The sequence below is a fragment of the Caballeronia arvi genome (assembly GCF_001544695.2).
GTDB classification, from domain to species: Bacteria; Pseudomonadota; Gammaproteobacteria; order Burkholderiales; family Burkholderiaceae; genus Caballeronia; species Caballeronia arvi.
The window spans coordinates 1-105,643 of sequence record NZ_FCOM02000025.1 but is presented as its reverse complement, the minus strand read 5'-3'; the positions used below and the strand labels follow the sequence as shown (position 1 = coordinate 105,643).

At 63.4% G+C, this 105,643-nt stretch carries 87 protein-coding genes, 1 tRNA gene, 2 pseudogenes and 1 riboswitch; of the genes and pseudogenes, 51 read left to right on the top strand and 39 right to left on the bottom strand.

The genetic code is table 11. From position 1 onward, the window contains the following. Positions 1–638 precede the first annotated feature (638 nt). From kdpC to kdpF, 4 genes are read right to left on the bottom strand one after another with little or no spacing between them, the layout of a single operon-like run. Positions 639–1,226: a potassium-transporting ATPase subunit KdpC gene (kdpC, locus tag AWB74_RS24730; RefSeq protein WP_061149328.1), complete on the bottom strand. Its 588-nt coding sequence runs from the start codon at positions 1,224–1,226 to the stop codon at positions 639–641. A gap of 4 nt (positions 1,227–1,230) precedes the next feature. Beyond that, positions 1,231–3,360 carry a potassium-transporting ATPase subunit KdpB gene (kdpB, locus tag AWB74_RS24725; RefSeq protein ID WP_061149327.1) on the bottom strand — a complete coding sequence of 710 codons (2,130 nt, stop codon included), beginning with the start codon at positions 3,358–3,360 and terminating at the stop codon, positions 1,231–1,233. Positions 3,361–3,374: 14 nt separating this feature from the next. Next, a complete protein-coding gene (gene kdpA, locus AWB74_RS24720) occupies positions 3,375–5,132 on the bottom strand; it encodes a potassium-transporting ATPase subunit KdpA (RefSeq protein WP_061149326.1) in 1,758 nt (585 codons plus the stop codon). Continuing rightward, positions 5,129–5,224 (bottom strand): K(+)-transporting ATPase subunit F, encoded by a 96-nt coding sequence (gene kdpF, locus AWB74_RS24715; protein WP_061126605.1) that lies wholly within the window; start codon positions 5,222–5,224, stop codon positions 5,129–5,131. Before kdpF ends, kdpA begins: the two co-directional genes overlap by 4 nt. Positions 5,225–5,954: 730 nt before the next feature. On the opposite strand from kdpF, the gene AWB74_RS24710 reads away from it, so the two are divergent. Together AWB74_RS24710 and xth are read left to right on the top strand one after the other, a co-directional pair. Beyond that, the gene (locus AWB74_RS24710) at positions 5,955–6,923 is read left to right on the top strand and encodes a hypothetical protein (protein ID WP_235024674.1); all 969 of its coding nucleotides are present in this window, start codon (positions 5,955–5,957) and stop codon (positions 6,921–6,923) included. 411 nt (positions 6,924–7,334) lie between these two features. Beyond that, positions 7,335–8,117, top strand: a complete 783-nt coding sequence (gene xth / locus AWB74_RS24705) for an exodeoxyribonuclease III (protein WP_061149324.1) — start codon at positions 7,335–7,337, stop codon at positions 8,115–8,117. Between the two features lie 21 nt (positions 8,118–8,138). On the opposite strand, the gene ntrC is transcribed toward xth, so the two are convergent. The 3 genes from ntrC to glnA form a co-directional block, all read right to left on the bottom strand. Further along, the gene (gene ntrC, locus AWB74_RS24700; protein WP_061149323.1) at positions 8,139–9,614 is read right to left on the bottom strand and encodes a nitrogen regulation protein NR(I); all 1,476 of its coding nucleotides are present in this window, start codon (positions 9,612–9,614) and stop codon (positions 8,139–8,141) included. A gap of 106 nt (positions 9,615–9,720) precedes the next feature. Beyond that, positions 9,721–10,863 carry a nitrogen regulation protein NR(II) gene (gene glnL, locus AWB74_RS24695; RefSeq protein ID WP_061149322.1) on the bottom strand — a complete coding sequence of 381 codons (1,143 nt, stop codon included), beginning with the start codon at positions 10,861–10,863 and terminating at the stop codon, positions 9,721–9,723. Positions 10,864–11,025: 162 nt separating this feature from the next. Next, complete coding sequence (gene glnA, locus AWB74_RS24690) at positions 11,026–12,441, bottom strand: type I glutamate--ammonia ligase (protein ID WP_061149321.1); 1,416 nt, start codon at positions 12,439–12,441, stop codon at positions 11,026–11,028. 355 nt (positions 12,442–12,796) lie between these two features. Between glnA and AWB74_RS24685 the strand changes: the two genes are divergently transcribed. The 3 genes from AWB74_RS24685 (at position 12,797) to AWB74_RS24675 (ending at position 13,990) form a co-directional block, all read left to right on the top strand. After that, positions 12,797–13,261: a rhodanese-like domain-containing protein gene (locus AWB74_RS24685; protein WP_061149320.1), complete on the top strand. Its 465-nt coding sequence runs from the start codon at positions 12,797–12,799 to the stop codon at positions 13,259–13,261. A gap of 61 nt (positions 13,262–13,322) precedes the next feature. After that, positions 13,323–13,577 (top strand): FitA-like ribbon-helix-helix domain-containing protein, encoded by a 255-nt coding sequence (locus AWB74_RS24680; protein WP_061149341.1) that lies wholly within the window; start codon positions 13,323–13,325, stop codon positions 13,575–13,577. Next, positions 13,574–13,990, top strand: a complete 417-nt coding sequence (locus tag AWB74_RS24675) for a type II toxin-antitoxin system VapC family toxin (RefSeq protein WP_061149319.1) — start codon at positions 13,574–13,576, stop codon at positions 13,988–13,990. Before AWB74_RS24680 ends, AWB74_RS24675 begins: the two co-directional genes overlap by 4 nt. On the opposite strand, the gene AWB74_RS24670 is transcribed toward AWB74_RS24675, so the two are convergent. From AWB74_RS24670 to hrpA, 6 genes are all read right to left on the bottom strand, one after another. Continuing rightward, positions 13,974–14,681 (bottom strand): copper homeostasis protein CutC, encoded by a 708-nt coding sequence (locus tag AWB74_RS24670; RefSeq protein WP_061149318.1) that lies wholly within the window; start codon positions 14,679–14,681, stop codon positions 13,974–13,976. The two genes, AWB74_RS24675 and AWB74_RS24670, sit on opposite strands and share 17 nt — an antisense overlap. Then, on the bottom strand, positions 14,678–15,496 hold the full coding sequence (locus AWB74_RS24665; protein WP_061149317.1) for a competence/damage-inducible protein A: 819 nt from the start codon (positions 15,494–15,496) through the stop codon (positions 14,678–14,680). Before AWB74_RS24665 ends, AWB74_RS24670 begins: the two co-directional genes overlap by 4 nt. A 10-nt stretch (positions 15,497–15,506) precedes the next feature. After that, positions 15,507–16,364 carry an EI24 domain-containing protein gene (locus tag AWB74_RS24660; protein WP_061149316.1) on the bottom strand — a complete coding sequence of 286 codons (858 nt, stop codon included), beginning with the start codon at positions 16,362–16,364 and terminating at the stop codon, positions 15,507–15,509. A 67-nt stretch (positions 16,365–16,431) separates the two neighbouring features. Beyond that, entirely contained in the window at positions 16,432–17,448 is a 1,017-nt protein-coding gene (locus tag AWB74_RS24655) for a sterol desaturase family protein (protein ID WP_061149315.1), read from the bottom strand. 88 nt (positions 17,449–17,536) lie between these two features. Then, positions 17,537–18,562, bottom strand: a complete 1,026-nt coding sequence (locus tag AWB74_RS24650; protein WP_200822025.1) for a YVTN family beta-propeller repeat protein — start codon at positions 18,560–18,562, stop codon at positions 17,537–17,539. 126 nt (positions 18,563–18,688) lie between these two features. Further along, positions 18,689–23,188: an ATP-dependent RNA helicase HrpA gene (gene hrpA / locus AWB74_RS24645; RefSeq protein ID WP_235024673.1), complete on the bottom strand. Its 4,500-nt coding sequence runs from the start codon at positions 23,186–23,188 to the stop codon at positions 18,689–18,691. A 22-nt stretch (positions 23,189–23,210) separates the two neighbouring features. Here hrpA and argA point away from each other — a divergent pair, with 22 nt between their 5' ends. The 3 genes from argA to proP all read left to right on the top strand — a co-directional run bounded on the left by argA (position 23,211) and on the right by proP (position 27,059). Further along, positions 23,211–24,593 carry an amino-acid N-acetyltransferase gene (gene argA / locus AWB74_RS24640; RefSeq protein ID WP_061149314.1) on the top strand — a complete coding sequence of 461 codons (1,383 nt, stop codon included), beginning with the start codon at positions 23,211–23,213 and terminating at the stop codon, positions 24,591–24,593. A 61-nt stretch (positions 24,594–24,654) separates the two neighbouring features. Continuing rightward, entirely contained in the window at positions 24,655–24,927 is a 273-nt protein-coding gene (locus AWB74_RS24635) for an oxidative damage protection protein (protein ID WP_008350541.1), read from the top strand. Between the two features lie 656 nt (positions 24,928–25,583). Continuing rightward, positions 25,584–27,059 (top strand): glycine betaine/L-proline transporter ProP, encoded by a 1,476-nt coding sequence (gene proP / locus AWB74_RS24630; protein ID WP_061149313.1) that lies wholly within the window; start codon positions 25,584–25,586, stop codon positions 27,057–27,059. A gap of 49 nt (positions 27,060–27,108) precedes the next feature. On the opposite strand, the gene AWB74_RS24625 is transcribed toward proP, so the two are convergent. Further along, the gene (locus AWB74_RS24625) at positions 27,109–27,561 is read right to left on the bottom strand and encodes a metallophosphoesterase family protein (protein ID WP_061149312.1); all 453 of its coding nucleotides are present in this window, start codon (positions 27,559–27,561) and stop codon (positions 27,109–27,111) included. Positions 27,562–27,633: 72 nt separating this feature from the next. On the opposite strand from AWB74_RS24625, the gene AWB74_RS24620 reads away from it, so the two are divergent. The 4 genes from AWB74_RS24620 (at position 27,634) to AWB74_RS24605 (ending at position 29,632) form a co-directional block, all read left to right on the top strand. Beyond that, a tRNA-Leu gene (locus AWB74_RS24620) sits at positions 27,634–27,718 on the top strand. Between the two features lie 310 nt (positions 27,719–28,028). After that, positions 28,029–28,994: a hypothetical protein gene (locus tag AWB74_RS24615; RefSeq protein ID WP_061149311.1), complete on the top strand. Its 966-nt coding sequence runs from the start codon at positions 28,029–28,031 to the stop codon at positions 28,992–28,994. 9 nt (positions 28,995–29,003) lie between these two features. Beyond that, complete coding sequence (locus AWB74_RS24610; RefSeq protein WP_235024672.1) at positions 29,004–29,396, top strand: hypothetical protein; 393 nt, start codon at positions 29,004–29,006, stop codon at positions 29,394–29,396. Positions 29,397–29,443: 47 nt separating this feature from the next. After that, positions 29,444–29,632, top strand: a complete 189-nt coding sequence (locus tag AWB74_RS24605) for a hypothetical protein (protein ID WP_235024671.1) — start codon at positions 29,444–29,446, stop codon at positions 29,630–29,632. A 92-nt stretch (positions 29,633–29,724) separates the two neighbouring features. Here the strand turns inward: AWB74_RS24605 and AWB74_RS24600 are convergent, their stop codons facing one another. Together AWB74_RS24600 and AWB74_RS24595 are read right to left on the bottom strand one after the other, a co-directional pair. Then, on the bottom strand, positions 29,725–29,934 hold the full coding sequence (locus tag AWB74_RS24600) for a hypothetical protein (protein ID WP_061124499.1): 210 nt from the start codon (positions 29,932–29,934) through the stop codon (positions 29,725–29,727). A gap of 120 nt (positions 29,935–30,054) precedes the next feature. Beyond that, entirely contained in the window at positions 30,055–30,339 is a 285-nt protein-coding gene (locus AWB74_RS24595) for a hypothetical protein (protein ID WP_061149337.1), read from the bottom strand. 169 nt (positions 30,340–30,508) lie between these two features. Between AWB74_RS24595 and AWB74_RS24590 the strand changes: the two genes are divergently transcribed. The 3 genes from AWB74_RS24590 to AWB74_RS24580 all read left to right on the top strand — a co-directional run bounded on the left by AWB74_RS24590 (position 30,509) and on the right by AWB74_RS24580 (position 32,993). Beyond that, the gene (locus AWB74_RS24590) at positions 30,509–30,865 is read left to right on the top strand and encodes a hypothetical protein (protein WP_061149309.1); all 357 of its coding nucleotides are present in this window, start codon (positions 30,509–30,511) and stop codon (positions 30,863–30,865) included. A 36-nt stretch (positions 30,866–30,901) separates the two neighbouring features. Further along, complete coding sequence (locus tag AWB74_RS24585) at positions 30,902–31,702, top strand: phosphodiesterase (protein WP_061149308.1); 801 nt, start codon at positions 30,902–30,904, stop codon at positions 31,700–31,702. Between the two features lie 70 nt (positions 31,703–31,772). Further along, entirely contained in the window at positions 31,773–32,993 is a 1,221-nt protein-coding gene (locus AWB74_RS24580; RefSeq protein WP_061149336.1) for an MFS transporter, read from the top strand. On the opposite strand, the gene AWB74_RS24575 is transcribed toward AWB74_RS24580, so the two are convergent. The 5 genes from AWB74_RS24575 to AWB74_RS24555 form a co-directional block, all read right to left on the bottom strand. Then, a complete protein-coding gene (locus AWB74_RS24575) occupies positions 32,972–33,412 on the bottom strand; it encodes a response regulator (RefSeq protein ID WP_061149307.1) in 441 nt (146 codons plus the stop codon). The two genes, AWB74_RS24580 and AWB74_RS24575, sit on opposite strands and share 22 nt — an antisense overlap. Positions 33,413–33,474: 62 nt before the next feature. Next, entirely contained in the window at positions 33,475–34,107 is a 633-nt protein-coding gene (locus AWB74_RS24570) for a response regulator (RefSeq protein WP_041730251.1), read from the bottom strand. Positions 34,108–34,203: 96 nt separating this feature from the next. Then, entirely contained in the window at positions 34,204–34,779 is a 576-nt protein-coding gene (locus AWB74_RS24565) for a ferritin-like domain-containing protein (protein ID WP_061149306.1), read from the bottom strand. A 200-nt stretch (positions 34,780–34,979) separates the two neighbouring features. Continuing rightward, on the bottom strand, positions 34,980–35,141 hold the full coding sequence (locus AWB74_RS24560; RefSeq protein ID WP_008350559.1) for a DUF1328 family protein: 162 nt from the start codon (positions 35,139–35,141) through the stop codon (positions 34,980–34,982). A gap of 58 nt (positions 35,142–35,199) precedes the next feature. Further along, complete coding sequence (locus AWB74_RS24555) at positions 35,200–35,376, bottom strand: DUF1328 domain-containing protein (protein WP_087039179.1); 177 nt, start codon at positions 35,374–35,376, stop codon at positions 35,200–35,202. 148 nt (positions 35,377–35,524) lie between these two features. Between AWB74_RS24555 and AWB74_RS24550 the strand changes: the two genes are divergently transcribed. Further along, the gene (locus AWB74_RS24550) at positions 35,525–37,036 is read left to right on the top strand and encodes a sensor histidine kinase (RefSeq protein ID WP_061149305.1); all 1,512 of its coding nucleotides are present in this window, start codon (positions 35,525–35,527) and stop codon (positions 37,034–37,036) included. 184 nt (positions 37,037–37,220) lie between these two features. Next, positions 37,221–37,355, top strand: a complete 135-nt coding sequence (locus AWB74_RS24545; protein WP_061149304.1) for an entericidin A/B family lipoprotein — start codon at positions 37,221–37,223, stop codon at positions 37,353–37,355. A 161-nt stretch (positions 37,356–37,516) separates the two neighbouring features. Here AWB74_RS24545 and AWB74_RS24540 read toward each other — a convergent pair whose 3' ends face one another. From AWB74_RS24540 to AWB74_RS24530, 3 genes are all read right to left on the bottom strand, one after another. Continuing rightward, on the bottom strand, positions 37,517–38,299 hold the full coding sequence (locus tag AWB74_RS24540) for a DUF4397 domain-containing protein (protein WP_061149303.1): 783 nt from the start codon (positions 38,297–38,299) through the stop codon (positions 37,517–37,519). Positions 38,300–38,828: 529 nt separating this feature from the next. Continuing rightward, on the bottom strand, positions 38,829–40,130 hold the full coding sequence (locus AWB74_RS24535; RefSeq protein WP_087039178.1) for a YadA family autotransporter adhesin: 1,302 nt from the start codon (positions 40,128–40,130) through the stop codon (positions 38,829–38,831). A gap of 781 nt (positions 40,131–40,911) precedes the next feature. Further along, positions 40,912–41,853: an EamA family transporter gene (locus AWB74_RS24530; protein ID WP_061149335.1), complete on the bottom strand. Its 942-nt coding sequence runs from the start codon at positions 41,851–41,853 to the stop codon at positions 40,912–40,914. A 148-nt stretch (positions 41,854–42,001) separates the two neighbouring features. Beyond that, a riboswitch (TPP riboswitch) is annotated at positions 42,002–42,143 on the top strand. A 130-nt stretch (positions 42,144–42,273) separates the two neighbouring features. On the opposite strand from AWB74_RS24530, the gene thiC reads away from it, so the two are divergent. From thiC to AWB74_RS24510, 5 genes are all read left to right on the top strand, one after another. Next, positions 42,274–44,205, top strand: coding sequence for a phosphomethylpyrimidine synthase ThiC (thiC, locus tag AWB74_RS24525; RefSeq protein ID WP_061149301.1), 1,932 nt, complete (start codon positions 42,274–42,276; stop codon positions 44,203–44,205). A gap of 224 nt (positions 44,206–44,429) precedes the next feature. Then, a complete protein-coding gene (locus tag AWB74_RS24520) occupies positions 44,430–44,642 on the top strand; it encodes a glycine zipper 2TM domain-containing protein (RefSeq protein ID WP_061149334.1) in 213 nt (70 codons plus the stop codon). A gap of 192 nt (positions 44,643–44,834) precedes the next feature. After that, positions 44,835–45,347, top strand: a complete 513-nt coding sequence (locus AWB74_RS24515) for a hypothetical protein (RefSeq protein ID WP_061149300.1) — start codon at positions 44,835–44,837, stop codon at positions 45,345–45,347. Between the two features lie 258 nt (positions 45,348–45,605). Then, positions 45,606–45,737: a hypothetical protein gene (locus AWB74_RS48215; RefSeq protein WP_268811202.1), complete on the top strand. Its 132-nt coding sequence runs from the start codon at positions 45,606–45,608 to the stop codon at positions 45,735–45,737. 255 nt (positions 45,738–45,992) lie between these two features. After that, complete coding sequence (locus tag AWB74_RS24510) at positions 45,993–47,594, top strand: L-lactate permease (RefSeq protein ID WP_061149299.1); 1,602 nt, start codon at positions 45,993–45,995, stop codon at positions 47,592–47,594. Between the two features lie 145 nt (positions 47,595–47,739). Here AWB74_RS24510 and AWB74_RS24505 read toward each other — a convergent pair whose 3' ends face one another. Together AWB74_RS24505 and AWB74_RS48660 are read right to left on the bottom strand one after the other, a co-directional pair. Then, the gene (locus tag AWB74_RS24505) at positions 47,740–50,517 is read right to left on the bottom strand and encodes a YadA-like family protein (RefSeq protein ID WP_235024670.1); all 2,778 of its coding nucleotides are present in this window, start codon (positions 50,515–50,517) and stop codon (positions 47,740–47,742) included. 234 nt (positions 50,518–50,751) lie between these two features. Continuing rightward, positions 50,752–50,916, bottom strand: a pseudogene (locus AWB74_RS48660) (ESPR domain-containing protein); the annotation flags it as partial. Positions 50,917–50,918: 2 nt separating this feature from the next. Here AWB74_RS48660 and AWB74_RS45755 point away from each other — a divergent pair. From AWB74_RS45755 to AWB74_RS24495, 3 genes are all read left to right on the top strand, one after another. After that, positions 50,919–51,365, top strand: coding sequence for a hypothetical protein (locus AWB74_RS45755; protein WP_143749306.1), 447 nt, complete (start codon positions 50,919–50,921; stop codon positions 51,363–51,365). A 393-nt stretch (positions 51,366–51,758) separates the two neighbouring features. After that, positions 51,759–52,691 (top strand): DMT family transporter, encoded by a 933-nt coding sequence (locus AWB74_RS24500; RefSeq protein ID WP_061149297.1) that lies wholly within the window; start codon positions 51,759–51,761, stop codon positions 52,689–52,691. A gap of 129 nt (positions 52,692–52,820) precedes the next feature. Then, positions 52,821–53,348: a hypothetical protein gene (locus AWB74_RS24495; protein WP_061149333.1), complete on the top strand. Its 528-nt coding sequence runs from the start codon at positions 52,821–52,823 to the stop codon at positions 53,346–53,348. Between the two features lie 16 nt (positions 53,349–53,364). Here the strand turns inward: AWB74_RS24495 and arfB are convergent, their stop codons facing one another. From arfB to recC, 5 genes and pseudogenes are all read right to left on the bottom strand, one after another. Beyond that, positions 53,365–53,778: an alternative ribosome rescue aminoacyl-tRNA hydrolase ArfB gene (gene arfB, locus AWB74_RS24490; protein ID WP_087039176.1), complete on the bottom strand. Its 414-nt coding sequence runs from the start codon at positions 53,776–53,778 to the stop codon at positions 53,365–53,367. A 114-nt stretch (positions 53,779–53,892) separates the two neighbouring features. Continuing rightward, positions 53,893–54,087 (bottom strand): annotated as a pseudogene (locus tag AWB74_RS24485) (aminoacyl-tRNA hydrolase); the annotation flags it as partial. A gap of 49 nt (positions 54,088–54,136) precedes the next feature. Continuing rightward, on the bottom strand, positions 54,137–56,077 hold the full coding sequence (recD, locus tag AWB74_RS24480) for an exodeoxyribonuclease V subunit alpha (RefSeq protein ID WP_061149296.1): 1,941 nt from the start codon (positions 56,075–56,077) through the stop codon (positions 54,137–54,139). Beyond that, positions 56,074–59,769: an exodeoxyribonuclease V subunit beta gene (gene recB, locus AWB74_RS24475; RefSeq protein WP_061149295.1), complete on the bottom strand. Its 3,696-nt coding sequence runs from the start codon at positions 59,767–59,769 to the stop codon at positions 56,074–56,076. Before recB ends, recD begins: the two co-directional genes overlap by 4 nt. After that, complete coding sequence (gene recC, locus AWB74_RS24470; RefSeq protein ID WP_061149294.1) at positions 59,766–63,173, bottom strand: exodeoxyribonuclease V subunit gamma; 3,408 nt, start codon at positions 63,171–63,173, stop codon at positions 59,766–59,768. The genes recB and recC overlap by 4 nt, the downstream gene beginning before the upstream one ends. A 204-nt stretch (positions 63,174–63,377) precedes the next feature. Here recC and AWB74_RS24465 point away from each other — a divergent pair, with 204 nt between their 5' ends. Continuing rightward, positions 63,378–65,888 (top strand): FUSC family protein, encoded by a 2,511-nt coding sequence (locus AWB74_RS24465; RefSeq protein ID WP_061149293.1) that lies wholly within the window; start codon positions 63,378–63,380, stop codon positions 65,886–65,888. A gap of 5 nt (positions 65,889–65,893) precedes the next feature. On the opposite strand, the gene AWB74_RS24460 is transcribed toward AWB74_RS24465, so the two are convergent. After that, positions 65,894–66,049: a hypothetical protein gene (locus AWB74_RS24460; RefSeq protein WP_407642465.1), complete on the bottom strand. Its 156-nt coding sequence runs from the start codon at positions 66,047–66,049 to the stop codon at positions 65,894–65,896. Between the two features lie 278 nt (positions 66,050–66,327). On the opposite strand from AWB74_RS24460, the gene AWB74_RS45750 reads away from it, so the two are divergent. Next, the gene (locus AWB74_RS45750) at positions 66,328–66,729 is read left to right on the top strand and encodes a hypothetical protein (protein WP_143749305.1); all 402 of its coding nucleotides are present in this window, start codon (positions 66,328–66,330) and stop codon (positions 66,727–66,729) included. Positions 66,730–66,902: 173 nt separating this feature from the next. Here the strand turns inward: AWB74_RS45750 and AWB74_RS24450 are convergent, their stop codons facing one another. Beyond that, positions 66,903–67,376, bottom strand: a complete 474-nt coding sequence (locus AWB74_RS24450) for an Lrp/AsnC family transcriptional regulator (RefSeq protein ID WP_061149290.1) — start codon at positions 67,374–67,376, stop codon at positions 66,903–66,905. A gap of 127 nt (positions 67,377–67,503) precedes the next feature. Between AWB74_RS24450 and AWB74_RS24445 the strand changes: the two genes are divergently transcribed. Further along, entirely contained in the window at positions 67,504–68,088 is a 585-nt protein-coding gene (locus AWB74_RS24445) for a cysteine dioxygenase family protein (RefSeq protein WP_061149289.1), read from the top strand. Between the two features lie 16 nt (positions 68,089–68,104). On the opposite strand, the gene AWB74_RS24440 is transcribed toward AWB74_RS24445, so the two are convergent. Beyond that, positions 68,105–70,768, bottom strand: a complete 2,664-nt coding sequence (locus AWB74_RS24440) for a mechanosensitive ion channel family protein (protein WP_061149288.1) — start codon at positions 70,766–70,768, stop codon at positions 68,105–68,107. 139 nt (positions 70,769–70,907) lie between these two features. Continuing rightward, positions 70,908–71,366, bottom strand: a complete 459-nt coding sequence (locus AWB74_RS24435) for a hypothetical protein (protein WP_087039180.1) — start codon at positions 71,364–71,366, stop codon at positions 70,908–70,910. 385 nt (positions 71,367–71,751) lie between these two features. On the opposite strand from AWB74_RS24435, the gene AWB74_RS24430 reads away from it, so the two are divergent. The 6 genes from AWB74_RS24430 (at position 71,752) to AWB74_RS24405 (ending at position 82,321) form a co-directional block, all read left to right on the top strand. Continuing rightward, positions 71,752–72,060, top strand: coding sequence for a hypothetical protein (locus AWB74_RS24430; protein ID WP_061149287.1), 309 nt, complete (start codon positions 71,752–71,754; stop codon positions 72,058–72,060). Between the two features lie 491 nt (positions 72,061–72,551). Continuing rightward, positions 72,552–73,385, top strand: coding sequence for an IclR family transcriptional regulator (locus AWB74_RS24425; RefSeq protein WP_087039175.1), 834 nt, complete (start codon positions 72,552–72,554; stop codon positions 73,383–73,385). Between the two features lie 302 nt (positions 73,386–73,687). Further along, complete coding sequence (locus AWB74_RS24420; protein ID WP_061149285.1) at positions 73,688–75,058, top strand: MdtA/MuxA family multidrug efflux RND transporter periplasmic adaptor subunit; 1,371 nt, start codon at positions 73,688–73,690, stop codon at positions 75,056–75,058. A gap of 15 nt (positions 75,059–75,073) precedes the next feature. Then, entirely contained in the window at positions 75,074–78,193 is a 3,120-nt protein-coding gene (locus AWB74_RS24415; protein WP_061149284.1) for an MdtB/MuxB family multidrug efflux RND transporter permease subunit, read from the top strand. A gap of 3 nt (positions 78,194–78,196) precedes the next feature. Further along, a complete protein-coding gene (locus AWB74_RS24410) occupies positions 78,197–81,514 on the top strand; it encodes an efflux RND transporter permease subunit (RefSeq protein WP_061149283.1) in 3,318 nt (1,105 codons plus the stop codon). A 102-nt stretch (positions 81,515–81,616) separates the two neighbouring features. Beyond that, on the top strand, positions 81,617–82,321 hold the full coding sequence (locus AWB74_RS24405) for an SDR family oxidoreductase (RefSeq protein ID WP_061149282.1): 705 nt from the start codon (positions 81,617–81,619) through the stop codon (positions 82,319–82,321). Here the strand turns inward: AWB74_RS24405 and kdpE are convergent. The 4 genes from kdpE to AWB74_RS24385 are packed head-to-tail and all read right to left on the bottom strand — an operon-like array spanning position 82,297 to position 85,218. After that, complete coding sequence (gene kdpE / locus AWB74_RS24400) at positions 82,297–82,995, bottom strand: two-component system response regulator KdpE (protein WP_061149281.1); 699 nt, start codon at positions 82,993–82,995, stop codon at positions 82,297–82,299. The genes AWB74_RS24405 and kdpE overlap by 25 nt on opposite strands. Before the next feature lie 31 nt (positions 82,996–83,026). Continuing rightward, a complete protein-coding gene (locus AWB74_RS24395) occupies positions 83,027–84,001 on the bottom strand; it encodes a quinone oxidoreductase family protein (protein WP_061149280.1) in 975 nt (324 codons plus the stop codon). Positions 84,002–84,035: 34 nt separating this feature from the next. Next, entirely contained in the window at positions 84,036–84,425 is a 390-nt protein-coding gene (locus AWB74_RS24390; protein ID WP_061149279.1) for a methylglyoxal synthase, read from the bottom strand. A gap of 13 nt (positions 84,426–84,438) precedes the next feature. Continuing rightward, positions 84,439–85,218, bottom strand: coding sequence for an SDR family oxidoreductase (locus AWB74_RS24385; protein WP_061149278.1), 780 nt, complete (start codon positions 85,216–85,218; stop codon positions 84,439–84,441). 678 nt (positions 85,219–85,896) lie between these two features. Here AWB74_RS24385 and AWB74_RS49035 point away from each other — a divergent pair. The 17 genes from AWB74_RS49035 (at position 85,897) to AWB74_RS24300 (ending at position 104,744) form a co-directional block, all read left to right on the top strand. Further along, complete coding sequence (locus AWB74_RS49035) at positions 85,897–89,535, top strand: YadA-like family protein (protein WP_087039174.1); 3,639 nt, start codon at positions 85,897–85,899, stop codon at positions 89,533–89,535. 249 nt (positions 89,536–89,784) lie between these two features. Continuing rightward, positions 89,785–90,438, top strand: coding sequence for a uracil phosphoribosyltransferase (gene upp / locus AWB74_RS24375; protein WP_061149276.1), 654 nt, complete (start codon positions 89,785–89,787; stop codon positions 90,436–90,438). Positions 90,439–90,771: 333 nt separating this feature from the next. Continuing rightward, positions 90,772–91,500, top strand: coding sequence for a YebC/PmpR family DNA-binding transcriptional regulator (locus AWB74_RS24370; RefSeq protein ID WP_061149275.1), 729 nt, complete (start codon positions 90,772–90,774; stop codon positions 91,498–91,500). Positions 91,501–91,769: 269 nt separating this feature from the next. Continuing rightward, positions 91,770–93,086: a phosphoribosylamine--glycine ligase gene (gene purD, locus AWB74_RS24365; RefSeq protein ID WP_061149274.1), complete on the top strand. Its 1,317-nt coding sequence runs from the start codon at positions 91,770–91,772 to the stop codon at positions 93,084–93,086. 110 nt (positions 93,087–93,196) lie between these two features. Further along, entirely contained in the window at positions 93,197–94,156 is a 960-nt protein-coding gene (gene hemF / locus AWB74_RS24360; protein WP_061149273.1) for an oxygen-dependent coproporphyrinogen oxidase, read from the top strand. Continuing rightward, entirely contained in the window at positions 94,147–94,833 is a 687-nt protein-coding gene (locus AWB74_RS24355) for a nicotinate-nucleotide adenylyltransferase (RefSeq protein ID WP_087039173.1), read from the top strand. Before hemF ends, AWB74_RS24355 begins: the two co-directional genes overlap by 10 nt. Before the next feature lie 13 nt (positions 94,834–94,846). Then, positions 94,847–95,299 (top strand): ribosome silencing factor, encoded by a 453-nt coding sequence (rsfS, locus tag AWB74_RS24350; RefSeq protein ID WP_061149271.1) that lies wholly within the window; start codon positions 94,847–94,849, stop codon positions 95,297–95,299. Between the two features lie 13 nt (positions 95,300–95,312). After that, positions 95,313–95,783: a 23S rRNA (pseudouridine(1915)-N(3))-methyltransferase RlmH gene (gene rlmH, locus AWB74_RS24345; protein WP_061149270.1), complete on the top strand. Its 471-nt coding sequence runs from the start codon at positions 95,313–95,315 to the stop codon at positions 95,781–95,783. 57 nt (positions 95,784–95,840) lie between these two features. Continuing rightward, positions 95,841–96,452: a Maf family protein gene (locus AWB74_RS24340; RefSeq protein ID WP_061149269.1), complete on the top strand. Its 612-nt coding sequence runs from the start codon at positions 95,841–95,843 to the stop codon at positions 96,450–96,452. A 7-nt stretch (positions 96,453–96,459) separates the two neighbouring features. Then, complete coding sequence (gene rng / locus AWB74_RS24335; protein WP_061124460.1) at positions 96,460–97,929, top strand: ribonuclease G; 1,470 nt, start codon at positions 96,460–96,462, stop codon at positions 97,927–97,929. A gap of 180 nt (positions 97,930–98,109) precedes the next feature. Further along, on the top strand, positions 98,110–99,345 hold the full coding sequence (locus AWB74_RS24330) for a tyrosine-type recombinase/integrase (RefSeq protein ID WP_061149268.1): 1,236 nt from the start codon (positions 98,110–98,112) through the stop codon (positions 99,343–99,345). Positions 99,346–99,718: 373 nt separating this feature from the next. Next, positions 99,719–100,246 carry a hypothetical protein gene (locus tag AWB74_RS24325; protein ID WP_143749304.1) on the top strand — a complete coding sequence of 176 codons (528 nt, stop codon included), beginning with the start codon at positions 99,719–99,721 and terminating at the stop codon, positions 100,244–100,246. 143 nt (positions 100,247–100,389) lie between these two features. Further along, a complete protein-coding gene (locus AWB74_RS24320; protein WP_061149266.1) occupies positions 100,390–100,620 on the top strand; it encodes a helix-turn-helix transcriptional regulator in 231 nt (76 codons plus the stop codon). Next, positions 100,621–100,923, top strand: a complete 303-nt coding sequence (locus AWB74_RS24315; RefSeq protein ID WP_087039172.1) for a transcriptional coactivator p15/PC4 family protein — start codon at positions 100,621–100,623, stop codon at positions 100,921–100,923. 150 nt (positions 100,924–101,073) lie between these two features. Continuing rightward, positions 101,074–101,346, top strand: coding sequence for a hypothetical protein (locus AWB74_RS24310; RefSeq protein WP_061149265.1), 273 nt, complete (start codon positions 101,074–101,076; stop codon positions 101,344–101,346). Between the two features lie 147 nt (positions 101,347–101,493). Further along, complete coding sequence (locus AWB74_RS24305) at positions 101,494–102,054, top strand: hypothetical protein (RefSeq protein ID WP_061149264.1); 561 nt, start codon at positions 101,494–101,496, stop codon at positions 102,052–102,054. Then, positions 102,051–104,744, top strand: coding sequence for a DUF927 domain-containing protein (locus tag AWB74_RS24300; protein ID WP_061149263.1), 2,694 nt, complete (start codon positions 102,051–102,053; stop codon positions 104,742–104,744). The genes AWB74_RS24305 and AWB74_RS24300 overlap by 4 nt, the downstream gene beginning before the upstream one ends. The last annotated feature ends 899 nt before the right edge of the window (positions 104,745–105,643 follow it).

Genomic DNA, 105,643 nt, shown 5'->3' with positions numbered 1-105,643 from the left:
AAACGGGCTACCGCTTCGCGTGCACGGAAGGGATCAGCAACCGAACACTGAGGGCAATATACAAGTAACCAAAGAAACAGCTATCCCCAGCCTAAGCACTTCATGCCGGCCGCGGCACAGGCGATCACCTAATGGCTCCCAGAGTAGCGAGTGCCCTCGTAGGCCTCACCGGGCTTGGATCGCGCACGGTCTGGCACATCGCGCCGCACCACTGACTGGTTCAGCACCAATAGCTCCGGCCCGCTTCGCGGCCGACGGGTCAAGCGGGTCTGCGCGTACCTCTTTGCTAACCGCTCCATCTCACTGCCTGTAATCTTCGTTGGTTTCCCTTGCATTCCCGGCGGCAGCGCGTAGCGCTGTGCCGGAACTCTTTCGTGCTGAACCAGCACGCTTTGAGCTATCGGGCGGCAGACCGTGCGCGGTCCACGCCGCAACAGGCCTTCGAGAACACTCGCTACTCCGGGTTCCATTCAACCAATCGCCTGTGCCGCGGCCGGCATGAAGTGCTCAGGCTGGGAGAAGCTGCTTTCTTTGGTGACTTTCTTTGCAGCAGCAAAGAAAGTTACCCCCGCCCCGGGGAGGGGCAATGCTAATAAACCAACACGAATACGGGATCCGGCGAAAACCCAAACAGCCCCCTACTTCAAAGCCCCCACACCATCGAGCGCAAGATTCAATTTAAGCACATTCACCCGAGGCTCTCCGAGCAGACCAAACTGCCGCCCGGTGGTGGCCTGAGCCACAAGCGCTTCGACTTGCCCAGTCGACATCCCCCGCGCCGCAGCAACCCTCTCCACCTGATACAAAGCCGCCGCCGGACTAATCTCCGGATCGAGCCCGCTTCCGGAGGAAGTAACAAGATCCACCGGCACGGCAGCAGCAGACTGGCCCGAACCCACCGCCCCCCGCAACGCGGCAACACGAGCCGTCACCTCATCCGCAAGAACAGAATTCGTCGGCCCGAGATTCGAGCCGCCAGAACTCCCGGCGTTATACGGATTCGGCGTCGTAGCCGACAAACGCCCCCAGAAGTACCGAGGCGCATCGAACTGCTGACCGATGATCTCCGACCCGACGATTTTCCCATCGCGCTCGATCAGACTGCCATTGGCCTCGCGATGAAACGCCGCCTGCCCGAGCGCCGTCACGATCGCCGGATAAACGAGCCCGGTCACGATCGTCAGCGCGACGAACATCACGATGACAGGACGCAAGATGTTCTTCATGATTTCAACTCCATCCAAGTGCGGTAATGACCATATCGATCAGCTTGATGATCGGAAACGGCAGCAGAATGCCGCCCAACCCATAAACCAGCAGATTGCGCCGCAAGAGCGTCGCCGCACCCAGCGCGCGATACTTCACACCCCTCAGCGCGAGCGGAATCAGAAACACGATGATCAGCGCATTGAAGATCACCGCCGACAAAATCGCCGACGACGGCGACGCCAGATGCATCACGTCCAGCACGCGCAATTGCGGATACGTCGTCGCGAACGCGGCCGGGATGATCGCGAAATACTTCGCCACGTCGTTCGCAATCGAAAACGTCGTCAGCGAGCCGCGTGTCATCAACATCTGCTTGCCGATCTCGACGATCTCGATCAGCTTCGTCGGGTTCGAATCGAGATCGACCATGTTGCCCGCTTCCTTCGCGGCCTGCGTGCCCGTGTTCATCGCGACTGCGACGTCGGCCTGCGCGAGCGCGGGCGCATCGTTGGTGCCGTCGCCCGTCATCGCCACGAGCCGCCCTTCGGCCTGATGCGCGCGGATGGTCGACAGCTTCGCTTCGGGCGTCGCTTCGGCGAGGAAGTCGTCGACGCCCGCTTCCGCCGCGATCGCCGCCGCGGTCAGACGATTGTCGCCCGTCACCATCACCGTTTTGATGCCCATCTTGCGCAGTTCCGCAAAGCGCTCGCGAATCCCGCCCTTCACGATGTCCTTCAGCTCGATCACGCCCAACGCGCGCGTCTTGCCCTCGACGCCTTCCGCGACGACCAACGGCGTGCTGCCGCGACGCGCGATCTCGTCGACGGCGCTCTGCACGTCCTGCGGAAAGCGCCCGCCGCGTTCCTCGACGTACTTCTTCACCGTCTCGGCCGCGCCCTTGCGAATCTCGCGATTCGGCAGATCGACGCCGCTCATGCGCGATTGCGCCGAGAACGCCAGAAAGTTCGCGTGCAGCACGGCCATGTCGCGCTCGCGGATATTGAAGCGCTGCTTCGCCAGCACGACGATGCTGCGGCCCTCCGGCGTTTCATCGGCGAGCGACGCGAGTTGCGCCGCATCGGCGAGATCGCGCTCCGCGATGCCCGGCGCCGGCACGAACGCCGACGCCTGACGATTGCCGAGCGTGATCGTGCCGGTCTTGTCGAGCAGCAGCACGTCGACGTCGCCGGCCGCTTCGACCGCGCGGCCCGACGTGGCGATCACGTTTGCCTGCATCATGCGGCTCATGCCCGCGACGCCGATCGCAGAAAGCAGCCCGCCGATGGTCGTCGGAATCAGGCACACGAGCAGCGCGACGAGCGCCGTGATCGTCACGACATGGCCCTGCTTCGCCGCGTCGACCGCAAAGATCGAGAACGGCAGCAAGGTCGCGGTCGCGAACAGCAGCACGAGCGTGAGCGCGACGAGCAGGATCGTGAGCGCGATTTCGTTGGGCGTCTTCTGACGCTTCGCGCCCTCGACCATCGCGATCATGCGATCGAGAAACGCCTCGCCGGGATTCACCGACACGCGCACCACGATCCAGTCCGACAGCACGCGCGTACCGCCCGTCACCGACGAGAAATCGCCGCCCGACTCGCGGATCACCGGCGCGGATTCGCCCGTGATCGCGGATTCATCGACGGACGCGACGCCTTCGATCACTTCGCCATCGGCGGGAATGACATCGCCCGCTTCGACGAGCACGACGTCGCCCTTCACGAGATCGGTCGACGTCGTGATGCGGATCGGCGACTTCGGATGCGGCTCGTTGAGCTTCTTCGCCATCACGTTGTGCTTCGCCTCGCGCAGCGAAGCGGCCTGCGCCTTCGAGCGCCCTTCCGCGAGCGCCTCGGCAAAGTTCGCGAACAGCACCGTGAACCACAGCCACAGCGCGATCGCGAGAATGAAGCCCGCGGGCGCTTCGGCCTGACCGGCGAGCGCGGCGATCCAGAGCACCGTCGTCAGAATGCTGCCGACGTAGACGCAGAACATCACCGGATTGCGCAACTGCGTGCGCGGCGCGAGCTTTTTGAACGCATCGGCGACTGCGGGCCTGACGAGCGACGGATCGAACATCGAGCGCACCGCCGTACGCGCCTGCCCGAGATTCTCCGGGCGATGCAATGGCGCTTGATTCATTTGAGTCATGCTGTCCTCGAGATTCAGTAGCCTGCGATCATGGTGAGATGCTCGACGATGGGGCCGAGCGCGAGCGCAGGCACATACGTGAGCGCGCCGACGAGCAGCAGCGTGCCCAGCAGCAGCACCACGAAGAGCGGACCGTGCGTCGGCAACGTGCCCGCGTTCACGGCGAGGCGCTTTTTCGCGGCGAGCGAGCCCGCGATCGCGAGGATCGGCACGATGGTCCCGAAACGCCCGAACCACATCGCAATGGCGAGCATCGTGTTGTAGAACGGCGTGTTCACCGAAAGACCCGCGAATGCGCTGCCGTTGTTGTTGGCGGCCGAGCTGAACGCGTACAGGATTTCGGAGAAGCCGTGCGCGCCCGGATTCAGGATGCCCGCCTTGCCCGCTTCCGTGAGCACGGCGATGGACGTGCCCAGCAACACGAGCAAAGGTGTGAGCAGAATGACGATGGAGACCATCTTCATATCGAACGCCTCGATCTTCTTGCCGACGTACTCGGGCGTGCGGCCGATCATCAGCCCGGCGACGAACACCGCCAGCAAGGCGAACGCGAGCATGCCGTAGAGACCGGAGCCGACCCCGCCGAAGATCACTTCGCCGAGCTGGATGAGCAGCATCGGGATGAGCCCGCCGAGCGGCGTCAGCGAATCGTGCATGTTGGCGACCGCGCCGCATGATGCCGCCGTCGTCGCCACCGTGAAGATGCCCGACTGCGCGATGCCTAAACGCGTTTCCTTGCCTTCCATGTTGCCGCCCGCCTGAAGCGGCGACGCTTGCGTATCGACGTGAAGCGACGTGAAGAGCGGATTGCCCGCCTGCTCCGCCGATATCTCGCCGACGCACGACACCGCGAACGCGATGGTCATCGCCGCGAGCACGGCATAGCCCTGACGCCCGTCGCCGACCATGCGCCCGAAGGTGACGCACAGGCCCGCCGGAATGAGCAGGATCGCGAGCATCTGCATGAAGTTGGAGAACGGCGTCGGGTTCTCGAACGGATGCGCCGAGTTCGCGTTGAAGAAGCCGCCGCCGTTGGTCCCGAGCATCTTGATCGATTCCTGCGATGCGACCGGGCCCATCGGCAGAGTCTGCTTGTCGACCTTGATGGTTTCCGTTTGCGTCTTGTACGACGTCACTTCGAGCGTGGGCACGTCTTCATATGCCTTGAAGTTCTGGATCACGCCCTGGCTCACGAAGACCAGTGCGAACACGATCGCGAGCGGCATGAGCACATAAAGCGTCGAGCGCGTGAGGTCGACCCAGAAGTTGCCGATGGTCTGCGCGCTGTGGCGCTTGAATCCGCGGATCAGCGCGATGACGACGGCGATGCCCGTCGCCGCCGACAGGAAGTTCTGCACCGTGAGGCCGAGCATTTGCGCGAGATAGCCGAGCGTGCTTTCGCCGCCGTAGTCCTGCCAGTTCGTGTTCGCGACGAAGCTGATGGCGGTGTTGAACGCGGCATCGGGCGTCATGCCGCTCATGCCTTGCGGGTTGAGCGGCAGCAGGCCTTGCAGGCGCAGGATCGCGTACAGCACGATTGCGCCGAGCACGTTGAAGAGCAGGACGGCAAGCGCGTATTGCTTCCACGACATCTCGGCGTCCGGATCGACGCCCGCGATGCGATAGAGCATCGACTCGATGGGACGCCCGATCTTGCGAACCATTGCCGACGTGCCTTCGAATACGCCGGCCATATAGCGCCCGAGCGGAATCGCGAGCGCGATCAGCACGACGAGGAAAATCGCCGTCTGCGCGAAGGTATTCGCGTTCATTCGAGATCCTCCGCGCGCAGGAGCGCGTACACGAGGTACACGAAGAGGAGCAGCGTCGAGGCCGCGGCGAGCCACATCATCCAGGCGTTCATGAGCGGCCTCCCGTCACGCGGCGGCGCAAATGATCGCAGCCGCTCGTGAGCGCCACGCAAACGCCCCAAAAAAGGACGATGCCGGCGAGGTAAAGCAGGTCCATTGTCGTGTTCTCCCCTTGTGTGGTTCAGGACAAGGTGGAGATTAGGGATTCGCGCGTAAAGGGCGGGATAAAGGTGGGGGGTGGGGTGTAAAAATGGTGTAAACGAATTCCGGGAGATCACAGTCTCGACGTCCAGAGAACGCGAGTAAATGACGCTTCCTGCTGCTGCCAATCGAGATTCTTCAGCGAGTCGACGGGGACCAGGAGACAAAGCGTCCTACGGCTTTCTCGATCCGTTTGAGGTCCGCGACAGATGGTGTCGGCAGTTCATAGACATGTGAATGCGAGATCACCGGTCCGGCGTCCTCGGCGCGAGCGTAGTCCAAACCGTCAATCACGAAGTGCTTCGTTTTTAGACCGATGCTCCGTACACCGCACCGCTCAATGTCTGCACAACGAGACCGCAGCCTTCGCGAGACATCTCGGCTTGCGTGTGGATCAGCAGGCACGGACGGCGCACTTTGGCATAGAGTGCTCTGCGTCCAGCATGAATCATTCACGATATGTTTAGGACTTCTCCACTCTAGTCGACGTGTTACGATTGCTGCCTGTCCATCTCGGGGCTGTGTGGGAACATGAGCGAAAGTTCAAAGTGGAAAGATAAGCTGTTGTCATCAAGCGTGCCCATGGAATTCGAGGTCTCAAAGCTCTTGGTGAAGCACGGCTTCTTCGCCCGCGCAGATTTCACTTACACTCGACACGGCGCGGAATCCAAAAATGATTTTTCCGTTGACTTGGAGGCAGTGAGCTATCTCCCATTTCGCAATCGTGTCGCAACTATGGCATCTCTTCACTTGCTAGTTGAGTGCAAGCATCGACACAGGAACAATAAATGGCTGTTCTTCCCTGATCCGAACGTCGATAAATTCTGGCAGATTACTTTCGGACGGACGTTGAGGGTTGTGGACGACTTTTCTCCGGTCATGTTGAACGATAAGTATTCGGTTGCGTTCGATGAAAGTTTGATCTTTTGCATCAAGGGAGTTGAGGTTGATATAGCCTCCGCGAAAGTCTACGACTCGGAAATTAAACATGGTCTATCACAGCTTCAATATGCGTTGCCACGCCTCGTTTCGGAATGTATCGAGTTCAACTTGGATTTGAGTCCGCACCATTCGTATCCGTTCATGTTCTGTCCGATCCTTCTCACCACTTCGGACATCTTTGTGGCCTCATCGGACACGACCATCAATACCGTCGAACACGCGGAAAATATTGACGATTTCGCGAGCCCCGTGCCCTGGCTAGTCATGCTGTTCGACCGGTCTCCGGAATTCCACCGACACCGATCTGTCGCGTTTCAGAACCTGATACGATTCTTGCGCAAAGACCTTCCATTGAGCCGCCTAGACGACATACGCCGGAAAACCAGCGTTCATGAGCGATTCTTGCCATCACACCTCTGCGATGACTCGATCCGTGATACGGCCAACGGCGCTATAAACAGCCATTTTGGGCGAACTATTGTTTGCTCACTTGCGAATTTCGAAGCGCTGCTAATCAAATTGAAGGCCCTTGCCAGTTGGACCAGCAGAGCGCGAATTCCTTTGCTCGATCCTAACTCGCCAATCTCGGAAGCAGGAATGCGCCTATGACGCGAGCGCCCTTCACGTCGTGGACTGTCCTGCGTTGGGGACTCCCTCGAACGGCAGCCACTCGTTGCCGAACCTTGTCGGCACGGCCTCAACTGCTTGCCGAAATCGTCCGCATTCAGGTCACAAGTGGAGTTGCGGTAAGGCCACAACGCCCAAACTCTACAAGTTGAGGGACTTGATGGCGCAACTCAACATCTGAAAGGCCACGGCCTACCGCATGGTGCACACTGGTAAACTGCGCCTCGTAAAGATCGGGCTGCGTTCGAGTGGAATTACTATGGAGGGCGTTGACGTTCTGCTCGCGCCGCCGACTCCGCCAAATCACATTGCGATAGCTAAGTGGGTAGCCAAACGGAATTATTAGCTACCCATCGGCCGCACTTACCCGCCCAGTAAGCTTCTGGAAATTTGATGAAAATCGCCACCTGGAACGTCAATTCCCTCAAAGTCCGCCAGCAGCACGTCATCGACTGGCTCGCACAAACGCAGGTCGACGTCCTGTGTCTTCAGGAACTCAAACTCCCCGACGAAAAATTCCCCCGCGCCGAACTCGAAGCCGCCGGCTATAAAAGCTGGTTCGCAGGTCAGAAGACGTACAACGGCGTCGGCATCCTGGTGCGCGCCGAATCGAACTTCGAGGTCGATGAAATCAACGTCGTGCGCAATATCCCCGGCTTCGAGGATTTGCAGCAGCGCGTGATCGCCGCGACGGTCAACGGCGTGCGCATCATCTCCGCGTATTTCCCGAACGGCCAGGCGCCCGGCTCCGAGAAATTCGCCTACAAGATGCGCTGGCTGGATGCGCTGCGCGTATGGTTGCGCGAAGACATGGCGCGTCACCCACAGCTCGCGCTCTGCGGCGACTACAACATCGCGCCGGACGACCGCGACGTGCACGATCCGAAGGCCTGGGAAGGACAAAATCTCGTGTCGCCGGAAGAGCGCGCGCACTTCGTGCAGCTCGTCGAACTGGGGCTCATCGATGCCTTCCGCAAGTTCGAGCAGACTGAGAAGCTCTTCACGTGGTGGGATTACCGGATGCTGGCGTTCCGACGCAACGCGGGGCTGCGCATCGATCACATTCTTCTGTCGGCGGAACTCGCGGCGCGCTGCACGTCGTGCGAAGTCGACAAGGTGCCGCGCAAATGGGATCAGCCGTCGGACCACGCACCCGTGATCGCGACGATCGGCTGATCCCGCTGGTTCATTCGACGATCACGCGTCGAGATGCAGTTCCTGAATCTTGCGCGTGATCGTATTGCGGCCAATGCCTAAGCGCTCCGCCGCCTCCACCTTGCGCCCGCGCGTGAAATCGAGCGCCTCGCGGATCACCGCGGCCTCGAAGCGGCGCGCGAGCTCGTCCATCACATCGGCGGAATTCTCGCGCAGCATACGCGCCACTTCGGTGCGCAAGCCGTTTTCCCAAACTCCCGCTGTGCCCGCCACCGGCACGGACGCCGCTCCGTTCACGGCAACGGGAGCAGGCGCAACCGCCCCATCCGTCGACACCGCAATGCTCTCCGGCGTGTAGTCCTGATGCGGCACGAGATCGGGCGGCAGATCCTTCTGCTCGATCACCTGCGCGGGCGCCATCACCGTGAGCCAGTTGCACAGATTTTCGAGCTGACGCACATTGCCCGGAAACGGCAACGATGCGAGATACGCGAGCGCGTCGTCGGACACACGCTTGGGTTCGACGCCCAGATCGCGCGCGCTCTTCTGCAAGAAGTGCCGCGTGAGGAGAGGAATGTCTTCGCTGCGCTCGCGCAACGCCGGCAGACGCAGGCGAATCACATTCAGACGGTGATACAAGTCCTCGCGAAACAGGCCCTGCCGCACGCGCGCATCGAGATTCTGATGCGTCGCCGCGATCACGCGCACATTCGCCTTCAACGGGTTGTGCCCGCCCACGCGATAAAACTGCCCGTCCGACAGCACGCGCAGCAGGCGCGTCTGCAAATCGAACGGCATATCGCCGATTTCATCGAGAAAAAGCGTGCCGTTCTCGGCCTGCTCGAAGCGGCCCTGCCGCATCGCCTGCGCGCCGGTGAACGCGCCGCGTTCATGGCCGAATAGTTCGGACTCCAGCAGATCCTTCGGAATCGCCGCCGTATTCAGCGCGATGAACGGTCCGTTCGCGCGTGGGCTATGTCGGTGCAAGGCGCGCGCGACAAGCTCCTTTCCGGTGCCTGATTCGCCCGTGATGAGCACCGTCGCCGCCGAGTGCGACAGTCGGCCGATCGCGCGAAACATGTCCTGCATCGCCGGCGCCTGGCCGAGCATCTCGGGCGTTTCGGTCACGCGCTCGTCATGCGTCGCTTCACCGCGCATGCTTTCGTCGACGGCGCGGCGGATCAATTCGACGGCCTTGTCGACGTCGAACGGCTTGGCGAGATATTCGAACGCGCCGCCCTGAAACGCGGCGACCGCGCTATCGAGATCCGAAAACGCCGTCATGATGATGACCGGCAAGCCCGGCATGCGGTCGCGCACCGTCTGCAAGAGTTCGAGCCCGGAGCCGCCCGGCATGCGGATGTCGGAGACCAGGACTTGCGGGCTTTCCTGTTCGAGCGCGGCGAGCGCATCGCGCACGCCGGAGAAGCTGCGCGTCGTGAAGTTTTCTCGGGCGAGGGCCTTTTCCAGCACCCAGCGGATGGATTGGTCGTCGTCTACTATCCAGATCGGCTTCATATCGTTCGGCGAGAAGTCTTCGTGTGGTTCGGAGTGAGCCCGTCGAAACGGTCAGGCGTCAAAGCGTCGGTTGCGTTCTTGGCGTGAAGTCGATGGTCGGTGATGGTCAATTCCCGAAAGGCAACAGGATGGCAAACTCGGTGCAGCCCGGCCGGCTTTCCACTTCGATCAAGCCCTCGTGCTGATGCACGAACGATTGCGCAAGCGTGAGACCGAGACCGCTGCCGTCTTCCCTGCCCGACACGAGCGGAAAGAAGATCCGGTCGCGGATTTCCTCGGGAATGCCGGGACCGTTGTCCGTGATATGCAAGTCCAGTGCCAGTTTGTGCAGCTTCTTGCCGATCGTCACCTTGCGCGCGATGCGCGTGCGCAGTTCGATCTTCGCATCGCCTTGCGAGATGCGTTCCTTCAGCGCTTCCGCCGCGTTGCGCACGATATTCAACAGCGTCTGGATCAACTGCTCCTTGTCGCCGCGCAAGTCAGGCACGCTGACGTCGTAATCGCGCTCGATCGTGAGGCCGCGCGGAAACTCCGCGAGGATCACCGCACGCACGCGTTCGCACACTTCGTGGATGTTCACATCGCCGACGATATGCGGATGCCGGTGCGGCTCCAGCAACCGGTCGACGAGCGTCTGCAAGCGATCCGATTCCTTGATGATCACCTGCGTGTATTCGCGCAGCTCGTCGCGTTCACGCTCGCCGAGCTCGAATTCGAGCAGTTGCGCCGCGCCACGAATACCGCCGAGCGGATTCTTTATTTCGTGCGCGAGATTGCGGATCAGTTGCTTGTTGACCGCGGTGAGATCGTGGATGCGCTCTTCGCGATCGGTGCGCAGATGCCGCTCGTTCTCGAACAATTCGAGCAGCACATAGTCCGGCGCGGCTTCGAGATAACCGACGATCGCATGCACATGCACCGGCTCGCGGTTCTGACGTTCGAGCACGGCGTCGAGCCGCGTCGCGTTGAAGCGGTTCTCCGCGATCGATGCGATCGTGGCCGCCATGTCGTCCGCGTTGGCGAAAAGCTCGGGCCAGTTCGTCTGCGTCAGTTGCTTGCGCGACATCTCCAGCATCGATTCGGCCGAAGGGTTCGCGTAGGCAATCCGCAGGTTGCGCATGTCGAGCACGAGCACGACCGTAGGCAGCGCTTCCAGTCCGGGCAGCAGGCCGGTGGCCGCGAGTTGCGCGTCGTCGGAGAGCGCATCGGGATGGCCCTTGCGCGCCTTGATGAGGTTCTTTAGCACCATCGTGTAATGAGTGAGGCCGTTCGTGACACCGATCTTCTTATTGATTCATGACACTCGACAGAGATTAAAAAAGGGACGGCGCGCCGTCCCTTTTTCGTCACCGCATCGCTAGCGTCGCGCGCTTCATCGAAGCCGTCTCAATGATGCGCGCTGCCGCCATGCTTACAGCGAGTAGTACATCTCGAACTCGATCGGATGCACCGCCTGACGATAACGCTGCAGCTCTTGCGTCTTCAGTTCGATGTAGGCGTCGAGCATCGAGTCCGTGAACACGCCGCCGCGCGTCAGGAACTCGCGATCCGCGTCGAGCGCGTCGAGAGCCTGGTCGAGGCCCGCGCACACGGTCGGGATCTTCTTGTCTTCTTCCGGCGGCAGGTCGTACAGATTCTTGTCCGCGGCTTCGCCCGGATGAATCTTGTTCTGCACGCCGTCGAGACCCGCCATCATCAGCGCGGAGAAGCACAGGTACGGATTCGCCAGCGGATCCGGGAAGCGTGTTTCGATACGGCGGCCCTTCGGGTTGCTCACGTGCGGAATACGGATCGACGCCGAGCGGTTGCGAGCCGAGTAAGCCAGCTTCACGGGCGCTTCGAAGTGCGGCACGAGACGCTTGTACGAGTTCGTACCCGGGTTCGTGATCGCGTTCAGCGCGCGCGCATGCTTGATGATGCCGCCGATATAGAACAGCGCGAATTCCGACAGACCTGCGTAGCCGTTGCCCGCGAACAGGTTCTGGCCGTCCTTCCAGATCGACTGGTGAACGTGCATGCCCGAGCCGTTGTCGCCGACGACCGGCTTCGGCATGAAGGTCGCCGTCTTGCCGTACGTGTGCGCCACGTTATGGATGATGTACTTCATCTGCTGGAGCCAGTCCGCGCGCTGAACCAGCGTCGAGAACTTGGTGCCGATTTCGTTCTGGCCCTGGCCCGCCACTTCGTGGTGATGCACTTCGACCGGAATGCCGATTTGTTCGAGCAGCAGGCACATTTCCGAGCGGATGTCCTGGAACGTGTCGACCGGTGCGACCGGGAAGTAGCCGCCCTTCGTGCCCGGACGGTGACCCGTGTTGCCGCCTTCGAATTCCTTGCCCGAGGACCACGGCGCTTCTTCCGAGCCGATCTTCACGAACGTGCCCGACTGGTCCGTGTTCCACTGCACCGAGTCGAAAATGAAGAATTCGGGTTCCGGACCGAAGAACGCGGTGTCGCCGAGGCCGGAGCTCTTCAGATAGGCTTCGGCGCGCTTGGCGAGCGAACGCGGATCGCGTTCGTAGCCCTTGCCGTCGGCCGGCTCGACCACGTCGCAGGAGAGAACCAGGGTCGACTCTTCGAAGAACGGGTCGATGAATGCCGTGTTCGCATCCGGGACGAGCAGCATGTCCGACGCTTCGATGCCCTTCCAGCCCGCGATGGACGAACCGTCGAAAGCGTGGCCGCTTTCAAACTTGTCCTCATCGAAGTGCGAAACCGGCACGGAAACGTGTTGTTCTTTGCCGCGCGTATCGGTGAAGCGGAAGTCGACGAACTTGACGTCCTCGTCCTTGACGAGTTGCATGACGTCGGCCACGGATTTACTCATTACCTATCTCCTGATTAACAAAAGTCGGCGAATCGCTTCGCCGCCCCGACCAATCCTGTACATCGATTCAATCGAGGATGGAAAAGCAGCTTCCGTGCCAAGCGCACCAACTTTGCGCTAAGCGCTTGAAGCAGCGCGCGTTTTGAAAGATGCCTGCGCGTATCGCCATGCGCATGCCCGTTTGCCGCTTCGACGATCGCACCTTTTTGGTGCTCGCGTCTTTGTCCAGATTTATCGAGGCACATTTTCAGTGCATCGATGTTTTCCTGCACCAGATTTGCGCATTCCGTCTGCGCTTGTTGCACTTCCCGCGCACGCTAAAATGATTCTTTGCGTCTACGGAGACAGATTCGCCATGAGCACGCTCGAGCAACTCTATAGCCAGGCCGCCCAGCGCGCCGCGGAAAACAAGCTGACCTACGCGGGCGCCTTTTCTCCCGCCGAGGCGTTCGAACTGTTTCAACTCGATCCGCGCGCGCGCCTGATCGATGTCCGCACCCGCGCCGAGCTCGACTGGGTCGGCCGCCCGGCCATCGACGGCGCGCAGTACGCGCATATCGAATGGATTCGCTACCCCGGCTCCGTGCCGAACGCCGAGTTTATCGAACAATTGCGGCAGGTCGCCACCCCGGATACGCCGGTCGTGTTTCTATGCCGCAGCGCGGCGCGCTCGAAACTGGCGGCAGTCGCTGCGCAGAAGGAAGGATATGGGCAGGCGTACGACCTGCTCGAAGGGTTCGAAGGCGACAAGGATGGGCAGGGGCATCGAAAAACGGTAGCGGGATGGTGTTTTCGGAAGCTGCCTTGGATTGGGGCTTAGTGATCTCCGGTGCATGCAGTCCACGTATAATGAAAGCATTGCATTCAGATTGGAGGTCGAGATGGCAATGCTGACTGTACGCAATTTGCCCGACGACGTGCATCGCGCTTTGCGGTTGCGCGCGGCGGAACATGGCCGAAGCACGGAAGCCGAGGTGCGAGACATCCTCGCGACGGCCGTAAAGCCGGAGGGACGGGTAAAGCTGGGTTCTTTTCTGGCGGGGTTCGGCGGTGAGTCGGGTTTGAGCGATCAGGAGTTTGCCATCTTCGAGAACGTCCGCGACAGGACACCGGCCAAGCCTGTGAGCTTTGAATGATCTTGCTGGATACAAACGTAGTTTCGGAGTTACTTCGTGTGTCTCCGAATATGAAGGTCGTCGAGTGGATCGACGCACAGCCGGTTCAGACGCTCTACTTGTCCGCCATTACGGTCGCGGAAATGCGCTGGGGCGTCGCACAGCTTCCGGCCGGAAAGCGACGCGATACCCTCAGTGCGAAACTCGAGGAAGGATTGCTTCCGCTGGTGGCGTCGCGCGTACTGCCGTTTGATATCGACTGCGCTCAAAGCTACGCCGATCTGATGACGAAGGCCCGTGCCGAAGGACGAGGTATTGCGCTAGCCGATGGCCTTATCGCCGCGGTCGCCACCGCGAATAGTCTCACGGTCGCGACTCGCGACACCTCTCCCTTCAGGGCGGCAGGGTTGACGGTCCTCAACCCTTGGGACTAGGCACTCCGTCCACGAGACTGCGCACGCGCCTGACTCTTTCCTCATCGACAGGCGCGAGTCCTTTGCCGCCGACTCTCACGCCTGAGCCAAAATGCACCGCGCGTACGCCCGTCGACGCGACGAACGCCGCGACCGCATCGACGGTCAGTCCCGCGCCCGCCAGCACCGTGCAGCGCGTTCCCGCCGCCTTCTCGACGAGCGTCGCGATCGGCGCTTCCGCCTCCAGCACCGACTGCCTGCCACCCGACGTCAGCACGTTCGTCACGGCATCGAATCGCAGCAGCGTATCGAACGCGGCGAACAGATCGCGCGCTTCATCGAATGCGCGATGGAACGTCAGCGGCAAGCCATCGGCGGCTTCGATCACGCGCGCGAGACCCTCGGTGTCGATATCGCCATCGGCGCGCAGCATGCCGATGACGATCGCATTCGCACCCGTTTTCGCGATCGCGCGCACATCGCGCAGCATGACCGCGTAGTCGTCGGCATCGTAGACGAACGAGCGGCTGTGCGGCCGCACGATCACGTTCACCGGAATGGCGACCGCATCGACCACGGATTCGATCAGCCCGATGCTCGGCGTCAGCCCGCCCTCGCCCATCGCTGTGATGAGCTCCAGCCGGTCCGCGCCGCCGCGTTCGGCCGCGCGCGCGTCGGCGACGGTCGTCGCGATCACTTCCAGAAGCGTCACTTCGCTTCCTCCGGCGGCACTTCCACGACTTCACCGCCCAGCGCGATCACCCCTTCGCGCAACACTTCGAACGCGGCGTTCGCCTTGTCCGGATCGCCCTTCACGCCCAGATCGATATGCGAGCGCGCGTAAAGCGCGCCACGCGCCGCATCGCCGACGCTCGGCAGGCTGAACGCGCGCACGCCGTCGAAATCGCGCTCGATTGTCACCATCAGCGGCGTGATACGCGATTCCGGCAAACCGAACACGAGCAGCGAGCGCTCGACGTGCGGCACCGCGTGATGCAAGTGCGCGTATTTCGTGTCGAGCACCCATTCGATCATCGGCCAGGCCATCACCGGAAAGCCCGGCACGAAGTGATGATCGCCGACGTAAAAGCCCGGAATCTTGTTGTAGCTGTTCGGAATGATCGCCGCGCCCTGCGGAAACGTGCCCATGTTCAGCCGATGCAGATTCTCGGGCGATTCCAGATCGACCGGCTTGCCGGCTTCGGCCGCCGTGTCGCGGATGCGCGCGCGGATCAGCTCCGCCGCCTCCGGATGCAGCTCGAGCGGCACGCCCAGCGCCTTCGCCGCGCACTGGCGCGTGTGATCGTCCGGTGTAGCACCGATGCCGCCCGTCGAAAACACGACATCGCCCGATGCGAAGGTGCGCGCGAGCGTCGCGGTGATGCGCGCGGGATCGTCGCCGACGTACTCCGCCCAGTCGAGCGACAGACCGCGTGCACCCAGCAATTCGATGATTTTCGGCAGATGCTTGTCGGTACGGCGGCCGGACAAGATTTCGTCGCCGATGATGATGACGCCAATGCCCATGAATGCCCCTCTATTCTTTCAGTGATACGTCGCGGGTTTCGACCGTGATCGCCGGATAGTGCGGCTCGCTCGCGCGCAGGCGCTCCAGCGCGTGCAGGCAGTAATGCGCGAACCAGAGCGCCGAAAACACGAGAATGAACGCATACGCCCAGATCGTCACCACGGCGACGACCGGAAACAGCGGCAGCAGCCAGACGGACCACGCCCAGAGCATCGTCGGCACCGAACTCAGGAGGCCGCTCACGATGCCGATGCCAAGCAAGGACCAGCGCGCGTCGCGTACGATCGCGCGGCGCTCGTCGACGCTGGCGTGCAGCGCGAGCGCGTCATAAGTCATCACGCGATAGGTCAGCCAGCCCCACAGCAGCGGCGGAATCAGCGCGAAGAACGGCGGAATGAGCCACAAAGGCAGCGTCACGACGAGCAGCACGAGACACACGACGGTCGTCACGACCGAATGCCCGAGACTGCCGTACCACGAGCCGCCGCGCCGCTCTTCCAGCGACGCATAATGGCCCTTCGGCCGGCGCGTGAGCATCTTGACGACGCCCGGCATCGAAATGGTCGCGATCAGCAGCAGCACCGTCACGACGATCAGCGGCACCGTCATGATGACGACGAGGAACGGCGCGATCACCGCATGCAGCGACGAGAAGCCGACGGCGTCAAAAAGACGGTACATCGCGGAGGTGAGCGCCCAGCCGTCGAGCCAGATGTTCGCGGCGCCCGTGAGCGTCTGCCAGAAGAACCAGAGGACTGCGCCCCACACGACGGTGGCGACGCCGAACGGCATCAGCGTCAGCCAGAGCATGCGCGGATGAAAGACGTTCGCAAGCGCGCGCACGAACGAACGCAGCAAATCAGTCATGCGTGAGTCGTCAAGAGAAAGAGGAACCGACAGGATAAACCAGCGCCGCGCGCGGGCGCCGGATGAATCAGGCAGCAGTCGAACCGGACGCAGCCGCGCGATTGCGACGCGACGCGAGACGCGCGGCGATGCGCCTGAACGCGAGCCAGTGCTGTTCGATGAAGCCGTCGCCGTAATGGACGGGCGCCACGCCCGGCGCGCCGAGCTGGTCGCGGATGCCGGTGGGCTCGACGGTGCGGTCGAACGAGGCCGAGCGGAACAGGATGTCCCAGAAGGAAAACAGCACGCCGAAATTGCAGCCGTAGGTCGTGCCTTCGTGACCGAAGCCGATCGCGTGATGGCGCCGATGAAACGCCGGGCTAACGACAATCCGCTCGCCGAGCCAGCCGAAATGCAGGCGGATGTTCGCGTGTTGCACGCTCTGCATGAAATTGGTGATGGCCACGAGCACGACGAACTGCGACGGCTCCACACCGATCACCAGCGCGACGCACGCGAAGAAGCTCGCTTGCAGGACGTCGTCGAGCAGATGGTTGCGGTCGTCCGTCCAGAGCGACATCTTCTGCTGGCTGTGATGCACCGCGTGCAGTTCCCACCAGATGCCGAAACGATGCTCCAGCCGGTGATACCAGTAACCCGCGAAATCGAGAATCAGCAGATAGATCACGAACGTGACGAGCGGCTGCGTCGTCACGCCGGGCCAGAGGTTGTCGATCTCCAGATTCGGCACGCTATGGATGCGCAGCCAGCTTTGCATCGAATCGAAAAGCGGCTGGAACGTGAAGAAGAAAAACAGATTGAGGATGCCGAGCTTGACGATCCACGTATAGAGCACGTCCACGCGCACGCCCTTGCGGTCCTTCCATGTTTCCGCGGGACGGAACGCTTCGAGCGGGCGCAGGATCGCGTACATCGTGAGGACTTCCAGCACGCCGACGATCACCCAGTAGAGCGCGTCGTAGGTGTCCTCGTCGTAATCCATCATGCCGAGCTTGAACAGCGCCGGCTGGACGACATCAACGTAAAGAAGCGTCTGCAGCGACGAAACGAAACTGTCGAGGACCGAGAGAATGGAATGAAACATGGTGCTCCGTGGTGCTTGCGGCGACCCGATTCCAGATTCCGGGCCTTCCTCAATCGTAGTACAGGGCGCGAATCCGCGCCCTTCCCGCTTACGCTCCGTTCGGCGCTGTCACCGGCGCCCGATTGTAGAAGTAGATGCCGTGCGGCGAGCGGCCCACCTTGATCGTCTCGATAAGCTTACGATTCGCAAGGTCGATCACGCCGACATGCTTCGCGAAGCGGAACGTAACCCACAGATACTTCTTGTCCGCGGAAAGTTCCATGTCGTCGGGGCCCGGCAACAGGCCGGTGATATCGCCGACGTTCGTGAGCGATTCCTCATCGATGATGCTGATCGTGTTCGCGACGCGGTTCGACACCAGCACATGCCTGCCATCGACCATCGAGCGGAAGTTGTGCGCGCCCTTGCCCGTCGTGATGGTCTTGACGACCTTCTGGTTGCGCCAGTCGACGACGGCCACGTAATCCGCGCCCGTCATGCCGACGAGCAGGAATTTATCGCCCGGCGTGAGCCAGACGCCCGCCGGTACCTTGCCGACCTTCATCTTCCATTTGACGGTTTGCGTCGGCAGGTCGATCGCGGCGATTTCGCCCGACACCTGCAGCGAGATGAACGCCGTCGAGCTGTCATTGGTGAACGCGATGTGGCTCGGCATCGTCGCGAGCGGCATGCGTTTCGCGATGCTCAGGTTCTTGCCGTCGAAATGATAGATGTCGAGGCGGTCGAGGCGCAGACCGGTGGACACGAACCATTTCTTGTCCGGCGAAAAGCCGATCTGGTACGGATCTTCGATGTCCTGCACCCAGCGCTGGAACGCGCCGGTTTTCGGATCGACGAACATCAGATTGTTCGACACCGAATTCGCGACGATCAGCGACGACGCATCCGGCGTCGGCATCAGATGGTGCGGCTCCTTGCCGGTGGGCACGGTGCCGACGACCTGACGCGTGTTTTCGTCGATGAGGCTCAGCGTGGCTTCCGCCGAATTGAGCACGATGACGTTGTTGGCGAGCGCCGCGGTGGCGACGAGCGCTGCGCCGGCGGCGAGCGCTACGCGTGCGGCAGCCGCACGGAAACGGCCGGAAGAACGGCCGGAACGGAAAATATTGCGCATGGAAATTGGGTTTCGGAGGGCAGGCGTCATTGTAGAACGTTTGCTTCGCGCGGCGCGTTGACGGGGTGCGGCTTTTTGCGCAATGCGCTGCTTCGGCGCAAGAAACGGCGGCCTTTCAGCCGCGCTTCAGCGCTGCATCGATTCCCAGACCTTGTACAGGCGCTTCACCGAAACCGGCATCGGCGTGCGCAATTCCTGCGCGAAGAGCGACACCCGCAATTCCTCCAGCAGCCAGCGATACTCCGCCAGCCGCGCATCCGCGACGCCGCCGCGCTGCGCCAGCGCGCGCTGATAATGCTGCGCGAGTGGCTGAAGGTCAGCGAAGAGGCGCGCGTCGCGGGCCGGATCGGCTTTCAGCTTGTCGATGCGCAGCGCGATGCCCTTCAGATAACGCGCAAAGTGCGCGAGCTGCGCATATGGCGTGTCGATGACGAAGCGCTTGCCGATCAGCGCACTCGATTGCGCCTGCATGTCCGCATATGCCGATGCGAACGATTTCGCCTGCGCGAGTTTTTTCGCGAGCGCGGCATGCTCGGCGAGGATCGTCCCGACGAGCCGCGCGATCTCATTCGCGAGCAGCGTCAGGCGCCCTTTCGCGGCGTCGCGGCGGGCGTGGAAACTGGCGTCGTCGTCGGGAAGCGGGTCCTGCAGGCATGCGCGATCGAGCGCGGTCTCGACGATCTGATCGCGCAGTTCGTCCGCCGTGCCGAGCGCCATGTATTGCATCGACATTTCGCGCAGACCCGGCAGGTTCTTCTCCAGATATCGGATCGGCTCGCGCAATTGCAGCGCGAAAAGCCGCCGCAAACCCGCACGATGAATCCGCGCCGCTTCCTCGGGCGAATCGAACACTTCGACGTCGCAATGCGTGCCGCGATCCACCAAAGCGGGATAGCCGAACAGCGTCTGCCCGCGACGGCGGATTTCGAGCAGCTCGGGCAGCTTGCCGAAATTCCACGTCGTGAGGTTTTCGTAGAGCGCGGTGCCTTCGCTCGCCGGTTGCGTCTGCGGCGCGCTGGTTTCGCCGGTAAGCGCATCGAGCGCGGCGACGGACGTCAGCTTCTGGAACTGCTGCTGCGCCTGGCCGCCGAGTTCCGCGCGCAACTGCGCGAGATTGCGGCCCATCGCGAGCTGGCGGCCGTGCTCGTCGATCACCTTGAAGTTCATGAACAGATGCGCGGGCAGCGTTTCGAGCTTGAAGTCCGCGCCCTTCACCGCGACCTGCGTTTGCTCCCGAATATCGGCGATGAGCGTATCGACGAGCGCGCCCGCGCCGAATTTCGGCCCCGCGTGACGCCCGGCGAATCCCGCCGCGTATTCGGGCAACGGCACGACATGACGGCGCAGCTTCTGCGGCAGCGACTTCAACAGCAGTTGCGCCTTCTCTTTGATCATGCCCGGCACGAGCCATTCGACGCGCCGCGCGTCGATCTGATTCAGCCCGTAGAGCGGCACTTGCAGCGTCACGCCATCGCGCGGCGCACCCGGCTCGAAGTGATACGTGAGCGACATCTCGATGCCCGACATCGTCATGCGCTTCGGGAACAGGTCGGTCGTGACGCCGGCGGCTTCGTGGCGCATCAGGTCGTCGCGCGAAAGGAAGAGGAGCTTGTCGTTGCCCTCTTTCTTTTGCTCGTCGCGATACCAGCGTTCGAACGCCGCGCCGGTCCACATGCCTTCGGGAATCAGCGAATCGTAGAAACCGTGGATGAGCTCATCGTCGACGAGGACGTCCTGGCGGCGCGACTTGTGCTCCAGTTGCTCGATGTCAGCGACCAGCTTGCGGTTGTGCGCGAAGAACGGCAGACGCGTATCGAATTCGCCCTCGACGAGCGCGCCACGGATGAACAGCTCGCGCGCGTATTTCGGATCCTGCTTGCCGAAGCTCACGCGCCGGCGCGCGTAGACAATCAGGCCGTACAGCGTCGCGCGCTCGTAGGCGACGACCTGCGCCGCCTTCTTCTCCCAATGCGCGTCCGAAAGCGATGTCTTCAGCAAATGCGCGCCGACCGTTTCGAGCCATTCCGGCTCGATTTTCGCGATCGTGCGCGCATACAGCCGGCTCGTCTCGATCAACTCGCCCGCCATCACCCAGCGCCCCGCTTTCTTCAGCAGCGCGGAGCCCGGCCACAAATGAAACTTGATGCCGCGCGCGCCGAGATAATGCGGCTCGTCGTCGGCTTTGAGACCGACGTTGCCGAGCAGGCCCGTCAGGAGCGACAGATGCACCTGTTCGAACGTCGCGTCGGATTCGTTCAGCCGCCAGCCGTGCTCGCGCACGACCGTCAGCAATTGCGAATGCACGTCGCGCCATTCACGCAGCCGCAGATGCGACAGAAAATTCGCGCGGCACGCATCGGCGAGCTGCTTGTTCGACTTCTTGTGCGCGACGGCGTCCTCGAACCACTTCCAGATGCGCGTCCACTGCAGGAATTCGGAGCGCTCGTCGACGAACTGCCGATGCGCCTGATCCGCCTGCTCCTGCGCCTCGATCGGCCGGTCGCGCGGATCCTGCACCGACAAGGCCGACGCGATGACCAGCACTTCCGTCAGCGCGTGATGATCGCGCGCGGCGAGAATCATCCGTCCGACGCGCGGATCGAGCGGCAGGCGCGCGAGCTCGCGGCCGAGCGGCGTGAGCGCGTTGTCGTCATCGACGGCGCCGAGTTCGTTCAGCAGCTGATAGCCGTCGGCGATCGCGCGGCCAGGCGGCGGCTCGATGAACGGGAAGGTTTCGATCGCCGTCAGATGCAGCGACTTCATGCGCAGAATCACGGCCGCGAGCGACGAGCGCAGGATTTCCGGATCGGTGAAGCGCGGCCGCGACTGGAAATCGGCTTCGTCGTAGAGACGGATGCACACGCCGTCCGCAACGCGTCCGCAGCGGCCCGCGCGCTGGTTCGCAGCCGCCTGCGACACCGGCTCGATCTGCAACTGCTCGACCTTGTTGCGATACGAATAGCGCTTCACCCGCGCCATGCCGGTATCGACGACATAGCGGATGCCCGGCACCGTCAGCGACGTTTCCGCGACATTGGTCGCGAGCACGATGCGCCGCGCGTTCGACGGCTTGAACACGCGTTCCTGCTCCTGTGCGGACAGGCGCGCGAAGAGCGGCAGGATTTCGGTGTGCGGCGGATGATGCTTGCGCAGCGCTTCCGCGGCGTCGCGGATTTCGCGCTCGCCGGGCAGGAACACGAGCACATCGCCGGGGCCGACGCGGCACAACTCGTCGACGGCATCGACGATGCCTTCCATCAGATCGCGGTCGGTCTTGCGGTCGCCGCGCTTCGGCGCGGTGCCCTGCGCGTTCTTGATCGCCTCGCTTTCCTCTTCGATCGGTCGATAGCGCACTTCCACCGGATACAGCCGTCCGCTGACTTCGATCACGGGCGCGGGTTTTTCATCGCTGCCAAAATGGCGCGCGAAGCGCTCGGCGTCGATGGTCGCGGACGTGACGATCAGCTTCAGATTCGGGCGCTTCGGCAGGATTTCCTTCAGATAGCCGAGCAGAAAGTCGATGTTCAGGCTGCGCTCGTGCGCCTCGTCGATGATGATCGTGTCGTATGCGTTCAGCAGCGGATCGGTCTGCGTTTCCGCGAGCAGAATGCCGTCCGTCATCAGCTTGACGGATGCGCCCGGCGCGAGATTGTCGGTGAAGCGCACCTTGTAGCCGACCACTTCGCCGAACGGCGTGCCAAGCTCCTCCGCGATGCGCCGGCCCGTCGCCGATGCCGCGATACGCCGCGGCTGCGTGTGCCCGATGAGGCCGCTGCCGCCCACGCCGAGGCCGCGTCCGAGCGCGAGGCAGATTTTCGGAAGCTGCGTGGTCTTGCCCGAGCCGGTTTCGCCGCTGACGATCACGACCTGATTCGCGTCGATCGCACGCGCGATCTCGTCGCGCCGGGCTGAAACCGGCAGCGCTTCGGGGAAGGTGATCGGCGGAACGGGATTCGGCGTGATGATGCGCGGCGCGCGGGGCGGACGCGGTTCTCGCGGTGGTCGCGGCTCGCGTGCTTCGGACGGGCGTTCGGATTTCGGCGTTTCGTTTTGCCGTTCGGTGACACGCGGCTTCGTATCTGGCTTGCGCGCTTCGGCAGGCATGCTCTCGACCGCGCGTCGCGGACGATCAGTCTGCTCACGACGGACATCGTTCCGCTTGGGTTGCGCTTGCGCTTGCGGCTGCGAAGAAGGCTGCGCAGATGTGCGTGCGTCTTCGCGCGGCTTTGGCGGACGGTGATCGGGTTGCGGTCGCGGCGTCTTCGCGGCGGGCTCTGGACGCCGATCGGCCTGCGCCGGCACTGTCTTCGCGACAGGCCGCGGACGCTGATCAGGTTGCGCCAACGCTGTCTTGGCCACGGGCTGCGGACGCTGAGCGGCTTGCGGCTTCGCTTCTTTCGAAACCCCAGCAGCACCCGCTTTCGCCCCCGCGAATCGCCGGGCGGCGAGTTCCTTCTTGCTCAATCCCGCCGACTCGCCGGAAGCGCCCGCGCCTTCGCCTTCCCGCGCTTCGCGCAGCAGATTTTCACGCAGCTTCTTCAGCTGGTCCTGAGTGTCGGTGGCTTTATCGGCGGATTGGGGCTTGCCCGGCTGGCCGGGGCGTGCGGGTCGGAAAACATTCGGCATAGCGTCGCATTATAATCCCGGGATGAATTCCCAAACCGACCTCACGATGAGCACACAGGCGGCCTCGCAGCCGGTTGCTTCAGAGCCCGAAGCGCCCAATCCCCTCGCCCAGTTCGTTGACTGGATGCGCTCCGTCGCGCCCTATATTCACGCGTTCCGAAACAAGACCTTCGTCGTCGCGTTCGGCGGCGAACTGGTGCAGGAAGGACGTCTGAACGCGCTCGTACAGGACGTCGGCCTGCTGCACGCAATGGGCATCCACGTCGTGCTCGTGCACGGTTCGCGCCCGCAGCTCGACGAGCAGTTGAGCCTGCACGGCGTCGAATCGTCGTTCTCGCACGGGTTGCGGATTACGGACCTGCGCGCCCTCGAATCCGCGAAGGAAGCGGCCGGCGAAGTGCGCCTCGACATCGAGGCCGCGATCAGCCAGGGCTTGCCGAACACGCCGATGGCCCATGCGCACATCAGCGTCGTGTCGGGCAATTTCGTGACGGCGCGTCCGGTCGGCATTCTGGATGGCGTCGATTTCCAGCACACGGGCGTCGTGCGCAAGATCGACGGCGATTCGATCCGCCAGTCGCTCGCGTCGAACAAGCTCGTGCTGCTGTCGTCGCTCGGTTTTTCGCCGACCGGCGAGGCGTTCAATCTGTCGATGGAAGATGTCGCGTCCGCCGCGGCCATCGCATTGCGCGCCGACAAGATCATTTTCGTGACGGAAATTCCCGGCCTCGTCGACTCGGAAAACGAACTGATCCGCGAATTGTCGCTCGACGACGCGTATCGCCTGCAGGAAAGCGGCGAGCTGCAGGGCGACACGGCGTTCTACCTGAAGCACACGGTGCGCGCATGCCGTGGCGGCGTCGCGCGCGGGCACATCATTCCCTATTCGCTCGACGGAAGCGTGCTGCTCGAACTGTTCCTGCACGATGGCGTCGGCACGATGATCTCGTACGAGAATCTCGAAAGCCTGCGCGAAGCGACGCCGGACGACGTCGGCGGCATTCTCACGCTGATCGAGCCGCTCGAAAGCGATGGCACGCTCGTGCGGCGCGGGCGACACCAGATCGAGCGCGACATCGATCACTTTTCGGTCATCGAGCACGACGGCGTGCTGTTTGGCTGCGCGGCGCTCTATCCGTATACGCAGGAGCGCATCGGCGAGATGGCATGCCTGACGGTCGCGCCGGAAGCGCAAGGTTCGGGCGACGGCGAGCGGCTTCTGAAGCGCATCGAGCAACGCGCCCGCGCGCGCGGCCTGACCCGCATCTTCGTGCTGACGACGCGCACGGAGCACTGGTTCCTGAAGCGCGGCTTCGTGAAGGTGACGGTCGACGACCTGCCGGAAGACCGCAGGCGACTCTACAACTGGCAGCGCAAGTCGCTCGTCCTGATGAAACAGCTTTGAACACGAATCAACGAGGCGCGAAAACATCGCGCTGAAGTCCCCGACACAGGAGAAACTCATAATGGCCCGAATGGTTCAATGCGCGAAGCTCGGCAAGGAAGCCGAAGGACTGGATTTCCCGCCGCTGCCCGGCGAGCTTGGCAAGCGCATTTACGAAACGATCTCGAAGGAAGCCTGGCAAGGCTGGCTCAAGCAGCAGACGATGCTCATCAACGAAAATCGTCTGAACATGGCCGATCCGCGCGCGCGCCAGTACCTTATCAAGCAGACCGAGAAATATTTCTTCGGCGAGGGCGCCGATACGGCTTCGGGCTACGTGCCGCCGCAAAGCTGAGATCGCGCTTCGACTGTCCTGCAAGAACCGGCCCATGCGGCCGGTTTTTTCTTGCCCGCGCGCGCCGCAAAATGGTCTGCCTGGTACATCAATAAATTCAGCGGAATCCTATAGCGGATAAGGGTTTGCGCCGATTCCAATGCACCGCATTAAGTAAGCGGTTTGCACATCATCTGTCATCGTGTTATTATCTTGCTCGTTATCAACAGCAACTCACCATCATTCACGCGTAATTGTTTCCGAAGCGTGCTTCGGTCTCTCGCGCGTTAGTGACAGTTTTTATACAAAGAGGCGCGTCGGTTTCCGAGCAACAACGCCGGCCTTTTTCGTCTCAAGCAGTTTTTTCGCCGACGTCGCGGCCCACCCGCGGCAGTTCACGTTCACCGTGGAACTCGCCGTCCGCACGTCAAATTCGTTGGTTTCATCCGAGTGCAATTTCGCGACTACACCCGCGCGAGGCACCGGCACCGTGTTTCTTTTCGCTTTTCAGCTTCGCGCCGCCCGGCCCGAGGCTGTGGGAAGCCTTTGCTTTCGTCTCAAGCGTTCGCGGCGCCGTCTCGAAACTGCACTATCCCGGCAATTTGCGTCCGTCCTCCGCGGCGACGCACCCGAAGTTCTTTCGAGCTTTCGGGATCGAATACGGAGTTTTTCGAACTATGTCTTCTCTTCACGAGGGCCTTTGGCGTAACAGCGAATCATCGAGTCCGAAGTCCGATCTCACCCTCGACGACATCACCATCGTCGATCAATCCCTGCTGAAGCGCGCTGTCGGCGCGATGGCCATCGGTAACGCGATGGAGTGGTTCGACTTCGGCGTGTACAGCTACATCGCCGTGACGCTCGGCAAGGTGTTCTTCCCGTCGTCGAGCCCGGCGGCGCAGCTGCTCGCGACGTTCGGCACGTTCGCCGCGGCGTTTCTCGTGCGCCCGATCGGCGGCATGGTGTTCGGCCCGCTCGGCGACCGCATCGGCCGCAAGCGCGTGCTCGCGATGACCATGATCATGATGGCCGTCGGCACCTTCTGTATCGGCCTGATTCCGAGCTACGACAGCATCGGCGTGATGGCGCCCGTGCTTCTGCTCGTCGCGCGTCTCGTGCAGGGCTTTTCGACGGGCGGCGAGTACGGCGGCGCGGCGACCTTCATCGCCGAATTCTCGCCGGACAAGAAGCGCGGTTTCATGTCGAGCTTCCTCGAGTGCGGCACGCTCGTGGGTTACGTGCTCGGCGCAGGCGTCGTCGCGGTGATGACGTCCGTCATGTCGCAGGAGACGCTCCTCGGCTGGGGCTGGCGCATTCCGTTCATCATCGCCGGTCCGCTCGGTCTGATCGGTCTCTACATCCGGATGAAGCTCGAAGAGACGCCGGCGTTCCAGCGTGAAGCCGAGAAGGCCGAAGCCGTGTCGCACGAGACAACCAAGCAGCAGTTCCGCGAAACGCTGCTCCAGCAATGGAAGCCGCTGCTGCAATGCGTCGGCCTCGTGCTGATCTTCAACGTGACCGACTACATGGCGCTGTCGTATCTGCCGAGCTATCTGTCGGCGACGCTCAAGTTCAACGAATCGCACGGCCTGTTCATCGTGCTCGCCGTGATGGTGCTGATGATCCCGCTGACGATCTTCGCGGGCCGACTGTCGGATACGATCGGCCGCAAGCCGGTGATGCTCGCGGGTTGTATCGGCCTGCTGGTGCTGTCGATTCCGGCGCTTTCGCTGATCCGCATGGGCACGGTTCCGTCGATTTTTGCGGGCATGATGATTCTCGGCGCGCTTCTGTCGACGTTCACGGGCGTGATGCCGTCGTCGCTGCCCGCGCTCTTCCCGACGAAGATCCGCTACGGCGCGCTCGCGATCGGCTTCAACGTGTCGGTATCGCTGTTCGGCGGCACGACGCCGCTCGTCACTGCATGGCTCGTCGACACGACCGGCAATCTGATGATGCCCGCGTACTATCTGATGGGCGCATCGCTGATCGGTATCGTGTCGGTGCTCGCGCTGCAAGAGACGGCGAAGAAGCCGCTGAAGGGCTCGCCGCCGTCGGTGGCCTCGAAGTCGGAGGCGCATGCGATTTTGCGCGGCCATCGCGAAGCCGCCGAGATGGACGATGCGTTCCCGGAAGGCACGGTGCGCGCGTGATATCGGTGTGATCTAAAAAGGGCCGGCGCTCGATGCGCCGGCCCTTTTTTCATGTCACGAGCGCGACGATATGCGCTTCCGACTTGCCTTCATCGATATCGAGCAGCGCGAGCGTGACTGGCAACCTGAAACGGCGCGGCCCCGCGCTGCCGGGATTCACGAAGAGCACATCGCTGCGTTTTTCGACGAGCGGCTTGTGCGAGTGACCGGTGATGACGACATCGATGCCGTCGAGCTGCTTCGGGATATCGGCGATATCGTGCACGATGTGGATCGTCGCGCCGCCGAGCGTGATGCGCGCATGTTCGGGCAAGTGCGCGACGTCATCGCCGATATCGTTGTTGCCGCGCACGACCGTGAGCGGCGCGAGTGAAGCGAGCGTATCGAGCACGTCGCGCCGGCAGATATCGCCGGCGTGCAGGATGTGCGCCACGCCGCGCAAGGCATCGAGCGCTTCGGGGCGCACAAGATTGTGAGTGTCGGAGATGACGCCGATTCGCATTCGTAGGGTTCCCTTGGTCAAGTCGAGCGTTTTTGGTGCGCGCGAGGGCAATGGTAGAATCGCGTCCGCCCTGCCGGGGTGATGAAATTGGTAAACATAGCGGACTTAAAATCCGCCGCCTCACGGCTTGCCGGTTCGAGTCCGGTCCCCGGCACCAAGTAGTTTGCAAGCATCGCCCAAGTTTGACCAGAAACCCCGACAGCGTAAGGCTCTCGGGGTTTTTTGTTCAACGTTGCTCAAGTTTCACCGTTGCCACCGGGGACATATCACGGCATTTTTGGCGCATCGCGACGCCAAAATTCACTGGCTGCTGGCGTCATCGTGGAACTTGTACAAGCGATGGTTCGCCCGAAGGGGTAAACCGCTCTATGTTTCGGCATGCTACCTATTTGCCCTTTCAACGCGACGGGAAGCGAGATGTCGACGAAGGCGAAAGATGCATCCAACAATCGAGACGAGAGCGGCATATGCAGAAGGTAGAACTGGAAGAGAGCACCGAAAGGCGCTGCACGCTCTACAGCGAAACCGGATACGAGGACGAACACCGGAGCAGCTACGCGTTTTCGTTGCTGTCAGAAGCCGAGCGGCGCAAGCAACGAGAGCAGGACAAAGAGGATTTTCTTGAATGGTTTTGGCTTAGCCCGTTGGCCGGTGGTCTCGCCGGTGACGTTGGCGTGGAAGAGCTTGACGCGCTGGGCGAATTCGCCATCGAGAATGGCCTGACTCGCGGGCATTCGAGAGACACGCACGAGCAACTGGAGGAAGCAGTCAAGGAGGCAGTAGAGGATGACCTCGTCATTCCCGTCATCGATCGCGCCGACGATTGGGGCGGCGGCTACGTGCCGGCGGACGCGTCCCAAATGTCCACACTCCCGGACGGGCCGCGCGTGCCTGGTGACTTGTTCCCGCCGTTATCGGGCGCCTTCGGCAGCGGCGAGGCGATCGTGCCGGGCCCGTATCAGCCGTCGAAACAGGAGGCGCTTCTGAAGGCTGCGCGATCGGCCGGATCGGGCGCGGTCGGGGGCGGTGACGGCGGCGGCTTCGATTGGCTCGGCGCGGCAGAAGCGGCGGCAGGTGCGCTGCTCGGAGGCACGGCGTCCGACAATGACAGTGGCGGCGATCCGATGCTAAGAAGTTTTTCCGATGGTGTCGGCAGCTCGTTGCTCGGCGATGCGCAGCCGTTCGACTATCAGCCCGATATACCAGATGGCGATGTTGACGAGCTTTCCGGTATGCCTTTCAACGGCGAACCGGGTGCGTGGATTTCCAGTATGCCGGGGACAATGCCGCAGTTGCGTCAATACGGGCCGATCGGTACGCCCCTGACGGACTTCGACCTCGAGGCACATCATGGCAATCCAAATCCGCACGCGCACAACTGGGACGGCTACAGCCGCGACGACGGCGCGCCGGTTTCCCTACTTCCTTGGTAGATGATCGATATGACAGAAGAAGCATTGAAGACCTGGGGATATTTCCACGATTGGTATCTGCACAACGTGACCATTGGCCCGAATGCGGAGCCTCGAACGCTGACGCTTGGCCTGCAACTTGGCAGCAGAAACGCGGTGGTCACGTTTAACGGCGTGACGTGTCTTTCGGTGGAGCGCCTTGGCTTGCTGAACATCGTCTACGGCATCCATTTTGTTGCGCCGGATGACGCGAAGTACGCGCGGGCCAGTGCCGTACTGGAGGCTGGCGAGCGGCTTACGAACAGGAAAGCCGCCTTGCTTGCTTTCGTCTATTCCACGCTGGGCGCAGAACTCGCCATTGAGTGCGACTCGCTGGAGGTCCATGTGACCGAGAGCGGAACGTTCGCCTCCCCGCTCCTGTGAGCGCGAAACGAAAGCAGACTCGACTGGCCGGCGAACTCGGTTGCTTCGTGCAGAAGTACGCGCGTAAGGCGCACGCTGGCCATGATCCGAACGACCGCCGATACGACAGGAAAATCGAGAAGGCGATACGGACGCTGCGCCCGGACGAGCTTTCCGAGCTGCTATCCGGTGACGGTGAGATCGACGAGTCGCCGCGTACGGTCGGCGGAACGATCGAGATCGACGAATATCGTTGATACCGGCTCAATTGCGCACGCGGCGATTCCCAGCCAGGCAGGCGGCGCGCTGCTGCGATGAACTTCACAGCATCGGCGCGCACCCGCCCCTCTCACACCGCATTTAACAGCCTCTCCGCATCCCTCACGGCGTCGAAAAGCGCCTCGATCGGCGTATCGCGGTCGAGCAGGCACACATGCTCGATATCGAACGGCAGCGCGTCCACATCGATGAAGCGCACCGTCCCCGCGAAGCAGTCGCGCGTTTTCCCTCCGCGCACGGAAGCGATGTAATGGGGCGTGATATATAGGGCAACGGGCATGGTGGCGGCCTCTGAACGACCCGGTCGATCCGGTCGATGAGCCAAAGTCTAGCGACGCCCGTCGCCCCCCGGCACCCGCCTGACGCAGGGAGCACGCCCCCTCTTGCGCGGCCCCCGCCGCTACACCGAATGCCCCAGCACACGCGCGACGTAATGCCGTCCCCACGCCTCGCCGTGCGCAATCGCCTCGGCGACGGTTTCGAAAAGACCGTGGTCGCCCGTCATTTCGCCGGAATCGTCGGCAAGCTTCGAACCGTGCAACGGCTGGCGGTCGAGCCGCGACACGCGCACGCGGATCGCGTAGCCCTCGGACGGAGCGACGCCGGTGTCGCCGTCGACCTCGCGGGGTTTGGGCACGGCCTGCATGGCGAGCAGGTAATCGCCTACTTCGATGTCCTTTTGCATGGCGGTCGCCTCCATCGATTGAACGCGCTCGAAAAAACGCCAATGCCGATTGTGCTACCGCATCGCGCGGTAAAACAAGCCGTCGCGGAGCGCGCGTGTTATAAAGCTTCGCCCGACTTTCATCACGCTCGATGCACCTCGCGGCATCGGGCATCGACCGGATTCATCGATGAACCATCGAACCCGCCGCCTCTTTTTCCTTCTATTCTCGATTCCGCTCGCGTATCTCGCCGGCTGCACGTCCTATTACAAGAACGTCGAAGCCTGCAAGGAGAAGGCGCGCGCCGACTATCCCGACGCCGCCAGCGCGCCGCTGAAAATCACGGGTTCCGGCGCGAGTTATCATGGCTCGCGGGTGGTCGTGCACGGCACGATCCAGAACCCGCCGAAGCCGCCTTCCACTAAACCGGTGATGGGTGCGGCAGCCGCCGAATGCACGTTCAGCGAGACATCGATGACGGGCTTCCAGTGGCTCGCGCCCGCCAGGCTCGCGCCGAAGCCGCCGGTGGCCGACGCCGACGAGTAAGCCGAACCGCCGCCCGCGACGAGGAGAGACACGCGCATGCTGCTCGCCCAGATCAGCGATCTGCACATCACGCCGCCGGGCACGCTCGCCTACGGCCGCGTCGATACAGCCGCCTTTCTCGCCCGCGCTATCGAGGCGCTCAATGCCGTCGATCCGCGTCCCGACGCCGTACTCATCACGGGCGATCTCGTCGATGCGGGCGGCATCGACGAATATCGCCATCTGCGCACGCTGTTAAATGCACTCGAAATGCCGTGGCGCGTGCTCGTCGGTAATCACGACGATCGCGACAATCTGCGCGCGGTGTTCGGCGATCGCCCCGAACTCGCGGGCCACGACGGCTTCATTCAACACGCATTCGATGTCGGCGACGTGCGCGTGATCGCGCTCGACACGCTCGATCCCGGCTCGGGCGCCGGCCGCCTGTGCGCGGCGCGCCTCGGCTGGCTCGAAGCGCAGCTCGACGCCTGCCGCGAGCGACCCGTCGTGATCGGCATGCATCATCCGCCGATTGCGTGCGGCATCGGCTTCATGGACGACATTCGTCTCGCCCCCGACGACAGCCGCGCGCTCGACGCGCTCCTGCGGCGTCATCCGAATGTGGAGCGCATCGTGTGCGGCCACGTGCATCGGGCGATCACCGCGCGTTTCGGCGGCACGATCGTGTGGTGCGCGCCATCGACGGCGCACCAGGTCGCCTTGCAACTGAAACCGGACGGCCCCGAAGCCTTCGTCATGGAGCCGCCGGCGTTCGGGCTGCATCTGTGGCGCGTCGGTCTCGGCCTCGTCACGCATTGTGTGAGCGTCGAACAAGGCGGCGGGCCGCAGCCTTTCTAGCAGCGCGCTGCGGCGCGCGCGCGTCTTCAGTATGATCGGCGGCTGGCTGTCCACGCCTTCGCGCCGATCCATGCCCCCATTCTCCGAATCGAATCAGAACGAACGCCATCCCCACTACTCGCGCGCCACGCTCTGGCTGCTCGCGACCATCGCGGGCGTTTCGGTCGCGAACATCTACTTCAATCAGCCGCTGCTCGACGATTTCCGCGCGAGTTTCCCCGAAAGCGCCTGGCTGATCGGCGCCGTGCCCGCGTCGACGCAGCTCGGCTACGCGCTCGGCATGCTCGTGCTCGCGCCCCTCGGCGACCGCTTCGACCGCCGTCTTCTGATCCTGCTGCAACTGGCGGCGCTCGGCGTCTCGCTCGTCGTGGCGGCGAGCGCACCGACGCTCGCGGTGCTGATCGCGGCGAGCCTCGCGATCGGCATCGTATCGACGATCGCGCAGCAGGCCGTGCCCTTCTCCGCCGAACTCGCGCCCGCCGCCGAGCGCGGCCACGCCGTCGGCATGGTAATGAGCGGCCTCCTGCTCGGCATCCTGCTCGCGCGCACCGTGTCCGGTTTCGTCGCGCAGTATTTCGGCTGGCGCGCGGTGTTCGGCGCATCCGTAATCGCGACCGTCGCACTCGCGGCCATCGTGATCGCGCGGCTCCCCAAAAGCCGGCCGACATCGACGCTGTCCTACGGCAAACTGCTCGGCTCGATATGGCATCTCGCCGTGGAAAGCGCAGCGCTGCGCGAAGCCGCGCTGACCGGCGGTGCGCTCTTCGCGGCGTTCAGCATCTTCTGGTCGGTGCTCACGCTGCTGCTCGCGGGCGCGCCGTTTCACATGGGTCCGCAGGCGGCGGGGCTGTTCGGCATCGTCGGCGCGGCGGGCGCGCTCGCCGCGCCGCTCGCGGGCAAATCCGCCGACAAACGCGGGCCGCGCGCCGTCATCTCGCTGTGCATCGGCCTCGTCGCGCTGTCGTTCGTCGTGTTCGCGTTTTCTGCGACGAGCCTCGTCGGGCTGGTCATCGGCGTGATCGTGCTGGATGTCGGCGTGCAGGCCGCGCAGATCTCGAACCAGTCGCGCATCTACGCGCTCAAGCCCGAAGCGCGCAGCCGCGTGAACACGGTCTACATGGTGGCGTACTTCATCGGCGGGTCGCTGGGATCGGCGGCGGCGTCGCTCGCGTGGCACGCGATGGGCTGGATCGGCGTCTGTCTCGCCGGGCTGGTCGCGACGGGTCTCGCCGCCTTCAGCCACTGGCGCGGACGCGAACGCGAACGCGCTCAGGCGCGCCCGAGCGCGTAGTCATGCAGCGCGTCGAGCACGCGGTCGAATTCGAGGGATTTGTCGAAGAAATGACGCACGCCGTATTGCAGGCACCGCTCGCGATACGCCGGCAGCGCGTGATTCGTGAGCACGGCGACGAACGCGTCGCGCGTGCGGGCCGCCCCGCTCGCCTGGAGCCACGCGAGCACGTCCAGCCCCGAGCCGCGCTTCAGTTGCAGATCGACGATCACCGCGTCGAACGCCTGCGACGACAAGAGCGCGATGGCGTCGTCGGGCGTATCGGCGAACGCGGCCACGCGCCACGACCTGAGCGCCTCGATCGCTTCGGTGATGCTGCGCCGGATCAGCGGCGAATCTTCGATCAGCAGCACCGCGAGCGGCATGCGCGGCGCGCCCGCCCGGCCCTCCCGATCGTCGGTGATGATGTGATTGCCCACGTCGGGCGCCCTCCGGAAATGCTGCGCCCGAACGGGCGGCGCGGATGTGGAGCGATGCGCCGCTATTCGATCAGGCCGTTCTTGATCGCGTAATACGTGAGGTCGGCGTTATTGGCGAGCCGCATTTTTTCCAGCACACGCGCGCGATACGTGCTCACCGTCTTCACCGACAGATGCAATTCCTGCGCGATCTCCGTCGGAATCTGGCCGCCCGCGAGCTTGCAGAAGATCTGAAACTCGCGCTCCGACAGCAGCTCGTGCGGACGTTCCGCGGCGGGCTTGTCGAGCTTGTCGGCGAGCGCATCGGCGATGAACTCCGACAAATACCGATGGCCCCGCGCCACCGTGCGGATCGCGCGCACGATTTCGTCGGGCGCGGCGTCCTTGTTCAGATAGCCGTTCGCGCCCGCTTTCAGCAGGTTGATCGCGTACTGGCTCTCCGGAAAGCCCGAGAGCATCAGCACGCCCTGCTCCGGCCTTATCTGCTTGATCACGCGCAACGTGTCGACGCCGTTCTTGTCGGGCATCGCGATATCGAGCAATACGACGTCGAACGCCTGCTCGCGCACGCGCGCAATGGCCTCGTCGCCGGTCGCGGCTTCCGCGGCGACTTCCATATCGGGCTCGTCCGCGACGAACTGCCTGAACCCGCTGCGCACGATCGCGTGGTCGTCGGCTATCAAGACTCGAATCATTCGGGTCGTCCGCGCTGCCGGACGTTCTTGTAGTAGTTGATCGGTCATCGTACGGATGCGCCGGACGCACGCTATGCGCATCCGGCGCGCATGCCGTTATCCGTTGCGGCCCGCCAGCAGGTCGGCCATGTCGTCGGCGTGCTCTTCCTCCACGGCCAGAATGTCTTCGAAGAGACGCCGCGTCGTGACGTCCTTGTCGCCCAGATAGCGAATGATCTCGCGATACGTATCGATCGCGATGCGCTCGGCGATCAGGTTCTCACGAATCATGTCGATCAGATCGTGGCCTTCCTTGTACTCCGAATGCGAGCGCGATTTCAGGCTGTCCGGCGCGAAGTTCGGTTCGCCGCCGAGCTGGACGATGCGCTCGGCGAGCGTATCGGCGTGTTCCTGCTCCTCGTTCGCGTGCTCGAGAAATTCCTGCGCCACGGCTTCCGAGTGGATGCCCTTCGCCATGAAATAGTGGCGCTTGTAGCGCAGCGTGCAGACGATCTCGGTCGCCAGCGAATCGTTGAGCAGTTTCAGCACGGTCTCGCGGTCGGCGCCGTAGCTCGACGTGACGGGGCCTTCGTCCATGTGCTGGCGCGCGTCGGCGCGAATCTTGTCGAGATCGAGGACGAAGGCGTCCGTGGACTGATTCGGCGCGGCTTTTACAGCAGACGATTTGGACATTTGGTTCGCTCCTCAGAGATGGGATGTGATGACGGTCGCTGGAGCAGGCGCAATCGCGCTTTGAATGCGACTTCTATAGCGCCCTGCTATCCAATCGGAAACTGCGATGCATGCACCATGCCTGATCCGTCGAAGAACCGCGCGACGGTCCTGAAACCCGCGCGCGGCCTGACGGCTCGTGTTTCTTTCGGTTCACGGCGTCACGTTCGGAACACGCCGAGCAGCAACGTGACCACGAACACGACGAGAAAAATGAAGAAAAGGATTTTCGCGATTTCCGCCGCGCCCGCCGCGATGCCGGTGAAACCGAACACAGCCGCGATAAGGGCGATGACGAAGAACACAGCAGCGTAGTGAAGCATGTGACCTCCTTCATGAACGAGTAAATGGAATTGGTCCGATGACGCTCACGGACCGGCGCTAATCGATGGCTTTCTTCGTGACCACGAAGCCGAGCACCAGAAACACGACGCAGAGAATCAGGAACAGCACGAACAAGAACTTGGCGATGGCCGCGGCGCCGGCAGCGACGCCCGTGAAGCCCAGCACGCCGGCGATTCCCGCCACGATCGCGAAAAACAGTGCCCACTTGAGCATGATCGTTCCCCGTAAGAATGGATGACGCATCCATCGTAGCGATGCGATTTGCGCCCCGCATTCGGGCAGGCTCCTTTTTTGCTGTGGGAATCCACCGACACTCGCTTTCAAATCGGCTTCTGACGTGAACCGCCGATCCCGACACACCATGAGCCACGTACCGACGATGCTGCCCGGTGAATCACCCGCTGAGCGCGTTGAGCCCGCCGAGCGCGCCGCGCCCGCGCCGGCCGGCATCGCGCATCACGCATCGCGCCTGAACGACTGGATGCGCCGCTACAGCTGGGCGGTCGCGATGACCGTCGCGATCGTCATCACCGTGGGCGGCCTCGTCATCCTGGAATCGGGGCGCATGCGGATCGCATCGGAATATGAAACGGCGCTCGACGCCAAAGGCGCGACCGCGCAGCTCTCGACGCTCGCCGCCGATATCGCCACGCTCACCGCCGACGAGCGCGGCTTCGCGTTGAAGCCGGACGGCGCGTATCAGACGCACTTTCGGGAAACGTCAGGACGTGTGCGGCGTACGCTTGCCTCGCTCGACGCGTACTACCGGCGTATCGGCGACGACACCGCACTTGCGAGCTTCGCGCAGATCCGCGCCGCCGCCGACGATGAAATCGCGCGCGGCACGGTGCGTCTCGCGCTCGCCGATCCATCGAAAGACGCCGCCGCCGATGCCGCCGCACGCGAACGCGCGCTCGCGCTGCCGCCGCCCGACACGAGCGCGACGCTCGACGCCGCGCTGTCGCTGCTGCGTCTGAATGAAGAGCAACGCGCGCAACACGCGCTCGATGCGAGCCGCGCCGATCAGCGCATCTCGACGCTGTGCGTCGCCGCGTTGTGCGCGCTCAACATCGTCCTGTTCCTGCTGCTCTTTCGCAATCTCGGCATCCAGCTCGACAAGCAGGCGCGCGTGCAGAAGGCGCTCATCACGCAGCAGGAAGAGCTCGATCGGCTGGTGTTCGAGCGCACGCGGCAACTTGAAGCGCTCGCGTGGCACTTGCAGTCCGTCAGCGAAAACGAGAAGACGGAGCTTGCGCGCGAACTGCATGACGAGCTCGGCTCGATTCTCACCGCGAGCAAGATGGATGTCGCGTGGGTGCGAGGCAAGCTGAAGGACACCGAGCCGGCGATGGCCGAAAAACTCGCGCGCGCCCTCGGCAATCTGGATCAGGGCATTGCGCTGAAGCGCCGGATCATCGAGGACATGCGTCCGACCGTGCTCGCCAACTTCGGCCTCGTGACTGCGCTGCGCTCGCTCGTCGATGAAGCCGCGCAGCGCAACGGCTGGAGCATCGAATCCGATTTGCCCGGCGAGGACGTGAAGCTCGGCGAGGCGATCGAGATCGCGCTCTTTCGCGTCGCGCAGGAGACGCTCACGAACGCGGCGAAATACGCGCGCGCCAGCCAGATTCGCGTGGCGCTCGATGTCGATGACGAGAACGTGTCGCTTTCCATCACCGACGACGGCATCGGCATCCGGCCGCAGGATTTGAAGCGCACGCAGACACATGGGCTCGTCGGGATGCGCCAGCGCGTATCGGCGCGCGGCGGACGCTTCGAGATCGAGCGCGTGACGCCGCACGGCACGGCGATCAGCGTGTCGATGCCACGCGAGCGCAGCGACGATGCGAGCGTCGTTATTCCGGCGGCGTAGGACGATGCCGACATGAAATGCGGACGCCGCCGACAGGAAAATCGCAGGCGTGCCTACAGCCTGCGACCGCGCGCTTTTCTAATATTGATTACACCGGTAGGCCGGGCGACAGAAAACGTCCGTCACTCGAAACGATGCGCGAACCGATTCCTGTCACGCATTTCAACTCAAAGGGGAATACAACATGACTCGACTCATCGCTCTGCTGCTGATCGCAGGCACGGCGGCTCTCGTGGGCTGCAACACCGTATCGGGCGCGGGCCAGGACATTTCGAAGGGCGGCCAGGCCATTTCGAACTCCGCTGAACAGCACAAGTAACAGCCGGCGCGCCCGCCCGGGCGTGCCGTAGCGTTGATGTGGTTCCCTCTCTCCCGTCGCTTCGTGTGGCGGGTTTTTTTTGCACGTCCGGTCTTCCTGAAGGCGCAAAAAAACCCGGCCGATGCATACGGCCGGGCTTCGCTTCTTCCAGACGCTTTACATCATTGCGTGTCGGGCAATTCGAGCGCCGGCTGCTGCGTGTTGCCGCCCTGCGCGACCAGCACGCGGATCTTTTCCGGCACGAGCTGACTGGCCGCGTTCCCCGAAGGCAGCGTCGTCACGAGCCAGTCCGCGTTATTGCCGAGATTGAACGATGCCGATGTGTAGACCGGCGTCTTCGAGCCCGGCAGCGTCGCGATGAGCTGATACGTGCCGCCGGAGACGTAGAGGGAATCCTGCGTCGAGGCGGGCACGGCGTTCTTGTACGCGACGCCCGCCATCGTCGGGCTGACGCTCGAGATGTTCGTGCCCGGCGCGACGAGATAGATGTCGAGGTTCGGCGCGTTCGTCGATGCATTGAACGCGCGCACCCGCGCGCTGCTCGAGAGGAGTCCCTTGTCGAAGGGATCGTCGATCACCGCGATCGACGGCACGAAGCCCGCATCCGGCAGCGCGATCACCGTGTATTCGTGGCCCTTCGCGGCGTTGCTGATGCTCGTGTCTGTGGCGAGCTGGGTCGTCGTGTTGACGGCGGCGTAGGAGAAGTTGTGCTGGCCCGTGTCGATGTTCGCGAAGTTGGTCACCGTCTTGTAGGCGAGATTCGGCTGGAGGATCTTGCCGTTGTCGTAGAAATCGACGTTCGGGCCGCTCGGGATCGCGTGGATGAAATGGACTTCCGGTGGCGTGACGCCGATTTCCTTGCCCACGTCGTCGGAGCTTCCGCCGCAAGCGGAGAGCAGAGAAGCGACGACAGCGAGCGCGGCAGCGGTGCGGATAAGCTTCATGGTTTCACCTTCCTTTGCTTTTGATCGTTATTGATCGACACCTTGGTGGCCGGGTCTGGACGTTCATACGTCGCAGGACTTTGCTTGCCCTGCGTCCGTTTATCGTTCGCCGACCTGGTCTGTTTTCCTTCCTTGCCCGATCGATCGATGCGTATCGCGCGACGGATGCGGGTGCCTGCCAACAGCAATGGCTGTGCCCCTGAAAGATGCGATGAAGCGGTGCGCGCGTTGCGGAGCCTTGTGTGGCAAGGCTTTGCGATTCGTTAGAGGAATCGTTCGAAACCGGTGTGAGGGGATCTAGTGCCGAGGGCCAATCCGCGTCTAGATATACAGCGGGAGAGGTGAATTGAAACGCTTCTCTGGCGCGGAACAGCGCGATCCGATCGGGAGAGCTATCACGGAAGGAGCTTGCGCGTGAAAGAACGCGACCAATGAACGGGCAGACATAAGCGATCGCTTCGGCTTGAACCGTACATCCAGATGGCCGCGGAGGACGGCCGCTGTTCTGTCCTTCCTCCGCGACACTCGCTTACCAGCGATAACCCGCCTGCGCCTTCAGCGCAACCGAACCGCCGTTCGAAGAGGAAGCACCCAGGCCCACATTCAGGTTCGCCGTCGCCTGATAGGCTGCAGCAACGCCAACTGCAGTCGAGCTGCCGTAGTTACCAACTGCCGCACCGACCCATTTCTCACCGTTGTTGAGCACCGGGATGCTCGGCATCGCGAGCGTAGCCGCTGCTGCGCGGTCGCTGTAGTGCTTCATATCGTTCTTCGCACCGGCGATGGCCTGATCGGTGTACCCATTCGCTTGCGACACGGCGCCGTTCAGCTGATTGAGGTTCACCGCATCCGTGCCTTGCGTGCCGGCCGCAACGTTCGTGATCTGACGCTCGCCGCCCGCCGCGCCAACCGACACCGAGTTCGCGCGATCCGCGACCGAGTTCGCGCCGAGAGCGACGGAGTTGTCAGCAGTGGCTTGCGCATTGGCGCCCATGGCAACGGCGTGTGCGCCGGTCGCCGTAGCGACTTCGCCGGTCGCGCCGTCTGCCGCGAAGAGCGAGCCGGAGGCGGCGGGCACGGCAGCGTGCACGGTCGATTGAAGGTAGGTACTCCCGAGGACGTTTTGTGCGATCTGCTCGCTCAGCGCGTTCAATTGGCGCATGTTGACGGCGTCGGTGTCGTCGATGCCGTCCGCGACGTTGATCACGCGGCGCTGTTGGTCCCCACTGCCGACGCTGAACACATAGCTCTGGCCGTCGTCGGTACTGTTACTGCCGATTACGATCGAGCCTTCTCCCCCCGCTGGCGCCCTGTTGCCGATTGCGACTGACCCAGTGCCGCTGGCGTGACTACCAGTACCCATGGAAATGGCATGATCGGAAGCGGCCGAGTCCAGACCCACGGCGATGGCATTATCGGAAGCATCCGCGCTTAAACCGAGTGCAACGGCACCGGCTTTGGCCGACGAAGCCGTGCCGACGGCAACAGAGCTCAGTCCAGCGGATACATCATTTCCGATCGCAACTGGACCGGTCCAATAAACGCCGTCAGGCGAGTTACCTTCGGACGCTGCCACATTATTTCCAATAAGAACCGCATCCCCATAACCATTAGGAATAGTGTTGGACTGACGGTCTCCAATCATCACCCCATTAGACTCCGTATAATTATTATCACCATAGATATTCGTACCGTCGCGCGTTACATCTGGCCCAACCGTGTTGTTCCACCCAGTGATCGTCCCCGCCGATGCGCCGGTAGTCGACAGAACTGCCATACTGGTCAAGACAGCCAGTACGACCGGCTTGAATCGAACTTGATGAATTTTCATTTCTTGTTTTCCTAATAATAATCGACCTGCTGCAGGTCCTACGCTGCGTTCGGCTCCCAGCCAAGTTCGCCTGACGCAGTATCTTCCGCTTGCGCGAGAACTTATTTCTCATTCCCTCGGGGGTGCTTCATCGATAAATCGAAGCTAGTTAGCATCTCGAGAGATAGATGAAAATTTGATTTAGGTTGTCGGATTAACGATAGGTCTTAGAATATTTTTCTTCTTATTTTGTCATCCTAAATGTTAGTTTGATTTTGCTTAAATTTAACCGATATACGCGGCCATGCCACCGTTTGGTCGGCTTCTACTCCAACAAGGCCGCTCGGAACCTTGCTACGTCGATTACTAAGTATAGTATGACGATAAACAGGTATTTATTACCGCTTGAAATTTTTCGAATCTGCTTATTTTTCAGGCGTTCGCGCGGAGAGAGGAACCCGGCGCACGTTTGCGGCTTCGATACGACGGCTGACCTGCTGAGCAAAAGCGGAAGATGATCGTCGGCGCAGCCGATCAACCTAATATTGGCATATGCATTGAGTTGTGCGAGCTAACGCGACGACCTCGAACCGCCGAGAGCGTTATGGTCCAAGAGAGATCTAATGGCGCCGGCGGCTTCCAAAGATGCTCGGCCATCCTGCGCGACGACTTCGTGCGAAGGCGTCTTCCCCGCGCGTCGATGATTAATGGACCAGAAAAACGCGCGAGAAGTATGGCTGTGTTTGCAAGGTAAGAGACTGCTCGCCCTACGGCATTATCTGCCTCTTCGGCATCCCACTCTCTAAGCCAGCCCGCGCCTTCGATAATCAAACCAAAACGAAAGCCCGACGGAAAGCAGAATGACGACCGTCGCGATGACTGTCCATTGCGTGATGACTTCACCGAGCAGCGCCGCGCCGAGCATTACCGCGACGACCGGATTCACATACAAGCAACTCGTCGCGACAATCGTGCTCGTATTGCGGATGAGGAAGTTGTAGGCCACATAAGCGGCCATCGAACCGACCACCACGAGATAGAGAAACGCGAACCCCGCTCCGGGCGAAACATGCGTCAGCCGCTCGCCCGACAACAACGCGATGCCCGTCGCGATCAATCCACCCAGCCCGATTTGCAACGCAGTCGACATCAACAGATCGGAAGGCTGCGGCAATCGCGTCGCGATATGCGCGCCGCCCGCCCAGAAGATCGCGGCGCACAGAATGGCGAGCGTGCCGAACGTGGAACTCGGCGACGGATCGCCGTGATTCAGCAAAACGATGCCCATCAGCCCCAACGCCACCGCGAACCACTCCCCTTTGGCAACGCCACGCCCCGCGAGCGCGGCGAAGATCGTCGCGAAAAGCGGCACGGTGGCCACCATCACCGCGGCCGTTCCGGTGCCGACGGTGCGCATGCCGTAGGCCATCATCCCGCTCGACAAACCTTCGAGCAGCGTACCGACGATGGCCGCATTGCGCACTTCCCGCGCACTGGGCCACACCGCCTTGCGATGCACGGCGATCACGAATAAGCCGATCCCGGCGAACAGATTGCGCAGCCCGCCGAGCATGAGCGGCGGAAACGATTCGAGCGATAAATGAATCCCGAGATACGTCGATCCCCACACGAGATAGACGACGGTAAGCGCGAGCGCAACCTGCCCCTTGAAGGAACGCGGCGGGCGAAACGGAAAACGGTCGGGAAGGCTGAACGGCAGACGCGGCGGCGGAAGAGCGGACATAGAGGCGGAAGGCGCGAGGACGGACCGCGTGAGCATCGGGGAAAACCCGAAGATCCGCGGCGCCCGACATTATGCAGTAAGCGCCACCCACGAACGACGCAATTTCAAGATGGTTGCCAACACGCCACGCCACGGTGTAATGTGGCGGCTGCTAACGCGGGGGTCCTGCGTTGCACATCGCGGTTTCGTCCGGCTTCATCGACCGAACCGCTTCGTGTGGCGTGGGTGAGAAATACCCTTTGAACCTGATCTGGATAATGCCAGCGCAGGGAAGCGTTCGGGTTCGACGGTCAGCAGCATCGCACCACTTCTTCCGAACCCGTACCTTTCCATCTCGTTCCTCCCTGTTTAGCTCCTGAGTCAGCCGAGCTTCGCCCTCGCTCGTGCATAAAAAACCTCGTCCCTTAGGAGATACAGCACATGAATGCCAACCCCAAGTTCCTGTCCGAGAACGCCGTCGTCGACGCCGCCGCCATCGCGCCGCTGCCGAATTCGCGCAAGGTCTACGTGACCGGATCGACGCCCGATATCCGCGTGCCGATGCGCGAAATCACGCAATCCGATACACCCGACGGCTTCGGCGCCGAAAAGAATCCGCCCGTCTACGTGTACGACACGTCCGGCCCGTACACCGATCCGGACGCGCAGATCGATATCCGCTCGGGCCTTGCCGCGCTGCGCGGCGCGTGGATCGAAAAGCGCGGCGATACGGAAGAACTGGGCGGCCTGTCGAGCGAATTCGGCCGCGAACGCGCCGCCGATGCAAAGACCGCCGAACTGCGCTTTCCCGGCCTGCATCGCAAGCCGCGCCGCGCGCTCGACGGCAAGAACGTCTCGCAGATGCACTACGCGCGCGCCGGCATCATCACGCCGGAGATGGAGTACATCGCGATCCGCGAGAATCAGCGGCGCGCGGAATACCTCGAAAGCTTGCGGACCAGCGGCCCGAACGGCGAGAAACTGGCAAAGATGATGGGCCGTCAGCACGCCGGACAGGCGTTCGGCGCGGCGGCGTTCGGCAAGGACGCGCTCAAGGAAATCACGCCCGAGTTCGTGCGCGAGGAAGTGGCGCGCGGCCGCGCGATCATCCCGGCGAACATCAATCACCCGGAAAGCGAGCCGATGATCATCGGGCGCAACTTCCTCGTGAAGATCAACGCGAACATCGGCAATTCGGCGGTCACGTCGTCCATCGGCGAGGAAGTCGACAAGATGACGTGGGCGATCCGCTGGGGCGGCGACACGGTGATGGATCTCTCCACCGGCAAGCACATCCACGAAACGCGCGAGTGGATCATCCGCAATTCGCCGGTGCCGATCGGCACGGTGCCGATCTATCAGGCGCTCGAAAAGGTCAATGGCAAGGCCGAAGACCTGACGTGGGAAATTTTCCGCGACACGCTCATCGAGCAGGCCGAGCAAGGCGTCGACTACTTCACGATCCACGCGGGCGTGCGTCTGCAATACGTACCATTGACGGCCAACCGCATGACCGGCATCGTGTCGCGCGGCGGCTCGATCATGGCGAAGTGGTGCCTCGCGCATCACAAGGAAAGCTTCATCTACGAGCACTTCGAAGACATCTGCGAAATCATGAAGCAATACGATGTCTCGTTCTCGCTCGGCGACGGCCTGCGCCCCGGCTCCATCTACGACGCCAACGACGAAGCCCAGCTCGGCGAACTGAAGACGCTCGGCGAGCTGACGCAGATCGCGTGGAAGCACGATGTTCAGGTGATGATCGAAGGCCCCGGCCACGTGCCGATGCAGCTCATCAAGGAGAACATGGACCTGCAACTGGAATGGTGCGACGAGGCGCCGTTCTACACGCTCGGGCCGCTCACGACGGACATCGCGCCGGGATACGACCACATCACGTCGGGCATCGGCGCAGCAATGATCGGCTGGTTCGGCACCGCGATGCTCTGCTACGTCACGCCGAAGGAGCACCTCGGCCTGCCGAACAAGGACGACGTGAAGGAAGGCATCATCACCTACAAGCTCGCGGCGCACGCGGCGGACCTGGCGAAGGGCCATCCGGGCGCACAGGTTCGGGACAACGCGCTCTCGAAGGCACGCTTCGAGTTCCGCTGGGAAGACCAGTTCAATCTCGGCCTCGATCCCGACAAGGCGCGCGAATTCCACGATGAAACCCTGCCGAAGGATTCGGCCAAGGTCGCGCATTTCTGCTCGATGTGCGGCCCGCACTTCTGCTCGATGAAGATCACGCAGGACGTGCGCGACTTCGCCGCGAAGCAAGGCGTGAGCGAAAACGAGGCGCTCGCGAAGGGCATGGAGACGAAGGCGATCGAATTCGTGAAGAAAGGCGCGGAAATCTATCAGCCGACTTGATGCTTGCCGGTAGCTGACGACGGCCTGTCGCACAGTGCGTGCGACAGGCCGTTTTTTTGGGGCTCATCGGGCGCAAAGCCTTGCCGGGTATGGCTGGGACGTATATCGGACGAATCGGGCATTTTCCCTGCTACGGAATTGAGCGAACCGGCGAAAACATGGCGCGCCCTTTGGCGAGCGCCGAACCGCAGCCGATTCATCTCATCATCGAATGGAGAGTCGACATGAAAACCATCAGACAGATCGGCGCCGCTGCAATGGTCGTTGCGTTTCTGGGAGGACTCACGGCTTGCGGCGACATGACCACGCGTCAACGGGATACCGCCATCGGCGCCGGCGTGGGCGCGGCCGGCGGCGCGGTGATCGGGGGCAGCGCACTTTCGACGCTCGGCGGCGCGGCCGTCGGCGGCGTCATCGGCAATCAGGTTGGCAAGTAGTTTTCTCGCAGCGGCGAGGCCGACACCTCGCCGCAATCCGTCCGTTGTTTCAAGTTTGTTACATAATCGCGCGCCGGTAACGCTTTGTGACATGACATCGAACGCCCGCGCGCGATCGTTCGACTAAGCTGCTTCTTAACGGGCCTGCTTTTCCAGTTCAGTTCGGCGGGCCGTAGTGCAAGGAGCAGCATCATGATTCCCGCCCGCAGTATTTCCGGACCCGCAACGGCCGCCATCGCGCTCGCTGCCGGGCTTCTTCTCAGCGGGTGCTATTACTACGGGTATCCGGCCTATCCCTCTTATCCCGTGGTCGGCGCAACCTATACGCAGCGCGAATTCGCGTTGCCCGGGCAGGCCGCATCCGGCGCCGCTGCGGCAACGCTTCCACCGCAGTACGAATACGCGGTGGGGTCACCGTACACCGACTACTACCAGACGTATCCGTACCCATACCCCTACTACCCGCCGTATGCCGCTTATCCGGCCTATTACGGCTACGGCTATGGTTATCCGGCGGTCTCCTTCGGCTTCGGCTACTGGGGCGGCGGCGGATGCTGCTGGGGTCACGGCTGGCACGGCGGTGGCTGGCATGGCGGCGGATGGCACGGACACGGCGGCAACGGCGGCGGCGGATGGCACGGCGGTGGCAGCAGCTGGCAGGGCGGAGGCGGCGGATGGCACGGCGGAGGCGGCCACGGCCACTGACCGGCGCTTCGCGACGTTACATCAGATGAGACAAACGCCTGCTTTGCACGGCGTCGCGTAACATGGCTGCAACATTTTCTGCTGAAAACGGCATTACTCGTACGATGAACCCCTCTGTGCGCGCGGACACTTTCCTTATCCGACAAGGCATCGCCCGATTTCGCCAGACGATTGGCACGCTTTTGGCTACATAGATCCCCATTACTGCATCGCAAGCGCGACTGCCCGTCGCGCAATTTCCGTATCGGGGGATCGGACATGATGGCCTTTGTGTTTTTCGTGCTGTGGATGCTCGCCTCGCTCGGCCTGCTGACCGTGTGGGTGTTTCGCCAGACGCCTCCCGTCGGCCACGACGACAGCAACACGCCGGGCGTGATCGCCGAGAGCTGATTCGTCCCGCCGCTTGCGACAACGACGCGCCCGCACGCGGCGCGTCCTGTACGTTCCCTCACGTCCACGCGCGACGCCCGCGCCGTAATGGACGCGCATTCATGCCTTGACGCAGGCCGTTCGCGCCCTATTCTTAGTGAGCGCGTTATGCGTTTGCTTAACCGGCGGCCGTCGTCGGCAGAACATCGAACTCCACGCGCATCGCGCGCATCGGCTCGTCGCCGCTGCCGCTCATGACACCCGCAAGGAGACCCGATGTTCCATCAGCTTCTCACTCCGATCGCGCATTCCCTCTTCGCTTCCTTCATCGTCGCCGCGCTGCCGATCCTCCTGGTGCTCGTGCTGCTCGGCTGGGCGCGCCGCCCGGCGTGGCAGGCGTCGCTCGCGGGCCTGATCCTCGCGCTCGTCATCGCGGTGGCGGGCTGGCATTTCCCGGTCGGGCTCGCGCTCGATTCGGTCGCGGCCGGCGCGGTGTTCGCGCTGTGGCCGGTCATGTGGATCGTCTTCGCGGCGATCCTGCTCTACAACGTCGCGCAGCGCTCGGGGCGCTTCGAGGCTTTTCGCCAGTGGATGGTCGATAACCTGCCGAACGACCGGCGCATCGTGCTCGTCGTGATCGGCTTCTCGTTCGGCGCGCTACTCGAAGGCATCTCGGGCTTCGGCACGCCGATCGCCATCACGAGTTCGCTCCTGATCCTGCTCGGTTTCCCGACGCTCGAAGCGCTCACCTTCACGCTCATCTTCAACACGGCGCCCGTCGCGTTCGGCGCGCTCGGCGTGCCGATCACCGTGCTCGGCGCGGTCACGCACCTGCCCACCGACGCCCTCGCGAAAATGGTCGGCCGCCAGTTGCCGCTGTTCGCGTTCTTCCTGCCGTTCTATGTGATTGGCGTCTACGCGGGCTTTCGCAACATGACGCGCATCTGGCCCGTGCTGCTGGTGTCGGGCGGCGCGTTCGCGCTCACGCAGTTCGTCACGTCGAACTACATCAGCTATGCGCTGACCGATGTGCTTTCGTCGCTGGTCTCGCTGATTCTGACGATCGCGTTCCTGCGCGTGTGGAAGCCCGTCGCGGATGAAAAGTTCGCAGTGAATGTCGACCGCCTCGCCGATACCCGCGCGCCGGTCTCCGGCGGACAGGGCTGGATACCCTGGATCGTCGTGTCGGTGGTCGTGATCGTGTGGACGGTGCTGAAGATCTTCCTGATCGGCGACGTCAAGATCGCGTGGCCCGGTCTCGACAAAGCGGTCTACATCACGCTCTACAACCAGCCCTATGGCGCGATCTGGGACTTCCAGCCGCTCGCGACGGGCACCGCGATCCTCGTCGCGTCGATCATCACCGCGCTCATGGTGAAGCTTCCCGCGCGCGAGTACGGCGCGGCGATCGCCGATACGTGGGTGCAGACGCGCATCGCCATTCTGACCGTGGCGACGATCGTCGGGCTCGCATATCTGATGAACTACTCGGGCATGAACTACACGCTGGGCCTGGGCGTCGCGTCGGTCGGGCCGTTCTTCCCGCTCGTCTCCGCGTTCCTCGGCTGGGTGGCGGTGTTCCTTTCCGGCAGCGATACCTCGGGCAATGCGCTCTTCGGCAATCTGCAAGTCGTGGCGGCGAACCAGCTCAATCTCAATCCAGTGCTGATGGCGGCGACCAACTCGTCAGGCGGCGTGATGGGCAAGATGATTTCGCCGCAGAACATCTCGACCGGAGTGGCCACGACCGAGCTCAAGGGCAAGGAGGGGCTCGTCTTCGCGCGCACTTTCTGGCATTCGATCTTTCTCACGATCCTGCTCGGCGTGCTCGTGTGGCTGCAGCAGAACGTGCTGACGTGGATGATTCCGCCGCATTGAATCGCCAGGAGCCGCAAACGCCTGCTTGCGCCGGCAAAAAAAAATCGTGGTCCGACATTACTGTCGAACCACGATCTGGCCAGCGGCGACGAATTCCGTCGCCTCATCGTTGTGGGCAAGCCCCACGAATGGGGCTCATCAGCGCTCAGAACCCGTAGGTCGCGCCGATCGATGCGCCGGTGCTCGCGCCGCTGCCCGTCGAACGCGCGAGGTGCACGTTCATGAGCAGATTGTTGGTAGCCCAGAAGTTGGCGCCGATGGCAAGCGCCGACGCATTGCCATACGTGCCGGCCGCGACGGCCATCTGGAAGTTGCCCTGCGCACGCGCATTCGGGATCAGCGACGTTGCCGCCATCGCTGCCGCACCCAGCGAGTTCATCTTGTCGCTCATCTTGCTGAACTGCTGATCGGTGTACGCGTTCGCTGACTGGACTGCCTGACTGACCTTGGCGTCCGATTGCGCGACTGCCTGGTTCAGTTGCGCGACGTTGACGGCATCGGTGTCGGACGTGCCTTGCGCAACGTTCGTTACGCGGCGCTGCTGCGTCGACGAGCCGACGGAAACCGTGTTCGCCTGGTCCGCGATGGAGCCCGCGCCCAACGCCACGGCGTTGTCGCCGGTGGCGATCGTGTTCGCACCGAGCGCCATCGAATTCGAGCTGCTCGCGATCGAGTTCGCCCCGACTGCCACCGCTTGTGCGCCGGTCGCCCGGGCATTCGCTCCGCTTGCCATCGCGTGATCGCCGCTGGCAACGGCAAGCTCGATGTCGCGGTTGCCGTCCACGGCGAAGAACGGTGTGCCGCCGCTCTGCGCAATATTCGTCACGCGCGTGATGGCGTCATTGAATTGTGCGTAGTTGACCGCATCGCTCGGGGCCGAACCTACCGCCACGTTGGTGATCTTCGTGCCGCCCTGGTTCGTATTGGCGTCGTAGGCGTCGCCATTGAGCGTGACGTTGTTGTAGTCCGGCGTGCCGTCGGCATTGACGTTGTACGCCACCGCGGAATCGTTCACGCCTGCAGTCGCCTGCAAGCTCGTGAGCGGGGCTTGCGCACTGCCGAGGAGCCCCGTGGTGCCCGAAGAGGCGGTGGCGGCATCGGCGCGGGTTGCCATAAGGCCCGTCGCCTTCAGGCCATTGACCTTGTTCGACAGATTCGCGACCGTCTGATTCGTTTGCGCGAGCGCATTCGACACGGACTGGATGGCATACACCGCCCCCCAGAGCTGCGAACCGTTCACGGCGTCGGTCGATTCGAAGCCAAGACGGCCTGCGGCGACGTTCGTAATGGTGCGCTCCTGACCTGCAGCACCCACGCTCACCGTGCCGATCGACGTGGGGCCGGCGAACTGGTAGTTGTTGCCGGCGACCGACATGCCCGCTGCGCCCGTCGATCCCGTCGTGATGGAACCCGATCCCAGTGCGACGTCGTTCGCGCTGTTCGCGACTGCACCCATGCCAATCGCGACCGAATCGGCACCCAGGGCTCGTGAGTCCACCCCGGTGCTATTCGCGTGGAAGTATTTCGTGCCCTTCAGATCGACGTTCGTGACCTGATCCGACAGGCTGTCGATGGCGCTGTTCGTTGCATGGAGCTGCGAGCCGTTCACCGCATCGGTCGACACGTCGCTCACTCGACCGGCTGCCACATTGGTGATCGTGCGTTCATGGCCCGTGCTGCCGACGCTCACCGTGCCTGCCGCGTTGGATCCCGCGAACGAATAGGTCTCGCCGCCGACGGTCGCGCCCGCTGTGCTCACCACCGCGCCTGTGCTCGAATCCGCACCCAGCGCAACCGAGTTGATCGTCGAAGCGGTCGCGTTCTTGCCGATGGCCGTCGAGTTCACCTCCGACGCGTTCGCGCCGTACCCGACCGCTGCCGCATAGTCTCCCTGAGCGTTCGCCGATGTCCCCAGTGCGACGTCGTTCGCGCTGTTCGCCACGGCGCCCATGCCGATCGCGATCGAATCGGCACCCAGGGCCTGAGAGTCGGCTCCGGTGCTGTTCGCATGGAAGTATTTCGTGCCCTTCAGATCGATGTTCGTGACCTGATCCGACAGGTTGCCGATGGCGCTGTTCGTTGCATAAAGCTGTGAGCCGTTCACCGCATCGGTCGATACGTCGCTCACTCGACCGGCTGCGACATTGGTGATCGTGCGTTCATGGCCCGTGCTGCCGATGCTCACGGTACCTGCCGCGTTGGATCCGGCGAACGAATACGTCTCGCCGCCAATAGTCGCGCTCGCTGTGCTCACGACCGCACCGGTGCTCGAATCCGCACCCAGCGCAACCGAATTGAGCGTCGAAGCGGTCGCGTTCTTGCCGATGGCCGTCGAGTTCACCTCCGAAGCGTTCGCGCCGTAACCCACGGCGGTGCCGCTGTCCTGAGTCGCCTTGGCGAGCGCGCCTACGGCGGTCGTGGCGGACGTCGACGCCTCGCTACCTGAACCGAGAGCCGTAGCGAATCGGGCGCCGTCGCCCGCCGCCTTGGTCGATGCACCGAGCGCGACATCGCCCATGTTGCTGGCGGACGCGCCGTATCCGACCGCTGCCGCATAGGTGCCCAGAGCGTTCGCCGATGAGCCCAGCGCGAGCGAGTTGGCCGACTGGGAATGGCTGAAGGCGCCGAGCGCCACGCCGCCGTCATCCGATGCGGAGCTCGAAAGGCCGAGCGCTGTTGCGCCACGGCCCGCAGACGAACTCGACAGGCCCATTGCCGTTGCCGCGTATCCCGATGCCTCGCTCGTCATGCCCACCGACACAGCACTGTCGCCAGACGCATAGGCATGGGTTCCGAACGCCACTGCATTATTGTTGGCGAAGGAAAGCGCGCCGTAGGCCGATGCCCAATCGGAGAACGCGCTGGCTCCGGGGCCGAACGCCAAGGACCGCCCTAAAGCGTAGGCATCCTGTCCGAATGCCATCGCGCCGCCAAAGGCGGTGCTTTGTGCGAACGCCTGATATCCAAAGGCAATGCTGGTGCCCGGCCCCGTATAGTTCGACGTCCCATTCGGACGTTGATGCGGCCAAACTGGGAATACGTTCAACGGGGCTCCGGCCGCGGAACTCTGGTCGCCGATTGCAATTCCTTGCGTCGCACCGGTAACGGTCGCGCCCGACCCCGCAACGTAGGCATGAGCTTGCGCGCCGATCAGCAAAGCAAGTGCCGCCATTGTGGCGTGTACGACGGACCTTCCTTTCCTCTTCGCTTTTGAGCCTTCCGGTGCCGGCACCCACGCTCCGAATGCCTTGTTCCAAATGATTTGATAAATCTTGTTCACTGCGATCCTCTTCAAAAAAACAACAACAAACTCAGCCGGCATCGTTGCAGGATGCCGGGGAAATCCAATTTTTCAGCCCGCTTTCAATTACTTTCGATAAAATAAAACGGCGCAATGATTTAATCTCTGCGGAATTCGATTGTCCGATCGAGATCAAAGATTGGAAAAATGAAGAAACGCGACTTTGCGCCGGACGAGATGTGCTCGAGTTGAATTATCGTGCAGCGCGTGGTGCTTCATGCACGCCTCTTATGCATAACCTTGATATTCGACACAGCCGCACGCAGCACTCGATCAACGAGCAGAAGAAACGTCGGATATTTTTTTCAAAGAAGGTTCGCGTGAGCCTATTGCCGGTTCGTGGTCGTTCGATTCTGGATTCACGACGCCAGAACCACGCGGCTTTCAAGGGCAGGTGCCGGCGCACTCGCGCTGGACAGGGATGGCATATTTCGTTCTGCAGCTTCTCGAAGCGACGTTTGGTTTATTGAAGCAATCCGCCGCTGAGTCAGCTCGAATATCGGGCGAAACTTTATCTGTCAAAGCATCGGTTTGCAAGGCCGAAAACTCTTAATATCAATCGTTGGAATTCTTTTCACAAGAAAATCACAATAAATATTGTGCGAAGAAGATTCCTAGCATTCATCTTATGCTTTTCTTAACCAAGATACGGCGCAAGCATCCATTGTGACTTTTTAAGCCACCGGCTCGCTTAGTGGTCGTTCGCACCAGCCTCGCTCGCCGTTGAATAACGCGCAGGTCGAAACAAATGCGCCTGCACGTGTCTCCCGCTTCTTGCGCTCTCTTTGCGCGAACGTCTTCCGGATACGCGCGCGGTGCTAACATGCGCGGACTTTCGATTCGCATACCGAAGTCCGCCCGCCATGTCACCCGCCAATCTGTTGCAACTGATCGTCCTCGCCGCCCTGTGGGGCGCGTCGTTTCTTTTCATTCGCGTCGGTGTCGCCGAATTCGGCGTCGCGCCGCTGATGGCCTTGCGGGTCGGCATCGGCGCCATCTTTCTGATCGGCATGCTGCTCGCGCGCCGCCCACTCGCCGCAACCGCCGCGACGTTGCGCGCGCGCTGGCTGCAACTGCTCGCCGTCGGCATTCTCAATTCGGCGGCGCCGTTCTGCCTGTTCGCGTACGCCGAGCTGACCCTTTCGGCCGGCGCGACTTCCGTCATCAACGCGACGACGCCGCTGTTCGGCGCGCTCGTCGCGTATCTGTGGCTGCGCGACCGTCTGACGACCGCGCGCACGATCGGCATGGCGATCGGTTTTGCGGGCGTGCTCGTGCTGGTGTGGAACCAGATCGCGCCGGAGCATGCGGGCCACGATGCCGCGCTGCCCGTGCAAGGCATGCTCGCGGCGGCGGCGGCGCTCGCTGCATCGGCGCTTTACGGCGTCGCGGGCAACTTCGCGAAAAAGTATCTGATGGACGTCGATGCGATGACCAACGCCGCCGGCAGCATGATCGGCGCGACCCTGACGCTCGCGCCGATCGCGTTCCTCACGTGGCCCGTCGCGCCGGTTTCCGCGCATGCGTGGGGCGCGGTGCTCGCGCTCGGCATCGGCTGCACGGGCATCGCGTACTTCATCTATTTTCATCTGGTGGCGGTCGCGGGCCCCGCGCGCGCGATGACCGTGACCTTCGTCATCCCGCTCTTCGGCATTTTGTGGGGCGCGCTCTTTCTCGGCGAACGCGTCTCGCTGGTGATGATGGCAGGTTGCGCGATCGTGCTCGCGGGCACCGCGCTCGCCACTGGCGCGGTGAAGCGCGTGCCCTTCTTCGGACGGCGCAAATTCGCGCCGTGAACTAGACTCCCTGCGACGGGGCCAGCCGCTCTTCCCTCGCGTCACGCGCATCCGTCAAATTGTTTGGATGCGCGTTGCACGTTGCGCAATGCCGCGTCATCCTTCGCGTTTTTTGCGCCGGGAGTCGATATGGCCATTTCGTTCGCCAAGCTGAAGCATGAAATGATGAAGATGGTGCCGCCCACGCTCTTCTTCTTCGTTCTTCTGCATGTCGTCGTCATCGTTCGCACGTTGATGGTGAAAGGCACCGGCATCTCGCTGCCGACGTCCGCTTCGGTCATCGTCGCTTCGCTGATCCTCGGCAAATCGGTGATGATCGCGAACATGCTGCCGTTCATCAATCGCTATCCGGATCATCCGCTGATCTGGAACGCGGCGTGGAAAACGCTCATCTACACCGTCATCGCCGGCATCCTGCACTATCTCGAGCGCCTCTACGATTTCTGGAAGGAAACGCACGGCCTGGCGGCGGCGCAGCACGCGCTGATCGCGCATATCAACTGGCCGCAGTTCTGGGCGATTCAGATTCTTCTCTTCCTGATGATCGGCAACTACTGCGCGTTCTCCGAACTCGGGCGCGTGATCGGACGCAACGTGCTCAAGTCGTATTTCTTCTGCCCGCGCGTGGACGTGCCGCCGAGATGGCAGCAAAGCTGATTCTTGGACTTTCGGCTTACTCCCCGCGCACCGGTCCGCGTCCCGCCTTGATCGCGCCGCGCTTCACCTTGCTTTCGACACGCCGCATCTGCGATCCGCGCGTGGGCTTCGTCGCGATGCGCTTGCGCTGCGTGACGGCGACGCTGCGGATCAGCTCGTCGAGCCGCGCGAGCGCCGCGGCGCGGTTCATGTCCTGCGTCCGATACTCCTGCGCCTTGATCACGATCACGCCGTCGCGCGTGACGCGGCTGTCGGCGAGCGCGAGCAGACGCGTCTTGATGTGCTCCGGCAACGACGATGCGCGGATATCGAAGCGCAGATGGATCGCGCTCGATACCTTGTTGACGTTCTGACCGCCCGCGCCCTGCGCGCGCACGGCCGTCAGCTCGATTTCGTTGGGCGGCACGGCGAGGCTGTCGGTCATCGTCATCGGTCGGTTCCCTTGATGCGTCGCTCATGAGCGTCATACATAGCGTTATTCATGCCAGACGGCGCATTCTCGCGGCAAGCCCGGAATCGCGCCGCGTCGGTTCTCTCACCGCCTGCGCAAAAATCGCCGGTCGGCGAGCGCGAGCAGACGCGTCTTGATGTGCTCCGGCAACGACGACGCGCGGATATCGAAACGAAGGTGGATCGCGCTCGATACCTTGTTGACGTTCTGACCGCCCGCGCCCTGCGCGCGCACGGCCGTCAGCTCGATTTCGTTGGGCGGCACGGCGAGGCTGTCGGTCATCGTCATCGGTCGGTTTCCTTGATGCGTCGCTCTTGAGCGTCGTACATAGCGTTATTCATGCCAGACGGCGCATTCTCGCGGCAAGCCCGGAATCGCGCCGCGTCGGCTCTCTCACCGCCTGCGCAAAAATCGCCGCCGAGCCGATCACGTCGATTCTGCGCTTCGCGCGCGTGATCGCGGTATAGACCAGCTCGCGCGACAGCACGCGCACGAACACGCCGGGCAGCACCAGCGCCGCGTGTTCGAACTCCGAGCCTTGCGACTTGTGGACGGTCAGCGCAAACGCGGTGTCGTGCGGCGGCAGCGCGGCGGGCGACACGTAGCGCAGCGCGCCATCGGCCATGCGGAACGCGACGCGCAAGAGACCGTCCGCGCCCGGCAGCGCGATGCCGATATCGCCATTGAAGAGCCCGAGCGCATAGTCGTTGCGCGTGACGATCACCGGCCGCCCGGCGAACCACTGCGCGCCGAGCGCCAGCGCAATGCCCGCCTGCTCGCGCACTTTCGCCGCGACGCGCGCGTTCACTTCATCCACGCCGCGCGGTCCCTTGCGCGTCGCGCACAACACGCGAAAGCGATTGAGCGCATCGAAGAGACGGGCGTGATCGCCTTCTTCGCCTTCGAGCACCGTCGACAGCGCTTGCGCGTAAGGCGCGAAACCTTTCGCTAGGCGCGTGAGCGTGCGCTCGGACAGCGCGGCGTCGCCATCGTCGAAAAGTGCCGCGGCGCGTTCGCCGGAGGAGTCGAGCGCATGAAGCGCGGCCTCATCGTCGCCGTTGCGGATCGCGATCGAAAGAAGCCCGATATCCGAATCGAGCCCGAAGCGATAGTTCTTCTCCAGCCAGACGACGCAATCGGTCAGCGCCGACTCCGGGTTAGCTGCTTCCGGCGGCTCGTCGAAAAGTCCGAGTTGCGGCCCGCTTACCGGTACTTCGGCCTCGGCATGCGGCAACGCCCGCTGTAGCCGTTTCGCATCGAGCCCGAGCGCCGACGCGATGCGCGCAATGCCCGCATGGCTGAACGACGGCTCCGCGCTCAGTTCCGCGAACACCGCGCCTGCCTCGACCGCCGAGAGCTGATCCTTGTCGCCGAGCATCACGAGCCGGCTCGACGGCGCGACGGCTTCGAGCAGATGCGCCGCCAGCGCGACGTCGATCATCGAGGCTTCGTCGACGACGATCACGTCGTATGGCAGCGGATTGTCGCGATGATGCCGGAAGCGCCCGTCCGCCTGCACGCCGAGCAGCCGCTGCAGCGTGAACGACGTGCGCGGCAGCCGCGCGGCGAGTTCGGGCGGCAGCTTGTCCGCACGCTCGATCAGCGCTTCCTGCATGCGCTGCGCGGCCTTGCCGGTCGGCGCGGCGAGCGCGATGCGCAAGTCCGGATCGGCATCGAGCAGGCACGCGAGCACGCCCACCACCGTCGTCGTCTTGCCGGTGCCCGGCCCGCCGCTCACGACGGTCAGCCGCCCCGCCAGCGCGGCGAACGCGGCAACACGCTGCCAGTCGATGTCGTCGTCGGCGCGCGGGCCGAAATAGCGGGCGATGCGCGCTGCATGCTCCGCTATGTCCCGCTGCGGCATTTCCATGCGTGCATCGCGCGAGCGTTCGACGAGCGCCTCTGCAAGCCGCCGCTCGTAATCGAAGTAGCGCGCGAGATAGAGCCGCCCATCCTCGTCGATGACGAGCGGCAGCAGATCGCCCGCATCCGCTCGCGCGGCGTCGCGCACGAGGCACGCGACGCCGCTCGCGAGCAACGCGTCTCGCGCCTCGTGAAAGCGCTCGTCGTGACGGCGCGCGAGCGCGGCGAGCGGCAGGCACACGTGACCTTGCGCAGTGGCGCGGCTCATCGCGAACGCGGCGCGCCCGGCCCACAGCACGCCGCGTTCGTCCGCGCCGAGCCGGGCCGCGAGCGCACTCATGCGCAGCGCAAAACCTTCCGCGAGCGCTGCGTTTTCGTCGACACCCGCGCGTTCGATGACATCGGGCGTGCTCATGCCGCACCTCCCGACATCAGCCGATCGAGCGCTTCGACCAGTTCCAGCGACGGCCTGCCGCGATGCACGCCGCTCGCCGCATCGCCATCGCGCCAATCCGGACGCACGCCGCGCACGAAAAGATACAGATAGCCGCCGATATGCGTGTCGTACGCATAGTCTGGCAAGCGCGCGCGCAAATAGCGATGCAGCGCGACCACATACACGAGCGCCTGAAGGTGATACGCGTGCTCCGCCATCGCGACGGCGAGTGGCGCGGCGGCGTAGTCGGAGGCGGCATCGCCCAGATGATTCGACTTCCAGTCGATGATCCAGTAACGGCCGTCGTGCTCGACGATCATGTCGATGAATCCCTTGATGAACCCGCGCAGCGCGCCGGACTCCAGCGCGACATCGGGAAAGCCGTGCGTTGCGAGCAGGCGCCGCAACGCGGTGAAATCGAGCGCATCGGCCGGAAACAGAAACTCGAGCTCGTTCATGCGGCGCGTCATCGCGATACTGTGCAGCCGCATGCCCGGCGCAATTTCAGTCGCGACCGTATCGGCGAGGAGGCGCAGCATCATCGGACGCAGGCGCGGCGCGAGCGCTTCGGGCGCGGGCGTCGGATGCTCGTGCAGCGCGCGCTCGACGGCCGCCGCCCAGCCCGACGGCTCCGTGAAATCGGCAAGCTCGTACATGCGATGCAGGCATTCGCCCGCCGCAGCGCCGCGCGGAAACGCGAGGATGTCGTCGTCGGCGAGCGGCGTCTCGTTCTTCGCGGACGCTTGCGCGCGCGCATCGTCCTTGAGCGCGGCGAGCTCGTCGTGATCGGGACGCGCTTCGGCGGGATGCGCCTGATTCGCCTCGTCGCGCGCGCCGGCGGCGATCAGCGAACTGAAGCTCGCCATGCGCCAGCGATCGCGCAAGATCCTTCGATTCGTGCGCGCGGCGATCTCGTGTTCGTTCGATGACTCGGCGGCGAGCGGCTCGCGCATGTCGATCACCGGCAGCGGCGCGACTCCGACCGCGCCATCCGCCTTCGCCGCGAGCGCGTGCCACGCCGCGACGATGTCCGCGTCTTCCGGCGGCTCCTTGCAGAATCCGTCGAACTCGCGTCCGCTGCCCGCGACGAGCCAGTTGAGCACGCTGCGGCGCGACTCTTTCGTCGACCGGTTCGACAGATAAAAACCCGCGACCACGTAACAGCGGAACACTGCCCGCGTCAGTGCGACATACACGAGACGCGCGCGCTCGGCCGCCTGCTCGCGCGCGATGGCCGCGCTGACGTGATCGTCCTCCTCGCCTTCGATGCCGTAATGCAGCACGGCAACGCCCGCATCGTCGTGATATTCGCGTGCGTCGGGCAGACCCGTTGCGGACGCATCGCGCGAGGCGCCGTCGTTCAGAAACGGACAGAACACGACCGCATATTCCAGCCCTTTCGACTTGTGTACAGTCACGATCTGCACGAGGTTGCGGTCGGATTCGAGACGCAGTTGCGCTTCCTCGCCGCCGCCCTGCCGCTCGCGCTGCGCGGCGAGCCAGCGCAGCGTCGGCGCGATGCCCGGCTGTTCCGCGCAACGCGCCTGCAGCAGCTCCGCGAGATGATTGACGTTCGTCAACCGGCGTTCGCCATCGGGCCGCGCGACGAGACGCGTCGCGATCGACAACTCGCGCGCGAGCGTGCGCCACATCACGGCGAAACCCCGTTCGTGCCAGATCGTGCGATAGCGCGAGAAGCGCTCGACCCAGCTCGTCGAATCGATCGGCTCGCCGTGCGGATCGGCCGCGTCTGCACGTTCGAGACGCCAGAGCGCGGCGGCGTCGAGCCCGAACCAGTCGGTCGCGAGCGCGGCGCGCAGGCGGCGCAGGTCGCCGGGCGTGTCGATGGCGGCGAGCACGCGCTCGATCTGCTCGGCGTCGGCCGAACCGAACACCGACGCCTGCGCGAGTTCCACGCTGCCGATGCCCCACGCGGCGAGCACGCGCTTGACGAGGCTGCCCTGCCGATGCGTCTGCACGAGCACGGCGATATCGCCCGCCGACAACGCCTCGTCGCCGATCCGCACTTCGCCGCGCTGCGCGCCGCGCAAAAGCCGCGCGATCTCAGCGGCGCAGGCTTCGGCGGCGTCGCGCTGCGCGTTGGTTTTCGACAGCGCCGCTTCGCCATGCGGCAGCATCCAGACGCAAAAATCCGCGATGTCCGAATAGGCCGCGGCGGGTGTGTCGTCGATGAACGGTCCGCGCTTACGGGTGCCCGCGCGCACCGGCTGATAGTCCAGCCCGTCGAGGATGAACGCCTTCGCATTCACTTCGAACAAGCGGTTGCACGCCTCGATGATCGGCGGCGTCGAGCGCTGATTGACCGCGAGCGTATAGCGCGCGCTCGCGCCGTCGCGCGCGGCGAGATACGTGTGCAGATCGGCGGCGCGGAAGCTGTAGATCGCCTGTTTCGGATCGCCGACGAGAAAGAGCGGCCCGTGCGGCGCGAACACACGGTTGAAGATCGCGTATTGCAGCGGGTCCGTGTCCTGGAATTCGTCGATGAGCGCAGCCGGATAACGCGCACGCAATGCCTCGGCGAGCCACGCATGTTTGACGAGCGCGTGATGCAGGTTCGACAGCAGATCGTCGAACGACACGACGCGGCGCGCGCGCTTGCGCGCCGCGAGTTCCGCGGGCGCGTGATCGAGCCATTCGCGCACGACATCGAGCCACAGCGCGCGCTGCGACGCTTCGGCGGCTGCGGCGGACGCGGCAAGCGCTTCGGCCTGATCGAAGAACGCATGCACGGGCGGCGTGTTCTTGAGCTTCGTGCCTTTCGCGAGCGCGGTGGCCGTGAGCTTGAGCGCGCGTTCGGGCGGCGGCGCGTGGCAGTCGCTTTCGGCGAAATACGCAGTCCATGCGTCGATGGCCTCGCCGATGATCTTCGCACTGTAGCTGTTGCCTTTGAGCGCACCCTGAGCGTCGGCGAGCAGCTTGACGATGGTGTCGCGCTCGGCGTTCCACAGCGCGCAGGCTTCGTCGAAGAGCGCCTGCATGTCGGCGGCCTCGGCCGCGCCGGTGTCGCCGAAGCGAAGCGCGGCCAGCGGCTTTTTCAGACGCCGCGCGAGTTGCGCATCGAGCGATGCCGGGCCCGCGCCTTTCGCGACGAGCCACGACGCGAACGACGCCGTGCGCGCCGCCACCGGCTCGACGCGCTCGCGCCAGAAGTCCGCCGCGAGCTCGAAGCGCAGCGCGCTGTCGTCGGCTTCCATGTCGAATGCGAACGGCATCGCGGCGGCGAACGGCGCCTCCTGCAGCGCGCGCTGGCAGAACGCGTGAATCGTGTGGATCGCGGCCTGATCGAACGTGGAGACCGCGATGCGCAGGCGCTTCGCGGCTTCGTCGGCATCGAGATCGGTGAGCGTCGTGTCGAAAAGCTGTTCGATGAACGGATCGCCGGCGGCATCGCCGTTTTCGATCGCATGCGCGACGCCCGCGAGCCGCGAGCGGATGCGCTCGTGCAGCTCGGCGGTCGCGGCCTTCGTGAACGTCACGACGAGAATCTGCTCGACGGACAGGTGCTTTTCGAGCAGCAGGCGCACGTAGAGCGCGCAGATGTTCCAGGTCTTGCCCGTGCCGGCGGAAGCTTCGATCTGGTTCACGCCGTCGAGCGCGCAAGAGAAGACGTCGAGTTCCTGCACTTCTTTGTTATCCACGGAGGTTGTCATGCGCCGCTCCGCAGATGTTGCTTGAGCGGCTCGAAGACGATGCGCGCGAGCGCGGCGAAGGCATCGTCGAGTGCGAGATTCGCGCCGCGGAATGCGATGCGCAACACCGGATCGTCGGATTCGGCGCGCGTGCGTTCCGACTCCCACGCGCCTTGCGCTTTCGAATCGCCCTCCTTCACCTTGAGCCACGCGCTCTTCGGAAAGAACCTGAGCGGCATGCGCCGTCCCGCGCGATAGAGCGCCGCGAGCGCGGCGAGATGCGTGAGCGGATCGGCGACGGGCGTCAGCTCGAAATCCGCCGCCTGCGAGCCGCGCCCGTGCCAGATCGTGCGGCGCGGGCCGAGCGGCAGCGCCGCGCAATACGCGAGATGCGCGAGCCACGCCGACAGATAATCGCGCGCGCGCGGCGCGTCGTAGCGATAGATCACCTGCCCTTGGGGCGTCAGCGCGTTGAGCGTGCCGGCGAGCGTCATCGGACGAAGGTCGACGAGCGCATCGTCGAAGGCGCCGAAGAGCGCGACGTTATCCGTGTCGGGCCAGTGCGGCGTGAGATCGAGCGTGAACGGCAGACGTCCGATACCCGCCGCCGTCGACGCGCGCACCCGCTCAGCCAGTTGACCGAGCGCGTGCAGCTCGCGCGCCTGCCACACGCCGCCCGTCGCGCCGCCCGGCATTTCGGGACTCGCGCGGGCGACCCGTCTCGCGCGTTCGCGTGCGGCGCGATCGTTGTCATCGTCGGCGTCGAGCAGCGCGGGCAGCACGCGCGCGGCAAGCGCGTCGCGGCCCGGAAAGCCCAGTTCGAACGGCTCGGTGTCGTCGAGCTCGGCTTCTGCATCGACGAGCGCGATGCCGAGCCTGTCACGCAGAAGCGCCCGCGCGGGATGCCGCCAGAAGCGCACGAAGTCGTCGAACGCGACCGTCTGCACCTCGTCTTCCTGCGGCAAGGGCGCGGAGAAGAACGGCGCGACGGGCTGCGTCCTGCCGGATTCCAGCGCGCGTGCGAGTTCGGCACGCTCGGGCTCGTAGGTGTACAGCCGGCCGTCATCGCGAAAATAGTCGGGCGCATAGGGCTGAAGAGGATGCTCGAACACGAAGCTCGCACGCGCTTTCGCGAGTGCTTCCGGCGCAGCATGCTTGCCCGCGACGGACTTCGCCAGATAGTCCAGCAGTTCGTCGATGAGCGCGGCGGGCGGCAGCACGGCGTTGTCGCGGATGCTGCGTCCCGTGTACGCGATCATCAGCCGGTCGCGCGCGGCGAGCAGGAGATCGAGGAACAGGTTGCGCTCGTCGTCGCGCCGCTGCCGGTCGCCGAGTCTGGAAAAGCGCGCCATCAGGTCGAACTCGTCGGCGCGCGTCAGGCTCGGCAACATGCCGTCGTCCATGCCGAGCAGACACACGACGCGATACGGCAAGCCGCGCAGGCTCGTCAGCGACGAAAACGTGACGCCGCCCCACGGCACGCCGCCGCGCGCGGGATCGTCGAGCGTGTCGGTGAGCGCGGTGCGGATCACCGCCGCCGACACTTCGGTTTCGCCCGCGCCCTCGTGCATCGCGACGACGAGCGCATCGATCGCGCCGCGCACGTCGCCGATCGAATCGGTGAACGCGACGCCGGCATCGAAGAAACGTTCCAGCGCTTCGAGCAGCAGATCGCCCCAGGCGCGTGCCGTACGCGGCGTCGCGATGCGCGCGGCAAACGCGTCGATATCGTCGACGAAGCGCGTGAGGCGCCCGAGCAGCTCGGCGTCCGAGCCGTTCGCGCCTTCGATCGGCAGCCATTCCGCGACCGGCGCGCCGCCCTTCGGCAGCGCGTAGCCGAGATAGAGACGCGTGAGGGCATCGGCGAACGTGTGGCGGGCGGCGGGCACGTGCTCTTCGGTGACTTCATCGGGACGCAGGCCGCGCCGCGCGCCCGCGGCGGCGAGCCACGCCTGCGCCGTTTCGAGCGCGATGGCGTCGATGCCGTAGCGCGCCGCGATCGCATCCACACGCAGCCATTCGACGAGCTCCGGCGCACCGACGCCGCGCTCGGTGAGCGCGAGCCAGTCGATGAGCGCGCGCGCGACGGGATTCGCCTGCGACGGCGGCAGGCCCGTGATGCGATACGGAATGCGCCGCCGCTCGTTGCTCGCGCCCGCGGGCGCTGTGCCGAAAATGCCGTCGATGAGCGGTCCCGCCACCGCGAGATCCGGAAACGCGACGAGCACGTCCGACGGCTCCAGCCCTTCGATCTCGTCGAACCAGTCGAGCAGCCGGTCGTGCAGGACTTCGAGCTGACGCGACAGGCTATGACACACGTGCACTTCGATGCCGTTCTCGACGATCTCATCGGGCTGCGGCTCTGCGTTCTCTTCATCGAGCGCGAGGATGCCGTTCTGCACGCGCGCGAGCCACGTCGGCGCGGGATTGGCTTCGAAAAGCTGCCGCTCTGCCGACGACGCGCTCTCGGTCAACTCGTGCAGCATGTGAAGCTGCGCCTGCGTTTGCCGGCCCCATTCCGCGAGCAGCGGATGGCCGACTTCCTGATAATCCGCCTCGCCCTTCAATTCGAGTTGCTCGACGCGCGCCTCGCTCACGATGTCGAACCAGAACTCGCGGCACGGATTGCTCGCGTACACGCGCACGTCGATCCAGCGCGACAGCTCGCGCAAAAGCGCGATATGCAGCGGCGGCATCGTCGGCAGCGCGAACACGCTGATGCGGCGCGGCCATTGGGCGCGCATTGCGGCGTCGAGGTCGAGGCCGGGGGCGTCGGCGAGGAAGCGGTATGCAGGCGGCGTCGGGTCTTTTGCGTCGCCGCTCGCATCGAAGGCGAGATCCGCGAGCAGCGCGCGCCAGAGCGCGGCCTGCCAGCGTTCGTCTTCGCGTTGGATATCGTTGGCGCCCGCGAGACGCGGACCGCGTGTATCGATTTCCGCGCCTGAGCCAGGACCACCCGCAAGAATGGACCCGCCCGCCTGCCAGTGATTGAGCCACTCCGGCCGATACGTCAGATAGTGATCGAAGACCGTCGCGATGCGGCGCGCGAGTTCATAGCGCATGGAATCGTCGGCGGCGTGGAGATAGGTCGAGAGCCGCGCCGAATCGCCGAACGACGGGTCTTCGAACAGCCGATAGCAGCGCCACGCGAGCCGGTCCGGCGCGAACGGCGAATGCGCGGGCACCGGCAGCACGCGGCCGATCTGCGCCCACAGCCATTGCGCCAGATAGCAGAAGTCGACGTTCGCGCAGATGCCGAAACGCTCCGCCATGTCGAGCTCGAGCCGCCGCCGCAGGGCCGCGCTCGGCACGATGACGGCCTCGCGCGCGAAGGGATCGCCCTCGCGCATCGCGAAGGTGTCGAGGTCTTCGAAGAGCGCGGCGGCGAGCGTCTCGTGACGGTTCGAATAGAAAAGTTCGAGCATGGAAAATGGCTTGCAATGCGGCCCCGGAACGCGTCGTCCGCTGCACGATTTGAAAAGCTTTGTAGATTCAGGCGCCAGCATAGCAAAGCATGCGCGGCGTCGAGAACCTGGCCGAATGGCCGAGGTCCGAAGCCCGTGGGAGTTGAGTTAGACTCGTTCTCGCCTCGTCCCCGAAACATCAACGAGCGTCAAAACAGGAAGTCGATGCGCTATTCGTTCGAAATCAGGAAGTTCATTTACAGCCAGTATTTCTTCGGCGGTTTGCGCATCGCTTTGGGCGTGTCGCTGCCCGCCGTCCTGATGCTCATCGTTTTTGACAATCGCGAGCTTGGTTTCACGATCGCGACCGGCGCGCTCGGCGCGTGCGTCGTCGACATGCCCGGCCCGCTGCGGCACAAGCACAACGAGATGCTGGCGTGCACGGTCATCGGTTTCGTTGCGGCGCTTGCAACGGGCATCGCGACGGCGCACCCGCTCACGCTCTGGCTCACCATCGTGCCGCTGACGTTCGTGCTGTCGCTGATCGTGGTGTACGGCAATCGCTGGCCGCAAATCAGCTTCGCGACGCTCTTCATGATGGTCGTCACGCTCGAAGAGCATTTCACGCCGATGCAGGCGCTCATCAACGCTTCGTGGATTCTCGTGGGCGGTCTCTGGTACACGTACTGGGCGACGCTCGTGAGTCGCCTGTTCGTCTATCGCATCGAGCAGCAGGCGCTCGCCGAAAGCATGTTCAGCTGTGCGGAGTATCTGCTCGCGCGCGCCGAGTTCTACGATGGCGACGCCGATCTCGACGAGTGTTATCGCACGCTGATCGAAAAGCAGGCCGTGGCCGTCGAGCGGCAGGAAGCGGCGCGCGACATCGTGCTGCGCAATCTGCCTAAGGTGAAGAGCGGCAAGCTCGATCCGCGGCGCGCGCGGCTCTTCAACCTGTTCATCAACGTCGTGGATCTGCACGAGTTTTTCGTCGGCTCGCATACGGACTATCCGCTCGTCAGAAAGACCTTCGCGGGCTCCGACGTGCTCGTTTTCTATCGCGACCTGGTGCGCAAGGCCGCCGCCGACCTCGAAGATATCGGGCTCGCCGTGCTGCAGAACAGTCCGGCCGGCAAGCAGATCAGCATGAAGGCCGAACTGCGCGCGATCGAATTCGAACTGGAGCTCATGCGCAAGCACGGACTGCCGGAGAAAAATCCCGAAGCCTATACGGCGGCGACGGCCGTGTTCAGGCGCTTGTGGAGCGCGACGCGCCTCATCGAAAAAATGCGCCGCCGCACGCGCGACGACGCGAGCCAGACCGAGACCGAAGTGCAGATCGACCATGCGTTGTCGCGCTTCATCTCGAGCCGGCGCGTGCCGTTCATGCAGATTTTCTCGAACCTCACGATGTCCTCGCCGAGCTTCCGGCACGCGCTGCGCGTGACGATCGCGGTGGGTATCGGCTACTGGCTCGGGCGTCTTTTGCCGCTCACGAACGCATACTGGATCGTGATGACCACGGTCATCATTCTGAAGCCGGGCTACTCGCTCACGAAGCAACGCAACACGCAGCGGATCATCGGCACGGCGATCGGCTGCACGGTGACCATCGCGCTGATCCTCTTCGTGAAGGAGCCGCATCTCCTGCTCTTCGTGATGTTCGCGTCGATGGTGATGAGCTACAGCCTCCTGCTTTTCAACTATGCGGCGAGCGTCGTGTTCACATCGTCGTATGTGCTGTTGATGTTTCATCTGCTCGCGCCGGGGAGCTTGCGGATCATCGGCGAGCGCGCGATCGATACGGTCGTCGGCTGCGCGATCGCCATCGCGGCGAGCCATCTTTTTCCGTATTGGGAATACCGGCTGATGGGCAAGCTCGTGAAGGACCTGCTCGCCGCGACGCGCAACTATCTCGAAGCCAGCTGGTGGTGGCGGGCGAAGCCGGCTTCCCAGACCGAGCGGACGCGCGCTTCGTCATCGACGGTAGAAACGCCGGCCGTGTTCGCCGATGCGAATGCCGGCGCAGTCGCCGCGGCGTCATCGGTCATCGCGGAAGCGGCCGGCGAGCCGTCGGCCGCCACGACGCTGCCCGAACCGGCGATCGTCGCGGATTCGGCGATGAAAGCCGCGAGCGCGACGGCGCAACGATTGTCGTCAGTGAGCATCGGGGAGAGCACGGCGGCCACGGCGAGCAAGGGCGCGTCCGTGGCGGCGACGGTCGCCGCCACGGCACTCGACCGCGACTTCCGCTATCGGCTCGCGCGCAAGAATGTGCACATCGCGTTCGCCAACCTCGCCCAGGCGTTCCAGCGCATGATGCTGGAGCCGAAGGCGCAGCAGAGGTACGTCGCCGAATTGAACGATCTGCTCGTGCAGAGCCATGTGCTCGCCTCGCAGATCACCGCCGCCGCGCCGCTTTTGCAATCGCTCAATGACGCGGGCGGCCAGCCGTTCGAGCCGGTGCAGCGCACGTTCGGCGTCGTGCGCGACAATCTCGCTGGCGCCGTGGACGATCTGCCCGCCCCAGCACAGCCCGATTCACCGCCCGCGCAAGCCGACGCGCTCAAGGAGCTACGACGCGATCTCGACAAGATGGTGGTCGATGCCGAGCGCACCCAGTCGCTGTCCGCCGATGCGCTGCACGACCTGAAGCTGCTCGCGCATCAATGCAAGCAGATGCTGACGGCGGCGTCGCTCATCGGAAAAGACGCGGCGCAGATTCGTCTTCCGGTTTGAAAGCGCTACTGTGACGCGCCGAGCGCGGGCACGGCGGGACGCACGTCGCTGGCGGCGGACGGTTGCGCCTCTTGTCGGTCGAACTCGCGTTTCTCGCGGATCGCGTTGAAGAGGACCGTGCCGATCACGATCAGAATCACCACGACGATGAACACGCTCACGGCGCGTGTCGGGTTTTTCCGGGGCGTGCCGTGCGGGTGGCGAGGGTCGCGAGGATCGTGGGTCATGGGGATGCGGAAAGTAGCGCGGTTTCGAGAGAAGAACCGCCATCCTAGCCGCTTTGGATTTCAGTCGGGTTTCGAACCGCTGCGAACGTTTCAGGATGCGCGCTTCCAGCGCGAAATTCTCTACTGCACCAACGCGCTTGAAGAGCATCGGCCGACCAGCAATACTTGTTCCGATTCCATGCGCGTCCGATCCCCGCAAGGCTACAGGGGCAATGCAGGGATACCTAGTGACCGGACGTGTTGCGCCGCCCTCGCCGGGCGGCTTTTTATTTGAACGAATGCGCAGTGAGTCGCTGGCGCAGCGCATCGCGGAGCGACAAGCAAAAATGGCGGATCACGAGATCCGCCATGCTGGCTGCACCGCGCAGACCGCCCGGTCAGAACGTGACTTTCTGATCGATGACGGTCTTGCCGTTGATAGTAATCACCGAAGAAGCCGAACCGGTCTGCGTCGACGTGCCGGGCTGCATGCCCGCGCCATCACGAAAGAAATCGCCAATCTGTTTCGCGGCTCCGCCAGCGACGCCGGATTGCGACAATGCATTGCGCGTGATTTTGATCATTTCTTTGAATCTCGCCTGAATTTGAGGCCCATAGGCCGTGTGAATGCGTGACATGCCCTCATGTTCCCGGCCTTTCGAAATCCCGAGCGTTTACGAGCTTCAAGACCGGGCACGATTCATCATACGCATCTGAATCGTCCGCGTATTGCTAAAAACTCCTAACTTTATTTGAGTTTGAGCAGGAAATGCAGCCGCCCTTCGTCAGCAGTCGCCGAGACAGAGGCTCAAGGCTCCAGTGCCGGCCTCACCGGAAGCGCCGTCGAATACTTGATCTGCTCCATCGCGAAGCTCGAGCTCACGTCATAGAGCGGCACCGCACGAATGAGTTGCTTGTACACGCGGTCGTAGTCGTCGATATCGGACACGACGACGCGCAGCAGATAATCGGTCTCGCCGCTCATCCGGTACACCTCGACCACTTCCGGAATATCGCGCACTGCGCGCGTGAAATCCTCCGCCCACGTCTGCGTATGCTGGTTCGTGCGCACTGCGACGAACACTGTCGTGCCCACGCCCAGCTTCTTCGGATCGCACAGCGCCACCTGCGCGCGAATCACGCCCGTCTCCTTCAGCCGCTGAACGCGCTTCCAGCACGGCGTCTGCGACAGATTCACACGTTGCGCGAGCTCCGCGATGGGCATCGTCACGTCGTTCTGCAGCAACTCGAGCAGTTTGCGGTCGATGAGGTCCATTCCCATGCTGCACCCCTGGTAGGAAATTATTCTATTTCTGGATATCCGAGCGGAATTATATGGAAACTAATTCTGGAGGCAAGCCGGTATAAATAAGCCGATCAGATAACAACGAAGAGACGGCCCTTTCACTATGCGACCCGAACATGTCAGCCGCCCGACGCGGCCTTTATTCTGCGCTTCCGGCGCCAATCGGAGCGTGGCGCTCGAACAGTTGTGCAGCGAAATCGATGCGGCTTTCGAAGCCGCCAAAACCGCGCCGCAAGCGTCGTTCGGACAGCGCGTGCGCCTCGCACTGCAACGCGCGATCGCAGCGCCTGGCCTGCTGCGGCCGGATCAGCGCGTAAGCAATTCGCAAGCGTATTGCCGCCATCTGCTCGCCGCCGATCCGCTCAACCGCTATGCGATCGCCGCGCTCGTCTGGGAGCCGGGGCAGGCGAGCCCGGTGCATGGCCATCGGACATGGTGCGGCTATGCGGTCATCGAAGGCACGCTCGAAGAAACGCTTTATCGCTGGGATACGCTCGAGCATCGCGCGATCGAAACGCGGCGGCATCCCCGTCCGCCGGGCGCGGTGTCTTACGTGGATGCGGGACGCGGCGCGATTCATCAGCTCGGCAATCCCGCCGATGCCGCCGCGCGCGCCGTGTCGCTGCATATCTACGGCGTCGCGGGCGCGCAGATCGCCACGCACGTCAACGATCTGCTCGCGGCGTGACGAATCGAACCGCCGCTCAGCCCTTCCCCGGCTCTGAAGCCGTCGGAATCTGCGGCGGAATCTGCACCGATTGATCGGTCGGCGGCGGCGCCGGCTGCGGTTCGTGCGACACGTCGCGCGCCGCGGTTCGCGTGCGAGCAGACTCCGGACCGATCGCCAGCTCTTCTTCCTCTTCTACCGGCGCGGGTGTCTCGCCCGTCCAGATGCGTCGCGCGCGCGCTTCGGCGTTGTCGGCAAACGTGGCGTCGCGCGTCATCTGCACGTGCATTTGCGGCACCGGAATCTCCATGCCGGCCTCGTCCATCTTGCGCTTGATACGCAGGTTGAACGCCCGCGCGACGCTCCATTGCTGCAGCGGCCGAGTCTTGATCTGCCCTTTCACGACCATCCAGTTCGGATCGAAGCGGTCGAGGCCCCAAACTTCGACCGGCCCGAGCATTTCGAGCCTATAGCGGAAATCGGCCATCAGATCGGCGCCGACTTCGCGGATCATCTGCGTGACTTCATCGATGTCGGCAGAGAACGGCACGCGCACTTCGAACACGGCGTAGGCGAAATCGCGTGACAGATTCTTCACCGTCTTGATCTGCGAGAACGGGATCGCGTGGATCGCGCCCTGGCCGTCGCGCAGGCGCACCGTGCGGATCGTCAGGCTCTCGACGATGCCCGCGTGGCCGCCTTCGACCTCGATCGAATCGCCGACCGAAATCGTGTCCTCGATGATGATGAAAAGCCCCGTGATCAGATCCGCGACGAGCGACTGCGCGCCGAAGCCGACCGCGAGACCGATCACGCCCGCGCCCGCGAGCAGCGGCGTCACGTTGAGGCCGAGGTTCGCGGCCGTGACGATCGCCGCGACCGTCAGCAGGAACACGAACACGACGTTGCGCACGAGCGGCAGCATGGTTCGCGCGCGCATGCTCGGACCGCGCCCGCCGCGCCGCGCGGCGTCCGGGCGCAGTGCTTCCTGAATGCCCGTATCGATGAGTATCCAGATCAGCCACACGACGAAGAACGTCAGCACGATCATCGCGACCGCGTGCGTGATGCCGCGCGCGGCGACGCTCTCCTCCGCCATGTGGGCGAGCGAAAAGCCCCAGAAGCGTGACGACAGTTCGAGAAACACGAGCCATATGCCGACCACGATCATCGTGCCGACGAACTTGACGAGCCTGCGCACATAGGCCGACTGGCGGCGCGGTCTTCTCGACTTGGGCCGCGTGATGCGCACGACGATCGCCGACAGAAAGAACCCGACGACAAGCAGGCCCGCAGTCGCGATCGCCATCTGCAAGACGTTCTCCGACGTGCCGATGCCCATCAGCGTCGCGACCACCGATGCCGACGCGAGCAACAGGAGCGGCAACTGCCATAGCGACGCGACCACTTCGAAGGTCTCGGTCGCGGCCTTGCGAGTGTTGCGCTGCTCATAGGAGCGGCTTCTGATCAGATGCGCGACGGGCCGCTGGAACGCGAGCGCGAAATACGCGGTGAGGCCGGCCGCGCCCATGTTCGCGCAGGTCGAGATGAGCGCGGAGAGATTGGAGCCGAGCTGCTGCGCGACATCGTAATTGGCTGCGGCGTCGCCGAGCGCGCCGAGCGTGCCGATCAGAAACAGCAGGCGCCGCGCGCGAATGATCAGCACGTTCACCGCCACGCGCCGGTGCGCCGAGCCGAACAGCGAGAACATGATGAGACAGATCGCGGAGAACACCGCGCCTGCGACCATCGCGTAGGCGGCGACCATCGCCAATGTGCGGCCGAGCGACAGCGGCATGTAATGCGTGAAGGTCAGCGCCGCGAGAAACGCGAAGAGATACGGCGCCACGCGGCGCAGCGTGAAGAGCAGCAGTTCGCGTGTGGTCGGATTCGAATGCAGGCCGGTGTCGATGCCATAGCGCGCCTGCACGCGCCGCTGGATATAGACGAGCACGAACGCGCACGCGCCCCAGCCGAGAAGCATCGCGATGAAGTTGAAGAGCGTGCGGCCGAACGACTCGCGGCTCTGGCTGGTGACGATCGTGAAGAGCTCGTTGCCGGCCGCGTTGAAGCGTCCGCCCCAATACGCGATCGGCGTCTTGCCGCGCTTCACGTCGGCTTCGATGTTGGTGAGCGCCGACGCGATCGCGCCGAGCAGGCCCGCGTTCTGCGCCATCGTCGCCACCACCGACGATGTCGTCGAGGCCGGCGCGACGCCTGCCGCGGGCGTGCCGCTTGCCGTGCTGTCCGCGGCGGCGGTGGCGTTGGCGGCGCCGGACGCGGGTGCTGTGGCATCGGCGGCGCGCTTGGCATCGCGCAGATGCTTCAGTTGCGCGACGAGCGCAGCGCGCTGCTTGTCGCTGTCGAGCGTCGTGATGATGTTGTCAAGCGAGCGCACCATCTCGGCATCGGACATGGCGGGCGCATCTGCCCCCGACGCGGCGTCCGGCGCGGATGCGGGCGCAGCGGGCGTGATCAGTTCCTGGAATGTAGGCAGCGTAAGTGCGGAAGCCGCATGGGCGGCGGGCGCCGTGAGCGCGATCGACGCGGCCAGCACCGGCGCAAGACCAAGCGAAACCGCGTGCAAAGCGTGTCGCGCAAAGCGCCGCGCGCACGCGGCGCAGATCAGCACGAGCGCCGCAATCCAGGGCATCGCGACTGACGCCCACGCGCGCTGCTGCGCGAGGTTGCGTGACTTCATAACGGTCTCGATTTCTGAAAGACCGCCAGTTTAGCGGCTGTGGCGAGACGCCCGCCCAACGCGGACGTAACCGAATGTTAAGCGTCCGTTCGCCGGTCTTTCAGGCGAAACCGCGCTGGGATCCGCGTCGCACGGCTCGCTATTTGTCCATCTCCGTGCGCGTACCGCTGCTTTCGGTCGATGGGTTGGCCGCACCGGCTTGCGCGTTCGACGCGCCGCTTTGCGCAGACCACTCCTGCAGCTTTCGCCCCGCCGACTGCAAGCCAGCGCCGGTCGCGCTCGCGGCATTGTTGATCGCTGCATTCGTCGCGCTCGCCGCGTTGTCGAAATTCGACCGCGCCGTCGCGGCGACACCGCTCGCGGATATATCGGGCATCGAGCCAGCGCTGTCGACGCCCTGCTGCGCCGACTGCTTCGCTGCATCGACCTTCTGGCCGACGTAGCTCGCCGCCTGATCGAACTTCTGGCTGGTCTGGCTCGCGATGTTGTTGAGCGCGCTCGCGGCCTGTCCCGCGGTTGCGTCGTGTTTCTCGCACGCGGCGAGTAAGCCGAGCGCCGTGAACGCCACGGCGATGCGGGTCATGGGAGTCATCTGCATGGTGTTACCTTCTGCCTGGTACGTGCTGATATTTGCTGATACGTGCGCGTTCGAGCGCGCCTCTGCGAAATCGCCGCCCGCGCGAGATCGCGCGGTGCAATTCCAACTTGGTTTCGCGCACATCATACGCTGCCGTCGCGATGCCTCGATCGAAACTCCAGGTCGCTCGAAGCGCGCGCATCGAACTCACGAACCTTGCATCGCAGGGGAACCTTGACTGCCAAAAATCAGCTGCAATCAGCCGTTCGACGAAGGCATTCGGAAAGGCACACTCGCGCAGAAGCGAAATAGAATTTTCCCTCTACATTTAAGAGACTTCTGGTTTGGCGTGTTACAGGCTTGGCATATATTCGCCTCCGTTCCTGCCTTCACGATGTCCCGCACCATGCTTTTCATGAATGTCGCTGTCGCCCTCGTCGCGGGGTTCATATTGTTCGAGCCGTTTACCCGCGCCCCCGTCTCCCGCTTCACCACGCCCCGCATGCGCCGCAGTCTCGCTAACCGCTCTTTCTCCCAGGCGGGGGCGGCATTCTTCGCGGCATTGCTCGTCGCAACGAGCCCGCCGGCGCCGCAACAGATCTCCCCGCTGATCGTCTTCGCAGCGGCACTGCTGCTCGTGTTCGCAAGCATCTATTGGATCGTGCGCGGCAAGCGCCTGCTCAGGGCGCCGCGCGTGTTCAGCAACATGTATTGAGGTTTCGACGCGGCGCGCAACGCGCCGCATCTGTTCGCGGCCTTCTCTTTCCTTCCTTCCCCCGATCGTCCCGGCCCAATGCGGTTCGCCCGCATTGAAGGTATATTCGCGCCGATGCTTTTCGCGAACGCCTGGACGAAAAAAAAGGCGCTACGTTTCCGTAGCGCCTTAAAAGTTCTAGCCATTCCGAGGGCCGTGCTAGAACCTGAGAGCCGGTGAGTCGAGCCTCAGCGGAAAGCGCACACAGACGCACATCGCTTCGGGTTTCGAAATTCGGTTCCATTTTTTCCGGGATCACTGCTCAAGTCAAGCAAAATTTCGCGGTCCGGGCAAGTGCCCAAGTTTCGTTCAACTTGCGTCATTGCCAAAAGAACTTTCATCACTCATGCAGCTTATTGCGAAGTCTTGCATCGTTTGCAAGTTTCTCGATTCGAGCTTGTAGAATTGCGGCCAGCCACCAAACAAAACGACGTTTCACAAAACAAATGCCTATGCAAATCGAACGGTCATCGGCCCGGGAACGCGTCCGCGAGAAGGACGGCGAGGAAGTCACCGCGCTCGCGCGCGGGCTGGACGTGCTGCGCCGGATCGCCGCCGCCGATGCGCCCGTGAGCAATCGTGAGCTGACCGACTGGACCGGCATTCCCAAGCCGACGATCTCGCGCATCACCGCGACGCTCGTCGGTGCGGGACTGCTGCATCGTCTGCCGGACAGCGAGCGTTTCGTGCTCACCGCGTCCGTACTGGAACTGAGTAACGGATTCTTGCGCAATTTCGATATTCGCGCCCGGGCGCGCCCATTCCTCATCCGGCTCGCCGAGCGCACTGGATTATCCGTGCATCTCGCCGTGCGCGATCGTTTGGAGATGGTTGTAATCGATGCCATTCGGCCTCGATCGGCCGTGCTGGTCTCGCGGCTCGAAGTCGGCGGCCGCATGGACCTGAGCCGCACCGCGGTCGGGCGGGCGTATCTCGCGGTGCTCTCGGACGCGGATCGACGCGCGCTCATCGGCAGTCTTCAGACCGCATCGGGCGACGACTGGCCGGCCATCGCGGGCGGCTTGCAGCGCGGCATCGACGACGCCTTGCGTCTGGGTTTTGCGACTTCCCTCGGCGAATGGCATCACGGGCTCAATGCCGTGGCGGCCGGCTTCGTCGGCCCGTCGGGAGAACGTTACTCGGTCAACTGCGGCGGCGCCGCGCATCAATGCCCGCGCGAAAATCTGATCGACGACATCGCGCCCGTTCTGCTCGAATGCGTCGGGCACATTACGCGTGAGATCGGCGGCACGCATGCGCCGAACGCGACGCACGCCGAGAGTTAAATCGATCGGCGTCGGCTGACCAGCGCAAGCGCATCGAAAGCCTTTAACCGGCGCGCGTGTAACAGTCGTAATCAACAGAAAGAATGACCGGTGGACGGCCCCCGGTGCGGGACGTAGCATCATGCTTCGCGCGCACCGGAGCCGCGCGGCCGCCTTTCCGCCCGCTTTCGCGGCTCCGACTATCCAAGGCTTCCGCTCCGGTTGCGGTTCATGCGCGCGGCGCATGCCATGCGCGCCCGAATCGCGACCGCCGCCCGTCCGCGCTCCGTACATTAGTTTTGAAAGACCCAGCCACCGAATCGATGGACGACCAAAAGAATCCCTCCGGGCCGCGCCCGACACCTCCTACGCCCGCCTCGCCCGCGGCCGTCGAGCCTGCCAGACGGCGTCGCAAGATAGTGCCGCTCATCGTCGCAATCCTGATCGTCGCCGGCGCGATCGCGTGGTGGCATCCGTGGAATCGCGGCAGCGGCGGCGGCACGAGCGGCCAGCCCGAAGCGCGTCAGGGCGGCCGGCGCGGCGGTGCCAACGCGATGAACCAGCCGCAGCCGGTGCACGTGGCGGGCGTCACGCAGGGTGAAATGCCCGTCGTCATCAATTCTCTCGGCACGGTCACGCCGCTGGCCAACGTCACGGTCAAGACGCAACTGAACGGCACGCTCGTCGACGTCGCTTTCAAGGAAGGCCAGATGGTCAAAAAGGGCGACCTGCTCGCGCAGATCGATCCGCGTCCGTATGAAATCTCGCTGCGCAATGCAGAGGGCGCGCTCGCGAAAGATCAGGCGCTGCTGCAGACCGCGCGCCTCGACTTGCAGCGCTATCAGACGCTGCTGTCGCAGGATTCCATCGCGAAGCAGCAGGTCGACACACAAGCCTCGCTCGTGAAGCAGTACGAAGGAGCGGTCAAGTCCGACCAGGCGAACGTCGATACCTACAAGCTCGATCTGACCTACGCGCGCATCACGGCACCGGTGTCGGGGCGCGTCGGCCTGCGTCAGGTCGATCCCGGCAATTACGTGACCACGGGCGATACCAACGGCGTCGTCGTCATCACGCAGTTGCAGCCGATCAGCGTCATTTTCACGACGTCCGAAGACAACCTCGCCGCCATCCTCAAGCCGCTGCACGCGGGCACGAAGATGTCGGTGACCGCGTACGACCGCGCGAACACGACGCCGCTCGAAGGTGGCTTTCTCGAGACCGTCGACAACCAGATCGACACGGCCACCGGCACCGTGAAGCTGCGCGCCACGTTCGACAACAAGCAGAGCATGCTTTTTCCGAATCAGTTCGTGAACACGAAGCTGCTCGTCGATGTCATCAAAGACGCGACCATCGTGCCGACATCCGCGGTGCTGAACGGCTCGTCGGGCGCGTTCGTGTACGTCGTGAAGCCGGACAACACCGTGACGGTGCGCAACGTGAAGATCGGCCCGGTCGATGGTGAACGCACCAGCATCAAGTCCGGTCTTCAGGTGGGCGAGCGTGTGGTGATCGACGGTTCCGACCGCCTCAAGGAAGGCGCGAAGATCACGATTCCGGCCGAGAAGGCGAAGGCGGCTTCGGGTGCTTCAGGCGCTTCAGGTGCTTCGGGCGCATCCGCTGCGGCGCCGGCGTCCGCAGCGTCCGGTACGCGTCATGGCAAGCATCGGCAACAGCAATCGCAGCAGTAAGCGCCAGTCAAAAGCATGAATCCATCCCGCATTTTTATTCTGCGCCCGGTCGGCACGGCGCTCCTGATGGCGGCGATCATGCTGGTCGGCTTGGTCGCACTGCGCTTTCTGCCGCTCTCGGCGCTGCCGGCCGTCGACTATCCGACGATCCAGGTTCAGACGTTCTACCCGGGCGCATCGCCCGACGTGATGACATCGAGCGTCACCGCGCCGCTCGAAAAGCAGTTCGGCCAGATGGCGAGCCTGAATCAGATGTCGTCGCAGAGCTCGGCGGGCGCGTCGGTCATCACGCTGCAGTTCAGCCTCGACCTGCCGCTCGATATCGCCGAGCAGGAAGTGCAGGCGGCGATCAACGCGGCGGGCAATCTGCTGCCGTCCGACCTGCCCGCGCCGCCGATCTACGCGAAGGTGAACCCCGCCGACGCGCCGATCATGACGCTCGCGGTCAGCTCGAAAACCTTGCCGCTCACGCAGGTGCAGGATCTCGCGGACACGCGTCTCGCGCAGAAGATCTCGCAGGTGGCGGGCGTGGGCCTCGTATCGGTGAGCGGCGGCAACCGCCCTGCCGTGCGCATCCGCGCGAACACGCGCGCGCTCGCGTCGTATGGACTGAACATCGACGATCTGCGCACGACGATTTCGAACCTCAACGTCAATACGCCGAAGGGCAACTTCGACGGCCCGACGCGCGCCTACACGATCAACGCGAACGACCAGCTCACCGACGCCGACGCCTACAAGAGCGCGGTCGTCGCCTATCGCAGCGGCCGGCCGGTGATGCTGACCGACGTCGCGACCATCGTGCAGGGTCCGGAGAACACGAAGCTCGGCGCGTGGGTCGATTCGACACCCGCGATCATCCTGAATGTGCAGCGCCAGCCGGGCGCGAACGTGATCGCCGTCGTCGACGGCATCAAGAAAATTCTGCCGCAGCTGCAACAGGCGCTGCCCGCGGCGCTCGACGTGCGCGTCGTCACCGACCGCACCACGACCATCCGCGCGTCCGTGCGCGACGTGCAGTTCGAGCTCGCGCTGTCCGTCGTGCTCGTCGTGCTGGTCATTTACCTCTTTCTCGCGAACGTCTACGCAACGATCATCCCGAGCCTGTCCGTGCCGCTGTCACTGGTCGGCACGCTCGCGATCATGTATCTGTGCGGCTTCTCGCTCGACAACCTCTCGCTGATGGCGCTGACCATCGCGACCGGTTTCGTCGTGGACGATGCGATCGTGATGATCGAAAACATCGCGCGCTACGTCGAGGAAGGCGATCCGCCGCTCGAAGCGGCGCTCAAGGGCTCGAAGCAGATCGGTTTCACCATCATTTCGCTGACGGTGTCGCTGATCGCCGTGCTGATTCCGCTGCTCTTCATGGGCGATGTCGTCGGCCGCCTCTTCCATGAGTTCGCGATCACGCTCGCGGTGACCATCGTCATTTCGGCGATCGTTTCGTTGACGCTCGTGCCGATGATGTGCGCGAAGCTCTTGCGCCACACGCCGCCGAAGGAAAGCAAGCGGTTCGAAGCACGCGCGCACCAGTTCATCGATTACGTGATCGGGCGCTATGCGGTCGCGCTGAACTGGGTGCTGGCGCGTCAGCACGCGACGCTGTTCGTCTTCGTGCTCACGCTCGTTTTCACGGCCGTGCTGTACGTCTACATTCCGAAGGGATTCTTCCCGACGCAGGACACGGGCGTGATCCAGGCGATCACGCAGGCGCCGCAGGCCGCGTCGTATCAGGCGGTCGCCGAGCAGCAGCAGGCGCTGGCGAAGAAAATTCTGCAGAACCCGGATGTGGAAAGCCTGACCTCGTTCGTCGGCGTCGACGGCACGAACATCACGCTCAACAACGGGCGCATGCTCATCAACCTGAAGCCGCGCGACGACCGCGACAACACGTCGAGCGAAATCATCCGCACGATCCAGAGCGAAGTGGCGGACATTCCCGGCATCAAGCTCTACATGCAGCCGGTGCAGGATCTGACGATCGATTCGACCGTGAGCCCGACGCAGTATCAGTTCATGCTGACGGACCCGAATCCGTCCGAGTTCGCGGAATGGGTGCCGAAGCTCGTCGCGCGCCTGCAAAACACGTCGGTTCTGACGGACGTCGCGACGGATCTGCAGCAGAACGGCCAGTCGGTGTACATCGAGATCGATCGCGCGACGGCCGCGCGCTTCGGCATCACGCCGGCGACCGTCGACAACGCGCTCTACGACGCGTTCGGCCAGCGCATCATCTCGACGATCTTCACGCAGTCGAACCAGTACCGCGTGATTCTCGAAGCCGAACCATCGGATGCGCACTACAGCGAGACGCTCGACGGCATCTATCTGCCCTCTTCGACGGCTACGAACGGACAAGTGCCGCTCTCGTCGATCGCGAAATTTCACGAGCGCGCGGCGCCGCTGCTCGTCACGCATCTCGGCCAGTTCCCGGCGACGACCGTCTCCTTCAATCTCGCGAAGGGCGCATCGCTCGGCGAGGCGGTGAAGGCCATCGAGCAGGCGAAGCAGGACATCGGCTTGCCCGCGTCGTTCCAGATCCGCTTCCAGGGCGCGGCGCTCGCGTTCCAGGCGTCGCTCTCGAACGAACTGTTCCTGATTCTCGCGGCCATCGTCACGATGTATATCGTGCTCGGCGTGCTGTACGAGAGCTTCATCCATCCGATCACGATTCTCTCGACGCTGCCGTCCGCGGGCGTCGGCGCACTGCTCTCGCTGATGATCACCGGGCACGATCTCGACATCATCGGGATCATCGGCATCGTGCTCCTGATCGGCATCGTGAAGAAGAACGCGATCATGATGATCGACTTCGCGCTCGAAGCCGAACGCGACGAAGGCAAGCCGCCGCGCGAGGCGATCTTTCAGGCGTGCCTGCTGCGCTTTCGCCCGATTCTCATGACGACGATGGCGGCTCTCTTAGGCGCCTTGCCGCTGATGCTCGGCTGGGGCGCGGGCTCGGAGCTTCGGCATCCGCTCGGCATCGCGATCGTCGGCGGGCTGATCGTGTCGCAATTGCTCACGCTCTTCACCACGCCCGTGATCTATCTCGGCTTCGACTCGCTCGCCCGCAAGCTGCGCGCGCGTTTCGGCCGTTCGCCCGATGCGGCCGCCGCCGGTGAAGGACGGTAAGCGATGAACCTGTCGCGCACCTTCATCGACCGGCCCGTCGCGACGACCTTGCTCGCGATCGGCATCGCGCTCGCGGGCATGTTCGCGTTCGTGAAGCTGCCGGTCGCGCCGCTGCCGCAGGTCGATTTCCCGACCATTTCGGTGCAGGCGAGCCTCCCCGGCGCGAGCCCGGAAACCGTCGCGACGAGCGTCGCGAGTCCGCTGGAGCGGCATCTCGGCACCATCGCCGACGTAAGCGAAATGACATCGATGAGCTCCGTCGGCTCGACGCGCATCACGCTGCAGTTCGGCCTGAACCGCGACATCGACGGCGCCGCGCGCGACGTGCAGGCCGCGATCAACGCCGCGCGCGCCGACCTGCCCACTTCGCTGCGCCAGAATCCGACGTACCACAAGGTCAATCCGGCCGACGCACCGATTCTCGTGCTCGCGCTCTCCTCGCCCACGCGCACGGCCGGCTCGCTCTACGACTCCGCCGCGACGGTGCTGCAGCAGACGCTCTCGACAGTGCCGGGCGTCGGCGAAGTCGACGTGAGCGGTTCCGCGAATCCGGCGGTGCGCGTAGAACTCGAACCGGGCGCGCTGTTTCACTACGGCATCGGCCTGGAAGACGTGCGCGCCGCGCTCGCCTCGGCGAATGCGAACAGCCCGAAGGGCGCGATCGAGTTCAAGGGCACCCGCGTCCAGCTCTACACGAACGATCAGGCGAGCAAGGCCGCGCAATACAAGGATCTCGTGGTCGCGTACCGCAACGGCTCGGCGGTGAAACTGTCGGACGTCGGCGAAGTGGTCGATTCGGTCGAAGATCTGCGCAACCTCGGCCTCATCAACAACAAGCGCGCGGTGCTCGTGATTCTGTATCGTCAGCCGGGCGCGAACATCATCGAGACGATCGACCGCGTCAGATCCATGCTGCCGCAGTTGCAGGCCGCGCTGCCCGCCGATGTGCAGATCACGCCGACCGCCGACCGCTCCGTCACGATCCGCTCGTCGCTGCACGACACCGAGCTGACGCTTTTGATCGCGGTGGCGCTCGTCGTGATGGTCGTGTTCCTGTTCCTGCGCAACTGGCGCGCGACGTTGATACCGAGCGTCGCCGTGCCGATATCGATCATCGGCACGTTCGCGGCCATGTATCTGCTCGGCTTCTCGCTCGACAATCTCTCGCTGATGGCGCTCACCATCGCGACGGGCTTCGTCGTCGACGACGCGATCGTCGTGCTGGAGAACATCACGCGGCATGTCGAGAAAGGCGTGCCGCGCATGCAGGCGGCGATACTCGGCGCGCGTGAAGTCGGCTTCACGGTGCTGTCGATCAGCGTATCGCTCGTCGCCGTGTTCCTGCCTATTTTGCTGATGGGCGGCATCGTCGGGCGGCTGTTCCGCGAGTTCGCGCTGACGCTGTCGCTCGCGATCGGCGTGTCGCTCGTCGTCTCGCTGACCGTCACGCCGATGATGTGCTCGCGCCTCTTGCAGGAGCCGCGCGAGCGCAAGGAAGAAGGCCGCATCGCGCGCTGGCTCGAACGCCAGTTCACGCGCATGCAGAACGGCTATGAGCGCACGCTCGGCTGGGCGCTCGCGCATCCGCGCACCATCCTTTTGATTCTGCTCACGACCATCGGGCTGAATATTTTTCTGTACATCATCGTGCCGAAGGGGTTTTTCCCGCAGCAGGACACGGGGCGTATCGTCGGCGGCATTCAGGCGGACCAGAGCACGTCCTTTCAGGCGATGAAAATCAAGTTCGCCGAGATGATGAAAATCGTCGAAGCGGACCCGGCGGTCGACAGCGTCGCGGGCTTCACGGGCGGGCGCTCGACCAACTCGGGCTTCATGTTCATCTCGCTGAAGCCCAAGAGCGAGCGCAAGGTGTCCGCCGATCAGGTGATCAACCGCTTACGCAAGCCGCTCGCCGATGTCGCCGGCGCGCGCACGTTCCTGCAGGCGGTGCAGGATATCCGCGTGGGCGGCCGGCAATCGAACGCGCAGTATCAGTTCACGCTCCTGTCCGACACCACGTCCGATCTCTACAAGTGGGGGCCGCTTCTCACCGATGCGCTGCAAAAGCGCCCCGAGCTCACCGACGTCAACTCGGACCAGCAGCAAGGCGGACTGGAGGCGATGGTTACGTTCGACCGCGCGACCGCCGCGCGCCTGGGCATCAAGCCCGCGCAGATCGACAACACGCTGTACGACGCGTTCGGCCAGCGCCAGGTATCGACGATCTACAACCCGCTGTCGCAATATCACGTGGTGATGGAGCTTGCGCCGAAGTATTGGCAGGACCCGGAGATGCTCAAGCAGATCTGGATCAGCACGTCGGGCGGCACGGCGAGCGGCTCCGCGTCGACGCAATCGACGACGACATCGGCTTCGACGTCCGCAACGGGCTCGACGGGCGCAGGCGGCGCATCGACAAGCACGACCGACACGACCGCCGCCCTCGCGCTCGCCGCCGTGAAGAACTCGGCGACCAACGCGATCGCGGCCACGGGCAAGAACGGTTCGTCGTCGGGCGCGGCGGTATCGACTTCGAAGGAAACGATGGTCCCGCTCTCGGCCATCGCGAAGTTCGGCCCCGGCAACACGCCGTTGTCCGTCAACCACCAGAGCCAGTTCGTCGCGTCGACCATCTCGTTCAATCTGCCGCCGGGCAAATCGCTGTCGGACGCGACTGCCGCGATCTATGAAACGATGGCCGAGATCGGCGTGCCGCAGACCATCCACGGCAGTTTCCAGGGCACGGCGCAGGCGTTCCAGCAATCGCTCAACGACCAGCCGCTCCTGATTCTCGCGGCGCTCGCAGCCGTTTATATCGTGCTCGGCATCCTGTACGAGAGCTACATCCATCCGATCACGATTCTGTCGACGCTGCCGTCCGCGGGTATCGGCGCGCTGCTCGCTTTGCTTCTGTTCAGGACGGAGTTCAGCATCATCGCGCTGATCGCGGTGATTCTCCTCATCGGCATCGTGAAGAAGAACGCGATCATGATGGTCGATTTCGCGATCGAGGCGACGCGCCACGGTGCATCGACGCCGCAGGACGCGATTCGCGAGGCGTGTCTGTTGCGCTTCCGCCCGATCATGATGACGACCGCAGCCGCGTTGCTCGGCGCGCTGCCCCTCGCGTTCGGCACCGGCGAAGGCTCGGAGATGCGCGCGCCGCTCGGCATCGCGATCGTCGGCGGGCTGATCGTGAGCCAGATGCTGACGCTCTTCACGACGCCGGTCGTCTATCTCTACATGGACCGCTTCCGCATTCGCGCGGAAGCACGGCGCGCGCGTCGCCAGGGCGCGCGTCCGGCGAACGCGGCTGAATGAGCGAATGAGAGAAATGCTGCGGGCGCAAACGCGTCCCGCAGCGCGCCGCGCAAAAATGACCTACTTTGTCGATAGAAACCCACGGCGAAGGAGTGTCCGCGCATGAAAACGCTGAAGGTTCTGCTGATCGGCGCGCACGGCCGCACGGGCCGCCTCATCGCCGCACGCCTGCACGACGAAGCCATTCCCCTTCGCGCGATGCTGCGTAAATCCGCGCACAAGAGCGAATTTGCGGCGATGGGCGCTGAGATCGTGCTCGGCGATCTGACCAACGACTTCTCCCACGCCTTCGACGACATCACGCACGTGATCTACGCGGCCGGATCGGCGGACAACGAAGGCGTGCACGAGCAGCGCGCGATCGATCGCGACGCGGTCATGCGCACCGCCGATTACGCGAAGCGCCGGCGCGTGCAGCAGCTCGTCGTGGTGAGCGCGCTGTCGGCGTTCGATCCGGCGAAGAGCGGCTTCGCGTTTCGCCATTATTCGCGGATGAAGCGCGAAGCCGATGCCTACGTCACGCAACGCGGCGTGCCCTACGCTATTCTGCGGCCCGGCCCGCTGTCGGACGAGCCCGCGCATGGCGCCATCGCGCTCGCGAACGAACTCACGATGCACAAGCCGGATGTCGCGCGCGACGATGTCGCGTGTATCGCGGTGCGCTGCGTGACGCGCGGCATAAAGAACCGGCTGATCGCGTTCGTCGGCGGAGAAGCGCCCATCGATATCGTGCTGAGCGCGCTATCGCACCCACATGCGCACGAAGCGGCTCACGCCACACATCACGCTGCACCGACGAGCCTGTAGCCGACGCCCGTTTCCGTCACGATATGCTCGGGCTGCGCGGGATCGCGTTCGAGCTTCTGGCGCAGATGCGCCATGTAGATGCGCAGGTAATGCGGACTCTCGACATGCGACGGCCCCCACACTTCGACCAGCAATTGCCGATGCGTGAGCACGCGGCCCGCGTGACGCACGAGCGTCGACAGCAGCCGGTATTCGATCGGCGTCAGATGCACGTTCTCGCCGTTCTTCGTAACGAGGCGCAGCGCGAGATCGACGGTCACATCGCCGAACGTCACGACCGGCGTCTCGCTCCCCGACGCCTGATTGCGCCGCCGCAGATGTGCGCGAATTCGCGCCATCAGTTCGGAGACGCCGAAGGGTTTCGTGAGGTAATCGTCGGCGCCGGCATCGAGCGCGGCGACTTTCTCCTCTTCCTGGGTGCGCGCCGACAACACGATGATCGGCAACTCGGTCCACCCGCGCAACTCGCGAATCACGTCGATGCCGTCGGTGTCGGGCAGGCCGAGATCGACGATCACGAGATCGGGCTTGCGCGTCGCCGCCTCGACGAGACCCTTCTGCCCCGTTTCCGCCTCGTGGACGGTCATGCCCTGCCCTTCGAGCGACACGCGCACGAAGCGGCGTATCTGTTTCTCGTCTTCGATCAGAACGACGGTTGCGGACGGCTCGCTCATCGGATGACCGTCCGTGCGGCTCGGGTTCGCATCACGGCAGAAGAATCGTCGAACCGGTCGTCTTGCGCGCTTCGAGCTCTTCGTGCGCGCGCGCCGCATCCGCGAGTGCATAGCGCTGGCGCACGTTCGTCTTCACCTTGCCCGACGACACGACCTCGAAGAGTTCGGCCGCCATCAGATCGAGATCGCTGCGTTTGGCGATATAGCTAAAGAGCGTCGGCCGCGTGAAATACAGCGAGCCGCGTCCGGCAAGCTCCGACGAATCCAGCGGCGGCAGCGGTCCCGACGAATTGCCGAAGCTCACGAAAAGCCCGAGCGGCGCGAGGCAATCGAGTGACGCGATGTACGTGTCCTTGCCGATCGAGTCGTAGACCACCGGCACGCCCGCGCCGTTGGTGATCTCGCGCACGCGTTGGGTGAAATTCTCGCGCGTGTAGACGATCGGGTGATCGCAGCCGTGGGCCTTCGCGAGCTCGGCTTTCTCGTCCGAGCCGACGGTGCCGATGACCGTCGCGCCCAGCGCCTTCGCCCACTGGCACGCGATCATTCCGACGCCGCCCGCCGCCGCGTGGATCAGCACGGTGTCGCCCGCCTTCACGCGATACGTCCGCCGCAGCAAATACTGCGCGGTGAGGCCTTGCAGCATGATCGACGCGGCGTCCTCGAAGCCGATTGAATCCGGCAGCTCGACGACGTAATCCGCCGACATCACGCGTTCTTGCGCATAGGCGCCCGGCGGACGCGATGCATACGCAACGCGATCGCCCGGCTTGAACTGCGTGACGCCCTCGCCGACCGCCGTCACTTCGCCCGCGGCTTCCATGCCGAGACCGCCGGGCAGCGGCATCGGATAGAGGCCGGTGCGGAAATACACGTCGATGAAATTGAGCCCGACCGCGTGATGCTTCACGCGGATCTCGCCCTTGCCCGGCGTGCCCACGTCCACATCGACCCACTTCATGACTTCCGGGCCGCCTGCCTTGTCGAATCGGATTGCCTTGGTCATCGTCTCGTTCTCCTTGTTCGTGCTCGTTCTGTGCTCATGACGCCCGCGCGAAGCGCAGGCGCAAGTCGTCGAGGATCATGCGCGCCGTCGCGATGTTCGTCGCGCACGGCACGTTATGCACGTCGCAGGCGCGCACGAGCGCGTTGATGTCGGGCTCGTGCGGCTGCGGGGTCATCGGGTCGCGTAGGAAGATCACGATATGCACGCGGCCTTCCGCCAGTTCCGCGCCGATCTGCAGGTCGCCGCCGTACGGGCCGGACAGCTTGCGCTCGACGTCCAGACCGTGCGCCGCAGCGATGCGCCCGCCGGTCGTGCCCGTCGCGACGAGGTCGCATTGCGCGAGCGTATCGACGAACTCGCCCGCGAGCGTGACGATGTCGTCCTTCTTCATGTCGTGCGCGATCAGCGCGACGCGTGTGGTCATGTTTGCGCCTTTATCAGTAAGTGCCGGGATAAGCGCCGCCGTCGATCAGCAGGTTCTGTCCGGTGATATAGCCGGCATGCACGCTACAGAGGAACGCGCACGCCTTGCCGAATTCCTCCGATGTGCCGAAGCGTCCGGCAGGCAGACTCTCTGCGCGGCGCTTGCGCACTTCGTCGATCGGCAGGTTTTGCGCCTTCGCCTGCGCTTCGAGCGTCACGGCGATGCGGTCGGTGTCGAACGAGCCCGGCAGCAGATTGTTGATGGTGACGCCAGTCGCCGCGACCTTGCGCGCGACGCCCGCGACGAAGCCGGTCAGCCCCGAACGCGCGCCGTTGGACAGCCCGAGCACGTCGATCGGCGCCTTCACCGATGAGCTCGTGATGTTCACGATGCGTCCGTAGCCGCGCTCGATCATCCCGTCGATGGTCGCTTTCATGAGTTCGATCGGCGTGAGCATGTTGCCTTCGAGCGCCTTGATCCACATGTCGTGCGTGAAGGTGCGGAAGTCGCCCGGCGGCGGGCCGCCCGCGTTGTTGACGAGAATGTCAGGCGACGGGCACGCAGCGAGCGCGGCGGCGTGGCCTTCGGGCGTGGTGATGTCGCCGGCGACCGTTTTCACGTCCACGCCGTATTGCGCGCGAATGTGCGCTGCGGTCGCTTCGAGCGTTTCAGCGGTGCGCGCGGTGATCACCAGATTCACGCCTTCGGCGGCGAGCGCTTCCGCGCAGCCGCGTCCGAGCCCTTTGCTCGCCGCACATACCAGCGCCGTGCGCCCCGCGATTCCCATGTCCATTCTTCATCTCCCTGTCATTCGTCGTGGATCGGTGATTCTGGCCGGCACGCTCCGCTTCGAGCGCCTCGGGCTTGTTCGTGTCTGGCTCCCACGATTCTAGCCGCTCCACCCTGCTTCATGCTTCGGACCGCGCGGCGCGCCAGATGAGAGCCGATGTCCATTTTCCCGGCACTGCTCGATCTGCACAGCGGCATTACCGAAATCGGCTTGATAACGGTTGCCCCTTAACCTATTGATCGATTTACTTGCGTGCAATGTCCACGGGGTTGGGATGACCCGTTCAATTCGATTCGAATCAAGAGGAAGTGTCCGGACCGACTTGTTTCGCTGTCGAACAGCCGCCACAGCATTTCGCAAAATCGTGAGAAATAAGACGTGCAGTTCTTAATTCGACGCCTGAATCTGTTCCGCTCCTGCGCGGCCGACGTGGAGGCTGCTTTGCCTGAAGAAATAATCTCCGCCATTTCCGCTGCTGCAATCAGATCAGACCGCGCCTGCTCCAATCAAAGCAATCACAGTTTCGAAGAATCGTAATTACTCGCTCAGCGTGTAAGTGCCCGGCGTCAATCGCTGCGCCTATCGTGCAGGCATCACTAAATTATTTCGTGATCCGAATTTATCGATCTTTCTCGTTCTGGTTCGCGTTTTCACGCGTGTTGCTGTAAGGAGGGAATAATCATGAACAGGATATTTAAGGTGGTGCGAAACCAGTCGACCGGACTGTACGTTGTCGTCAGCGAGCATGCGACTTCGAAAAAAGCGGCAACCCACGCGGTCACGGCGTGTCTTCAGGCTTCGCGGTCGCTGTCATTTCCGGCCAACAAAACGGCATGGCTCGTTTTCGTCGCCGTCATGTCGGGCGCCGGCATGCTTGGTGGCGTTGCCTATGCGGGAGGGATTTGCAATACAAGCGGTTCATCCACTTCCTCCGGCGCCGCCGGGGGGGATTGGAGCCCCACCCTCGTGTGCGGAGCGCCCGGAGGCGGCTGGCCAGCCGGCGCCAGTTACACAGCGGACAACGCCATCTGGCTGGCCGCCGCCTCCGGCACGTCATTGGTCGTCGACGGAACCACGAGCCGGATCTACTTCACCATGAATGGCGTAACGGCCACGTTTTCGCCCGGCACGGGAGGCCTGACGCTGGACGGCCTGGCCAACGGCAGCATCACGAACGTCTCGAAGCAGGCGGTCACGGGGCAACAGTTGTTCTCGGTGTCCACATCGGCGTCGACGGGACTGAGCACGACCAACAGCGGTCTGACGTCTCTTTCCACCAGCGTCGATGCCAGCGTCAGTTCGCTTTCGACCGGGCTCTCGACGACCAACAGCGGCGTCGCGTCGCTTTCCACCGGGCTCTCCACGACCGACAGCAACGTCGCCACGCTTTCCACTTCGGTATCCACCGGGCTGAGCACCACCAACAGCGGTCTCGCATCTCTTTCGACCAATGTCGATGCCAGCGTCGGCTCCCTCTCGACCGGGCTCTCGACTACCAACAGCGGCGTCGCGTCGATTTCCACTAGCGTCGCATCCGTATCGACGAACGTAGTCTCGCTCTCCACAGGACTTTCTACAACTAACAACAGCCTCAGCACGCTGTCCACATCCACCGCAACCAGCGTCAGTTCGCTGTCGACCGGACTTTCGAGCACCAACAGCGGCGTCGCATCGATTTCCACCGGGCTTTCCACGACCGACAGCAACGTCGCCACGCTTTCCACTTCGGTATCCACCGGACTGAGCACCACTAACAGCGGTCTCGCGTCCCTTTCGACCAATGTCGATGCCAGCGTCGGCTCACTTTCGACTGGACTCTCGACTACCAACAGCGGTGTCGCTTCGATTTCCACCAGCGTTGCATCCGTGTCGACGAACGTAACTTCGCTGTCCACCGGACTCTCCACGACTAACGACCGCCTCAGCACCTTGTCCACCTCCACCGCAACCAGCGTCGGCTCACTTTCGACTGGACTTTCGACTACCAACAGCGGTGTCGCATCGATTTCCACCAGTGTCGCGTCCGTGTCGACGAACGTAACTTCGCTGTCCACCGGACTCTCCACGACTAACGACAGCCTCAGCACCTTGTCCACCTCCACCGCAACCAGCGTCGGCTCACTTTCGACTGGACTTTCGACTACCAACAGCGGTGTCGCATCGATTTCCACCAGTGTCGCGTCCGTGTCGACGAACGTAACTTCGCTGTCCACCGGACTCTCCACGACTAACGACAGCCTCAGCACCTTGTCCACCTCCACCGCAACCAGCGTCGGCTCACTTTCGACTGGACTTTCGACTACCAACAGCGGTGTCGCATCGATTTCCACCGGCGTCGCGTCCGTGTCGACGAACGTAAGCTCGCTCTCCTCAGGACTTTCTACGACTAACGACAGCCTCAGCACTCTGTCCACATCCACCGCAACCAGCGTCGGTTCGCTTTCCACCGGTCTTTCGACTACCAACAGCGGTGTCGCATCGATTTCCACCAGCGTTGCATCGGTGTCGACGAACGTAAGCTCGCTCTCCACCGGACTCTCCACGACAAACGACAGCCTCAGCACACTGTCCACATCCACCGCCACCAGCGTCAACTCGCTCTCCACCGGACTCTCCACGACGAACATCAGCCTCAGCACGCTGTCCACCTCCACCGCCACAAGCGTCAACTCGCTGTCGACAGGACTCTCGAGTACCAACAGCGGTGTCGCATCGATTTCAACCAGCGTAACCTCGCTCTCTACCGGGCTCTCCACGACAAACAACAGCCTCAGCACACTGTCCACCTCCACCGCAACCAGCGTCAACTCGCTGTCGACCGGACTCTCGACGACCAACAGCGGCGTCGCGTCGATTTCCACGACCGTCACCTCGATCTCGACCGGCCTCTCCACGACGAACAGCAGCCTCACTGCACTGTCCACGTCCACCGCAACCAGCGTCAGTTCGCTCTCGACGGGCATCAGCTCGATCACGATAACGACGCAGAATCTGGGCAGCAGCACCGCCGCCGCGCTCGGCGCGGGCGCCACCTACAACGCCGCCACCGGCACGATCACGCCGCCCTCGTTCGTCACATACAACGCAAACGGCACGACCAGCACGGTGAACTCCATCGGGGAGGCGATCGATAACATCAACGCCAACGGTATCCAGTTCTTCCATACCGACCCGCCGGCAGGCGCGGACAGCATTGCGAGCGCGCCGAATACGGTTGCGATCGGACCGAACGCCGTCGCGAACGTCGCCGGCTCCGTCGCGATCGGTTTCGGGGCGACGACGTCCGCCCCGGTCACCGTGACGTCGTCGAGCGTCGGCGGCCTGAACTTCGGCCCGTACGCCGGCGGCACGCCCTTCGGTGTGTTCAGCGTCGGCGCACCCGGCGCCACGCGGCAGATCACCAATGTCGCCGCCGGCCAGGTTTCAGCCACCAGCACCGACGCGGTGAACGGCAGCCAGCTGTACCAGACCAACGCCACACTCGCGTCAGTATCCACCACCACCACGAGCGGCCTCACCTCGCTGTCGACCGGCCTGTCGACGACCGACAGCAAGCTCGCGGCACTGTCGCTTTCCACGTCATCGACCTTCAATTCCCTCTCCACCGGGTTGTCCGTCACGGTCAACAACGTCAATTCGGTATCCACGTCGACATCGACCGCCATCGCCGCTCTGTCCACCTCGACGGAGACGAACATCACGTCCTTGTCCACCAGCATCAACGCCAGCAATATCGCGATCGGCTCGCTCAGCGTGGCCATCGGTTCCGGCAACGGATCGCCCTCGGGCATTGCGGCGGACATGAAAACCGCGCCGGGCAATCCGCAGGTCTCGCCGGGCTCCAATTCGGTTGCGCTCGGCGTGAATTCGGTCGACGACGGCCGCCCGAACGTCGTCTCGGTCGGCAGCCCGACGTCGCAGCGGCAAGTCATCAACGTGGCCCCGGGCACGGAAGGCACGGACGCGGTGAATCTCGACCAGTTGAATGGGCTGTCGACATCGGTGTCGAAGTCGCTGTCGAATCAGCAAGGTCAGATCAACTCGCTCAACGCCCAACTGAACCAGACACAGCAGGCGCTGCAGCAGACCGACACCATGGCGCGGCAAGGCGTTGCAGCCGCAACCGCGCTCACCATGGTGCCGCAGGTCGAACCGGGCAAGAGAATCAGCGTCGGTTTCGGCGTCGGGCGATTCGCGGGCCAGTCGGGCATGGCGTTCGGCGCCAGCGCGCACATCACGTCGAGCAGCGTCATCAAGCTCGGCATCGGCATGTCGGGCAGCAACAAGACGTATGGCGCCGGCTACGGGCTGAACTGGTGAGTGACGTTATCGCCACGGCTTGCGGACGACGGGCAGCCGTTCGTCGTTCCAGAGCATTTTCACGCCGTATCGCGGGCCATGTGGCGTCGGTCTCAAAGCCGTACACTCTCGTGTGACGCGAACGCTCGCACCGACCTCACGGTCGCGTGCGAGCTTTTGGGTAAACTGTCGCCACTGTCCGCTTCGCCTCAGGCGAGGCGCGAAAGGCAGCCCATCACACGAGCAGGACGCGCAGCGCGCGCGAGACCCATGAAACAAGACAGCCGCTTTCCCAATCTCTTCATCCTCGATCACCCGCTGATCCAGCACAAGCTCACGCACATGCGCGACAAGGACACGTCGACGCGCACGTTCCGCGAGCTGCTGCGGGAAATCACGCTGCTGATGGGCTACGAGATCACACGCAACCTGCCGCTCACGACCAAGCGCGTGGAAACGCCGCTCGTCGAGATCGACGCGCCCGTGATCGCCGGCAAAAAGCTCGCGATCGTGCCGGTGCTGCGCGCGGGCATCGGCATGTCGGACGGCCTGCTCGATCTGGTGCCGTCGGCGCGCGTCGGACATATCGGCGTGTACCGGGCGGAGGATCATCGTCCGGTCGAGTATCTCGTGCGCCTTCCCCCGGATCTGGAAGAGCGCGTCTTCATCCTGTGCGATCCGATGGTCGCGACGGGCTATTCGGCGGTCCATGCCGTCGACGTGATGAAGCGCCGCAAGGTGCACGCGGAGAACATCGTATTCGTCGCGCTGGTCGCCGCGCCCGAAGGCGTGAAGGTGTTCCAGGATGCGCATCCGGACGTGAAACTCTACGTCGCGTCGCTCGATTCGCATCTGAACGACCATGCGTATATCATCCCCGGCTTGGGCGATGCCGGCGACCGGCTCTTCGGCACGAAGAACTGAGTGTCCGCTTAAATCCTTCCGACCGCCGCGCCACGCGCGGCGGTTTGCGTTTTGGCGCGCTTTTTTCCCGAATTCGACCCGGTTTGCGCCGTCTTTCCGCCGCCGCAGCGCGCACGGCGGTACTGAGCGTGCGCGCCGCCATGCTAAAATTTCGGTCTGTTCCTATTCGGGTTACGCCGGACTAAACGATCCGCGAGCGAACCCGGCGCTGTTCACGAAAAACGCGCGAGCACGCGCGAAGAAACGCGGCGCGAACAGACACATCCGGCTTCACACAGCACGACAGCACACTAGGCGCACGGCTCATCAGCCCGCGCGCGACGGAGAAAGGTAATGGCGGGTCATTCGAAATGGGCCAACATCAAGCATAAGAAGGCCGCGGCCGACGCGAAGAAAGGCAAGGTCTGGACGCGCCTCATCAAGGAAATCCAGGTCGCGGCGCGCATGGGCGGCGGCGAGATCGATTCGAACCCGCGTCTGCGTCTGGCCGTCGACAAGGCCTACGACGCCAACATGCCGAAGGACAACATCAACCGCGCGATCCAGCGCGGCACCGGCGGCGTCGATGGCGCGAACTACGAAGAAATCCGCTATGAAGGCTATGGCATCGGCGGCGCGGCGATCATCGTCGACACGATGACGGACAACCGCACCCGCACCGTCGCGGAAGTGCGCCACGCATTTTCGAAGTTCGGCGGCAACATGGGCACGGACGGCTCGGTGTCGTTCATGTTCGATCACGTCGGCCAGTTCCTGTTCGCGCCCGGCACGCCGGAAGACAGGCTGATGGACGCGGCGCTCGAAGCCGGCGCGGACGACGTCGTGACCAACGAAGACGGCAGTATCGAAGTGATCTGCCCGCCCAACGATTTCCAGAAGGTGAAGGACGCGCTCGAAGCCGCGGGCTTCAAGGCGGAACTCGCCGAAGTGACGATGAAACCGCAGACGGAAGTCGAGTTCGGCGGCGACGACGCGGTGAAAATGCAGAAACTGCTCGACGCGCTCGAAAATCTCGACGACGTGCAAGAGGTCTACACGAACGCCGCGATCAACGAAGACTGAAGCTTCGGATCGCACGGGGCGCGGTGGAACAGGATTTCGCCCGCCCTCGCATGGAACGTCTTTCGCTTCGGCTCGCATGTCGGAGCAGCGCCGCTCAATCGACGTCGAGTCGCCGCGGCGGGGCATCGCCGCCGGAAGGCGCGTGACGCAGCCGATATCGGCGCGAGCCGCCTTCGCGACGCCATGACCGCCGTCATGTGCGCGCTTCACGGTCGATGCGCCCGCCGCTTTTACTCAAGCCGCTTTTTGTCAGGATTTCGGGGATTCACATGAAGTTACTCGTCGTCGGTTCCGGCGGCCGCGAACATGCGCTGGCCTGGAAGCTCGCGCAGTCGCCGCGCGTGCAGATCGTTTATGTCGCGCCGGGCAACGGCGGCACCGCGCAGGACGAGCGCCTGCGCAACGTCGACATCACGGACCCGGCGGCACTCGCCGATTTCGTCGAGAAAGAACATGTCGCGTTCACGCTCGTCGGTCCGGAAGCGCCGCTCGCGGCCGGCATCGTCAATCTGTTCCGCTCGCGCGGACTGAAGATTTTCGGGCCGAGCAAGGAAGCCGCGCAGCTCGAAAGCTCGAAGGACTTCGCCAAGGCGTTCATGAAGCGCCACAACATTCCGACCGCCGAGTACGAAACCTTCTCCGACATCGCCGCCGCGCACGCGTACATCGACGCGAAAGGCGCGCCGATCGTCGTCAAGGCGGACGGGCTCGCGGCCGGCAAGGGCGTCGTCGTCGCGATGACGCTGGAAGAAGCGCACGGCGCCGTCGATGCGATGCTCGCCGACAACACGCTCGGCGATGCGGGCGCGCGCGTCGTCATCGAGGAATTCCTCGCGGGCGAGGAAGCGAGCTTCATCGTGATGGTGGACGGCAAGCACGTGCTGGCGCTCGCGTCGAGCCAGGACCACAAGCGGCTGCTCGACGGCGACAAGGGCCCGAACACCGGCGGCATGGGCGCGTACTCGCCCGCGCCGATCGTCACGCCGCAACTGCACGCGCGCGTGATGCGCGAAATCATCCAGCCGACGGTGCGCGGCATGGAAAACGACGGCATCCGCTTCACCGGCTTCCTCTACGCCGGCCTGATGATCGACGCAAACGGCAATCCGAAAACGCTCGAATTCAACTGCCGCATGGGCGACCCCGAGACGCAGCCGATCATGGCGCGGCTGAAGGGCGATTTTTCGAAGGTCGTGGAACTGGCGATCGACGGCAAGCTCGACACCGTCGATCTCGACTGGGACCGTCGCACGGCGCTCGGCGTCGTGCTCGCCGCGCACAACTATCCGGAGACGCCGCGCAAGGGCGACCGCATCAGCGGCATTCCCGCGGAAACCGAGAATTCCGTCACTTTCCATGCGGGCACGACGCTCGCCGACGGCAAGCTCACCACGTCGGGCGGGCGCGTGTTATGCGTCGTCGGATTGGCGGATTCCGTGCGCGGCGCGCAATCCGTGGTCTACGATACAGTCAACCAGATCTCGTTCGATGGCATGCAGTATCGGCGGGACATCGGTTATCGCGCCGTGAACCGCAAGCAATCGGCTGATAAAAGCGCTGAAAAGCCCGCCGACAAGCACGGCTGAAGCAGCGCCGAAGCCGCCTGAGCATGCGCGCTGCCGGACCTTGTGTCCGGCAGCGCGCTTTTGAGAGTTTCGAGACGAAGGGTTAACCCCGGACCGATCAGCAGCAATCGATGAGTGAACCGAACCGCAGCGCGGAACAACGCCAACAAGACGACGCGTCCCATGATATCGAGGCCGTCCGCGCCTATCTGACGGGCCTGCAGACGCGCATCGCCGATGCGCTCGGCGGCTTCGACGGCACCGCCTTCGCCACCGACGCCTGGACCCGCGAGCCCGGCGCGCATCTGCGCGGCGGCGGCGTGACGCGCATTCTGGAAGGCGGCGGATTCTTCGAGCGCGGCGGCATCGGCTTTTCGGACGTCCAAGGCGACGCGCTGCCGCCCTCCGCGAGCGCGGCGCGCCCGCAGCTCGCCGGTCGCGGCTTCGAGGCGCTCGGCGTGTCGCTCGTGATGCACCCGCGCAATCCGCACTGCCCGACGGTGCACGCCAACGTGCGCATGCTGACCGCGCTCAAGGCAGGAGAAGCGCCGATCTTCTGGTTCGGCGGCGGCATGGATCTCACGCCGATCTACGGCTACGAGGAAGACGCGCGGCATTTTCATCAGACTTGCCGCGACGCGCTCGATCCGTTCGGCGTCGAGCTGTATCCGCGCTTCAAGACCTGGTGCGACGAGTATTTCTATCTGAAGCATCGCAACGAGCAGCGCGGCATCGGCGGCATTTTCTTCGATGATTACGCGGAAGGCGGCTTCGAGCGCGCGTTCGCGCTGATGAAGAGCGTCGGCGATGCGTTCCTGAAAGCGTATCTGCCGATCATCGAGCGCCGCTGCGACACGCCTTACACCGAACGCGAGCGCGAGTTCCAGGCGTACCGGCGCGGGCGCTACGTCGAGTTCAATCTCGTGTTCGACCGCGGCACGCATTTCGGCCTGCAAAGCGGCGGACGTACCGAGTCGATCCTCATGTCGATGCCGCCCGTCGCGAACTGGCGCTACGACTGGACGCCCGAGCCCGGCACGCCGGAGGCGCGGCTCTATTCCGACTTCCTGGTGCGGCGCGAATGGCTTTGAATTCCGCTGTGCCCTGCATGAAGCGCGTCGGCATTTTCGGCGGCACGTTCGATCCGATTCACAACGGGCATCTCGCGATCGCGCGCCGTTTCGTCGAACTGCTTCGACTGACCGAGCTCGTGCTGTTGCCCGCCGGTCAGCCCTGGCAGAAAGCGGGCGTGTCCGCGCCTGAACATCGGCTGGCGATGACGCGCGCAGCGGCCGCATCGCTCACGCTCGACGGTGTGCGGGTCACCATCGGCACCGACGAGATCGATCGTCAGGGCGACACCTATACCGTCGACACGCTCGCTCACTGGCGCGAGCGCGAAGGCGCGGACGCGTCGATCTCGCTCCTGATGGGCGCGGATCAGCTCGTCAAGCTCGACTCCTGGCATCGCTGGAAAGAGCTGTTCGACTACGCACATATCTGTGTGGAGACGCGCCCGGGCTTCGATGTCGCGACGCTGCCGGCGGTCGTTGCGGCGGAAGTCGCGCGCCGCGCCGCGCCGCCCGAAACACTGCAAGCGAGCTCATGCGGTCACGTGCTCATCGACGAAACGCTGCTGCTCGACGTATCCGCCACGGCGATCCGCGAGGCAGCGCGCACGATGTCGGACGTCACCGAAGCCCGCGCTCAGGTCCCGACGAGCGTATGGGACTATATTGTTCAACATCACCTGTACCGGACACGGTAAAGACACGGTAACCATGGAACTTCAAAAGCTTCAACGCGCGATCATCGACGGTCTGGAAGACGTCAAGGCGCAAGACATCAAGGTGTTCAACACGACGCATCTGACTTCGCTCTTCGACCGCGTGGTCGTGGCGAGCGGCACATCGAACCGGCAGACCAAGGCGCTCGCCAACAGCGTGCGCGAGAAGGTCAAGGAAGCGGGCGGCGACATCATCAGCACGGAAGGCGAAGAGATCGGCGAGTGGGTGCTGGTCGATTGCGGCGACGCGGTCGTGCATATCCTTCAGCCCGCGCTGCGCCAGTACTACAACCTCGAAGAAGTCTGGGGCGACAAGCCCGTGCGCGTGAAGCTGCAAACGCCGAACATGTTCGGCGGCGCGCGCGTCACCGCGGATGACGACGAGGACGACGAAGACGCCGCGCCCGCGGTCAAACGCCCCGCGCGCAAGACCACGCGCAAGCACTGATCCCGCTCATTCGATGAAGCTGGTCATCCTCGCCGTCGGACACAAGATGCCCGACTGGATCACGAATGGCTTCGACGAATATGCGAAGCGCATGCCGCCCGAGTTGCGCATCGAGCTTAAAGAGATCAAGCCCGAGCAGCGTTCGTCGGGGCGTAACGCCGAGAGCGTGATGGCCGCCGAGAAGCAGCGCATCGAAGCCGCCTTGCCGAAGAACGCGCGCGTCATCGCACTTGATGAACGCGGCCGCGACTGGACCACGATGCAACTCGCGAACGCCCTGCCCGGCTGGCAGCAGGACGGGCGCGATGTCGCGTTCGTGATCGGCGGCGCGGACGGGCTTCATCCGGATGTGAAATCTCGCGCAGAACTGTTGCTGCGCGTGTCGAGTCTCACGCTGCCGCACGGCATGGTGCGCGTGCTGCTCGCCGAACAGCTTTACCGCGCGTGGAGCATCACGCAGAATCATCCTTATCATCGCGCGTGAGGCTTTGCGGTCGTCGGACTTCGAATGCCGCGCGTGTCATTCGAATCCAAATACCCAATGACTCATCCCTTCGTTTATCTCGCTTCTCAAAGCCCGCGCCGTCAGGAGTTGCTGCGTCAGCTCGGCGTGAAATACGAACTCCTTCTTCCCCTTCCCGATGAAGACGCCGAAGCGCTCGAAGACGCGTTGCCCGACGAAGCCGCCGATGCGTATGTCGTGCGCGTGTGCGCGCTGAAGGCGCATGCGGCGCGCGCGCGGCTCGTCGCAGGCGGTCATGCGAGCGCGCCGATTCTCGTCGCCGATACGACCGTGACCATCGACGGACTGATTCTCGGCAAGCCGCTGCACGAAGACGATGCGGTCGCGATGCTCGAACGTCTCGCGGGCCGCGAGCATGAAGTGCTGACGGCCATCGCCGTGGTCGATGGCGAAGGCGCGTTGCTCGATCCCGTTCTTTCCCGCTCACAAGTGCGTTTCGCGAAAGCCGATCGTGCTGCGCTGCAGCGCTATGCCGCGTCGGGCGAGCCGCTCGGCAAGGCAGGCGCGTACGGCATACAGGGCCGCGCGGCCGAGTTCATCGAGCGAATCGACGGGTCCTATTCGGGTATCATGGGTCTGCCCCTTTTCGAAACCGCAGCTCTCTTGCGCGTGGCGCGCGTCGAATTCTAAACAGGCCATGAACGAAGAAATCCTGATCAACGTCACACCGCAGGAAACCCGTGTCGCACAGGTTCAGCAAGGCGCCGTTCAGGAGCTTCACGTCGAACGCACGCTTTCGCGCGGACGCGTCGGCAATGTGTATCTCGGCAAGGTCGTGCGCGTGTTGCCGGGCATGCAGTCCGCGTTCATCGACATCGGTCTCGAACGCGCGGCGTTTCTCCATGTCGCCGATATCTGGCATCCGCGCATCGCGGGCGAGCCGCATAATTCGACGCCGCATGTGCCCATCGAGAAGATCGTCTTCGAAGGGCAATCGCTGATGGTGCAGGTCGTGAAGGACCCGATCGGCACGAAGGGCGCACGGCTGTCGACGCAGGTGAGCATCGCGGGACGCACGCTCGTGTATCTGCCGCAGGAGCCGCATATCGGCATTTCGCAGAAGATCGAAAGCGAAGCGGAGCGCGAGGCCGTGCGCGCGCGTCTCACAGCCGTGTTGCCCGCCGATGAGAAAGGCGGCTATATCGTGCGGACCATCGCGGAAGACGCGACGAGCGAAGAGCTCGCGGCCGATGTCGCGTATCTGCGCAAGACGTGGGCGACGATCGTCGCGCAAGCGCAGCGCGTGCCGCCGACCACCCTGCTCTATCAGGACCTCAATCTCGCGCAACGCGTGCTGCGCGACTTCGTCAACGACGAGACCACGCGCATTCAGGTCGATTCGCGCGAGACCTATCAGATGCTGGCGGATTTCGCGGCGGAGTTCACACCGGCGGTGGCATCGCGGCTGCATCACTACACGGGCGAGCGGCCGCTCTTCGATCTGTACAACATCGAGACGGAGATTCAGCGGGCGCTGTCGCGGCGCGTGGATCTCAAGTCGGGCGGCTATCTGATGATCGATCAGACCGAGGCGATGACGACCATCGACGTCAACACGGGCGGTTACGTCGGCGCGCGCAATTTCGACGACACGATCTTCAAGACCAATCTCGAAGCGGCCCATACGATCGCGCGGCAATTGCGGTTGAGGAATCTGGGCGGGATCATCATCATCGATTTCATCGACATGGAGAATGTCGAGCATCGGGATCAGGTGCTGGGCGAACTGAAGAAGGCGCTGTCGCGCGATCGTACGCGCGTGACCGTCAATGGCTTCTCGCAGCTCGGACTCGTCGAGATGACGAGGAAGCGCACGCGCGAGTCACTCGCCCACGTGCTGTGCGAGGCTTGCCCGACGTGTCAGGGCAAGGGCCAGGTCAAGACGCCGCGCACCGTGTGTTACGACGTGCTGCGCGAGATCATGCGCGAGTCGCGGCAGTTCAATCCGCGCGAGTTTCGCGTGGTGGCTTCGCAGCAGGTCATCGACCTGTTTCTCGAAGAAGAATCGCAGCATCTGGCGATGCTGATGGACTTCATCGGAAAGCCGGTTTCGTTGCAGGTGGAGTCGAATCTCAGTCAGGAGCAGTATGACATCGTGTTGATGTAGGGTTTACCCTGAGTCACCTCATATCATCACGAGTCGCCTAAGTCATTGTTTTTGAAGTCTTTCCAAAATCGTCTGAATTTTCCCGTATCATTTCGCCTCAGTTAAGCGCGCCTCCAATTGGTAGCTAGATTGGTAGCTAGAGTCAGGAACAATGCGGACTCAACTCAGGAGTAATGCGGGTTGGCAAAACGGCAGACAAACCTACTTTCGGACGTCGAACTCAAGCATCTCGTGCGCGCCGGCGCGCCCGTCGCGAAGTCCGACGGCGCGGGCCTCACGTTCACTCTGTCCTCTTCCGGCACCGCCGCCTGGATACTTCGTTTCAGTCACGGTGGCCGACGCCACGAGTTGACGCTCGGCAACTACCCCGACCTCTCACTGACCGCCGCGCGCAAGATTGCCGCGGCGAAACGCGTTGCGGTCCAGCAAGGCGTCAACCCCGCCGTTGAGAGGCGCAAGGAGAAAGCCCGGAAGGATTGGAGCGTGCGACAGCTCATCGCCGACTATCGCGAGCGCGTCCTCGTCACGCTTGCCGAGAGCACACAGCGGAGCTACGGCCGCAACCTCGATCGCGTTGAGGGCGGCATGGGCTCACTATCGCTGCGCGCCGTAAGCGCGGCGGACATCGTGGCGCAGATCGAACGTATCAAGCTCGGCTGGGTCGAGGCGTTCACGCTTTGGTGTGTGCTCAAGGCCCTCTTTAAGCACGCCGCTGGCAAGCGGCTGGTCGAGACCAATCCGTGCGCAGGCATCGCGCTGGAGGCAATCATTGGGAAGCGCCCGCCTATTCGCACACGCCTGATGCTCACGGACGCTGAGCTCCACGTTCTGCTGACTGCGAAGATGCGCGAAGTGAACCTCTACGCGGTGCGCATTGCCCTGGCAACTGGTGTCCGGATCGCCGAGCTATACACGGCACTGCGTGAGGACGTTCATCTCAATGAGGCCCGCTGGCGCATCCCGAAGAGCAAGACCGGCCCAGAGATGGACATTCCGCTCGCGCCAGTTGTCGTCGAGTGGTTCGAGCGGCTCTTCGAGCTCGCGGGTACCTCGGACTATCTTCTGCCTGCGCGTTTGAGCAACCGCATTGATCGCCACGACGGCGACACACACGTCTCGAAGGACGCGATCCGCGAGGCGATCGACTACTGGATCGAGCACCACGAGCCAATGATTCGCCGCTTCACGCCGCACGACCTGCGCAGCACGATGAAGAGCCATATGCGCAAGCTCGGCGTTCCGCGCGATATCTCAGAAATGTGCCTGAACCACAAGCTGGCAGGCGTCGAGGGCATCTATGACCAGTACACCTACTACACCGAGCGCCGCGCGGCGCTCGAACTTTGGGCCGCGTTTCTAACGAAGCGGATAGCCGACGAAGAATGGAATGTGACGCCGATCAAGCGATCGGCATGACGGTTTGCCGCGCCTAGCTCAACGGAGCGAAAGCCGAGTGCCCCACTCGGTTGGCGCGGCTACTCAATAGGGTTTTGCTACAGGGCAGGCAATGCGGGAGCTTGGGTCATTCAAGCGATGGTTTAGCATCCAGCAAGCAGCCACCCTTCTACAGGGGGCGTTTGGCGAGCACATCACAGAGAGCGACGTGCTCGAGCACGTGAATGCCGGACATATCCCGGTGTGGTGGGATGCCACGGAGCGGTATGCAGTATCGATCGCACGGGGTTGTCACTGTTTTGGCACGCGCGCAAACCAACCGGCAGCAGGAATCGGCCGTGCGCTAACGCCACGAGAGAGGGAGCAATGGTTTCGCCAGTCGGACTGTGTCCAAATGCTTGACGGCATCTATCGAATCGCGCTTGACGCGCGTCAGGACCGGGAAGAGATATTCGACGGGGAACAGGCGGGGAAAATCATATTCTCCGACGGTGTTCTGCTCCGCGACGCCGATGGCGAATCGCTTCTACAAGTACTCAGGCGGATGCCAGGGCGGCCGACCGGATCGAAAGAAGCAAGGGACTTCATTGTCGACCTTGAGTTTCCGACGTCCGATTCATTCCGTATCGCGAGTACAGACTTACGCGCGCTGCTCAATGGCGACGAACCCGTCGCTGAGCGGTCGGGTGCATCGAACGGGCAGAAAGAGCGCGAAACGCTTTTGAAGCAGGTGGGCGCGCTGGCAACGCTGCTGTCCGAGAAAACTAGCGCTTATCGCCGCGGTGACAAGCCAAACGCCAGCCAGATCGCTGACGCTGTGGAAGCGATAATCGGGGAAATACCCGACGCGAACACACATGGATTGGGGCGCTCAAGTGTACGAGCAAGCATCACTGAGGGTATCGCGCTACTTCGAAGATAGAAAAATGCCAGCTGGCATCGAAGTTTGCCAGTTGGCAAACGCGCATTGATCTGTGGAAGACTATCGGTGTCGCCCGTCGCAAATTGAATCACGACGGCGCGATACCCGCCGGGCAGTATCGCGCCACACTAGGAGCGATACTGATGTCCCAATTCACAACCGCCCTGCTCTCGAAGGCGCTGGTCTCTTTCGACTCTCTCCCTGACTCCGCACACGTTGATGTGCGCACCGTCGCCGGTCTGTATGGTTGCTCGACGCCGACCGTCTGGCGACGCGTCAATGCTGGCCTGATTCCGGCGCCGCGCAAATTCGGCATGAGCACGCGCTGGAATGTCGGCGACCTCCGTGCCTCGTTGATCGTGGAGGCCGAATAAATGACGGACAAAAAAAAGGCCAACCCGAAGGCCAGCCAGAACGACGCCGACAATTCTAGCAGTGACGCCGAACACCTCGTCCGTTTTCTAGACGCGGTGAAGAACGCAAGCGAGCGTCTGCGCGTCGACGTCAAAACCTACCGGGGCAGCACCTACATCGACATCCGCGTCTGGTACGTGACGGACGACGGCGATTACCGGCCGTCGAGCAAGGGCGTCACGCTCAAGCCGACGATGGCGCCCGAACTGCTGCGCGGCATCGCACTGGCGGCGCGATCCTTCGATCCGAGGGAGGCGAACTGATGCGCAAACTCTCCGCACATGGATTGACAAGAGTACCCAATGGTCCTACATTGGCAAGCATGGTTCGCGCACTTCGCGAGGACCGATTCCCCGAAAGGATGCTTTCCATGAAGACCTCTCTTCGTGCGTGCTTGCTCGCGCTCAAAAAAAATGACCCATTACATCCCGCCCTCTCCAGAGGATATGGAGCGGCTCAAACAAGAGCTCGGCAAGAGCAGTACAGATATGGCCAATTTGTTCGGCGTGTCGAGCGGTCGACAGTGGCGCAAGTACATGGCTGCGGATGCCAACAACCGCAGGGACATGGGTATGCACATGCTGTTCTTCGCGATGGCCCGGATGGAGCTGGACTCCGAGACGATGGAGCGCATTCTGAACCGGATGCGCGCAGTGGGCGCTACGATCGAGTTGGACAAGGCGTAACGCCACGACTCCCACAAAACCCTTCCGCATTCGTCAATCAGACGCTGCGCGAAATCGCGCTCGCATCGTCGTCCAACGCGGCAGCTGATGTTGTGGCCGACGCTTTGCTCGCGCTGGCCCTGCTGGCTCATTCGGTCGAGGTGCACCATGGTTGAACGCACCGAGTTTCCGCAGCGCGGACCGAAAGAAGTCGGCGATCTGTATGTCGACCTCCAACATCTCAATGCCCTCCTCGTCGCAATCGAGGAAAGCGCGGCCAGCGGCGACACTGAGCGGCCGTTCCTGCTTGCGCAGATCGGTCAGGAAGTCGCCCGGGCCGCGCTCAGGCAGATTGATGCTTCGGGAGACTCAACGAATAAGCCGCCCGACAATACCCGCAACGAAGACATCACCGCCCTCACGCTGGAAGACCGCGCATTGCATCGCCTGGTCGACAACGCGTCTGGCGAGTTCGCTGTAGCGGAAGAAGTCCTCGCTGACCTGTTCGCACTGTTCGAAGCGATTGGTGCGGCGACCAAGACGCACGAGCTGGCCCATCGACTTGCCGCGCTCGGCGTCCGGACGGCTGACGAGTATCGCAACTCCTTCGAGGAAACGAAGGAAAAATATAACGAGCATTCCCGCAACATCGTGGAGGCGATGGGTGCTGCTGGTTCTTCACTTCGGCGTATCTCCGGCGATGAGCAGTCCTCAGGGGGGCACGCATGAGCGACGTCATCAATGTCAAAGCCCAGTTTGCTTCTGCAATGGCAACGCATGGACTTGTGCCGACTGAAATCGTTGCTGACGGGAAGATTCACCGGTTCGATGCGGGCGATGAAAAGCGTGGCAGGAAGTCCGGCTTCTATTTCCTTCATCTCGACGGCGTTCCGACGGGCATGTTCGGTGACTGGCGTACTGACCTGAGTAAGAAATGGTGCGCCAAATCAGAGCGCGACATGACCGACGCGGAGCGGGCCGCATTTCGCGAGCGTATCCGCGAAGCGAAGGCAGCACACGAGGCGGCAGAGGCTCGCGACGCCGAAGCGGCACGCACGGCTGTCGCCAGTCATTGGGAAGCCGCCGGTGGTGTGCGCGGCGGTCATCCGTACGTCGTAGCCAAAGGCATCCGTCCGCGAGGCGCCAAGCAGTTGCGCGAACAACTGTTGATCCCGCTGCGCGACATCGACGGGACGCGGCACTCGGCGCAGTACATCCAGCCCGACGGCGCCAAGCGGTTCAAGAGCGGCGGGCGCGTCGCTGGTTGTTTCTGCCTGGTCGGTGACGAGCCGGAAGACAACGAGACGATCCTGATTGCCGAGGGATGGGCAACCGCGTGCAGCCTGCACCAGGCCACCGGACGCCCCGTGTTTGCCGCAATGAACGCCGGAAACCTGCTCGCCGTGACGAAGGCCGTGCGCGAGAAATATCGGAGCGCGCACATCGTGGTGTGTGGCGATGACGACTACCAGACCGAAGGAAACCCGGGCGTACAGAAGGCACAGGCGGCGGCGCAGGTTGTCGGCGGCGCAGTGGCTGTGCCGAAATTCGACCCTGTGCGCCGGGACGGCGAGACGGACTTCAACGACCTGCATCGTCTGGAGAGTCTGGACGCGGTCAGGCAATGCATTGCCGAGGCTCTTGCATCGCTCGATACACAATCGCAGCCCGACGCACCGGGGTCTCTCGCGAACGTAAGTGAATTTCCGTGGGCAGGAAACAGGCCAGCGGCGGCGCGAGAAGAGTCAGATGGCTGTGTGCCCGCTGGATTCCACGTCACCGAGCGCGGGGTGTTCTACGAAGAAGACGACGGCACGCCGCACTGGATCTCCTCTCCGCTGCACGTGCGCGCGCTCGTGCGTGATCGAGCATCGGAAAACTGGGGACGGCTGCTCGAATGGAACGACGCCGACGGCCATCCGCATGTGTGGGCCATGCCCATGGAAATGCTCCGCTCTGATGGCGCAGATATGCGCGGCGAGCTCGCACGGCTCGGCCTCGACATCGCCCCGGGCAACAAGGCCCGCAACAAGCTGACCGAATACGTCACGTGCGCAAAGCCGATAGCACGCGGGCGCTGCGTCACGCGCACGGGTTGGCATGCCGGCGCTTTCGTATTCCCCGATCGCACGATCGGCGATGCACGCGAGCGCGTGATCTTTCAGGCCGAAACCGTGATGCGCCCCTACTCGCAGGCTGGGTCGCTTGATGACTGGCAACTGGGCGTTGCGCGGCTTTGCGTCGGCAATTCACGCCTTCTGCTCGCCGTGTCTGCTGCGTTTGCCTCCATGATGCTGGAGTTCTCGGGGCAGGAATCCGGCGGTATCAATTTCGTTGGCGACTCATCGACCGGCAAGACGACGGCGCTTCGCGCAGCCTGCTCAGTGTTCGGTGGGAAGGACTACATGCAGCGATGGCGCGCCACGTCAAACGGGCTGGAGGGGCTCGCCTCGCTCCACAATGACGCGTTGCTGGTGCTCGACGAGCTTGCGCAGGTCGACGCTCGAGAGGCCGGAGAAATCGCCTACATGCTTGCCAATGGCAGCGGCAAGGCGCGCGCCGGTCGCACCGGCACCGCTCGAGCCCGGCAGACGTGGAAGCTCCTGTTCCTGTCTGCGGGCGAGATCGGACTCAGCCAGCACATGCAGTCGATCGGCAAGAAAGCGAAGGCGGGTCAGGAGGTTCGGCTCGTCGAGATACCGGCCGACGCTGGCGCCGGGTTCGGTCTGTTCGAGCAATTGCACGGCGCGGCTGGCGGCGCGGATCTGTCGGCAGCGGTCAATGAGGCGGCGGCGAAGTGCTACGGCACACCGTCTATTGCCTTTCTCGAGGCGATCTGTCGCGACCGGACAGAGATCGATGAATGGTTGAAGACAGAAAAGAAGCGATTCGTCGAAGTCAATCTGCCGCCCGGGTCGAGCGGCCAGGCCCACCGAGTTTGCCAACGCTTCGCTCTGATCGGCCTGGCTGGTGAGTACGCCTCTGGAGCAGGCATTACAGGGTGGCGCGAAGGTGACGCGCTGCGTGCGGCCGCCGATTGCTTCGCTGCGTGGCTGGACGCTCGCGGCGGCGCGGGTAATCAGGAAAAGGACAACATCCTGTCGCACGTCAAAGGCTTCTTCGAGGCCCATGAAGAATCGCGGTTCTCTGACCTCAATGAGGTGACCGAGCGTCCGACCATCAATCGCGCTGGTTTCCGTCGCACTGGTGAAAATGGAGTGGAGTTTCTCGTGTTTCCGGAGGTGTTCAAGCGAGAGATCTGCGCCGGCTTCGAACCAAAGAGCGCTGCGAAAGCATTGATCGACGCGGGATGGATCCGCCCTTCGCCGGATGGCAAGTTTCAGCGCGTTGAACGATTGCCCGGAAAAGGGGCAACCCGCCTTTATGTTTTCTCCTCGAATGTGTGGGGGGCGCAATGAATTTCGGTTTGATTCTCCGGAACACTCAAAAATCTGGTGTAACCGGTGTAACGCCCGATCGGAGCCTTGCTGGTAGAAGCTTTGCGCGTAACACCTTGCGTACGAATGCGTTACACCGTTACACCTACAGACCCCATCGGTGCCAGCGCGTGTTACACCTGAAATTCAATTCGACGGAGGTGTAACGCTGTGGTGTAACAGCCAGTCCCTTGCTGCTATTGGGTTTGCGCGGCGCGTTACACCTGCTACACCTGTTACACCGAAAAAATGCAAGGTTCGTGAATTGGCCGGAGGCGTGCGATGATTCCTCGCAATTTGAAGCATTACGGACCGTACGCACATCTGCAAGGGACCAACGGAAAACCGTCACAACGAGCGTGCACTGGAGGACAGCAAGGGTGCGTTGATCGATCCGGACAGTCGCGCGCCCTATCTACCGTGGGGACTGTACCTCGGAGCCGGTGGCGTACACACTTCCGTGCGGAGCTCGTCGAAATCATCGAGCGGCTAGCGGACGTGGAACGCTGGGCGGAAGGACATCGCAACGACGTACTTGCACGTGCGATTCGCGGCCCGCTAGCCGACCTGCTGCCGAGCTTCGGCACTTCAGAGAGTGCCATGCAGACCTAACGAGCCAGGAGGAAGTGCGAGGGAAGATTCGAGCGCTCATGGAGGTTCGACAGGTAAACGACGATAAACGAGTCGGTCTTGTCGGCGTCGGTTAGACGTCTCAGGGACGGGCGACAGCTATAGGGTCGGCTATTGCGCCTCTTTTATATGCGAATTGAATTTCACCTAGTTACACCCTCACGTCAGGCAGTAGTCGTTAAGGGTTATTCGATGCCTGCCATCGATCACAGGAATGTGACGGTGCCGCTGCGCGTGTTGGCAGGCGTCGA

What these genes read in the sequence shown, in the direction of transcription:
- AWB74_RS24665 (WP_061149317.1), bottom strand. Translation starts at nt 15,496, where the DNA reads ATGGGCATTGGCGTCATCATCATCGGCGACGAAATCTTGTCCGGCCGC.
- rsfS (WP_061149271.1), top strand. Translation starts at nt 94,847, where the DNA reads ATGGAACTTCAAAAGCTTCAACGCGCGATCATCGACGGTCTGGAAGAC.
- glnA (WP_061149321.1), bottom strand. Translation starts at nt 12,441, where the DNA reads ATGAGTAAATCCGTGGCCGACGTCATGCAACTCGTCAAGGACGAGGAC.
- AWB74_RS24635 (WP_008350541.1), top strand. Translation starts at nt 24,655, where the DNA reads ATGGCCCGAATGGTTCAATGCGCGAAGCTCGGCAAGGAAGCCGAAGGA.
- AWB74_RS24440 (WP_061149288.1), bottom strand. Translation starts at nt 70,768, where the DNA reads ATGAAGTCACGCAACCTCGCGCAGCAGCGCGCGTGGGCGTCAGTCGCG.
- kdpC (WP_061149328.1), bottom strand. Translation starts at nt 1,226, where the DNA reads ATGAAGAACATCTTGCGTCCTGTCATCGTGATGTTCGTCGCGCTGACG.
- AWB74_RS24395 (WP_061149280.1), bottom strand. Translation starts at nt 84,001, where the DNA reads ATGACCAAGGCAATCCGATTCGACAAGGCAGGCGGCCCGGAAGTCATG.
- AWB74_RS24710 (WP_235024674.1), top strand. Translation starts at nt 5,955, where the DNA reads ATGGAATTCGAGGTCTCAAAGCTCTTGGTGAAGCACGGCTTCTTCGCC.
- AWB74_RS24310 (WP_061149265.1), top strand. Translation starts at nt 101,074, where the DNA reads ATGACCCATTACATCCCGCCCTCTCCAGAGGATATGGAGCGGCTCAAA.
- kdpA (WP_061149326.1), bottom strand. Translation starts at nt 5,132, where the DNA reads ATGAACGCGAATACCTTCGCGCAGACGGCGATTTTCCTCGTCGTGCTG.
- AWB74_RS24425 (WP_087039175.1), top strand. Translation starts at nt 72,552, where the DNA reads ATGCAAATCGAACGGTCATCGGCCCGGGAACGCGTCCGCGAGAAGGAC.
- kdpB (WP_061149327.1), bottom strand. Translation starts at nt 3,360, where the DNA reads ATGACTCAAATGAATCAAGCGCCATTGCATCGCCCGGAGAATCTCGGG.
- AWB74_RS24390 (WP_061149279.1), bottom strand. Translation starts at nt 84,425, where the DNA reads ATGACCACACGCGTCGCGCTGATCGCGCACGACATGAAGAAGGACGAC.
- AWB74_RS24405 (WP_061149282.1), top strand. Translation starts at nt 81,617, where the DNA reads ATGAAAACGCTGAAGGTTCTGCTGATCGGCGCGCACGGCCGCACGGGC.
- AWB74_RS24675 (WP_061149319.1), top strand. Translation starts at nt 13,574, where the DNA reads ATGATCTTGCTGGATACAAACGTAGTTTCGGAGTTACTTCGTGTGTCT.
- AWB74_RS24685 (WP_061149320.1), top strand. Translation starts at nt 12,797, where the DNA reads ATGAGCACGCTCGAGCAACTCTATAGCCAGGCCGCCCAGCGCGCCGCG.
- AWB74_RS24565 (WP_061149306.1), bottom strand. Translation starts at nt 34,779, where the DNA reads ATGTCCAAATCGTCTGCTGTAAAAGCCGCGCCGAATCAGTCCACGGAC.
- AWB74_RS24540 (WP_061149303.1), bottom strand. Translation starts at nt 38,299, where the DNA reads ATGAAGCTTATCCGCACCGCTGCCGCGCTCGCTGTCGTCGCTTCTCTG.
- AWB74_RS24430 (WP_061149287.1), top strand. Translation starts at nt 71,752, where the DNA reads ATGCTTTTCATGAATGTCGCTGTCGCCCTCGTCGCGGGGTTCATATTG.
- argA (WP_061149314.1), top strand. Translation starts at nt 23,211, where the DNA reads ATGAATTCCCAAACCGACCTCACGATGAGCACACAGGCGGCCTCGCAG.
- AWB74_RS24660 (WP_061149316.1), bottom strand. Translation starts at nt 16,364, where the DNA reads ATGACTGATTTGCTGCGTTCGTTCGTGCGCGCGCTTGCGAACGTCTTT.
- kdpF (WP_061126605.1), bottom strand. Translation starts at nt 5,224, where the DNA reads ATGAACGCCTGGATGATGTGGCTCGCCGCGGCCTCGACGCTGCTCCTC.
- proP (WP_061149313.1), top strand. Translation starts at nt 25,584, where the DNA reads ATGTCTTCTCTTCACGAGGGCCTTTGGCGTAACAGCGAATCATCGAGT.
- rng (WP_061124460.1), top strand. Translation starts at nt 96,460, where the DNA reads ATGAACGAAGAAATCCTGATCAACGTCACACCGCAGGAAACCCGTGTC.
- AWB74_RS24580 (WP_061149336.1), top strand. Translation starts at nt 31,773, where the DNA reads ATGCCCCCATTCTCCGAATCGAATCAGAACGAACGCCATCCCCACTAC.
- glnL (WP_061149322.1), bottom strand. Translation starts at nt 10,863, where the DNA reads ATGGTGCTAAAGAACCTCATCAAGGCGCGCAAGGGCCATCCCGATGCG.
- AWB74_RS24445 (WP_061149289.1), top strand. Translation starts at nt 67,504, where the DNA reads ATGCGACCCGAACATGTCAGCCGCCCGACGCGGCCTTTATTCTGCGCT.
- AWB74_RS24370 (WP_061149275.1), top strand. Translation starts at nt 90,772, where the DNA reads ATGGCGGGTCATTCGAAATGGGCCAACATCAAGCATAAGAAGGCCGCG.
- AWB74_RS24415 (WP_061149284.1), top strand. Translation starts at nt 75,074, where the DNA reads ATGAATCCATCCCGCATTTTTATTCTGCGCCCGGTCGGCACGGCGCTC.
- AWB74_RS24305 (WP_061149264.1), top strand. Translation starts at nt 101,494, where the DNA reads ATGGTTGAACGCACCGAGTTTCCGCAGCGCGGACCGAAAGAAGTCGGC.
- AWB74_RS24625 (WP_061149312.1), bottom strand. Translation starts at nt 27,561, where the DNA reads ATGCGAATCGGCGTCATCTCCGACACTCACAATCTTGTGCGCCCCGAA.
- recB (WP_061149295.1), bottom strand. Translation starts at nt 59,769, where the DNA reads ATGACAACCTCCGTGGATAACAAAGAAGTGCAGGAACTCGACGTCTTC.
- AWB74_RS24340 (WP_061149269.1), top strand. Translation starts at nt 95,841, where the DNA reads ATGACTCATCCCTTCGTTTATCTCGCTTCTCAAAGCCCGCGCCGTCAG.
- AWB74_RS45750 (WP_143749305.1), top strand. Translation starts at nt 66,328, where the DNA reads ATGCAGGGATACCTAGTGACCGGACGTGTTGCGCCGCCCTCGCCGGGC.
- AWB74_RS24600 (WP_061124499.1), bottom strand. Translation starts at nt 29,934, where the DNA reads ATGCCCGTTGCCCTATATATCACGCCCCATTACATCGCTTCCGTGCGC.
- AWB74_RS24550 (WP_061149305.1), top strand. Translation starts at nt 35,525, where the DNA reads ATGAGCCACGTACCGACGATGCTGCCCGGTGAATCACCCGCTGAGCGC.
- AWB74_RS24535 (WP_087039178.1), bottom strand. Translation starts at nt 40,130, where the DNA reads ATGAAAATTCATCAAGTTCGATTCAAGCCGGTCGTACTGGCTGTCTTG.
- hrpA (WP_235024673.1), bottom strand. Translation starts at nt 23,188, where the DNA reads ATGCCGAATGTTTTCCGACCCGCACGCCCCGGCCAGCCGGGCAAGCCC.
- kdpE (WP_061149281.1), bottom strand. Translation starts at nt 82,995, where the DNA reads ATGAGCGAGCCGTCCGCAACCGTCGTTCTGATCGAAGACGAGAAACAG.
- upp (WP_061149276.1), top strand. Translation starts at nt 89,785, where the DNA reads ATGAAACAAGACAGCCGCTTTCCCAATCTCTTCATCCTCGATCACCCG.
- AWB74_RS48215 (WP_268811202.1), top strand. Translation starts at nt 45,606, where the DNA reads ATGATGGCCTTTGTGTTTTTCGTGCTGTGGATGCTCGCCTCGCTCGGC.
- AWB74_RS24555 (WP_087039179.1), bottom strand. Translation starts at nt 35,376, where the DNA reads ATGCTCAAGTGGGCACTGTTTTTCGCGATCGTGGCGGGAATCGCCGGC.
- AWB74_RS24495 (WP_061149333.1), top strand. Translation starts at nt 52,821, where the DNA reads ATGGCCATTTCGTTCGCCAAGCTGAAGCATGAAATGATGAAGATGGTG.
- AWB74_RS24505 (WP_235024670.1), bottom strand. Translation starts at nt 50,517, where the DNA reads ATGGCATTCGGACAGGATGCCTACGCTTTAGGGCGGTCCTTGGCGTTC.
- thiC (WP_061149301.1), top strand. Translation starts at nt 42,274, where the DNA reads ATGAATGCCAACCCCAAGTTCCTGTCCGAGAACGCCGTCGTCGACGCC.
- AWB74_RS24595 (WP_061149337.1), bottom strand. Translation starts at nt 30,339, where the DNA reads ATGCAAAAGGACATCGAAGTAGGCGATTACCTGCTCGCCATGCAGGCC.
- hemF (WP_061149273.1), top strand. Translation starts at nt 93,197, where the DNA reads ATGAGTGAACCGAACCGCAGCGCGGAACAACGCCAACAAGACGACGCG.
- AWB74_RS24650 (WP_200822025.1), bottom strand. Translation starts at nt 18,562, where the DNA reads ATGCGCAATATTTTCCGTTCCGGCCGTTCTTCCGGCCGTTTCCGTGCG.
- recD (WP_061149296.1), bottom strand. Translation starts at nt 56,077, where the DNA reads ATGAGCACGCCCGATGTCATCGAACGCGCGGGTGTCGACGAAAACGCA.
- rlmH (WP_061149270.1), top strand. Translation starts at nt 95,313, where the DNA reads ATGAAGCTGGTCATCCTCGCCGTCGGACACAAGATGCCCGACTGGATC.
- AWB74_RS24530 (WP_061149335.1), bottom strand. Translation starts at nt 41,853, where the DNA reads ATGTCCGCTCTTCCGCCGCCGCGTCTGCCGTTCAGCCTTCCCGACCGT.
- AWB74_RS49035 (WP_087039174.1), top strand. Translation starts at nt 85,897, where the DNA reads ATGAACAGGATATTTAAGGTGGTGCGAAACCAGTCGACCGGACTGTAC.
- arfB (WP_087039176.1), bottom strand. Translation starts at nt 53,778, where the DNA reads ATGACGATGACCGACAGCCTCGCCGTGCCGCCCAACGAAATCGAGCTG.
- AWB74_RS24615 (WP_061149311.1), top strand. Translation starts at nt 28,029, where the DNA reads ATGCAGAAGGTAGAACTGGAAGAGAGCACCGAAAGGCGCTGCACGCTC.
- AWB74_RS24585 (WP_061149308.1), top strand. Translation starts at nt 30,902, where the DNA reads ATGCTGCTCGCCCAGATCAGCGATCTGCACATCACGCCGCCGGGCACG.
- xth (WP_061149324.1), top strand. Translation starts at nt 7,335, where the DNA reads ATGAAAATCGCCACCTGGAACGTCAATTCCCTCAAAGTCCGCCAGCAG.
- AWB74_RS24655 (WP_061149315.1), bottom strand. Translation starts at nt 17,448, where the DNA reads ATGTTTCATTCCATTCTCTCGGTCCTCGACAGTTTCGTTTCGTCGCTG.
- AWB74_RS24570 (WP_041730251.1), bottom strand. Translation starts at nt 34,107, where the DNA reads ATGATTCGAGTCTTGATAGCCGACGACCACGCGATCGTGCGCAGCGGG.
- purD (WP_061149274.1), top strand. Translation starts at nt 91,770, where the DNA reads ATGAAGTTACTCGTCGTCGGTTCCGGCGGCCGCGAACATGCGCTGGCC.
- ntrC (WP_061149323.1), bottom strand. Translation starts at nt 9,614, where the DNA reads ATGAAGCCGATCTGGATAGTAGACGACGACCAATCCATCCGCTGGGTG.
- AWB74_RS24500 (WP_061149297.1), top strand. Translation starts at nt 51,759, where the DNA reads ATGTCACCCGCCAATCTGTTGCAACTGATCGTCCTCGCCGCCCTGTGG.
- AWB74_RS24680 (WP_061149341.1), top strand. Translation starts at nt 13,323, where the DNA reads ATGGCAATGCTGACTGTACGCAATTTGCCCGACGACGTGCATCGCGCT.
- AWB74_RS24515 (WP_061149300.1), top strand. Translation starts at nt 44,835, where the DNA reads ATGATTCCCGCCCGCAGTATTTCCGGACCCGCAACGGCCGCCATCGCG.
- AWB74_RS24520 (WP_061149334.1), top strand. Translation starts at nt 44,430, where the DNA reads ATGAAAACCATCAGACAGATCGGCGCCGCTGCAATGGTCGTTGCGTTT.
- AWB74_RS24355 (WP_087039173.1), top strand. Translation starts at nt 94,147, where the DNA reads ATGGCTTTGAATTCCGCTGTGCCCTGCATGAAGCGCGTCGGCATTTTC.
- AWB74_RS24590 (WP_061149309.1), top strand. Translation starts at nt 30,509, where the DNA reads ATGAACCATCGAACCCGCCGCCTCTTTTTCCTTCTATTCTCGATTCCG.
- recC (WP_061149294.1), bottom strand. Translation starts at nt 63,173, where the DNA reads ATGCTCGAACTTTTCTATTCGAACCGTCACGAGACGCTCGCCGCCGCG.
- AWB74_RS24420 (WP_061149285.1), top strand. Translation starts at nt 73,688, where the DNA reads ATGGACGACCAAAAGAATCCCTCCGGGCCGCGCCCGACACCTCCTACG.
- AWB74_RS24320 (WP_061149266.1), top strand. Translation starts at nt 100,390, where the DNA reads ATGTCCCAATTCACAACCGCCCTGCTCTCGAAGGCGCTGGTCTCTTTC.
- AWB74_RS24325 (WP_143749304.1), top strand. Translation starts at nt 99,719, where the DNA reads ATGCTTGACGGCATCTATCGAATCGCGCTTGACGCGCGTCAGGACCGG.
- AWB74_RS24315 (WP_087039172.1), top strand. Translation starts at nt 100,621, where the DNA reads ATGACGGACAAAAAAAAGGCCAACCCGAAGGCCAGCCAGAACGACGCC.
- AWB74_RS24465 (WP_061149293.1), top strand. Translation starts at nt 63,378, where the DNA reads ATGCGCTATTCGTTCGAAATCAGGAAGTTCATTTACAGCCAGTATTTC.
- AWB74_RS24300 (WP_061149263.1), top strand. Translation starts at nt 102,051, where the DNA reads ATGAGCGACGTCATCAATGTCAAAGCCCAGTTTGCTTCTGCAATGGCA.
- AWB74_RS24545 (WP_061149304.1), top strand. Translation starts at nt 37,221, where the DNA reads ATGACTCGACTCATCGCTCTGCTGCTGATCGCAGGCACGGCGGCTCTC.
- AWB74_RS24510 (WP_061149299.1), top strand. Translation starts at nt 45,993, where the DNA reads ATGTTCCATCAGCTTCTCACTCCGATCGCGCATTCCCTCTTCGCTTCC.
- AWB74_RS24610 (WP_235024672.1), top strand. Translation starts at nt 29,004, where the DNA reads ATGACAGAAGAAGCATTGAAGACCTGGGGATATTTCCACGATTGGTAT.
- AWB74_RS24560 (WP_008350559.1), bottom strand. Translation starts at nt 35,141, where the DNA reads ATGCTTCACTACGCTGCTGTGTTCTTCGTCATCGCCCTTATCGCGGCT.
- AWB74_RS24450 (WP_061149290.1), bottom strand. Translation starts at nt 67,376, where the DNA reads ATGGGAATGGACCTCATCGACCGCAAACTGCTCGAGTTGCTGCAGAAC.
- AWB74_RS24410 (WP_061149283.1), top strand. Translation starts at nt 78,197, where the DNA reads ATGAACCTGTCGCGCACCTTCATCGACCGGCCCGTCGCGACGACCTTG.
- AWB74_RS24435 (WP_087039180.1), bottom strand. Translation starts at nt 71,366, where the DNA reads ATGCAGATGACTCCCATGACCCGCATCGCCGTGGCGTTCACGGCGCTC.
- AWB74_RS24385 (WP_061149278.1), bottom strand. Translation starts at nt 85,218, where the DNA reads ATGGACATGGGAATCGCGGGGCGCACGGCGCTGGTATGTGCGGCGAGC.